Source organism: Aliiroseovarius subalbicans (genome assembly GCF_022678625.1).
Taxonomy (GTDB): Bacteria; Pseudomonadota; Alphaproteobacteria; order Rhodobacterales; family Rhodobacteraceae; genus Aliiroseovarius_A; species Aliiroseovarius_A subalbicans.
In genome coordinates, this window is sequence record NZ_JALBYQ010000005.1 from 54,882 (window position 1) to 168,606 (window position 113,725).

105 protein-coding genes, 1 tRNA gene, 2 pseudogenes and 1 riboswitch (2 of these 109 only partly in view) are annotated in these 113,725 nt (G+C 59.7%); of the genes and pseudogenes, 45 read left to right on the top strand and 63 right to left on the bottom strand.

From position 1 onward, the window contains the following. On the top strand, window positions 1-216 hold the 3' portion of the coding sequence (locus MN188_RS15170; protein ID WP_242110081.1) for an Hsp20 family protein. Its footprint begins 237 nt before the window's first position; 216 of the gene's 453 nt are visible here — the last part of the coding sequence; its start codon lies beyond the left edge, outside the window; it ends in the stop codon at window positions 214-216. A 55-nt stretch (window positions 217-271) separates the two neighbouring features. On the opposite strand, the gene MN188_RS15175 is transcribed toward MN188_RS15170, so the two are convergent. The 3 genes from MN188_RS15175 to MN188_RS15185 form a co-directional block, all read right to left on the bottom strand. Continuing rightward, the gene (locus MN188_RS15175; RefSeq protein ID WP_242110082.1) at window positions 272-1,141 is read right to left on the bottom strand and encodes a DMT family transporter; all 870 of its coding nucleotides are present in this window, start codon (window positions 1,139-1,141) and stop codon (window positions 272-274) included. A gap of 76 nt (window positions 1,142-1,217) precedes the next feature. Continuing rightward, window positions 1,218-1,349: riboswitch (FMN riboswitch) on the bottom strand. A gap of 60 nt (window positions 1,350-1,409) precedes the next feature. Continuing rightward, the gene (locus MN188_RS15180; protein WP_242110083.1) at window positions 1,410-3,311 is read right to left on the bottom strand and encodes a vWA domain-containing protein; all 1,902 of its coding nucleotides are present in this window, start codon (window positions 3,309-3,311) and stop codon (window positions 1,410-1,412) included. Beyond that, window positions 3,308-3,847, bottom strand: a complete 540-nt coding sequence (locus MN188_RS15185) for an RNA polymerase sigma factor (RefSeq protein WP_242110233.1) — start codon at window positions 3,845-3,847, stop codon at window positions 3,308-3,310. Before MN188_RS15185 ends, MN188_RS15180 begins: the two co-directional genes overlap by 4 nt. Window positions 3,848-3,978: 131 nt before the next feature. Between MN188_RS15185 and MN188_RS15190 the strand changes: the two genes are divergently transcribed. Further along, the gene (locus tag MN188_RS15190) at window positions 3,979-4,566 is read left to right on the top strand and encodes a DUF6647 family protein (RefSeq protein WP_242110084.1); all 588 of its coding nucleotides are present in this window, start codon (window positions 3,979-3,981) and stop codon (window positions 4,564-4,566) included. Window positions 4,567-4,579: 13 nt separating this feature from the next. Here the strand turns inward: MN188_RS15190 and MN188_RS15195 are convergent, their stop codons facing one another. Beyond that, window positions 4,580-6,058, bottom strand: coding sequence for an NAD-dependent succinate-semialdehyde dehydrogenase (locus tag MN188_RS15195; RefSeq protein ID WP_242110086.1), 1,479 nt, complete (start codon window positions 6,056-6,058; stop codon window positions 4,580-4,582). Between the two features lie 90 nt (window positions 6,059-6,148). Here MN188_RS15195 and MN188_RS15200 point away from each other — a divergent pair, with 90 nt between their 5' ends. Continuing rightward, entirely contained in the window at window positions 6,149-6,928 is a 780-nt protein-coding gene (locus MN188_RS15200; RefSeq protein ID WP_242110087.1) for an alpha/beta hydrolase, read from the top strand. Here the strand turns inward: MN188_RS15200 and MN188_RS15205 are convergent. The 13 genes from MN188_RS15205 to choX form a co-directional block, all read right to left on the bottom strand. Continuing rightward, window positions 6,925-7,482 (bottom strand): hypothetical protein, encoded by a 558-nt coding sequence (locus tag MN188_RS15205; protein WP_242110088.1) that lies wholly within the window; start codon window positions 7,480-7,482, stop codon window positions 6,925-6,927. The genes MN188_RS15200 and MN188_RS15205 overlap by 4 nt on opposite strands. 76 nt (window positions 7,483-7,558) lie before the next feature. Then, window positions 7,559-8,545 (bottom strand): P1 family peptidase, encoded by a 987-nt coding sequence (locus MN188_RS15210; protein WP_242110089.1) that lies wholly within the window; start codon window positions 8,543-8,545, stop codon window positions 7,559-7,561. Between the two features lie 36 nt (window positions 8,546-8,581). Continuing rightward, the gene (locus MN188_RS15215; RefSeq protein WP_242110090.1) at window positions 8,582-9,322 is read right to left on the bottom strand and encodes an SDR family oxidoreductase; all 741 of its coding nucleotides are present in this window, start codon (window positions 9,320-9,322) and stop codon (window positions 8,582-8,584) included. Window positions 9,323-9,372: 50 nt separating this feature from the next. Continuing rightward, window positions 9,373-10,533, bottom strand: coding sequence for a winged helix-turn-helix domain-containing protein (locus MN188_RS15220; RefSeq protein WP_242110091.1), 1,161 nt, complete (start codon window positions 10,531-10,533; stop codon window positions 9,373-9,375). Beyond that, window positions 10,530-10,952: an acyl-CoA thioesterase gene (locus tag MN188_RS15225; protein ID WP_242110092.1), complete on the bottom strand. Its 423-nt coding sequence runs from the start codon at window positions 10,950-10,952 to the stop codon at window positions 10,530-10,532. The genes MN188_RS15220 and MN188_RS15225 overlap by 4 nt, the downstream gene beginning before the upstream one ends. 4 nt (window positions 10,953-10,956) lie before the next feature. Next, a complete protein-coding gene (locus MN188_RS15230; protein WP_242110093.1) occupies window positions 10,957-12,408 on the bottom strand; it encodes an aldehyde dehydrogenase family protein in 1,452 nt (483 codons plus the stop codon). Then, complete coding sequence (locus MN188_RS15235) at window positions 12,401-13,987, bottom strand: ABC transporter ATP-binding protein (RefSeq protein WP_242110094.1); 1,587 nt, start codon at window positions 13,985-13,987, stop codon at window positions 12,401-12,403. The genes MN188_RS15230 and MN188_RS15235 overlap by 8 nt, the downstream gene beginning before the upstream one ends. Continuing rightward, on the bottom strand, window positions 13,984-14,805 hold the full coding sequence (locus MN188_RS15240) for an ABC transporter permease (protein ID WP_242110096.1): 822 nt from the start codon (window positions 14,803-14,805) through the stop codon (window positions 13,984-13,986). The genes MN188_RS15235 and MN188_RS15240 overlap by 4 nt, the downstream gene beginning before the upstream one ends. Beyond that, on the bottom strand, window positions 14,802-15,749 hold the full coding sequence (locus MN188_RS15245) for an ABC transporter permease (protein WP_242110098.1): 948 nt from the start codon (window positions 15,747-15,749) through the stop codon (window positions 14,802-14,804). The genes MN188_RS15240 and MN188_RS15245 overlap by 4 nt, the downstream gene beginning before the upstream one ends. 54 nt (window positions 15,750-15,803) lie before the next feature. Next, window positions 15,804-16,361, bottom strand: a complete 558-nt coding sequence (locus MN188_RS15250) for a hypothetical protein (protein WP_242110100.1) — start codon at window positions 16,359-16,361, stop codon at window positions 15,804-15,806. 48 nt (window positions 16,362-16,409) lie between these two features. Further along, window positions 16,410-17,441 carry a choline ABC transporter ATP-binding protein gene (gene choV / locus MN188_RS15255; protein WP_242110102.1) on the bottom strand — a complete coding sequence of 344 codons (1,032 nt, stop codon included), beginning with the start codon at window positions 17,439-17,441 and terminating at the stop codon, window positions 16,410-16,412. Window position 17,442: 1 nt separating this feature from the next. After that, a complete protein-coding gene (gene choW / locus MN188_RS15260; RefSeq protein WP_242110104.1) occupies window positions 17,443-18,273 on the bottom strand; it encodes a choline ABC transporter permease subunit in 831 nt (276 codons plus the stop codon). A 90-nt stretch (window positions 18,274-18,363) separates the two neighbouring features. Next, on the bottom strand, window positions 18,364-19,293 hold the full coding sequence (gene choX, locus MN188_RS15265) for a choline ABC transporter substrate-binding protein (protein WP_242110106.1): 930 nt from the start codon (window positions 19,291-19,293) through the stop codon (window positions 18,364-18,366). Between the two features lie 172 nt (window positions 19,294-19,465). Here choX and betI point away from each other — a divergent pair, with 172 nt between their 5' ends. From betI to MN188_RS15285, 4 genes are all read left to right on the top strand, one after another. Beyond that, the gene (betI, locus tag MN188_RS15270; RefSeq protein ID WP_242110108.1) at window positions 19,466-20,047 is read left to right on the top strand and encodes a choline-binding transcriptional repressor BetI; all 582 of its coding nucleotides are present in this window, start codon (window positions 19,466-19,468) and stop codon (window positions 20,045-20,047) included. Further along, window positions 20,044-21,552, top strand: coding sequence for a choline-sulfatase (gene betC, locus MN188_RS15275; RefSeq protein ID WP_242110109.1), 1,509 nt, complete (start codon window positions 20,044-20,046; stop codon window positions 21,550-21,552). Before betI ends, betC begins: the two co-directional genes overlap by 4 nt. Then, window positions 21,552-23,210: a choline dehydrogenase gene (betA, locus tag MN188_RS15280; protein WP_242110110.1), complete on the top strand. Its 1,659-nt coding sequence runs from the start codon at window positions 21,552-21,554 to the stop codon at window positions 23,208-23,210. The genes betC and betA overlap by 1 nt, the downstream gene beginning before the upstream one ends. Before the next feature lie 139 nt (window positions 23,211-23,349). Continuing rightward, window positions 23,350-23,586: an HP1242/YdcH family protein gene (locus MN188_RS15285; RefSeq protein WP_242110111.1), complete on the top strand. Its 237-nt coding sequence runs from the start codon at window positions 23,350-23,352 to the stop codon at window positions 23,584-23,586. A gap of 6 nt (window positions 23,587-23,592) precedes the next feature. On the opposite strand, the gene MN188_RS15290 is transcribed toward MN188_RS15285, so the two are convergent. The 4 genes from MN188_RS15290 to MN188_RS15305 all read right to left on the bottom strand — a co-directional run bounded on the left by MN188_RS15290 (window position 23,593) and on the right by MN188_RS15305 (window position 27,526). After that, window positions 23,593-24,057, bottom strand: a complete 465-nt coding sequence (locus tag MN188_RS15290) for an SRPBCC family protein (protein WP_242110112.1) — start codon at window positions 24,055-24,057, stop codon at window positions 23,593-23,595. 35 nt (window positions 24,058-24,092) lie between these two features. Further along, window positions 24,093-24,857, bottom strand: coding sequence for an alpha/beta hydrolase (locus tag MN188_RS15295; protein ID WP_242110113.1), 765 nt, complete (start codon window positions 24,855-24,857; stop codon window positions 24,093-24,095). Further along, window positions 24,854-26,242, bottom strand: coding sequence for a helix-turn-helix domain-containing protein (locus MN188_RS15300; protein WP_242110114.1), 1,389 nt, complete (start codon window positions 26,240-26,242; stop codon window positions 24,854-24,856). The genes MN188_RS15295 and MN188_RS15300 overlap by 4 nt, the downstream gene beginning before the upstream one ends. Window positions 26,243-26,311: 69 nt before the next feature. Next, a complete protein-coding gene (locus tag MN188_RS15305; RefSeq protein WP_242110115.1) occupies window positions 26,312-27,526 on the bottom strand; it encodes a multidrug effflux MFS transporter in 1,215 nt (404 codons plus the stop codon). A 181-nt stretch (window positions 27,527-27,707) separates the two neighbouring features. Between MN188_RS15305 and MN188_RS15310 the strand changes: the two genes are divergently transcribed. From MN188_RS15310 to MN188_RS15335, 6 genes are all read left to right on the top strand, one after another. Continuing rightward, window positions 27,708-29,240 (top strand): acyl-CoA carboxylase subunit beta, encoded by a 1,533-nt coding sequence (locus tag MN188_RS15310; RefSeq protein ID WP_242110116.1) that lies wholly within the window; start codon window positions 27,708-27,710, stop codon window positions 29,238-29,240. Between the two features lie 15 nt (window positions 29,241-29,255). After that, window positions 29,256-29,708, top strand: coding sequence for a DUF6497 family protein (locus MN188_RS15315; protein ID WP_242110117.1), 453 nt, complete (start codon window positions 29,256-29,258; stop codon window positions 29,706-29,708). A 139-nt stretch (window positions 29,709-29,847) separates the two neighbouring features. After that, a complete protein-coding gene (locus MN188_RS15320) occupies window positions 29,848-30,201 on the top strand; it encodes a hypothetical protein (protein WP_242110118.1) in 354 nt (117 codons plus the stop codon). Window positions 30,202-30,249: 48 nt separating this feature from the next. After that, window positions 30,250-30,609 (top strand): hypothetical protein, encoded by a 360-nt coding sequence (locus MN188_RS15325; RefSeq protein WP_242110119.1) that lies wholly within the window; start codon window positions 30,250-30,252, stop codon window positions 30,607-30,609. Between the two features lie 313 nt (window positions 30,610-30,922). Beyond that, window positions 30,923-31,129 carry a hypothetical protein gene (locus MN188_RS15330; RefSeq protein ID WP_242110120.1) on the top strand — a complete coding sequence of 69 codons (207 nt, stop codon included), beginning with the start codon at window positions 30,923-30,925 and terminating at the stop codon, window positions 31,127-31,129. Between the two features lie 150 nt (window positions 31,130-31,279). Next, window positions 31,280-33,325: an acetyl-CoA carboxylase biotin carboxylase subunit gene (locus MN188_RS15335; protein ID WP_242110121.1), complete on the top strand. Its 2,046-nt coding sequence runs from the start codon at window positions 31,280-31,282 to the stop codon at window positions 33,323-33,325. A gap of 9 nt (window positions 33,326-33,334) precedes the next feature. Here the strand turns inward: MN188_RS15335 and MN188_RS15340 are convergent, their stop codons facing one another. Next, complete coding sequence (locus tag MN188_RS15340; protein WP_242110122.1) at window positions 33,335-33,769, bottom strand: DUF4174 domain-containing protein; 435 nt, start codon at window positions 33,767-33,769, stop codon at window positions 33,335-33,337. A 98-nt stretch (window positions 33,770-33,867) separates the two neighbouring features. On the opposite strand from MN188_RS15340, the gene scpA reads away from it, so the two are divergent. Next, window positions 33,868-35,985, top strand: coding sequence for a methylmalonyl-CoA mutase (gene scpA / locus MN188_RS15345; RefSeq protein WP_242110123.1), 2,118 nt, complete (start codon window positions 33,868-33,870; stop codon window positions 35,983-35,985). On the opposite strand, the gene nhaA is transcribed toward scpA, so the two are convergent. Beyond that, window positions 35,972-37,165 carry a Na+/H+ antiporter NhaA gene (nhaA, locus tag MN188_RS15350; RefSeq protein WP_242110125.1) on the bottom strand — a complete coding sequence of 398 codons (1,194 nt, stop codon included), beginning with the start codon at window positions 37,163-37,165 and terminating at the stop codon, window positions 35,972-35,974. The genes scpA and nhaA overlap by 14 nt on opposite strands. Window positions 37,166-37,275: 110 nt before the next feature. On the opposite strand from nhaA, the gene MN188_RS15355 reads away from it, so the two are divergent. The 5 genes from MN188_RS15355 to MN188_RS15375 are packed head-to-tail and all read left to right on the top strand — an operon-like array spanning window position 37,276 to window position 40,494. Next, entirely contained in the window at window positions 37,276-37,938 is a 663-nt protein-coding gene (locus tag MN188_RS15355) for a VOC family protein (RefSeq protein ID WP_242110126.1), read from the top strand. Next, window positions 37,935-38,405: a GNAT family N-acetyltransferase gene (locus MN188_RS15360; protein WP_242110127.1), complete on the top strand. Its 471-nt coding sequence runs from the start codon at window positions 37,935-37,937 to the stop codon at window positions 38,403-38,405. The genes MN188_RS15355 and MN188_RS15360 overlap by 4 nt, the downstream gene beginning before the upstream one ends. Window positions 38,406-38,435: 30 nt before the next feature. Next, on the top strand, window positions 38,436-39,128 hold the full coding sequence (locus MN188_RS15365) for a tellurite resistance TerB family protein (RefSeq protein WP_242110128.1): 693 nt from the start codon (window positions 38,436-38,438) through the stop codon (window positions 39,126-39,128). Continuing rightward, entirely contained in the window at window positions 39,128-40,156 is a 1,029-nt protein-coding gene (locus MN188_RS15370; RefSeq protein WP_242110235.1) for an endonuclease/exonuclease/phosphatase family protein, read from the top strand. The genes MN188_RS15365 and MN188_RS15370 overlap by 1 nt, the downstream gene beginning before the upstream one ends. A gap of 35 nt (window positions 40,157-40,191) precedes the next feature. Further along, entirely contained in the window at window positions 40,192-40,494 is a 303-nt protein-coding gene (locus tag MN188_RS15375; RefSeq protein ID WP_242110129.1) for a hypothetical protein, read from the top strand. Between the two features lie 144 nt (window positions 40,495-40,638). On the opposite strand, the gene MN188_RS15380 is transcribed toward MN188_RS15375, so the two are convergent. The 4 genes from MN188_RS15380 to MN188_RS15395 are packed head-to-tail and all read right to left on the bottom strand — an operon-like array spanning window position 40,639 to window position 46,199. After that, window positions 40,639-42,171: a Ppx/GppA family phosphatase gene (locus MN188_RS15380; RefSeq protein WP_242110130.1), complete on the bottom strand. Its 1,533-nt coding sequence runs from the start codon at window positions 42,169-42,171 to the stop codon at window positions 40,639-40,641. Window positions 42,172-42,222: 51 nt separating this feature from the next. Further along, window positions 42,223-44,397: an RNA degradosome polyphosphate kinase gene (locus MN188_RS15385; RefSeq protein WP_242110131.1), complete on the bottom strand. Its 2,175-nt coding sequence runs from the start codon at window positions 44,395-44,397 to the stop codon at window positions 42,223-42,225. A gap of 42 nt (window positions 44,398-44,439) precedes the next feature. Further along, entirely contained in the window at window positions 44,440-45,123 is a 684-nt protein-coding gene (locus tag MN188_RS15390) for a P-loop NTPase family protein (RefSeq protein WP_242110132.1), read from the bottom strand. Continuing rightward, window positions 45,123-46,199 (bottom strand): AI-2E family transporter, encoded by a 1,077-nt coding sequence (locus MN188_RS15395; RefSeq protein ID WP_242110133.1) that lies wholly within the window; start codon window positions 46,197-46,199, stop codon window positions 45,123-45,125. The genes MN188_RS15390 and MN188_RS15395 overlap by 1 nt, the downstream gene beginning before the upstream one ends. 148 nt (window positions 46,200-46,347) lie before the next feature. On the opposite strand from MN188_RS15395, the gene MN188_RS15400 reads away from it, so the two are divergent. Further along, on the top strand, window positions 46,348-46,515 hold the full coding sequence (locus tag MN188_RS15400) for a hypothetical protein (protein WP_242110134.1): 168 nt from the start codon (window positions 46,348-46,350) through the stop codon (window positions 46,513-46,515). A gap of 15 nt (window positions 46,516-46,530) precedes the next feature. Here the strand turns inward: MN188_RS15400 and MN188_RS15405 are convergent, their stop codons facing one another. Further along, complete coding sequence (locus MN188_RS15405; RefSeq protein WP_242110135.1) at window positions 46,531-47,895, bottom strand: FAD-dependent oxidoreductase; 1,365 nt, start codon at window positions 47,893-47,895, stop codon at window positions 46,531-46,533. 138 nt (window positions 47,896-48,033) lie between these two features. Between MN188_RS15405 and proS the strand changes: the two genes are divergently transcribed. Continuing rightward, window positions 48,034-49,371, top strand: a complete 1,338-nt coding sequence (gene proS, locus MN188_RS15410; RefSeq protein WP_242110136.1) for a proline--tRNA ligase — start codon at window positions 48,034-48,036, stop codon at window positions 49,369-49,371. Between the two features lie 123 nt (window positions 49,372-49,494). After that, window positions 49,495-49,992 (top strand): DUF2937 family protein, encoded by a 498-nt coding sequence (locus MN188_RS15415; RefSeq protein WP_242110137.1) that lies wholly within the window; start codon window positions 49,495-49,497, stop codon window positions 49,990-49,992. 64 nt (window positions 49,993-50,056) lie between these two features. On the opposite strand, the gene MN188_RS15420 is transcribed toward MN188_RS15415, so the two are convergent. The 3 genes from MN188_RS15420 to MN188_RS15430 are packed head-to-tail and all read right to left on the bottom strand — an operon-like array spanning window position 50,057 to window position 51,879. Beyond that, complete coding sequence (locus tag MN188_RS15420; protein ID WP_242110138.1) at window positions 50,057-51,133, bottom strand: 5-(carboxyamino)imidazole ribonucleotide synthase; 1,077 nt, start codon at window positions 51,131-51,133, stop codon at window positions 50,057-50,059. Beyond that, window positions 51,126-51,614 (bottom strand): 5-(carboxyamino)imidazole ribonucleotide mutase, encoded by a 489-nt coding sequence (gene purE, locus MN188_RS15425; RefSeq protein ID WP_242110139.1) that lies wholly within the window; start codon window positions 51,612-51,614, stop codon window positions 51,126-51,128. Before purE ends, MN188_RS15420 begins: the two co-directional genes overlap by 8 nt. Before the next feature lie 46 nt (window positions 51,615-51,660). Continuing rightward, entirely contained in the window at window positions 51,661-51,879 is a 219-nt protein-coding gene (locus tag MN188_RS15430; protein ID WP_242110140.1) for a YdcH family protein, read from the bottom strand. 166 nt (window positions 51,880-52,045) lie between these two features. On the opposite strand from MN188_RS15430, the gene MN188_RS15435 reads away from it, so the two are divergent. Further along, the gene (locus MN188_RS15435; RefSeq protein ID WP_242110142.1) at window positions 52,046-52,456 is read left to right on the top strand and encodes an Hsp20 family protein; all 411 of its coding nucleotides are present in this window, start codon (window positions 52,046-52,048) and stop codon (window positions 52,454-52,456) included. Window positions 52,457-52,510: 54 nt separating this feature from the next. Next, window positions 52,511-52,738, top strand: a complete 228-nt coding sequence (locus MN188_RS15440; protein ID WP_242110143.1) for a DUF1150 family protein — start codon at window positions 52,511-52,513, stop codon at window positions 52,736-52,738. A gap of 17 nt (window positions 52,739-52,755) precedes the next feature. Here the strand turns inward: MN188_RS15440 and MN188_RS15445 are convergent, their stop codons facing one another. From MN188_RS15445 to trxB, 4 genes are all read right to left on the bottom strand, one after another. Next, on the bottom strand, window positions 52,756-53,427 hold the full coding sequence (locus tag MN188_RS15445) for a hypothetical protein (protein ID WP_242110144.1): 672 nt from the start codon (window positions 53,425-53,427) through the stop codon (window positions 52,756-52,758). Beyond that, window positions 53,428-54,372: an NAD(P)-dependent alcohol dehydrogenase gene (locus MN188_RS15450; RefSeq protein WP_242110145.1), complete on the bottom strand. Its 945-nt coding sequence runs from the start codon at window positions 54,370-54,372 to the stop codon at window positions 53,428-53,430. An 84-nt stretch (window positions 54,373-54,456) separates the two neighbouring features. Further along, window positions 54,457-56,169: a bifunctional sulfate adenylyltransferase/adenylylsulfate kinase gene (locus tag MN188_RS15455; RefSeq protein WP_242110146.1), complete on the bottom strand. Its 1,713-nt coding sequence runs from the start codon at window positions 56,167-56,169 to the stop codon at window positions 54,457-54,459. A 190-nt stretch (window positions 56,170-56,359) separates the two neighbouring features. After that, the gene (trxB, locus tag MN188_RS15460; RefSeq protein ID WP_242110147.1) at window positions 56,360-57,304 is read right to left on the bottom strand and encodes a thioredoxin-disulfide reductase; all 945 of its coding nucleotides are present in this window, start codon (window positions 57,302-57,304) and stop codon (window positions 56,360-56,362) included. A 183-nt stretch (window positions 57,305-57,487) separates the two neighbouring features. Between trxB and MN188_RS15465 the strand changes: the two genes are divergently transcribed. Further along, window positions 57,488-57,988, top strand: coding sequence for an Lrp/AsnC family transcriptional regulator (locus tag MN188_RS15465; protein WP_242110148.1), 501 nt, complete (start codon window positions 57,488-57,490; stop codon window positions 57,986-57,988). 584 nt (window positions 57,989-58,572) lie between these two features. Here MN188_RS15465 and pgeF read toward each other — a convergent pair. From pgeF to lgt, 3 genes are read right to left on the bottom strand one after another with little or no spacing between them, the layout of a single operon-like run. Then, window positions 58,573-59,328 (bottom strand): peptidoglycan editing factor PgeF, encoded by a 756-nt coding sequence (pgeF, locus tag MN188_RS15470; RefSeq protein ID WP_242110149.1) that lies wholly within the window; start codon window positions 59,326-59,328, stop codon window positions 58,573-58,575. After that, window positions 59,325-60,389 carry a class I SAM-dependent methyltransferase gene (locus MN188_RS15475; RefSeq protein WP_242110150.1) on the bottom strand — a complete coding sequence of 355 codons (1,065 nt, stop codon included), beginning with the start codon at window positions 60,387-60,389 and terminating at the stop codon, window positions 59,325-59,327. Before MN188_RS15475 ends, pgeF begins: the two co-directional genes overlap by 4 nt. Continuing rightward, window positions 60,386-61,258, bottom strand: a complete 873-nt coding sequence (gene lgt, locus MN188_RS15480; RefSeq protein WP_242110152.1) for a prolipoprotein diacylglyceryl transferase — start codon at window positions 61,256-61,258, stop codon at window positions 60,386-60,388. The genes MN188_RS15475 and lgt overlap by 4 nt, the downstream gene beginning before the upstream one ends. Before the next feature lie 92 nt (window positions 61,259-61,350). Between lgt and MN188_RS15485 the strand changes: the two genes are divergently transcribed. The 3 genes from MN188_RS15485 to MN188_RS15495 all read left to right on the top strand — a co-directional run bounded on the left by MN188_RS15485 (window position 61,351) and on the right by MN188_RS15495 (window position 62,666). Then, window positions 61,351-61,596, top strand: a complete 246-nt coding sequence (locus tag MN188_RS15485; RefSeq protein WP_242110154.1) for an accessory factor UbiK family protein — start codon at window positions 61,351-61,353, stop codon at window positions 61,594-61,596. Window positions 61,597-61,699: 103 nt separating this feature from the next. Further along, a complete protein-coding gene (locus MN188_RS15490) occupies window positions 61,700-62,185 on the top strand; it encodes a CAP domain-containing protein (protein WP_242110157.1) in 486 nt (161 codons plus the stop codon). Then, window positions 62,169-62,666, top strand: a complete 498-nt coding sequence (locus tag MN188_RS15495) for a CAP domain-containing protein (protein WP_242110159.1) — start codon at window positions 62,169-62,171, stop codon at window positions 62,664-62,666. The genes MN188_RS15490 and MN188_RS15495 overlap by 17 nt, the downstream gene beginning before the upstream one ends. Window positions 62,667-62,675: 9 nt before the next feature. Here MN188_RS15495 and MN188_RS15500 read toward each other — a convergent pair whose 3' ends face one another. Together MN188_RS15500 and MN188_RS15505 are read right to left on the bottom strand one after the other, a co-directional pair. After that, window positions 62,676-63,473: an SseB family protein gene (locus MN188_RS15500; RefSeq protein ID WP_242110160.1), complete on the bottom strand. Its 798-nt coding sequence runs from the start codon at window positions 63,471-63,473 to the stop codon at window positions 62,676-62,678. Next, window positions 63,470-64,048: a uracil-DNA glycosylase family protein gene (locus tag MN188_RS15505; RefSeq protein WP_242110162.1), complete on the bottom strand. Its 579-nt coding sequence runs from the start codon at window positions 64,046-64,048 to the stop codon at window positions 63,470-63,472. Before MN188_RS15505 ends, MN188_RS15500 begins: the two co-directional genes overlap by 4 nt. A gap of 103 nt (window positions 64,049-64,151) precedes the next feature. Here MN188_RS15505 and MN188_RS15510 point away from each other — a divergent pair, with 103 nt between their 5' ends. The 8 genes from MN188_RS15510 to MN188_RS15545 all read left to right on the top strand — a co-directional run bounded on the left by MN188_RS15510 (window position 64,152) and on the right by MN188_RS15545 (window position 71,798). Further along, window positions 64,152-64,499: an ArsR/SmtB family transcription factor gene (locus MN188_RS15510; RefSeq protein ID WP_242110163.1), complete on the top strand. Its 348-nt coding sequence runs from the start codon at window positions 64,152-64,154 to the stop codon at window positions 64,497-64,499. Then, a complete protein-coding gene (locus MN188_RS15515; RefSeq protein ID WP_242110165.1) occupies window positions 64,492-65,523 on the top strand; it encodes a permease in 1,032 nt (343 codons plus the stop codon). Before MN188_RS15510 ends, MN188_RS15515 begins: the two co-directional genes overlap by 8 nt. Before the next feature lie 76 nt (window positions 65,524-65,599). Next, complete coding sequence (locus MN188_RS15520; protein ID WP_242110166.1) at window positions 65,600-66,898, top strand: Na+/H+ antiporter NhaA; 1,299 nt, start codon at window positions 65,600-65,602, stop codon at window positions 66,896-66,898. 206 nt (window positions 66,899-67,104) lie between these two features. Next, window positions 67,105-67,764 (top strand): ABC transporter ATP-binding protein, encoded by a 660-nt coding sequence (locus MN188_RS15525; RefSeq protein WP_242110167.1) that lies wholly within the window; start codon window positions 67,105-67,107, stop codon window positions 67,762-67,764. After that, window positions 67,742-69,478, top strand: coding sequence for a KpsE/RkpR family capsule polysaccharide export protein (locus tag MN188_RS15530; protein ID WP_242110168.1), 1,737 nt, complete (start codon window positions 67,742-67,744; stop codon window positions 69,476-69,478). The genes MN188_RS15525 and MN188_RS15530 overlap by 23 nt, the downstream gene beginning before the upstream one ends. Beyond that, a complete protein-coding gene (gene kdsA, locus MN188_RS15535) occupies window positions 69,478-70,311 on the top strand; it encodes a 3-deoxy-8-phosphooctulonate synthase (protein WP_242110169.1) in 834 nt (277 codons plus the stop codon). The genes MN188_RS15530 and kdsA overlap by 1 nt, the downstream gene beginning before the upstream one ends. A gap of 71 nt (window positions 70,312-70,382) precedes the next feature. Next, a complete protein-coding gene (locus MN188_RS15540; RefSeq protein WP_242110170.1) occupies window positions 70,383-71,633 on the top strand; it encodes a mechanosensitive ion channel domain-containing protein in 1,251 nt (416 codons plus the stop codon). A gap of 90 nt (window positions 71,634-71,723) precedes the next feature. Beyond that, window positions 71,724-71,798, top strand: a tRNA-Gln gene (locus tag MN188_RS15545). Between the two features lie 171 nt (window positions 71,799-71,969). On the opposite strand, the gene MN188_RS15550 is transcribed toward MN188_RS15545, so the two are convergent. The 3 genes from MN188_RS15550 to MN188_RS15560 are packed head-to-tail and all read right to left on the bottom strand — an operon-like array spanning window position 71,970 to window position 74,270. Further along, window positions 71,970-73,631, bottom strand: coding sequence for a recombinase family protein (locus MN188_RS15550; RefSeq protein ID WP_242110171.1), 1,662 nt, complete (start codon window positions 73,629-73,631; stop codon window positions 71,970-71,972). Then, window positions 73,598-74,011, bottom strand: coding sequence for a DUF2924 domain-containing protein (locus tag MN188_RS15555; protein WP_242110172.1), 414 nt, complete (start codon window positions 74,009-74,011; stop codon window positions 73,598-73,600). The genes MN188_RS15550 and MN188_RS15555 overlap by 34 nt, the downstream gene beginning before the upstream one ends. Window positions 74,012-74,015: 4 nt before the next feature. After that, window positions 74,016-74,270, bottom strand: a complete 255-nt coding sequence (locus tag MN188_RS15560; protein WP_242110173.1) for a DUF3489 domain-containing protein — start codon at window positions 74,268-74,270, stop codon at window positions 74,016-74,018. 606 nt (window positions 74,271-74,876) lie between these two features. Here MN188_RS15560 and MN188_RS15565 point away from each other — a divergent pair. The 3 genes from MN188_RS15565 to MN188_RS15575 are packed head-to-tail and all read left to right on the top strand — an operon-like array spanning window position 74,877 to window position 80,790. After that, window positions 74,877-76,007, top strand: coding sequence for a DNA cytosine methyltransferase (locus MN188_RS15565; protein WP_242110174.1), 1,131 nt, complete (start codon window positions 74,877-74,879; stop codon window positions 76,005-76,007). Beyond that, window positions 76,000-78,990, top strand: coding sequence for an ATP-binding protein (locus MN188_RS15570; protein ID WP_242110175.1), 2,991 nt, complete (start codon window positions 76,000-76,002; stop codon window positions 78,988-78,990). Before MN188_RS15565 ends, MN188_RS15570 begins: the two co-directional genes overlap by 8 nt. A gap of 9 nt (window positions 78,991-78,999) precedes the next feature. After that, on the top strand, window positions 79,000-80,790 hold the full coding sequence (locus MN188_RS15575; protein ID WP_242110176.1) for a response regulator receiver domain: 1,791 nt from the start codon (window positions 79,000-79,002) through the stop codon (window positions 80,788-80,790). Between the two features lie 182 nt (window positions 80,791-80,972). Here MN188_RS15575 and MN188_RS15580 read toward each other — a convergent pair. The 14 genes and pseudogenes from MN188_RS15580 to MN188_RS15640 all read right to left on the bottom strand — a co-directional run. Further along, window positions 80,973-81,131: pseudogene (locus MN188_RS15580) on the bottom strand (integrase core domain-containing protein); the annotation flags it as partial. Between the two features lie 515 nt (window positions 81,132-81,646). Continuing rightward, window positions 81,647-83,038 (bottom strand): MvaI/BcnI family restriction endonuclease, encoded by a 1,392-nt coding sequence (locus MN188_RS15585; protein ID WP_242110177.1) that lies wholly within the window; start codon window positions 83,036-83,038, stop codon window positions 81,647-81,649. Next, complete coding sequence (locus MN188_RS15590) at window positions 82,959-83,381, bottom strand: very short patch repair endonuclease (RefSeq protein WP_242110237.1); 423 nt, start codon at window positions 83,379-83,381, stop codon at window positions 82,959-82,961. The genes MN188_RS15585 and MN188_RS15590 overlap by 80 nt, the downstream gene beginning before the upstream one ends. A gap of 31 nt (window positions 83,382-83,412) precedes the next feature. Continuing rightward, window positions 83,413-84,639: a DNA (cytosine-5-)-methyltransferase gene (gene dcm / locus MN188_RS15595; protein WP_242110178.1), complete on the bottom strand. Its 1,227-nt coding sequence runs from the start codon at window positions 84,637-84,639 to the stop codon at window positions 83,413-83,415. A 323-nt stretch (window positions 84,640-84,962) separates the two neighbouring features. Next, a complete protein-coding gene (locus MN188_RS15600) occupies window positions 84,963-85,355 on the bottom strand; it encodes a DUF5681 domain-containing protein (RefSeq protein ID WP_242110179.1) in 393 nt (130 codons plus the stop codon). Next, window positions 85,348-85,599, bottom strand: coding sequence for a hypothetical protein (locus MN188_RS15605; RefSeq protein WP_353890421.1), 252 nt, complete (start codon window positions 85,597-85,599; stop codon window positions 85,348-85,350). The genes MN188_RS15600 and MN188_RS15605 overlap by 8 nt, the downstream gene beginning before the upstream one ends. Further along, the gene (locus tag MN188_RS17750; RefSeq protein ID WP_353890420.1) at window positions 85,593-85,733 is read right to left on the bottom strand and encodes a DUF5681 domain-containing protein; all 141 of its coding nucleotides are present in this window, start codon (window positions 85,731-85,733) and stop codon (window positions 85,593-85,595) included. Before MN188_RS17750 ends, MN188_RS15605 begins: the two co-directional genes overlap by 7 nt. Further along, window positions 85,730-86,719, bottom strand: coding sequence for a DNA-methyltransferase (locus MN188_RS15610; protein ID WP_242110239.1), 990 nt, complete (start codon window positions 86,717-86,719; stop codon window positions 85,730-85,732). Before MN188_RS15610 ends, MN188_RS17750 begins: the two co-directional genes overlap by 4 nt. Before the next feature lie 132 nt (window positions 86,720-86,851). Then, window positions 86,852-87,106: pseudogene (locus MN188_RS15615) on the bottom strand (ParB/Srx family N-terminal domain-containing protein); the annotation flags it as partial. Between the two features lie 218 nt (window positions 87,107-87,324). Then, window positions 87,325-87,804 carry a ParB N-terminal domain-containing protein gene (locus MN188_RS15620; protein ID WP_242110180.1) on the bottom strand — a complete coding sequence of 160 codons (480 nt, stop codon included), beginning with the start codon at window positions 87,802-87,804 and terminating at the stop codon, window positions 87,325-87,327. Between the two features lie 501 nt (window positions 87,805-88,305). Beyond that, window positions 88,306-89,964 carry a nuclease-related domain-containing DEAD/DEAH box helicase gene (locus MN188_RS15625; protein ID WP_242110183.1) on the bottom strand — a complete coding sequence of 553 codons (1,659 nt, stop codon included), beginning with the start codon at window positions 89,962-89,964 and terminating at the stop codon, window positions 88,306-88,308. Between the two features lie 11 nt (window positions 89,965-89,975). Continuing rightward, window positions 89,976-91,796, bottom strand: coding sequence for a DUF1998 domain-containing protein (gene drmB / locus MN188_RS15630; protein WP_242110185.1), 1,821 nt, complete (start codon window positions 91,794-91,796; stop codon window positions 89,976-89,978). After that, window positions 91,793-94,951: a helicase-related protein gene (locus MN188_RS15635; RefSeq protein WP_242110186.1), complete on the bottom strand. Its 3,159-nt coding sequence runs from the start codon at window positions 94,949-94,951 to the stop codon at window positions 91,793-91,795. The genes drmB and MN188_RS15635 overlap by 4 nt, the downstream gene beginning before the upstream one ends. Further along, the gene (locus tag MN188_RS15640; RefSeq protein ID WP_242110188.1) at window positions 94,948-97,353 is read right to left on the bottom strand and encodes a UvrD-helicase domain-containing protein; all 2,406 of its coding nucleotides are present in this window, start codon (window positions 97,351-97,353) and stop codon (window positions 94,948-94,950) included. Before MN188_RS15640 ends, MN188_RS15635 begins: the two co-directional genes overlap by 4 nt. Window positions 97,354-97,483: 130 nt before the next feature. Between MN188_RS15640 and MN188_RS15645 the strand changes: the two genes are divergently transcribed. Together MN188_RS15645 and MN188_RS15650 are read left to right on the top strand one after the other, a co-directional pair. Next, window positions 97,484-100,450, top strand: a complete 2,967-nt coding sequence (locus MN188_RS15645) for a hypothetical protein (RefSeq protein WP_242110189.1) — start codon at window positions 97,484-97,486, stop codon at window positions 100,448-100,450. Beyond that, window positions 100,447-103,401, top strand: a complete 2,955-nt coding sequence (locus tag MN188_RS15650; protein WP_242110190.1) for a DEAD/DEAH box helicase — start codon at window positions 100,447-100,449, stop codon at window positions 103,399-103,401. The genes MN188_RS15645 and MN188_RS15650 overlap by 4 nt, the downstream gene beginning before the upstream one ends. Window positions 103,402-103,699: 298 nt before the next feature. On the opposite strand, the gene MN188_RS15655 is transcribed toward MN188_RS15650, so the two are convergent. From MN188_RS15655 to MN188_RS15665, 3 genes are read right to left on the bottom strand one after another with little or no spacing between them, the layout of a single operon-like run. Next, window positions 103,700-104,599 (bottom strand): plasmid partitioning protein RepB C-terminal domain-containing protein, encoded by a 900-nt coding sequence (locus MN188_RS15655; RefSeq protein ID WP_242110191.1) that lies wholly within the window; start codon window positions 104,597-104,599, stop codon window positions 103,700-103,702. After that, window positions 104,599-105,489 carry a plasmid partitioning protein RepB C-terminal domain-containing protein gene (locus tag MN188_RS15660; protein WP_242110192.1) on the bottom strand — a complete coding sequence of 297 codons (891 nt, stop codon included), beginning with the start codon at window positions 105,487-105,489 and terminating at the stop codon, window positions 104,599-104,601. The genes MN188_RS15655 and MN188_RS15660 overlap by 1 nt, the downstream gene beginning before the upstream one ends. Continuing rightward, the gene (locus MN188_RS15665; protein WP_242110240.1) at window positions 105,489-106,982 is read right to left on the bottom strand and encodes a recombinase family protein; all 1,494 of its coding nucleotides are present in this window, start codon (window positions 106,980-106,982) and stop codon (window positions 105,489-105,491) included. Before MN188_RS15665 ends, MN188_RS15660 begins: the two co-directional genes overlap by 1 nt. A gap of 219 nt (window positions 106,983-107,201) precedes the next feature. Between MN188_RS15665 and MN188_RS15670 the strand changes: the two genes are divergently transcribed. Then, complete coding sequence (locus MN188_RS15670) at window positions 107,202-107,519, top strand: hypothetical protein (RefSeq protein ID WP_242110193.1); 318 nt, start codon at window positions 107,202-107,204, stop codon at window positions 107,517-107,519. Between the two features lie 561 nt (window positions 107,520-108,080). Here MN188_RS15670 and MN188_RS15675 read toward each other — a convergent pair. Further along, on the bottom strand, window positions 108,081-108,398 hold the full coding sequence (locus MN188_RS15675) for a hypothetical protein (protein WP_242110194.1): 318 nt from the start codon (window positions 108,396-108,398) through the stop codon (window positions 108,081-108,083). A 118-nt stretch (window positions 108,399-108,516) separates the two neighbouring features. Here MN188_RS15675 and MN188_RS15680 point away from each other — a divergent pair, with 118 nt between their 5' ends. Then, entirely contained in the window at window positions 108,517-109,224 is a 708-nt protein-coding gene (locus MN188_RS15680; RefSeq protein WP_242110195.1) for an IS6 family transposase, read from the top strand. A 77-nt stretch (window positions 109,225-109,301) separates the two neighbouring features. On the opposite strand, the gene MN188_RS15685 is transcribed toward MN188_RS15680, so the two are convergent. Then, window positions 109,302-109,451, bottom strand: coding sequence for an SDR family oxidoreductase (locus MN188_RS15685; RefSeq protein ID WP_242110196.1), 150 nt, complete (start codon window positions 109,449-109,451; stop codon window positions 109,302-109,304). Between MN188_RS15685 and MN188_RS15690 the strand changes: the two genes are divergently transcribed. Continuing rightward, window positions 109,450-110,736 carry a molybdopterin dinucleotide binding domain-containing protein gene (locus tag MN188_RS15690; RefSeq protein WP_242110197.1) on the top strand — a complete coding sequence of 429 codons (1,287 nt, stop codon included), beginning with the start codon at window positions 109,450-109,452 and terminating at the stop codon, window positions 110,734-110,736. The genes MN188_RS15685 and MN188_RS15690 overlap by 2 nt on opposite strands. Window positions 110,737-110,844: 108 nt before the next feature. Beyond that, on the top strand, window positions 110,845-111,759 hold the full coding sequence (gene moaA, locus MN188_RS15695) for a GTP 3',8-cyclase MoaA (RefSeq protein WP_242110198.1): 915 nt from the start codon (window positions 110,845-110,847) through the stop codon (window positions 111,757-111,759). Window positions 111,760-111,889: 130 nt separating this feature from the next. Here moaA and MN188_RS15700 read toward each other — a convergent pair whose 3' ends face one another. Then, window positions 111,890-113,725, bottom strand: partial view of a sulfatase-like hydrolase/transferase gene (locus tag MN188_RS15700; protein ID WP_242110199.1) — the 3' portion only. Its footprint extends 675 nt past the window's final position; only the last 1,836 of its 2,511 coding nucleotides appear in the window; its start codon lies off the right edge, out of view; its stop codon occupies window positions 111,890-111,892.

The window sequence follows — 113,725 nt, forward strand, 5'->3', positions numbered from 1 at the left end:
GATGAGGATAAGCGGACCTATCTGCACCGTGGCATCGCGACCCGTGCGTTCGAACGCCGGTTCCACCTGGCCGAACATGTGCGCGTCTCGGGCGCGGCCCATGAAAACGGCATGCTGCATATCGACCTGGCGCGCGAAGTGCCCGAGGCGCTGAAACCGCGCCGGATCGAGATCGCGTCGACCAAGGACGTGGACGGCACGGCGATCGAGGCCTAAAGACTCACCACCGAAAGACGCGGGCGCGTGGGGGCAACCTTACGCGCCCTTTTTGTTACGCAGGTTGGCCCGCGCGGCTTTCCTGGCTGAGCAGGTAGAAGCTGGCGGCAAGGATCACGGCCGTGCCCAACCACATCGACCCGGTCGGGGCGAACCCGAAGGCGGCAAAGCCAAGTGCCACGTTTAAAGGAAGCTTCAGGTGGTCGAATGGCTGCAGGAATGCCGCATCAGCCAGCGAATAGGCTTTCACCAGCACGTGTTGCGCGGCGGCGGTCAGCAGCCCCGCGCCGACCACGAACCACAGGGCCGGGGCAGGTAGGGCAAAGCCGGTGCCTGCCGCGAGCGCAAAGTTGATCGGGGTGAGCAGCACTAGAAGGTAAATCGTCACCGTCTCGGGCCCATCCACACGGGTCAGGCGTTTGGTAACCACCGAGGAGGCGGCCCAGAACGCCGCGGCCGCCACGGGCAAAAGCGCGGTGAGCGCGAAGCGGTCGGACCAGGGCTCAAGAATGATCGCCCCGCCGGCAATACCCAACACCACAGCGCCCCAGCGTTCCGGCGTCACACGTTCGCGCAGGAAAAGACCCGCGCCCGTTGTGACGAAAAAGGGCGATAGTAGGATGAGCGCAATCGCTTGCCAGATCGGCACATGAGCCAGCCCCATCACCCACAGCTGCACGCCCACAGCGGCCAGCACGACACGCAGGATATGCAGTCCAACCTGATCCGTGCGCATGACGGCAAGCCGGTGGCGGTATATCCACGGGATGTAAAAGCCCAAGGCGATGAGATATTGCCAGAAGGTCACCGCAGGTGGTGATGCTCCGTTCAGCATGGTGGCGGCCTGTATGGCCGTGTTGACCAGCGCGAAAAATGCGCCTGCCGCGACCATCAGGCCGGCGGCGATCAAAGGTTGGCGAGTCATGGCGTGGTGTCCTTTCTTCCTTACGCACGTGACCCAAGGCAGACAGGACCGACGCCCCCGAAACCCGGGTGCGCCTGACCATTCTCTTCCATCCGGACTTTAACCGTCGGTCCCGGAATTTCGCCGGGTCTGCTAGACCTCCTCGTCAAAGGAGCGCTCGTGGACTGTAACCACCGGTGGGGAATTACACCCCGCCCTGAGAATGTCGCCGCCCCCAAAAGGGGACGGCTTTGAGAAATTAGGGACGCAGGCAGGGAGAGTCAAACACTCACTGCTGTGACAGGCTTTCGGCCAATCGCATCAGGGTCACAGCCTCGGCGCGGTAGCCATAAGGGTCATCGCCCTTGTGCGCATTCGCCAGGTCGATCAGGTCGGAATAGGTCCAGTCCCCCAGGTATTTCCCGTCGCGTAGCAGCTGGCCGAAGCCCGCAATCGCGGCGGAAAACTGTGCGTCGCTGGTCACTTCGCCCATGCCGGGCAGGATCGGCGTTTCCATCAAGATGCTGACCTCTTCCCCCGGCGCCTTGTAGCGCAGCTTGAGGTATCCCAGCTCGCCGTTGTCCTGCTGCTCAACCGACGGGGCATAGCGCAGCGCGTCTGTCATCACGGCATCGGACCCGACCGGCGTGATCTCATAGAGCGCGGTCACGTTGTGGCCTGCGCCGATCTCGCCTGCGTCCACCGCATCGTTGTTGAAATCCTCCCGCGCCAAGCTGCGGGTTTCATAGCCGATCAACCGGTATTCGGCGATCATGGCGGGGTTGAATTCCACCTGGATCTTCACGTCATCAGCAATCGGGAACAGGGCGCCGGTCAGCTGGTCCACCAGCACTTTCTGCGCCTCGGACAGCGTGTCGATATAGGCCGCGGTACCGTTGCCGTTCTGCGCCAGCGCCTGCATCGTCGCGTCCTGCAAATTGCCACGGCCAAAGCCCAGCACCGATAGATAGGTGCCAGTCTCGCGCTTGTCAGCGATGAAATCCTTCAGCGCCTCGGGGTCTGAAAGCCCCACGTTGAAATCCCCATCCGTGGCCAGGATCACGCGGCTCACCTCCCCGTCTTCGGACATCGCCTCGGCCACCTGATACGCCTGCTGCAACCCGGCCTGTCCGGCGGTCGATCCCCCTGCGGACAACCGGTCCAGCGCGGCCATGATCGTGGTGCGCTCGCCGGCGGACGTGGGCTCCAACACCTGACCGGTCGATCCGGCATAGGCCACGATCGACACCTGATCCTCCGGCCGAAGTTCACCCAGCATCAGGCGAAAGCTCTGTTTCAACAGCGGCAGCTTGTTCGGGGCGTCCATCGAGCCGGAACTGTCGATCAGGAACACAAGGTTCAGCGGCGGGCGGGCCTCCACCTCGGGCAAGTCGCCCTGAATGCCGATATGCACCAGCTGTGTGCCGCTGTTCCACGGCGTCTCCATCACGGTCACGGTCGGTTGGAACGGGTGCGCCCCGTCGGGGTCCGGATAGGCATAGGGGAAATAATTCACCATCTCCTCAACCCGCACCGCGTCGGGGGCGGGCAGCGAGCCGTTCGAAAGCGAGTTGCGCACCACGGCATAGCTGGCCGTGTCCACGTCGATGGAAAAGGTGCTGACTGGCTCTTCCCCGGTGACCTTCAGCGGATTCGGCGCCTCGTTGGCAAAGCTTTCCCTGTCGGGTAGCGGTTGGGCATAACCGTCGTCTATCGGCGTCGGAGCCATCTCACCGGCCAGGACGCGGGTGCGCATTTCGGCCTTTGGGGCCGGGCTGGACGCGATCAGCCCCGCGACCGCATCGGCGGCCAAATCGGCCTCTTCCATCTCCTGCGGCTGTGCCACGGGGGGCGCGACGACCTCTTCGAGCGGTGCGACCTCGGGCAGGGACAAGGTGTCGGGCGCGTTCGGCATCACCACCCAGACGGCAAATCCGACGGCGACGATGGCAGTGGTGGCACCCATGGCACCGCGTGAGGTCAATGTGTTGAACATCTTGGCTACTCCTTTGACGAACGCCCCTTTGGGGGACGCTTCAGAAGTAAGACGCGCGCCATCAGCCGATCCTTGGAGATCGTCGAAGTTTTTCATCGCCAGCGCGATGTTGTCCGCCTTCGCGGTGTCATCCGGCGCGGGGGCGGCGGCTTTCAGGCCTTTGGACAGGCGGGTGAGGTCGTCGTCGTCGCTCATGGCCAATCCTCCGTTTCTCTCAAGGTTTTCAAACGTTTCTTCACTTCGGACATGCGCCAGGCGACGGTGCCTTCTGAAATGTCCAGAACCCGCGCGGCGTCCGCTTGCGTCATCTCTTCGCCCAGGACCAGGGCCACGGTGTCGCGCAGATCGTCGGGCAGGGCGCGCATGGCTTGCGCCAGCCAATCCAGCCCCTCGGCGGTTTCGGCATCACCTGCGCGCCGGTTCACCTCCCAGTCGCCCCAACCATCGGCTGCACGGGCCCGGGTTGCAGCGCGGCGGCGGTGGTCGTGAGCGGCGTTCACCGCGACACGATATAGCCAGGTGGTGAACTTCGCCTCCCCCCGGAAGGTGGCCAGTTTTGCGGGCAGCGCGGCGCAGATGTCCTGTGTCAGATCCTCGGCCTGATCGCGCGCGCCCATCAGGCGAAAGGCGAAGGCGAACAGGCGATCATAGTGGCGCGACAGCAGGGCCGCGAAAGCCTCACGGTCCCCCCCAGCGGCCGCGCGGGCCATGTCCTCATCCGTCACAATCATGCGCATCACATAGAGTATGACGCGCGCGCCGGGTCAATCCTTGGTGGGGAAGGTCAGAAAATGCAATCGCACGATTAATACCGCGCCTTGACAGCTTTCCCGCCCGGATGCGAGCGTCACACAGAACGCCAATGTCGAGGTCCGCAATGGTTCCGACGCTCAGACAAGTTTGTTACGCAGCGGCCCTTACTGCAGTGACGCTTCTGCCCGGGACAGCCCCAGGGCAGGCGTCCAAGCTGCATTGTTCGTCAACCCACCTCGTGCAAGTTGAAGGCAGTGATGCCGCGTTCCTTGTGCCCCGGACGTTGTATGATCAATTGGTGGGATGGATCGCGCTGCACACGTTTTATGACGTGCTGGAATTGTACAAGGCCCCACCCAGCCTGTCATTCTGCAAGGTCGGCGATCTGGTGGCCTATGAGGGACGGGATCTTCTGGTCGAACCTGCGCTTCAGGCGGCCTATGACGTCGACCGTCGGCACATCTACCTTGTTCACCCTTGGTCGGTTTTCGACCTGTTCGATCAGTCGGTGTTGCTGCACGAGCTGATCCACGACGCGCAATTGTCCAACCGGGATTGGGACTGCCCGGGTGCCCCCGAGCTTGAGGCATATCTGTTGCAGGACCAATGGCTTGTCCAGCACGGGATCGCCTACAATTTCGACTGGTCCGCGATCCTTCGCAGATCCACCTGCCCGGATGACACCGGGCAGGAGTGAGGCTTGGCGCAGGTCAGACCGACATGCAGATGTATTTCATCTCCAGGTAATCCTCGATCCCGTGGTGCGAGCCTTCGCGGCCAAGGCCGGACTGCTTCACGCCGCCAAACGGGGCGACCTCGGTCGAGATGATACCGGTGTTCACGCCGACGATGCCGTATTCCAGCGCCTCGGCCACCTTGTAGACGCGGCTCAGATCGTTGGCATAGAAATACGACGCCAGGCCGAAGATCGTGTCGTTGGCCAGGTGGATCACCTCGTCCTCATCCTTGAACTTGAACAGCGGCGCCAGAGGGCCGAAGGTCTCGTCGGTGGCAAATTCCATCTCGGCGGTGGCGCCGGTGACGATGGTGGGTTCAAAGAACAACCCGCCGCGTTCGTGCTCTTTGCCGCCCAGAATGATCTCGGCGCCCTTTCCTGTGGCGTCGGCAATGTGGTCCTTCACCTTCTGCACGGCATCAGCCGAGACCAGCGGGCCAAGGGCTGTGCCTTCGGACAGACCATCCCCGACCGGCAGGGCGGCCACCGCGGCGCGCAGTTTCTCGGCGAAGGCGTCATAGACCCCTTCCTGCACATAGATCCGGTTTGCGCAGACGCAGGTCTGGCCGTTGTTTCGGAATTTGCAGGCGATCGCGCCTTCTACGGCAGCATCCAGATCGGCGTCGTCAAACACGATGAAGGGCGCGTTGCCGCCCAGCTCCATCGAGCATTTCATCACCTGATCGGCGGCCTGACGCAGCAGGATGCGGCCCACTTCGGTCGATCCGGTGAAGGTCAGCTTGCGCACGGCGGGGTTCTCGCAAAACTCTTTGCCGATGTCCGAGCTGCGCGAGGACGGCACGACGCTGAACAGCCCGGCCGGGATGCCCGCGCGTTCCGCCAACACCGCCAGCGCCAGCGCCGACAGGGGCGTTTCGGCTGCCGGGCGGGCGACAAAGCCGCAGCCCGCCGCAATCGCCGGGCCACATTTGCGGGTGATCATCGCGTTGGGGAAGTTCCACGGCGTGATCGAGGCGGCAACGCCGATCGGCTGCTTGATCACGGTGATCCGCTTGTCGGGCTGGTGGCCCGGAATGGTCTCGCCATAGATGCGTTTGCCTTCCTCGGCGAACCACTCGATGAAGCTGGCACCATAGGCGATCTCGCCCATCGATTCCGCCAGCGGTTTGCCCATTTCGGCGGTCAGGATCGTGGCCAGGTCGCCTTGGTTTTCCATCATAAGGTTGAACCAGGTCCGCATGATGTTCGCGCGTTCCTTGGCAGTGCGTTTCGTCCAGTCCTTGCCTGCGGCTTCGGCGGCGGCGATGGCGCGGGCCACTTCCGTGCGGCTCAGGTCCGCGACCTCACAGATTACGTCGCCGCGCGCCGGGTTGGTCACCGCGAAGGTTTTGCCGTCATCGGCGTCCACCCATGCCCCGGCCACATAGGCCTGGGTCGCCAACAAAGACGGGTCTTTCAGAATGGATTTAAGGTCGGTTGCGTTCGCGGTCATTTTCATCTCCCATAGGTGTTGCGTCAGGCATGCCCGATCTTGTGTCGGGAGTCCAGATGTTAACACGTTAACTAACGCGGATTTCTCCTCATGAACCTCGACATAGCCTATGCGAATGCGGATTTTATCCCGAATGCCGCCGATTTTCCGCCGCGCTGGGCGCAAGAGGCACAAGAATTCCGCGATGGGGTGAAGAATCTGCGATTGGACTTGGCATACGGCGATGGCCCGCGCCAACGGCTGGACCTGTTCCTGCCCGACGCGCCGCGCGGGCTGGTGGTCTTTGTGCACGGCGGATATTGGCGCGCATTTTCGAACAAGGACTGGTCGCACCTGGCGGCGGGGGCGATGGCGCAGGGATGGGCGGTGGCGATGCCGGGCTATACCCTGGCGCCCGAGGCCCGGATTTCCGAGATTACCCGCGAAGTGGCGGCGGCGATCGACCATGCCGCAGGGCTTGTGCCCGGGCCACTCATCCTGACCGGCCATTCCGCCGGCGGGCACCTGGTGGCGCGGATGAACTGTGAGGACGCAGCCCCCACCTGCGCGGACCGGATCACGCGGATCGTGCCGATTTCACCGGTCGGTGACTTGCGCCCGTTGGTCCACACCGAAATGAACACAGATTTCCGCCTGGACCGGGACGAGGCCGTGGCGGAAAGCCCGACCCTGGCACGTGACCGACGCGGCATTGCCACGACAGTCTGGGTCGGCGCCGAGGAGCGCCCGGCCTTTCTGGACCAGGCCCGCGAGCTTGCTGATGCTTGGGACGAAGCGACCCTGTGTATCGCCCCAGGGCGTCATCATTTCGATGTGATCGAACCGCTGGCGGATCCGGCCTCCAGCCTGACCCGCACGCTTCTGGCTTAACCGCCGAAGTCCTCCAGACCCTTGTAGTCGATGGTCTTTAGCACCGGGATCATCACCTCGACCGCCGTGCCGCTGGCCTGAATCATGATGCGGTTGTCCACCAGGCCGGTCAGGTCCCCGTCCTGGTTCATGAATTTTTCACGCCCGACGCGCTCGATCTTGGCGCCCATCAGCGCCGCGTTGCCGATCATGCTGGCCATCGCCGCAACCATCGGGTTGTCGGCGGTGATTGAAATGTCGAAGCTTTCGTCACCATTCGAATACCGCGCTTCGGCCCCGATACCACCACCCAGGAAGGACATGCCGGCGTTCCCGTCTTCACTGATTTCACGGGTCCAGCCGTCGGGCGCTTCGGGCAGGTAAGCGGTCAGCTCGGCGGTCTTCATTTCACTCAGCAGCTGCTTGGCATACTCCAACTCTTCCAACGCATATTGAATGTCGCCTTCCTCATAGGCCGTCAGCGCACTGTTTAGCGTGTCGGTGACGTCATCGGCCTGTGCAGACACTGCGGTGAGTGCGACAAGGGCAAGTGCTGCGGTGGTGGTGCGGAACATGGAAACCTCCTGAAGTTCTGAAATCAATTGCGGATAGCCTAGCGCCTCAGTGCCTCGTCTACAACGCTGGGCTATGCTACCGGAGCCGATCCCGCCAGCACGGTAGAACATCCCCCTTGGCCGGTGTTGCCGCATGCACCCCTCGTGCAATCGCGCGCGCCAGACAGGTTGCGGCGGCATGGCCCAGTCGCAGCGGATCCCATACCGGATCGGGCAGATCTTTCGCGCCTGTTGCGGCAGCAAATACCAGATCACCGTCGAATGGCGTGTGGCTGGGGTGGATCGCGCGGGCCATGCCGTCATGGGCGGCGGTCGCCAGCCGGGTCGCCTGCGCCTGGGTCAGCGCCGCATCGGTCGCTACAATGGCGATGGTGGTGTTTTCCCCCATCCGGGCCTCGGGGCGGGGTTCATCCATCGGGTCATGCGCGCCAAGGCCCAGCCCGCCATACTCGCCCCCCATTTCCCATGGCGCGGCCCAGAACTCAGGTCCGTCCCCCATCGTAACCGCCCCCAATGCGTTCACCGCGACAAGCGCGCCGACGGTGATGCCGTTTTCAAGAATAAGCGAGGCAGAGCCAAGCCCACCTTTCAGCCCGTCAACTGTTGCCCCACACCCCGCCCCGGCGCTGCCCAGCTCGAACGCCTCGGAGGCGGCGGCCAGCGCCTGGCGCCCCAGAGCCTTATACGGGTTTTCCACCCACTCCTTGTCTCCGCCGTTCAACAGATCGAACAGGATCGCGCCGGGTACGATCGGCACCTTCTGCCCACCCACGTCAAACCCGCGTCCGGCGGCCCGCAGCGCATCCGCCACCCCCGATCCCGCGTCCAGCCCGAAGGCCGATCCGCCGGACAGGACCAGCGCGTCCACCTCCTGCACCAGTTTGTCGGCTTCAAGCAGCGCCGCCTCGCGCGTGCCGGGCGCGCCGCCCATGATGTGCACCCCGGCCACGAAGGGCGCATCCCCCACCAGCACCGTCGCGCCAGTTTTCACCCCGTCATCGGACGCGTTCCCAACCCGTAGCCCGGCCACGTCGGTGATCAGATTTCGCTTGCCTGGCTTCATGCCGTTTCATCTTTCCAAAAGGGGGCCATTCAGGGCTCAGATGCAGCGCCCGCCGTCGACTTCCATTGCCACCCCGGTCACCATCCCGGCCTCATCCGAGCATAGGAAACAGGCGGCGTTGCCCATGTCCTCGGGGGTTGAAAACCGGCCCAGCGGGATTGTCGACAGGAACTTGGCGCGAATTTCAGGCGTGTCTTCGCCCATGAAGCTGGACAAAAGCGGCGTTTCCCCCGCCACCGGACAAATCGCGTTTACCCGCACGCCATGGGGCGCCAGCTCCACCGCCATCGTCTTGGTCGCGGTGATCATCCAGCCTTTCGAAGCATTGTACCAATTCAGGTTCGGGCGCGGCGACAGCCCGGCGGTCGAGGCCACGTTGAGGATCGCCCCCGTGCCTGTCGCTTTCATCCCCGGAACAAACGCGCGGGCGGTCAGGTAGACGGATTTCGCATTCACCGCCAGAACCCGGTCGAACTCGTCCTCGTCCACCTCCTCCATCGGTTTCGGCAGATGGGTGATGCCCGCGTTGTTCACCAGGATGTCGAGGGGACCGAATGCCCGCTCGACCGCTGCGGCCATCGTCGCAACACTGGCGCCGTCGGCCACGTCGACCGGCTGCGCGATGCCGCCGATCTCGGCCGCGACCTGTTCGGCGGCGTCCAGATTCAGATCGGCCACCATGACCCGCGCGCCTTCGGATGCGAATTTGCGCGCAATCCCGGCGCCAAAGCCGGATCCGGCACCCGTGACCAATGCTGTCTTGCCCTGAAGTCGCATCCTGTCCTCCCCAATGTGCGGGCCAAGTGTGGCCGCATTCCGGGGCAGGATCAAGCGGCGCGCGGGAGGTCCCAGCCGATTTGCGACAGGCTGGCAAAGCGCGCAAACCTTGCAAGCTCGGCATCCAGTTTCCCGCGCCGCGCCGCGCCCCATGTAAAGCGCGGTTCGGGCCAGAACCCGGTCACCGTCAATGATCCGGCCTTGCGATCGGCTTTAAGCTCGATGCGCCCGACAAACCGGTCCCCCTCCAGCAGGGGATAAACGTAATAGCCCCAGATGCGTTTTGCCTTCGGCACGAACATTTCGTTGCGATAAGCAAAGCCGAACAGACGTTCCAGTCGCATACGGTCCCTTATGGCCGGGTCGAACGGGTTCAAAAGACGAAGCCGCGTGGTCGGGGCGGGGGCTTGCGCCAAATGGGCCTCAATGTCCGGCACGGCCAGGGCGCGGCTGCGCACGCCGTCGGCGCCTTCGATCTCGACCGGGACCAATGCGCGGGCCTGGTCGCACCAGCTCTTCGCCTCCCGCGCGCTCATCGCGTCCCAGAACCGCTGCACTTCGCCGGGGCTGGCAAAGCTCAGCCGCTCCAGCGCCTGGGTGCACAACCAATCCACCGCCTCTGCATCCGGCGCCGGGTCATGGGCGGGAAACACCCGGTCCCCCAGGTCGTAAAATTTTACGAAATTCTTGCGATGACAGGTCGCGAGGTCCCCCGCATACCACATCTGATCCAGCGCCTTCTTGTGTGGCGGGCGGGCCCACATCTCGCGACTGTCCGCCTTGGTGTCAAAGGCATGGGTGGACAGCGCGCCCTCGGCCCTGATGCGGTCGCGGATCAGGGTGATCTGTTCCTGTGCCAGCCCGGACTTGTACCAATCCGAGCGCGCCACGTGCGCACCCAGCCGATCAAATTGCCGCCGCCAGAAGGGCAAAACATCGCCGTGGATCAAGCTGGCGTCATGGGTGAAGTGTTCAAACACGTCGCGGCGGTTCAGCGCCCCCCAGATCGCACCTTCACGGTAGTTCTGATTGCGCGACCACAGGATGTGATTGTGCGCCCGCGTCACATTTCGGATCGTGTCGATCTGAACAAATCCCAGCCGTTTGATCGTGCCCAACAAGTCCAGCGGACCGGTGGGCGTGGCCGACAGCGCATTGGTCCACAACCACAAACGCCGCGCGTCGCGGTTCGGGATGAAAAGCGGCGTCATGGCTCCAACAGAAAGGCCCGCATCGCGGCCTGCATGTCTTCGTTGATCACGGTGGCGCGCCTGCGCTCAAGATCCATCAGCACGCATTTGAACAGCGTCTCGAACAACAGCTTGTCGTCAGCCACGCGGTACATCCGGTGATGGAACGACGCCGAACGGCGTCCGATTTCGGTCACGTGGGATCGCATATAGATGCCTTCGCCCGCCAATACTTCGCTGTGGAAAGTGGCGTCGGAATGCACCACGGCAAAGCTTTGCCGCTTGCCGCCCACCACGTCGCCGCGCCCCAGACCGAAGGCCGCCATGATGCCAAACCCTGCGTCCGACACGCAGGCGAAATAGCGGCTCACATTCATGTGCCCCAGGATGTCGCATTCCTCCGGCCCAATGATGCGTCGGAGTGTTTCAAGTTCTGCCATGTCTCTATCCGTGTTTTGCCGCGACGGTTTTCAGGGTCGAAAAGCCGTAAAGCGCCTCGAACCCTTTTTCGCGGCCATGCCCTGATTTGCCGATGCCGCCGAACGGCAATTCCACCCCACCACCGGCGCCGTAATTGTTGATGAACACCTGTCCGGTGCGGATTGCCTTGGCCATGCGCATCTGGCGCGCACCGTCACGGGTCCAGACGCTGGCGACCAGGCCGAAATCGGTGCCATTGGCGATGCGGAGCGCCTCAGCCTCACCCTCAAACGGGATGACCACCTGCACGGGCCCGAAAATCTCGTCCTGGGCCAGGCGATGGTCCGTCGGCACATCGGCAAACAGGGTTGGGCGCACGTAATGACCACCCTCGGGCGCGCCGTCCACGATCTGTCCTTGCGCGACCAAACGCAGGTCGTCGCCATCCGCCAGAAACCCTTCGACGATCTCTTTCTGCCGTGCCGAGATCAGCGGGCCAACGTTCAAATCCTCGCGGGCTGGTCCCACCTGAAGCGCGCCGTAGCGCTCGCCCATGCGCGCCACGACCTCGTCATACACGCCGCGCTGCACCAGCACGCGCGAACTGGCCGAACAGGTCTGGCCCGCGTTCTGAATGCAGGCGCCCACCAGGAACGGCAGAGCCTCGTCCAGATCGGCGTCGTCAAAGACGATCTGGGGCGACTTGCCCCCCAGCTCCAGCGTCACCGGCACCACGTTCTGTGCCGCTGCGGCCTGGACCAGTTTGCCCACGCCCACGGAGCCCGTGAAGCTGATGTGATGCACGCCGGGGTGTGCGGTCAGTGCCGCGCCGGCCTCCTCGCCCAGCCCCGGCACCACGTTCAACGCGCCCGGCGGCAACCCGGCCTCTTCGGCCAGCGCCATGAAGGCAAGCGCAGTCAGGCAGGCCTCCTCGGCTGGTTTCAACACGCAGGCATTCCCCATCGCAAGGGCTGCGCCGACCGAGCGGCCGATGATCTGCATCGGGTAATTCCAGGGCACGATATGCCCCGTCACCCCATGCGGTTCGCGCAGGGTGTAAACGGTATAACCGTCCAGATAAGGAATGGTTTCACCATGCACCTTGTCCGCCGCGCCGCCATAGAATTCCATGTAGCGCGCCAGCGCCACCGCGTCGTTGCGCGCTTGCGTCAGGGGCTTGCCAACATCCATCGCCTCGATCAGCGCCAGGTCGTCCAGCCGGGTCTGCACCAGCTGGCCGATCCGGGTCAGGATGCGACCACGCTCCAGCGCCGTCATCCGGCCCCAGGCACCGTCCAGCGCGGCCTGCGCAGCCACGACCGCCGCGTCAATATCCGCCGCCGTGCCACGTGCAATCGAGCCGATTTCCGCGCCGTTTGACGGGTTCTCCATCGGTAATTGTTGCCCGCCAGCCGGGGCTTTCCAGACCCCGCCGATGTGGATCTGCGTCGCGTCGTACCAGAGTGTTTCACGCATGGATGTCCTCCCGCCACGCATCCGGAATCGTTGGCGTGGCTGCTATCAGATTGCGAGTGTAGTCGTGTTGCGGCGCGGCGAAAACCACCTCGGTCGCGCCCTGTTCTACGATCTCGCCCGCGCGCATGACCAGCACCCGGTCGGTGATCGTGCGGACCACGGACAGGTCGTGCGAAATGAACAGATACGCCAGGCCCAGCCGGTTTTGCAGCTCGGCCAGCAGGTCAAGGATCTGCGCCCGGATCGACACGTCCAGCGCCGACACGGCTTCGTCCAGAATAATCAGGTCCGGGCGCAGGATCAGGGCGCGGGCAATCGCAATACGCTGACGCTGGCCGCCGGAAAACTCGTGCGGATAACGCTGCATAGCATCCGGGGGCAGGCCGACTTCCTCCAGCGACAGCGCCACCCGGTTGCGCCAATCCTCAGGGCGGCTGGGCAAAAGGTGGAGCGGTTCTGCCACCAGCTTTTCGACCCGCCAGCGCGGATTGAAGCTGCCGTAAGGGTCCTGAAACACCACCTGGATGCGGGCGCGCAGGTCGCGGGCCGTGGCCGGGGTCATGTCTTTGCCGAACAGGCGGATGTTGCCGCCCTGAAGTGGCTCAAGCCCCAAAATGGCGCGGGTGAGCGTGGATTTGCCACACCCGCTTTCGCCCACAAGCCCAACGCTTTCTCCGCTGTTCATCGTAAAACTGACGCCGTTCACCGCGCGGAACGTCGGCGCGGGACCAAACAGCGCGCGCCGCGGCAGGGCATAGTCTCGCACTGCGCCCTCGACCGTCAGCATCGGCGCGTTGTTTGGGGGTGCGGCGCGGTCGGGTTGGTGGCCCGAGGCTTCGAACAACTGGCGGGTATAGGGATGGGTCATGTGGCGAAACAGCTGCTCGGTCTCGCCCTGTTCCACGATCTTGCCCGTTTGCATCACCGCCACGTGGTCGGCGATGCCGGACACCACTGCCAGGTCATGGGTGATCAGAAGCAGCGACATGCCCTCTTCGGCGACCAGATCGCGCAACAGGTCCAGGATCTGCGCCTGCGTGGTCACATCCAGCGCGGTGGTGGGTTCGTCCGCGATCAACAGTTCCGGGTGCAGCGCGATGGCCATCGCGATGCAGACCCTTTGGCGCTGACCACCGGACAATTCATGCGGATAGCGGCCCAGCGGGAACTTGTCCTGTGGCAGGCCGACGCGTGCCAGTTTTTCAGCGGCGATCTTCATCGCCTCGGCGCGCGAGGTGCGGGTGTGGATCAGCAGTGTTTCCGCCACCTGTTCACCGATGGTCTTCACCGGGTTCAGGGCGGTCATCGGTTCCTGAAAGATCATGCCGATGCGGTTGCCACGAATGGCGCAAAGGTCACGGTCGCGCAGCTTTGACAGATCGCCCCCGTCCAGCATCACCCGTCCCGAGGTCTCGGCGCCCCGCGGCAACAGCCCCATGATCGCGAGCGCCGTCATCGACTTGCCCGACCCGCTTTCGCCCACCAGGCCGAACACTTTGCCCGGCGCCATGTCGAAAGACACATCGTCCAGGATTGGGGTGCCGTGGATCGACAGCGACAGATGCTCCAGCGCGATCATGCCTTGGCCCTCCGAATGCGCGGATCCAGAAGGTCGCGCAGCCCATCGCCCATCAGGTTCAGCCCAAGCACCATCGCGATGATGGCGAGGCCCGGCAGCATGGCCAGGCGTGGGGTGGTATAGATCATCGTCTGCGCATCGGCCAGCATCCGCCCCCAACTGGGCGTCGGCGGCTGCGCGCCAAGACCTACGTAACTCAGCCCCGCCTCGGCCAGGATGCCCAGCGAGAACTGGATCGTGCCCTGAACGATCAACAGGTTCGCGATGTTGGGAAGGATGTGTTCGGCGCTGATGCGGGTGGCGGATTTGCCCGCGACGCGGGCCGCCAGGATGTAATCCAGCGTCCAGATCGACAGCGCGCCACCGCGCGACACGCGGGCAAAGACAGGGATGTTGAAAATCCCGATTGCCAGGATCGCATTGGTGGCCGAGGGGCCGAACACAGCGGTGATCAGGATCGCGATGACCAGCGACGGGAAGGCAAAGATCAGATCGTTGCCGCGCATGATCAGCTCATCCAGCCAACCGCCCCGGTTGGCGGCGGCGGTCAGGCCCAGCGGCACGCCGATGATCACGCCGATCCCCACCGCGACGATCGCCACCGCGATCGAGGTGCGCGCGCCGACCATCAGCATCGACAGCAAATCGCGCCCGAAATGGTCCGTGCCCAGCCAGTATTTGGCACTCGGCCCCTGAAGCTTTTCGCTGATCGACAGCAGGATCACGTCATGCGGGGTCCATAGAAAGGACAGCAGCACGGCGGCAATGAACAGCACGGTCAGCGCCGCGCCCAGGATCAGTTGCACCGGAAGCTTCATGCCTTGCGCCTCAGCCGGGGATCGACGGCGGCATAGGCGATGTCGACCAGGAAGGTGACCACGATCACCGCGAACACCAGCAGCATCACCAGGCTTTCGACCACCACCAGGTCGCGCTGTGTGATGCCCTGAAAGATCAGGCGCCCCAGGCCGGGCAGGAAGAACACGTTTTCAATGATGATCGCCCCGGCCAGCAGAAAGCTGAATTGCAGCCCGATAATGGTCAGCACCGGGATCATGGCGTTGCGTAAGGCGTGGCGGGTGGTGGCCTGCCGGCGGCTCAGCCCCTTGGCGCGCGCGGTGCGGATGTAATCCTGGTGCAGCGTTTCCAGCAGCGAAGAACGCATGACGCGGGCCAGGATCGACGCTTGCGGCAGGGCGAGCGCAATCGCGGGCAGGGTCAGCGCCTTCAGCCCGGCCATGACGCCTGCGTCCCAACCCGGAAAGCCCCCGGCGCTGAACCACCTCAGGTTCACCGCAAAGACCAGCACCAGAAGCATCGCGAACCAGAAGTTTGGCACCGCGATGCCCAGCTGGGTTGTGCCCATGATGCCGTAATCGGTCACACTGCCGCGCTTTGCCGCCGCAATCAGGCCAACCGGAATGGCGATGGTGGTAGACAGGATCAGCGCATAGAGCGCCAGTGGCAGCGACACTTGCAGGCGTTGCGCCACCAGATCGGACACCGGCACGCGGTAGGTGTAACTCACTCCGAAATCGCCTGTCATCATGCCGGTGATCCAGCTCAGATAGCGACTGACAAGGGATCCGTTCAGGCCAAGATCATCGCGCAGCGCTTCGACCGCTTCGGGGGCGGCGTTCAGCCCCAGCATGAAGGCTGCCGGATCGCCGGGGATCACCTCGATCACCGCGAAAATCACCAGGCTGGCCACGATCAGAGACAGGGTCAGCGACAGGGCGCGGGTAAGAGCGAAACGCAGCATGAGGTGACGTTAGACCGGGCGGGCAGGATGGGAAAGGGGGGATGTCGCGGGCGGCTAGAGTTGAAACACCTCATGGCCGCTGTAAAGCAGGAGCGCGGCGTAGGCCCCCCACCACAAAAGCGCAAACAGCGCGACCCGTTTGGTGCGGGATTTGACGCCCGAGATAATCAGCGCGCTGGGCAGATACCAAATCGCCGTCAAAGCGCCAGCGCCGACCGCGGCGGCCCAGATCATGGTCAGGCTGCCCCAGAACGACATCTGAAACGGGCTGGCAAAGCCGAAGAACAAGAGGCCCCCGGCGATCCAGGGAATGCCGCTGAACACCGCGAAGGGGGTCAGCATGCCCATCACGAACGCCGCAGAGACCCGCCCGAGACTGGGCCGCAACACCGCACGCAGGCGGTGACGGTTCGAGGTGAACAGGGATACGAGGCTGGCCAGAGCGCCCGCCAGCAACGCCGACAGGCACAAGACGACTGGCAACGCCAGCGGGTCAGCGGATGTATTCGGCAACGCGTGGCGCGGCGCGAGGAACATGAAATACACCCACAGGATCACCAGGAAAACGCCCGTGGTGAGCAGGTAAAAGCGGGTTTTGACCGTGCCATTCATGTGAAACATGTGGGGGATGGCCCGGGCTGGGAAAAGGTCGGGAAAGCCTTACCCCGCGCGCGGGTCCAAGAGCTTCTCCAACACCCTGTCCGAGGTGATCTGACCGATCACACGCCCGTCCTCCCAGGCGACGCCGATCGGCTTTTCGGTGGTCTGGACCTTTTCCATCACGACATGGATGTCTTCGCCCGGCAGCACGGTTTCCTCGTGCGCCCCGGTTGCAGGCTCCATCACGTCGCGGGCGCACAACACGCCCAGCGGGTTCATGTGGGCCACGAAATCGGCGACATACTCGTTCGCCGGTTTGGTGAAGATGTCGCGCGGGGTGCCGCATTGCACGATGCGCCCGCCCTCCATGATCGCGATCCGGTCGCCCAGCTTGAACGCCTCGTCCAGGTCGTGGCTGACAAAGATGATCGTGCGCTTCAGGTCGCGCTGTAGGTCCAGCAGCTCATCCTGCAACTTGGTGCGGATCAGCGGGTCCAGCGCCGAGAAAGGTTCGTCCATCAACAGGATCGGGGCGTCGGTGGCAAAGGCACGGGCCAGGCCCACGCGCTGCTGCATCCCGCCGGACAATTCGCCCACCTTGCGCTCGGCCCAGTCCGCAAGGCCGACGAGGCTCAGCTGTTTGTCGACCAGCTGATTGCGCTCGGCCACGGCCATGCCTGCCAGTTCCAAACCCAGCCCGACGTTTTCACGCACAGTGCGCCAGGGCAGCAGGCCAAACTGCTGAAACACCATCGCAATGCGGTGCTGGCGCAGGTCGCGCAGGGTGGCAGCGTCGGAATGGGTCACGTCGACAAGCCCGTCCCCGTCACTCACCCGAACCGTGCCGCGCACGACCGGGTTCAACCCGTTCACCGCGCGCAAAAGCGTGGATTTACCTGAGCCCGACAGGCCCATGAGCACAAGGATCTCGCCCTCCTCCACGGCAAGCGAGCAATCGTGAACGCCCAGCACCTGGCCGGTCTTTTCCTGGATTTCGCCGCGCTCTTCGCCCTTGTCCATCAGGGGCAGGGCGCGGTTGGGGTGATCGCCGAAGACGATGTTCACGGCGTCGAATTCTACTGCAATGCTCATATCAGCGCTCCACCCGCAGGATGCGGTCCAGCATGATGGCGACCACGACGATGATGAAGCCGCTTTCAAACCCAAGCGCGGTGTTAACGCTGTTCAGGGCGCGCAGGACCGGCACGCCCAGCCCGTCGGCGCCCACCAGGGCCGCGATGACGACCATCGACAACGACAGCATGATGGTCTGGTTCAAGCCGGCCATGATCTGCGGTAACGCATAGGGCAGTTCGACCTTCCACAGGGTCTGGCGCGGCGTGGCGCCGAAGGCTTGCGCGGCTTCCAGCAGCGGCTCGGGTGTCGAAGACACGCCCAGATGCGTCAGGCGAATGGGGGCGGGTAACACGAAGATCACCGTTGCGATCAGGCCCGGCACCATGCCGATGCCGAAAAACACGATCGCAGGGATCAGGTAAACGAAGGTGGGCAGGGTCTGCATCAAATCCAGCACCGGGCGCATCGCGGTGAACAGGCGCGGCCGGTGCGCGGCGGCGATGCCGATCGGCACGCCCACGGCCATGCAGACCACACAGGCCGACAGGACCAGCGTCAGGCTTTCGGTCGTTTCCTCCCAATAGCCCTGGTTCAGGATGAACAGGAACCCCAGCGCGACCATCACGCAGGTTTTCCAGTTGCGCTGCAACGCCCAGGTGGCCGCAACAACAAGCGCGCCGATAATCAGCGGATGGGGCGTTTGCAGCACCCACAAGAAGGCCTCGATCATCAGCTCCATGAACCACGACAGCCAGTCGAAGAACGGCTCTCCGGTTTCCTGAAGCCAGTCGAAAACGCGTTTCGACACTTTCCCCACGGGGATCTTGTGTTCTGTCAGCCAGTCCAAGGGTCAGCGCCTTTCGCAAGGGGCCGCTTCAGGCCCAAAAAGACCCCCCTCCCGCGGTCGGGAGAGGGGCATTGTCACAAACCGATCGGCTTACATGCCAAGGGCGGCTTTCACAGCGGCGACAGCGTCGCCGCCGTCCATCGTGGTCACGCCATCCAGCCAGGACATATACATGTCCGGGTTGGCCGCGAGCCAGGCGCTTGCGGCATCGGCGGGGTCTTCGCCATCATTCAGGATCGCGCCCATGATCTCATTCTCCATCGCCAGGGTGAATTCCTGGTTCGACAGCAGTTTGCCGACATTGGCGCAATCGGTGACGAAACCGGCGCGGGTGTTGGTCATGACCTCGGCCCCACCCAGGTTCGGGCCGAAGTAGTCATCGCCACCGGTCAGATAGCCCATGTCGAAATTGGCATTCATCGGGTGCGGTTCCCAGCCCAGGAACACAACAGGCTCATCCTTTTTGTCGGCCCGTGCGACCTGTGCCAGCATGCCTTGTTCCGAGCTTTCGACAACCTCGAACCCATTCAGGCCGAAGGCGTCTGCGTCGATCATCGACTGGATCAAGCGGTTGCCGTCATTGCCCGGCTCGATGCCATAGATGTTGCCGTCCAGCGCGTCCTTGTGGGCCGCGATGTCGGCGAAATCGGCAATGCCCAGCGTTTTCGCCGCGGCGTTCACCGCCAGGGTGTATTTCGCGCCGGTCAGGTTGGTGCGCACGGTGTCGACGGTGCCCGCTTCGCGGTAAGGCGCGATGTCGGCTTCCATCGTCGGCATCCAGTTGCCCAGGAATACGTCCACGTCGCCTTCGGCCAGCGCGGTATAGGTCACGGGCACCGACAGGATCTTGATATCGGTCTCATATCCCAGCGCGTCCAGCACCACGGTGGTTGCGGCGGTGGTGGCGGTGATGTCGGTCCAACCCACGTCCGAAAAGACGACTTCGGCGCAGTGACCGTCAGCGAAGGCAGTACCGGCAACGGCCGACAGGGCCAGGGCGGAAAGGGTGGTTTTCAACATGTGGTTTTCTCCCAGTTGTTCTTGTTATGCGCGACAGACCGCCGCAGCTGACGCAACCCTAACGCCTTGGGCGTCAGGGTGAAACCGCCATTCGGATTCCACGAAACTGCGTTTTGTTGATTGACGAGTCAATTAAAAACCGGAAACTGGGCGGATAGTGTCAGGAGGCAGCATGCCGAAACTGGGAATGGAACCGATCCGGCGCGACGCGCTGGTCAAAGCGACGATCAGCGAGATCGGGCGCGCGGGATCGCTGGACGTGACGGTGACGCAGATCGCAAAGCGGGCCGGGGTGTCCTCGGCGCTGGCGCATCACTATTTCGGTGGCAAGGATCAGATTTTCCTGGCCGCAATGCGCCACATCCTGTCGGTCTATGGCGCCCAGGTGCGCGCAGCGCTGTCCGTGGCCCGCACCCCGCGCGCCCGGTTAGAGGCGATTATCGGGGCGAGCTTCGAGGCCGGAAATTTCCGGCCCGAGGTCATTTCGGCCTGGCTAAACTTCTATGTGCAGGCGCAAAGCGTCGATGGGGCGCGGCGCCTGTTGCGGGTCTATCAGGGGCGGCTTCACGCCAACCTTGTCCACGACCTGCGCCCGCTGGTGGGCGATCAGGCCGACCTTGTGGCCGACAACATCGCCGCGATGATCGACGGGCTTTATATCCGCCATGCCCTGCGCGACGTGACCCCCGATGGGCAAGCCGCCTGTGATCAGGTGCTGGGCTGTCTGGACCGAATGCTGGAGCAATACTCATGACGAAACCGAACATCCTGATCGTGATGGTGGACCAGTTGAATGGCACCCTGTTTCCCGATGGCCCCGCCGATTGGCTGCATGCGCCGAACCTGAAGGCGCTGGCCGCGCGCTCGGTCCGGTTTGCCAATGCCTACACCGCGTCGCCCCTGTGTGCGCCGGGGCGGGCGTCGTTCATGTCGGGCCTGCTGCCACGTCGCACGCGGGTTTATGACAACGCCGCCGAGTTCGCTTCGGATATCCCGACCTATGCGCACCATTTGCGCCGGGCAGGCTACCAGACTGCGCTGTCGGGCAAGATGCATTTCGTCGGTCCCGACCAGATGCATGGGTTCGAAGAACGGCTGACCACCGACATCTATCCGGCCGATTTCGGCTGGACCCCGGACTACCGCAAGCCGGGCGAACGGATCGACTGGTGGTATCACAACATGGGCTCGGTCACCGGCGCAGGCGTGGCCGAGATTTCCAACCAGATGGAATATGATGACGAGGTCGCCTACCACGCGACGCGCAAGGTCTATGACCTGGCACGCGGCCATGATGACCGGCCCTGGTGCCTGACCGTGTCGTTCACGCATCCGCATGACCCTTATGTGGCGCGCAAGAAGTATTGGGACCTCTATGAGGATTGCGAACACCTTCTGCCCGATGTGGCGGCGATGGAGTATGACGACCACGACCCCCATGCGCAGCGGATTTTCGACGCGAATGACTGGCGCAACTTCGACATCACGGATGAGGACATCCGCCGGTCCCGCCGCGCCTATTTCGCCAATATCTCGTATCTGGACGACAAGATCGGCGAGATTTTCGAAGCGCTGGAAAATACCCGACAAGAGGCGATCATTCTGTTCGTCTCGGACCACGGCGACATGCTGGGCGAACGCGGGTTGTGGTTCAAAATGAACTTCTATGAAGGCTCCGCGCGGGTGCCGCTGATGGTCTGCGCGCCGGGGTTGGCGCCTGCGCGGATCGATGCGCCGGTCTCCACCCTGGATGTGACCCCGACTCTGGCCGATCTGGCCGGCGTGTCGCTGGAGGAGATCACGCCATGGGTGGACGGCGAAAGCCTGCTGCCGGTGGCGCGGGGAGGGGACCGCGAAAGCCCGGTGGCGATGGAATATGCCGCCGAAGGCTCCTATGCCCCACTTGTACATTTGCGATATGGACCGTGGAAATACACCCGCTGCGCGCTGGATCCCGATCAATTATTCAACATTGACGACGACCCGCACGAATTGACCAACCTGGCGGACGACCCGGCCCACGCGGCCACTCTGACAAGCCTGCGGGCGAAGTCCGAAGCGCGCTGGGATCTGGCCGCCTATGACGCCGAAGTGCGTGAAAGTCAGGCGCGCCGCTGGGTCGTCTATGAGGCGCTGCGCAATGGCGCCTATTTCCCGTGGGATTACCAGCCGCTGCAACAGGCCAGCGAGCGCTACATGCGCAATCACATGAACCTGGACACTCTGGAAGAGGGACAGCGGTTCCCGAGGGGCGAATGATGCAAGCGGATTATGTAATCGTCGGGGCTGGCAGCGCCGGCTGCGCCATGGCGTATCGGTTGAGCGAGGCGGGCGTCTCGGTGCTTGTCATCGAACACGGCGGCACGGACGCAGGGCCGTTCATTCAGATGCCCGCCGCCCTGAGCTATCCGATGAACATGAAGCGATACGACTGGGGCTTTCAAACCGAACCTGAACCGCATCTGGACAACCGGACCCTGGTCACGCCGCGTGGCAAGGTCGTGGGCGGGTCGTCCTCGATCAACGGCATGGTCTATGTGCGTGGCCACGCCAAGGATTACGACCATTGGGCCGAGCAGGGCGCCGATGGCTGGTCCTATGCCGATGTGCTGCCCTATTTCAAACGGATGGAAAATTGGCACGACGGCGGCCACGGCGGTGACCCGGACTGGCGCGGCAAAGACGGCCCGCTGCACGTCACCCGCGGCCCGCGCAAGAACCCGCTGTTTCACGCCTTTGTCGAGGCTGGTCGTCAGGCCGGATATCAGGTGACCGACGACTACAATGGCAAGCAGCAGGAAGGCTTTGGCCCGTTTGAGCAGACGGTCTGGAAGGGTCGGCGCTGGTCCGCCGCGAATGCCTATCTGAAACCGGCGCTGAAACGCGATAATTGCGACCTGACCCGCGCGTTTGCCCGACGCATCGTGATCGAAGACGGTCGCGCCGTGGGTGTCGAAGTTGAGCGTGGCGGCAAGATCGAGGTCATCCGTGCCGGGCGGGAAGTGATCATTGCAGCCAGCGCCATCAACTCGCCGAAATTGCTGATGCTGTCGGGCATCGGCCCGGCCACGCATCTGGCTGAACACGGGATCGAGGTCATCGCCGACCGCCCCGGCGTCGGTCAAAACTTGCAAGACCATCTGGAGATCTATTTCCAGTTCGCTTCAAAGAAGCCGATCACGCTCTACAAGCATTGGAACCTGGTGTCCAAGGCCGTCATCGGCGCGCAATGGCTGTTCACCAAGACCGGGTTGGGCGCCTCGAACCAGTTTGAAAGCTGCGCTTTCATCCGGTCGCACGCGGGCGTGCAATACCCTGATATTCAATACCATTTCCTGCCCATCGCTGTGCGCTATGACGGTCAGGCATCGGCAGAGGGGCACGGGTTCCAGGCCCATACAGGCCCGATGCGCAGCCCGTCACGCGGAGAAATTACCCTGAAAAGTGCGGACCCGAACGAGGCGCCGCGCATCTTTTTCAACTACATGTCGACCGACCAGGACTGGGAAGATTTCCGCGCCTGCCTACGCTTGACCCGCGAGGTTTTCGGGCAGGAGGCGATGCGCGACCACGTGAAACACGAAATCCAACCTGGGGCGGGTCTGCAGAGCGATGATGAGCTGGACAGTTTCATCCGTGAACATGCCGAAAGCGCCTATCACCCCTGTGGCACCTGCCGGATGGGTCGGGCGGATGACCCGATGGCGGTGGTGGACCCTGAAATGCGGGTGATCGGCGTCGAGGGGCTGCGCCTGGCCGACAGTTCGGTTTTCCCGCGCATCACCAACGGCAACCTGAACGGGCCGTCGATCCTTGTCGGGGAAAAGGCCTCGGACCACATTCTGGGGCGCCCCCCGCTGCCGCCGTCGAATGACGAACCCTGGCTCCACCCGGACTGGGAGACTCAGCAACGCTAGGATTTTCACGGAAAACCCAAGGTAAACCCATTGAAGGCCGCGCTTTCGCACTTTATGCGGGTTCCGATTTGATTCGAGTCAAGGCAGGGTGCCACGCCTTGTGACTAGGCTCACCCGACCAATGAAGGAGGAGACGCGCATGTCCCACACGCCGCACGAACTGCCGGAAGAATTCCCCGAGCACGCCGAGAAAATGATCGCTTTGAAACAGTCGGATTCGCACTTCGCGAAGATTTATGCCGACTACCATGAGATCAACGAGCAGGTGCACCGCGCCGAAGACAACATCGAACCGACCGACCAGTTCCACGAAGAAGACATGCGCAAGCAGCGCGCGCTTCTGAAGGACGAGATTTACCGGATTCTGTCGGCCTGACCGACCTCAGGCCTCGCCGTCACCTGCGGCGGGGCCTTCGACAACCTCTTGGAAACTGTCGAAAAACCTGTCCGCCATCTTCCTGGCAAAGCCATGGATGATGCGGTTTCCTAGACTTGCCAGCTTGCCGCCAACCTTGGCCACGACCTCATAGGTCAGCTCGGTGCCCCCCTCGACATCCGCCAACCGCACATCCGCGCCCCCCTTGGCAAATCCCGCGACGCCGCCCTTGCCTTCCCCCGCGATGCGGTAGCTTTCAGGCGCGTTGATGTCCGACAGGGTCACTTCGCCCTTGAACGTGGCCTTTACCGGGCCGACCTTCTGCTTCACCGTCGCGGCAAAGCCGTCTTCGGGGCTTCCGTGCAGCTCTTCACACCCGGGGATGCAGGCGGCCAGGGTTTCGGCTGAATTCAGATGTGCCCAGACCGTGTCACGGTCCGCAGCAATGATGCGGCTGCCTGTCAGTTCCATGATATCTCCCGTTGCAGCGTCTGTTTCCGCTAACGTTAGAAGCGATCGAGGAAGTGGTAAAGCACCCTTTGCGCAGCCGGTTGCCAAACATTCTGGTGACCCGCTCCCTTCACGACAAAAAGCGTCTTGTCGCGCGCGCCGCTGGCTGTGCGCATATCGCGTGCCATGTCGACCGGGATCAGGGCGTCGCGTGCGCCATGCAGGATCAGAAGCGGCGCGGTGCTGGCGGCAATCTGCGTTTCGCTGGGCCACAGGTTGGGAAGCCGGTCCACCAGATCGCCCAGCTGGGGATACATCACCCGCGCCATATCGCGGATTGAGGTGAAGGGCGCCTCCAGCACCAGTGCGACCGGTGCGGTCCGGGCGGCCAGCGTCACGGCCACCCCGGTGCCCAGGCTTTCGCCATAGATCACCACCGGCCCGCTCAGCGTGTCATAGACCGCGCGGGCATGGGCGTCGAAAGCGTCCGTGCTTTGCTCTCCGGTGCTGCCGGAACTGCCAGGGTAGGCCATCGCCGCCAGGCCATAGCCCCGATCCAGAAACTTGCCGAACCGCCCGGTGCGAAGGGCCAGATTGCCGGCGTTGCCGTGGAAGTACAGGATTGTCGGGTGGCCTGGCGCCGGGTCCGCGACCCACAGGACCAGACCGTTTTGCGTCACCTCGCGCAGGCGGGGTTCTCCGGCCTCGGCCGGGCTCACGCGGGTCGGGTCGAAGTGATACAGCAGCAGGCGTTCGGCATTGTTGGCGATCACAGCTGTGCCAAGCAGCAGCAAGACAAGGATCAGCGCAAGCCGCTTCACCGGTCGATCTCATAGGGCAGCACACCGCGCGCGTCAGGGTTCACCCGCAACTTACGCTCCAGCGGGGGGACCGAGCGTTGGTGGCAATCGTTCCGTTCGCAGATGCGACAGGAAATGCCGATCGGTTCAAACGCGGCGTCGTTCGACACGTCCATGTCGTCGGCATAGACCAGATCGCGCGCATGGCGGATTTCGCATCCCAGGCCAATGGCATAGCGGCGCACCGGGGCCGAGAAGCTGCCGCCGGATTTCGACACATTTCGCGCGAGGCACAGGTAGCGCACCCCGTCCGGGGTCTGCGCCAACTGCCGCAGGAACCGGCCCGGCGTTTCGAACGCCTGGTGCACGTTCCACAGCGGGCAGGCACCGCCAAAACGGGCGAATTGCAACCGTGTGGCCGAGTGGCGCTTGGTGATCGTGCCGGCCTGATCGACGCGCACGAAGAAGAACGGAATGCCCTTGGCGCCAGGGCGTTGCAGGGTGGACAGCCGATGCGCCACCTGCTCGATGGACGCCCCAAACAGGTCCGCCAGCCGCTCCAGATCATGCCGCGTGTCGCGTGTGGCCTGCTGAAACGCGCCATAGGGTAGAAGGGCCGCGCCCGCGAAGTAGTTTGCAAGCCCGATCTTGGCAATCGCACGGGCTTCATCGGTCTGGAACCGGGCCAGGTCCAGCGTTGCCTCAAGAAGGTCGTTTTGGGTCAGCAGTGCCACCTGGTGCAGCAGCTGAAATCGCCGGGTCGAGGGTGTGGATAAAGTCGACAGATGTAGCGTTCGGTTGCCGGCGTCATATCCACGAAGCCGTTCACCCGCTTGAAGGTCAACGGTAATATCCATTTTGGCCAAAGCGGACATCGCGGCGGTTTCGGCATTTCCGTCGCGGGCAAACCGTTCAGCCGCGCGATCCACCGCATCAATGTAGTTGTCGCAATAGTGAAAGAAGTCGCGCACCTCCTCCCAAGGGCTTGCTTGCACCGACGACCCATCCCGCCCTAGTGCTTCGTCGAGGGAGGCGAGGCGTTCATGGCCTTGGCGATAGGCGCGGTGCAGCTCCAGAAATGCCCGCGCCAATGCGGGGGCATTCGAAGCTGCAAGGCGCAGATCGGCCAATGGCGGGCTGTCGCTGAACACCGGATCGGCCAGCGCCTCGCGCATGTCCGTGACCAGGCGCTCGGCGTCCCCGGTCGAAAGCTCGGCCACGTCAAAGCCGAACTCCTGCGCCAGCGCCAGCACAACCCCGGTGGAGACCGGGCGGTTGTTGTTTTCCATCTGGTTCAGATAGGGCAGGGACACGCCCAGCTTTTCGGCGAACCCCTTTTGCGTCAGGCTTAGACGGGTGCGCAATTCGCGCAGTTTCACGCCGGCATAGAGTTTCTGTGTCGCCATGGGATCGGGGCCGCCTTTGCAGAATTTGCTATGCCTCGCTTAGCATTTGCAAAGTGGGGGCGGCAAGGTTCATGCGCCCAGGCGGCGCTGGCGTCGGATCACCAGAGTGATGGCGACGATCGATAGGGTTGAAGAGATAACCATCATCCACAGCAGCGGGAAGGCCCCTGTGTCAGGGGTCAGAAGCCAGCCCGACAGCGCCGACAGCCCGGCGCCGCCACCGATCAATATCGCACCACCCAGCCCCGCCGCGCTTCCTGCAAGATGAGGACGCACGCTGAGCATGCCGGCATTGGCATTGGGCAACAGAATGCCATTGCCCAGGCCAAGCGGGATCATGAAGCCGAAGAACACGTATTGTGAACCAAGCCCGAGGTGGAACAATACAAGCGACATGACAAGTGCCACCGTCGCGATTGTCGCGCCAATGATGACCATGCGGTTAATGCCGAAGCGTACGGAATAACGGCCGGAAAACCAGTTTCCGAACAGATAGCCGACCGAGGGGGCGCCAAAGAAGAACCCCATCGTTGCTGGATCCATGTGATAGATCACGCTGCCGATGAAGGGCGCACCGCCGAGGTAAGAAAAGAAGGCGCCGGCCGAGGCCGCGGCTGCGGCGCAATAGCCCCAGAACTGACGCGACAGCAAAAGCTCGGGGTAGTCGTGCAGTTGGCGGCGCAGTCCGCCTTCGCGGCGCATTGCGGTTTCGCCCATGTCACGCCAGACCAGCCAAAGCACTCCTGCGCCCATGGCTGCCTGCAGCCAAAAATTTGCTTTCCAGCCGAACGCCTGATCCAGCACGCCGCCCAGGGCGGGGGCCAGCATCGGCACGATCGACATGCCCATGGTGACATAGCCCAGCATGCTGGCGGCCTGGTCGGGGGGGTACATATCGCGCACGGCGGCCCGGCTAATCGCCATTCCGCCGACGATGACTGCCTGCGCCATGCGGAAGGCCAGGAAGACTTGCACGGTCGGCGCCAAGATACAGCCCAGCGTGGCCAGAATGAACAGCGCAAAGCTCCACAAGATCACCGGGCGACGGCCAACCATATCCGAGATCGGGCCGACTATGATCTGAAGTATCGCGTTTACCGCGAGATACAGCGCAACGGACAATTGCATGAGGCGATAATCGGTTTGGAAATGCTCCGCCATGCCCGGCAGTGACGGCAGGAACACGTTCATCGACATCGCCCCCGCCGCGACGATCATCGTCAGCGTCAGAACATTTGGTGGTGTCCTTGAATCAAGAAACCGAGGGGCTGCGAGGTCGGCCATGGTATCGGGTTACGCTCGCGCATCGGTTTTGTCCAGTTGGTCAGGTTTCCCTTCATGCGATAATTTGCAATTATGCAATTTGCAGAACCGGTCTTGTCAATTATTTGCAAATACGCGGAATTTCTCTTTCTGCAATCGCACAATGCGGCTAGTTTGCCTTGAAATCAAGGAGTGCCGCCAGATGAAAGATATCCTTCAGGAACTTGAAAGCCGTCGCGAAACCGCCCGATTGGGTGGAGGTCAACGCCGGATCGACAGTCAGCATGCCAAGGGCAAGTTGACCGCCCGTGAGCGGGTCGAGCTGCTTCTGGACGAAGACTCGTTCGAAGAGTTCGACATGTTCGTGGCCCATCGCTGCACCGAATTCGGGATGGAAGACGACCGGCCCGCAGGCGATGGCGTGATCACCGGTTGGGGGACGATCAACGGCCGCATGGTCTATGTGTTCAGCCAGGACTTCACGGTCTTTGGCGGCTCACTGTCCGAAACACATGCGCAAAAGATCTGCAAGATCATGGATATGGCGATGCAGAACGGCGCGCCGGTGATCGGCATCAACGATTCGGGCGGGGCCCGGATTCAGGAAGGCGTCGCCTCACTTGCCGGTTACGCCGAGGTGTTCCAGCGCAACATCATGGCCTCGGGTGTGGTGCCGCAGATCAGCGTGATCATGGGTCCCTGCGCCGGTGGTGCGGTCTATTCGCCCGCGATGACCGACTTCATCTTCATGGTGAAAGACACGTCCTATATGTTCGTGACCGGCCCGGACGTGGTGAAGACCGTGACCAACGAGGTCGTGACGGCCGAGGAGCTTGGCGGCGCCTCGACTCACACCAAGAAATCGTCGGTGGCCGATGGTGCGTTTGAAAATGACGTCGAAGCGCTGAACGAAGTGCGGCGCCTGGTCGACTTTCTACCGCTCAACAACCGGTCGAAGGCGCCAACGCGACCGTTCTTTGATGACCCCGGGCGGCTGGACGCGAGTCTGGACACGCTGGTGCCGGACAATCCGAACACGCCTTACGACATGAAAGAGCTGATTGGAAAACTGGGCGACGAAGGCGACTTTTACGAGATCCAGGAAGATTTCGCCAAGAACATCCTGACCGGCTTCATCCGTATGGAAGGCTCCACCGTGGGTGTTGTCGCGAACCAGCCGATGGTGCTGGCGGGCTGCCTGGACATTGACAGTTCGCGCAAGGCCGCGCGGTTCGTGCGCTTCTGTGATGCGTTCGAAATTCCGATCCTGACCCTGGTCGACGTACCCGGCTTCCTGCCCGGGACCAGCCAGGAATACGGCGGCGTCATCAAGCACGGCGCGAAACTGCTGTTTGCCTATGGCGAAGCGACGGTGCCGAAGGTGACCGTGATCACCCGCAAGGCCTATGGCGGCGCTTATGACGTGATGGCGTCCAAGCACCTTCGCGGTGATTTCAACTATGCCTGGCCGACAGCTGAGATCGCAGTGATGGGCGCCAAGGGTGCGACCGAGATCCTGTATCGCAGCGAATTGGGCGATCCCGAGAAGATCGCGCAGCGCACGGCAGACTACGAAGATCGTTTTGCCAACCCGTTCGTCGCCGCCGAAAAGGGCTTTATCGACGAGGTGATCCAGCCCCATTCGACCCGCAAGCGCGTGTGTCGGGCTTTTGCCAGTCTGCGCGGCAAGTCGTTGCAGAATCCGTGGAAAAAGCACGACAACATTCCGCTGTAAGGACTTAAACCGGGTATGCATGAGGCGTTCACATATCGTACTGAGGCGGCCACGTGGGGGGCAATCATTCGCCAACCGCTGGCAGCCTTGTGCGTCGGTGTTGTTCTGTCCGCTCCGGCAGGGGCGGGCGAGAAGATCCGCGTGCCTTCGGGACAGGATGTGACGTTTCAGGATGCGATTTGGGGCGAACCCGGCGCGACCGGTCTTGCGGTGCGCTTTCGTTTCGTCGCGCCTCGGATCGCACGCACCGTTGGCGATATCGAATTCCTCCAGGCCGAGGAAGACATGGTGCACCTGTGCGAAACCTTTGCCCTTCCGCGCGTGGCCTCGACCGGGCCCAGACCGGCGCAAATAATCATCAGCCTATCGGACCGTGTGATTGAGTTCGGCCTGTCCGACCCGGAGGCCACCCAGTTTTTCGAAGCCTACCGCCCGGATGGCGAAAGCTGCGTTTGGGAGGGGTTTTGATGGCTCGATTTCTCAACCCAGCCCTGCCGCACCGGCAAGAAATGGCCCACTTTTTTCCCATGCGTCAATCCGCTCGAGGTTTTTTCGCGGTAAACGGGTATAATGCTGGTGCGCGCGAAAACTTTGAAGGGAGGGTACAATGCTTACTCGTTTCACCGTTCTGCTTGGTGCTGCTGGCCTCATCGCCCTGTCGGCCTGCACCTCGGACGCGGACAGGCCCGCAGCGGTCTATCCTGAGCCGGTTTTCAACAAGGTTGGAGCATCGGGGGAGGGCGAATGCCCACCGGGATATGATCGCACCCCGCTGGTTGATTACGCTACGAACTATGTGCCGCAGCAGACGCCAATTCCTTGCTGCCCGGAAGGATATGCTTATTCGCAAGAGCGTGATGTTTGCATGCCAATTCCGCAGCGTCCGGATGACAACGGGGACACGCCCGAGCGTGACATCCCTGGAATCAACAACGGAACTGGTTTGCTCGTTCGGGGCTGAAACGTCGGGTGAAATCAGGGTGCCCCCTGCTTTGTGGGGGGCTTCACAATGCTGAAACACCGTGGGTTCCCCGGCAGACTGCCGGGGACCGATTTCCAGTTTACCATCCGTCGTGACAACAAAAAGGGTGTAACGCCCTTGGTGCATCGCGAGCGGTTCGCGGATCGCCGACCCGCAGACCGACGCGCTGACGCAGGCTTCATGAAAGCCCTGTGGGAGAACTTCGGAGACCAGCCCTTCGAGCGCGGAAATCTGGATGCCGGGCGTCTGTCGTGGTTCTTCGGGCGCGAGGTTGTCGCCGCAGAAGATCCTTTCGACCCCGCCAGTTACGAGGCCCTTCTAAAAATTGACCTGCGCCGCGCCGCCGCCGCCTTTCCCGAGATTTTCGGCACGGAGGGATCGGCGTGAATCTGCCAGCACACAGCGATTTCCAGCAAATTTCGGCTCAATCAGGGCGCGAGATAAGCACGGTCTTTCGTGATGCACAGAGCGCTGGCAAAGTCATATTCATGGCAGGGGCTATATCCCGGTCTTCTGCCTGGTTTAGTCAAAACCGTTACCCTTCCCCTTCTGTCCGACCTGGTCGTGTATTGACCAGGTCGGGCATTTTTCTCCGGCGGACAGGCGCGCAGGGGGGGGCAGAGTGCAATTTCCCCTTTGCAGTCAGGGAAAATCGGATAGAATCGCCTCATAACAAAATTGCACAACGAGGCAGAGCAACATGTACATCAAATCAATCGCAATGGCGGCGGTCGCGGCATTCGCGCTGGCTGGCTGCCAGTGGAACGACTTGGAACGCGCCGGTGCCGGTGCGGCAGCGGGCGCTGTCATTGCGGGTGCGACCCGCGGCAACCTTCTTACCGGCGCCGTCATCGGCGGCGCGGCGGGCGCTTTGTGCGACGACGTCGGGCTGGAAGTCTGCAACTGATACCACAGGCCCGACCTGTGACCTGAACATCGTCGCTTCGCGCGGCACCACAGCATTTGGAAACACCATCCGGGGCACGGCCTTGGGTGGTGTTTTCTGTTTGAACACGGGGACTTGGGCCCCAAAGGACAAGACGGAAAGGACCATCGCATGTTCAAGAAGATCCTGATTGCCAACCGGGGCGAAATCGCCTGCCGGGTGATCAAGTCGGCCCGCAAGATGGGCATCAAGACGGTGGCGATTTATTCGGATGCCGACCGCAGCGCGCTGCATGTGAAAATGGCGGATGAGGCGGTGCATATCGGCCCGCCCCCGGCCAACCAGTCCTATATTGTCATCGACAAGGTGATGGCGGCGATCAAGGGGTCGGGCGCCGAGGCGGTGCACCCAGGCTACGGCTTCCTGTCGGAAAACTCCAAATTCGCCCAGGCGCTGGCCGCCGAGGGCGTGGCCTTTGTCGGCCCCCCGGTGGGCGCGATCGAAAGCATGGGTGACAAGATCACCTCGAAAAAGATCGCGCAGGAGGCCGGCGTGAGCACCGTTCCCGGGTATATGGGGCTGATCGAGGATCAGGACGAAGCCGTGCGCATTGCGGGCGAGGTCGGCTATCCGGTGATGATCAAGGCCTCTGCCGGCGGTGGCGGCAAGGGCATGCGGATCGCCTGGAACGACGAAGAAACCCGCGAAGGGTTTGAAAGCTCGAAGAACGAGGCGGCCAACAGCTTTGGCGATGATCGGATTTTCATCGAGAAATTCATCACCCAGCCGCGCCACATCGAAATTCAGGTTCTGTGCGACAGCCACGGCAACGGCATTTACCTGGGCGAACGGGAATGCTCGATCCAACGCCGTCAGCAAAAGGTTGTGGAAGAAGCGCCGTCGCCTTTCCTTGACGAAGCCACGCGTAAAAAGATGGGAGAACAGGCCGTCGCCTTGGCGCAGGCCGTTGATTATGCCAGCGCGGGCACCGTGGAATTCATCGTCGATGGCGACAAGAATTTCTATTTCCTCGAAATGAACACCCGTTTGCAGGTGGAACACCCGGTGACCGAGCTGATCACCGGCGTCGATCTGGTGGAACAGATGATCCGCGTGGCGGCAGGCGAAAAGCTGTCGATCACGCAGGATGACGTGACGCTGAAAGGTTGGGCGATCGAAAACCGCCTGTACGCCGAAGACCCCTATCGTGGCTTCCTGCCGTCGATTGGCCGTCTGACCACCTATCGCCCGCCCGCTGAACAAGCTGCGGGTCCGCTTCTGGACAACGACAAATGGCAGGGGGATGCCGCCCCCGGTCCGGTCGCCGTGCGCAACGATACCGGCGTCTTCGAAGGCGGCGAGATCTCGATGTATTACGACCCGATGATCGCCAAGCTTTGCACCTGGGCGCCCACGCGCGACGAGGCGATTGAAGCGATGCGCATCGCGCTGGACAGCTTCGAGGTCGAAGGGATCGGGCACAACCTGCCGTTCCTGTCGGCGGTGATGGATCACCCGATCTTCATCGCGGGCGACATGACTACCGCCTTCATCGAAGAGCAATACCCGGAGGGCTTTGACGGCGTCAGCCTGCCGCAGGGTGACCTGCAGCGTGTTGCCGCCGCCGCCGCCGCCATGTTCCGCGTCGCCGAAATCCGCCGCACCCGTATCTCGGGCCGGATGGATCACCACGAACGCCGTGTCGGTCGGGACTGGGTCGTGACCGCACAGGGCGAAAGCTTTGAGCTGGCGATCGACGCGGATCAGGATGGTTCGACCGTCAAGTTCACCGATGGCTCGACCATGCGCGTGACCTCGGACTGGACGCCGGGCGACCCGCTGGCCACGCTAGAGGTCGATGGCGCGCCGCTGGTTCTGAAGGTCGGCAAAGTGCCGGGTGGCTTCCGCATCCGCACCCGTGGCGCCGACATGGCGGTGCATGTGCGCACGCCGCGCGCCGCAGAACTGGCCACGCTGATGCCTGAAAAGGTCGCGCCGGACACCTCAAAGATGCTGCTTTGCCCGATGCCGGGCCTGATCGTGAAAGTCGACGTCGAGATCGGCGACGAGGTTCAGGAAGGCCAGGCGCTGTGCACGGTGGAGGCGATGAAGATGGAAAACATCCTGCGCGCCGAGAAGAAGGGCAAGGTCTCGAAAATCAACGCCTCGGCTGGCGACAGCCTTGCGGTGGACGAAGTGATCATGGAGTTCGAATGATCCGGTGACCTACCTGGCCCGCATGTCCCTGAGTTCCTGCTGGCGTAGCGGCATCTTGTCGATGCTGCGCGTCAGCTCCCGCAGGGTCCAGGGCACGGGTTTGCGCAGGTATTTCGCCCCGTCCTTGCCGATCAGCACGAAGGCAAACCCACGCGGGCGCAAATCCTCTCGGATCGCGCTGTCGGCGGCCGGGTCGGTGTCGGTGATGACGATGACGTCGCGGCTGGTCAGCTCTTCAGGGTCGTCCGCGATCGCCTCCAGCTGCTGGATGAACCGCGGGTCGTTCGGGCTGTCGGCAAAAACGACCAGCAAGCGGTGCGTCCAGTGGTATTCGCCCACCACATGGTCGCCCGCAGGCACGGGCGCCCACGGCTCCACCGTCGCATCGACGGCAACGGCGGGCAGGGCAGTCAAAAGCGTGATGAACGCGGCGCGAATGAACATGAGGCCTCCTGTTTCCCACATATAGGGGCAGTGGGCAGAAAAACGAAGGTTTCCGCCCCCCGGAATTTCCGGGCAGGGCAAGAAGAAAGGAAAAGTCGATGAGCGACAAGAAGACTTGGGAAGAATTGGCGACGAAAGAGCTGCGCGGGCGTCTGTTGGATGACCTGACGTGGAACACGCTGGAAGGCATCGATGTCAAGCCGCTCTATACCGAAGAGGATACCGCCGAGCTGCCGCATATGGGCGGCATTCCGGGCGTTGGCCCCTTCACCCGTGGCGTGAAGGCGACGATGTATGCGGGCCGCCCATGGACGATCCGTCAATACGCGGGCTTTTCCACCGCCGAGGAATCGAACGCGTTCTACCGCAAGAACCTGGCCGCCGGTCAGCAGGGCGTGTCGGTTGCCTTCGACCTGGCCACCCACCGCGGGTATGACAGTGATCATGCGCGGGTTGAGGGCGACGTGGGCAAGGCCGGCGTGGCGATCGACTCGGTCGAGGACATGAAAATCCTGTTCGACGGCATCCCCTTGGATAAAGTCAGTGTTTCCATGACGATGAACGGCGCGGTCATCCCGATCCTCGCCAATTTCATCGTCGCGGGGGAAGAGCAGGGGCACGACAAAGCGCTTCTGGCGGGGACCATTCAGAATGACATTCTGAAGGAATTCATGGTGCGCAACACCTATATCTACCCGCCCGAACCGTCGATGAAGATCATCTCGGACATTATCGAATACACGTCCAATGAGATGCCCAAGTTCAACTCGATTTCGATCTCCGGCTACCACATGCAAGAGGCGGGCGCGAACCTGGTGCAGGAGCTTGCCTATACGCTGGCGGATGGTCGCGAGTATGTGCGTGCGGCAATCGAGGCGGGCATGGACGTGGACAAGTTCGCAGGTCGCCTGTCGTTCTTCTTCGCCATCGGCATGAACTTCTTCATGGAAGCCGCCAAGCTGCGCGCCGCGCGCCTGTTGTGGCACAAGGTGATGACCGAGTTCGGTGCGAAATCCGAACGGTCGAAGATGCTGCGCACCCACTGTCAGACCTCGGGCGTGTCGTTGCAGGAACAAGACCCGTATAACAACGTGATCCGCACCGCCTATGAGGCGATGAGCGCGGTTCTGGGCGGTACCCAGTCGCTGCACACCAACGCGTTGGACGAAGCGATTGCGCTGCCGACCGAGTTTTCGGCCCGTATCGCGCGCAATACGCAGATTATCTTGCAGGAAGAAACTGGCGTGACCAACGTGGTCGATCCGCTGGCGGGCTCCTACTACGTCGAAAGCCTGACCGCCGAGCTGGCCGATCAGGCCTGGGCCTTGATGCAGGAAGTCGAAGAAATGGGCGGGATGACGAAAGCCGTGGCCTCGGGCATGCCCAAGCTGCGGATCGAGGAATCGGCCGCCAAGCGCCAGGCGAATATCGATCGAGGCGACGAGGTGATCGTCGGCGTGAACAAGCACAAGCTGGCCAAGGAAGACCCGATCGAAATCCTGGACGTGGACAACGTGGCCGTGCGCGAAAGTCAGATCGCGCGGCTGGAAAGCATTCGCAGCTCGCGTGACGCCGCCGCCTGTGAGGCCGCTTTGGCCGAACTGACCCGTCGCGCCAAAGAGGGTGGTAACCTGCTCGAAGCCGCCGTGGAAGCCGCCCGGGCACGCGCCAGTGTGGGAGAAATCAGCATGGCAATGGAAGAAGAGTTTGGCCGCCACCGCGCCGAGGTGAAAACGCTCGCCGGTGTTTACGGCGCCGCTTACGAGGGCGACGAGGGCTTTGCCGCGATCCAGAAATCGGTCGAGGATTTCGCCGAAGCCGAAGGTCGCCGTCCGCGCATGTTGGTCGTGAAAATGGGTCAGGACGGTCACGACCGAGGCGCCAAGGTGATCGCCACCGCCTTTGCCGATATCGGCTTTGACGTGGATGTTGGCCCGCTGTTCCAAACCCCGGAAGAGGCCGCGCAAGACGCCGTGGACAACGACGTGCACATCGTCGGCATCAGCAGCCAAGCCGCAGGTCACAAGACCCTGGCACCCAAGCTGGTTGAGGCGCTGAAAGCCCAGGGCGCCGAGGACATCATCGTCATCTGTGGCGGGGTTATCCCGCAGCAAGACTATGATTTCCTGTATAAATCCGGTGTTAAGGCCATCTTCGGTCCCGGCACGAACATTCCCGAAGCGGCGCAGGAAATCCTGAAGATCATCCGGTCGTAACGGGTTCGGCTTGGGCGGGTTCATTGACCCGCCCGGCCATCATAAGCACACCATAGCCCATCAGGGCGGACACCAGCGACCCGGACAGCACGCCCAGGCGCACCTGGTTCATCAAGGCAGGGTCCTCAAAGCTAAGCCCGCCGATGAACAGCGACATGGTAAAGCCGATGCCCGCCAGGCAGGCCACGCCATAGATGTGCGCCCAGTTGGCCCCGTGAGGCAGGCGGGCAAAACCCAGTTTCACCATCGCGAATGTCAGGCCGAACACGCCCAGCTGCTTACCGATCACCAGACCCGCGGCAATCCCGAGGGGGAGCGGGGCCAGAAGATCCGCGAAGGACAACCCGGTCAGCACCACGCCCGCGTTCGCAAAGGCAAAGATCGGCACGATCAGGTAAAGCACATAGGGTGCCAACCCGTTCTCCAGCGCATGCAAAGGCGACTTGCCCCACTTGTCCTTGAGGGGGATGAAAAAGGCGGTGATGACGCCGGCAAGCGTCGCATGAACGCCGGATTTCAGCACCAGGAACCACATGATTGTGCCCAGCAAAAGCGCAGGCGCGACGCGGTGCGACCCTTGGCGGTTCAGCCAGTAGAGACCCACAAGCGGCACCACCGCCATCAACAGATAGTCAATCTTCAGGTCTGCCGTGTAGAACAGTGCGATGATCACGATGGCACCGAGGTCATCGAGGATCGCAAGGGTCAGCAGAAACACCTTGAGCGAGGCGGGGGCGCGGGTGCCGACCAGTGCCAGAATACCAAGCGCAAAGGCGATGTCGGTGGCCGCCGGGATCGCCCAACCAGATAGGGTCGTCGGATCGCCCCAGTTCAGCGCGGCATAAATCAGTGCGGGCACGACCATGCCGCCCACCGCCGCCATGCCCGGCAAGATCACATCGCGCGGGTTCTTCAATTTGCCTTCAAGCAGTTCGTATTTCAGCTCCAACCCGATCACGAAAAAGAAGATCGCCATCAAACCGTCGTTGATCCAAAGGATCAGCGGCTTTTTAAGACCCTCGTCGTTCAGCGTGATGGCCAGCTTCGCGTTCAATGCGTCGCTGTAATACGGCGCCAGAACCGAGTTCGCGACGATCAGCGCAGCCAAGGCCGACAGCATGAGAAGAACGCCCCCCGCCGCGTCGTGACGAAAGAAGCGATCAAGGGCGCGTAGCAGCATTTGGAACTCCTGAATGGTAAAGCTTATGGTTTTACTCTGATACGCAAGATGGGGGGAGATGGATCAGATTCAAGCCTGTCGGGCCGTGAAAGGCGTCCATTGCAAAAACCATGTCTGACGTGCCAGTTTGGACCGAACAGAAAGGGGCAATCATGACATTGGCAGATCTTGACCATCTGGTGGTATCCGCCGCGACCCTGCCCGAAGGCGTCGCCTATGTCGAAGAGGCGTTGGGCGTGCCGATGGCCGGCGGCGGTGAGCATGAGAGCATGGGCACACATAACCGGCTGCTGTCCCTTGGTCCTGACGACTATCTCGAAGTCATCGCGATCAACCCTGACGCCGAGGCTCCGCCATACCCCCGGTTGTTCGATTTGGACTATTTCACGGGGCCCGCACGTATCACAAACTGGGTCATGCGTGTGAATTGTCTAAGTGAGGCCTTGGCCCGTGCCCCGTTTGGAACAGGGGTTTCAACCCCTTTGTCGCGCGGAGATTTCCGTTGGAACATGGCGGTGCCGGGGGATGGACGCTATCCGTTCGATGGCGCCTCACCCGGCATGATCGAATGGCTCAGCCCCCATCCCGCCCCGCTTTTGCCCGACAGCGGCTGCCGTTTGGGCGCGGTGGATATTCAACACCCCGAGGCCGAAGGGCTGCGCGTGGCGTTGGCGCCGTTCCTGGCCGACGCGCGTGTGTCGATCACGACTGGCCCGAAAAAAACCTTTCGCGCCGAGATTGAAACGCCACACGGGATGCGCATTCTCACATGATCCGGTTGGCCAGAGCCGAAGACGCCGGCGCGATCGCAGCGCTGTGGGCTCCTCAGATCCGCGACACGATGGTGACCTTCGATCGCGTTGAGAAGACCCCGTCCGACGTTGCGGCGATGATCCTTGGACGCCCGGCCTTCTATGTCGCCGTGGCCGATACGGTTCTGGGGTTTGCCACCTATGACCAGTTTCGCGGTGGGGTCGGCTATGCCCACAGTTTCGAGCACACGATCATCCTGGACCCATGCGCGCAGGGGCAGGGGATCGGGCGCAAGCTCATGCAAAAGGTTGAGCACCACGCGCGCACCGCCGGAGGACATTCCATGATCGCCGGGGTCAGCAGCGGCAATGACGCGGGCCGCGCATTTCATGCCGCGCTTGGCTATGACCAGGTGGCTGTGGTCCCCGAGGTCGGGCGCAAATTCGACCGGTGGTGGGACCTGATTTTGATGCAGAAGTTTCTGTGACAGCACGGTGAAACGGGGGTAACAAGACACATGTCGCTCTGGTCTCGCATATCCGACGCGCTGGCCGCCTTGACCGCCGGGGAAAGCCTGTCGGATGTCTTTGCACATCTGCGCACGCCGCCCGAACGCTCGGCCGGTTTCGCCATTGCGGTGATTGCGCTGGGCGCAAAGATGGCCAAGGCAGACGGGCAGGTAACCCGCGATGAAGTTTCGGCCTTTCGCGAGGTTTTTACCATTCCCGCCGATGAGGAAAAGAACGCCGCCCGGCTGTTCAACCTGGCGCGCACCGACGTGGCCGGGTTTGAGCAATACGCCGCCCGCGTGGCAGCGATGTTTGATGGCGACGACAAACCGCTTTGTGACCTGATGGAGGGGCTGTTCTTCATTGCCCTGGCCGACGGCGAATACCACCCGGGCGAGGATGAATACCTGTCCCGCGTGGCCGAAATTTTCGGCATGAATGACGCCCAGTTTCGCCAGCTCCGGTCGCGTTTCGTGCCAGATGCCGCGCCCGATCCCTACCAGGTGCTGGGCGTGGGGCAGGACGCACCACTGGACGATATCCGCCGCGTCTGGCGACGCGAAGTGCGTGAAAGCCATCCCGACCAGATGGTGGCCCGCGGGGTTCCTCCCGAAGCCATTCGGCTGGCCGAACAGCGCCTGATTGCGGTCAACCGCGCCTGGGAGGAGATCCGTGAAGCCCACACAGGGAAGGGGGCATGATGCGCATTGCGACCTACAACGTCGAATGGTTCACCAACCTGTTTGATCGTGACGGCCAGCTGTTGGAGGACGACCGCTGGTCCGGCCGCCAGGACGTGACGCGGGCCGATCAGCTGGCCTCGCTTGGCATCGTGTTCACGGCCCTGGATGCGGATGCGGTCATGGTGATCGAGGCGCCCGACGACAACCGCCGCCGCGACACGGTGCAGGCGCTGGAAAACTTCGCACAACACTATGGGCTGCGCGCGCGAAAGGCGCTTTTGGGCTTTCGCAACGACACGCAGCAGGAAATCGCGCTGCTCTATAATCCCGATGTTTTGCAGGCAACGCACGATCCGCAAGGTCCAGAGACGGGCAAGAAAGGCCGTAGCCACGCACCCCGTTTCGACGGGGTTTTTCGCTGGGATGTCGACGTGGATTCCGCACCCGAGCTGATCACCTTTTCAAAACCGCCGCTAGAGGCTGCGCTGACGGTGAAGGCCACCGGGAAGGCGCTGCGATTGATCGGCGTACACGTGAAATCCAAGGCCCCGCATGGTGCTCGTGGCCGCGAAGAGATCATGCAGGTCGCGATCCAGAATCGCCGCAAGCAGATGGCGCAATGCATCTGGCTGCGCCAGCGGGTCGAAAACCACCTTGAGGCAGGTGAAAGCCTGATTGTTCTTGGCGATTTCAACGACGGTCCCGGGCTGGACGAATATGAAAAACTGTTCGGGCGCTCGGGGGTTGAGGTTGTGCTGGGCGAAGCTGGCGCGGTGAAACTGCACGACCCGCACGCGCGCATGGCGCTGACCCGCCGGGTGGGGGCGATGCCGATCACCGCACGGTTCTATATTGCGCAGGAAAAACGGTACCTGCAGGCGTTGCTGGACTATGTCATGCTGTCGCCTGACCTGTGCCAAAAGAACCCGCAGTGGCGCATCTGGCACCCGTTCGACGACCCGGTCTGCTACCGGACCCCGGAGCTGCGCGAGGCGCTGCTGACCGGTTCAGATCATTTCCCGGTCAGCGTCGATTTGGATCTCTGACTGGAAATCCCGACTAAAGACCCCATATTCTTGCCATGAAACGGATCACGACATTTGGCGCCGCCCTGGTGCTGTCCGCCCTGCCGGCCTTGGCAGATGAAGGCAACCCCTCGATGGACAAAGGGGCCGAGCTTTTGCGCGAAGGATTCGGGCTGCTGCTCGAAGGGTTGACCGAGGAAATGGCGCCGCTGGCCGACGGCTGGCAAAGCTTCGTCGATCAATTGGGCGACATGAGCCTCTATCACGCCCCCGAAGTGCTGCCCAACGGAGACATCCTCATCCGGCGCAAAACGCCACTGGATCCAGAGGTTGGGGAAGACGGAGAGGTCGAGCTCTAAGGCTCTTTAAGCTTTCTGAAAGTATACGCGCCGAAGGCAAGAAAACCGCCGCGCAGCGGCTTCCGAGCGCAGCGAGGCCACCTGATACCATGTCGCCGGGCCGCAGGTTCGGCGCCGGTCGGATGGCGCAGCCATTCGATCCTGTCAGCGGCGGGTTTTCACCGTGATTTCGGCTTCAAGCGCGCCCGCCAGCGATTGGAATCGCGCTTCGGCGACTTCGCCGAACAGGTCCACCGCCTGTTTTTGCAAAAACAGATGTAGCTCGCGCTTTTTCGGGAACCAACGCAGCTCGGCTTGATTGGCAGGTTCATCCACCGCAAACATTGCACCAAATCGCATGGCCTTGCCCAACACCTCGGCCTGTGCGGTTTCGCGCGCGCTCAGAATGCTGAACAGCGGCTCAAACCGCGATCCCTCACGGCTGTTGCGATATCGGTGCAACAGGGCCACGCCCAGGAATACCCGCTCCTCATGCGTCAGCCCGCCCAGATTGGCGCGCGTCGCGTTGTCAAAACAGACCTCGTGGCGGTAATCGGGATGTGCACGCCAGCTGACGTCATGCAGCAGGCAGGCGGCTTTCACCATCCGCCGCTCCGCCGGTTTTGCGGATTTATACAGGGGTTCCAGGAACTTGTAGAGCGCCGCGCCAAATCCGGGCATGCGCGCGTCTTTCTGTTCGGCAAAGCGGCAGGCTTCGATCAGCGGGTCGCGTTTGCGCAGGCGCTGGGGCATCTGTTCATACAGCATCCCTTCGCGAATGCCGTAAGACGACACCGCGATTTCCTTGGGACGGAACACCCGCACCAGTTGTTTCAGCACCAGGGCGGCAATCGGCACCAGCGCCATGCGCGCCCCTGAGGTGCCGGTGCGCTGGCCCACCTCCTCCAGGTCGATTTCCTCGATCCATTTCAGCGTGGTCGCCAGGTTTTTCGGCCCCATCCGGTATTCGTGCAGCACCGTCAGGGGATAGCCGCGCCGCTCCATGTCCAACCGCGCAATCGCACGCCAGGAGCCGCCGACCAGGAACAGGCGTTTGTGGTCCGTTCCCATCTGCGCGGCCAGATCGTCTACCACCCTTGCAATCTCGGCCTTCAGCCCCTTCTTGCCGCCGGGCAGACCCGCCAGTTTCAGCGGTCCCAGCTCGGAGGTGACGCGTTTGCCGACCTCGCCGCCTGCGATCTTCGCCAGTTCCATCGAGCTGCCGCCGATGTCACACATCAGTCCGCGCGCGTCGGGCCAGCCCAGCAGCACGCCTTGTGCTGACAGCCGCGCCTCTTCGTCGCCATCGATGACGTAAAGCTCCAACCCGGTTTCGCGCAGTACCTCTGCACGGAATTCCGGCCCATCGCTGGCGTCGCGCACCGCCGCGGTGGCCACAGCGGTCAGGGGCGGCATGTCCATGCTCGCAGCCAGAAGCTGAAAGCGCTTGATTGCGGACAGCGCCCGCGCCCGCCCCTTGGGGTTCAGATACCCGGTCTCACGCAGCCCCGCGCCCAGGCCACACAGAATCTTTTCGTTGAAGAAATAGGCGGGCGAGCGCGCTGCGCCGTCAAACACGACCATTCGGACCGAGTTTGAACCCACATCGACCACCCCCACGCGCGACAGGGCAAGGGCGCTTGGGTCATCGAAAAGGGGCCGCCCGAAGGGGCCCCAGTCTTCGTTGTTGCCGTTCATGTCGTCCCCCGAAACCTGTTCGCCTCACCCTGCCCAAGCCGGGGGGCAAAATCAATCGTGCGAGTGCGTCAGTTCCGGCACGTCCGCCGCCCCCGCCGAGCCTCGGCCCGACAGCGACGGGTATTCCATGAAGAAGCGGTGGCAGTTGAACGGCTGCTCGATTTTCGAAAGGTCCGGGCGGGTAAAGCTGCCATCGGGGTTCATTACCCACGATTGCGCCTCATCCGCCAGGTTCGCCGCCATCACCTGGCTGACGATCTGGGCCTTCACCGTGGCGTTGGTGATCTCGACCAGGGTTTCGACCCGCCGGTTCAGGTTGCGCCCCATCCAGTCGGCCGAGGACATGTAGACCTTGGCCTTCTTCGACGGCAGCCCGTAGCCATTGCCGTAACAGACGATGCGCGAATGCTCCAGGAAGCGCCCAACGATGGATTTCACCCGGATGTTTTCCGACAGTCCCTTGATACCGGGCCGCAGCCCGCAGATGCCGCGAATGACAAGCGAAATCTTCACCCCCGCCTGCGACGCCTTGTAAAGCGCGTCGATCACGTCGGGTTCGACAAGTGAATTCATCTTGGCCCAGATCTCGGCGGGTTTGCCAGCCTTGGCATGTTCGATTTCCTTGCCGATCATCTCGATCAAGCGCGGTTTCAGAGAAATCGGCGAGATCGCCAGGTTCTCCAGTTGGTCGGGCGGGGCATAGCCGGACAGGTAGTTGAACACCCGCGTCGCGTCACGCCCAAGCGCCTTGTCACAGGTGAACAGGCTGAGGTCGGTATAGATCCGGGCCGTGATCGGGTGGTAGTTGCCGGTGCCATAGTGGGTATAGGTCACCAGCTGATCCCCTTCACGCCGCACCACGGTCGAGATTTTGGCGTGGGTCTTATAGTTCATGAAGCCATAAACCACATGCGCGCCCGCGCGCTCCAAACGGCGCGACTGGCGAATGTTGGCAGCTTCGTCGAACCGCGCTTTCAATTCGACCAGGGCGGTCACCGACTTGCCGGCCTCGGCGGCTTCGCATAAGGCGGAGACGATCGGGCTGTCGTGGCTGGTGCGATACAGCGTCTGCTTGATCGCGACCACGTCGGGGTCGACCGCAGCCTGTTGCAAGAAACGCACCACCAGGTCGAAGGTTTCATAGGGATGGTGCAGCAGCATGTCTTTCTGCCGGATCGCCGAGAACATGTCGCCTTCGTGGTCCTGCACCCGCTCAGGCACGCGGGGGGTGAAGCTGGGCCACAGAAGGTCGGGCCGGTCGTCCAGGACCAATTCGCTCAGATCCGCCATGCCGATCATGCCATCGACCTCGACGATTTCCTCGTCGGTGACATGCAACTCGCGTTTGATCATCTTCAAAATGCCCGCGGGCGCGTCCTTGGTGATCTTCATGCGCACGACTTCCCCGCGACGGCGGCGTTTCAGCGCGGTTTCGAACTCCAGCACAAGGTCTTCGGCCTCATCCTCAAGTTCAAGGTCACTGTCACGCAGGATGCGGAAGGCGCAATGACCCTTCTCGACATAGCCCGGGAACAGGCTGCCCAGGTGCTCCAGCAACAGGTCTTCGAGCGGCAGGAACCGCGCCACGCCGTCGGGGGCGGGCAGGCGCACGAAGCGGTCGATCTGGTGCGGGATCGGCAACAGCGCCTGAAGCTTGCGCTTGGTCTTAGTATGTTCAAGTTGCAGCGCCAGGCTGAAACCGGTGTTGGGGATGAACGGGAACGGGTGGGCCGGGTCGATCGCCAGCGGCGACAGCACCGGGAAAACCTGGTGCAGGAACACGTTATCAAGATGCTTGCGGTCCGCTGCGGTCAGCGTTTCGCGCATGCAGATCGAAATGCCCGTGGCCTGCATTTCCCCCGACAGCAGGTCATAGGTTTCCTGTTGCCGCATCATAAGACGGCGGGCGTCAGCGTTGATCAGTTTCAGCTGCTCGGCCGGCGGCAACCCGTCGTCGGCCGGCGTGGTCACGCCTTCGCGCACCAGTTCACGCAGGCCCGCGACGCGGACGGTGTAAAACTCGTCCAGGTTGGTGGCCGAGATCGACAGGAAGCGCAGGCGCTCCAGCAGAGGAACCCGTTTGTTTTCAGCTTCTTCCAGCACGCGCCAGTTGAAACTGAGCCAGCTGAGTTCACGGTTGTAGAAGCGATGCGGGCCGGAAATTCCGGCGTCAGGCAGGGCTTTGGGGGCGGGGAAGGCGGCGGTCAGGAAATTTGCATGAGTCATGTACCCATTATACCGGGAAACAACCGGGACTTGAAGGTGACGTTATGCCTCTCCTGCCTCGAATTTTTCCAGCACATGGGCCGCAAGAGATCGCGTCACCGCGCGGTTCTCGGCAAGGGCTGCGCGGTCCAGCTCCTCCACCAGTTCAGCCGCGGCTGACAGCGACCGCGTCATGCGCGGCACGAGGTAGGTGATGAGCGTTGGCGTCACGGTAATCTGGCGGTCATCGAACAGCTTTACCAGCACCACAGACAGCAGCATGTCATCGGGCGGATCCAGCCGGGCCAGGGTCGTGGCCTCCATCCGGCTGGCCAGATCCGGCAGCGACAGGCCCCAGCGCGCGGGGGCTTTGCGGGCGGTGATCAAAAGCGCGCCGCCTTCCGCCAGCACAAGGTTGTGCAGGTGAAACAGCGCTTCTTCCCGCGCCCGGTCGCCGGCAATGACGTCGGCGCCTTCCACCGCAACCGACCGCCCCGCCAGCGCGGCGATGTCGGTGCTGTCCAGGGCCGTGGCAGGCATCACGACTGCCCCGCTCAACCCGGCCCAGACATGGGTCAGGTGGGTCTTGCCAGTGCCCTCATCGCCCGCCACCACCAGTTTGCGGTTGGGCCAATCCTGCCAGGTCTCGATCGCGCCCATCGCGGCGGCGTTTGAGGGCGAGACGAAAAAGTCACCACGCCCCTGCGCGGGACGCGCGGGCAAGTCGAAGGTCAGTTGTCTGGGCATCATTCGTCGTCCGGTTGCGCCTGTCCGGCCAGGCCCTGGTACAGCCGACCTTCCTTGTATTGAACCACGAAGAACCGGGCGACGACGCCCAGAACCGCGGCCACCGGCACCGCCACCAGCATGCCGACGAAGCCGAACAGTGCCCCGAAAGCGGACAGCGCGAACAGAAGCCAGACCGGGTGCAGCCCGACGGATTTACCGACCAGTTTCGGGGTCAGGATATTGCCCTCAAGGAACTGACCCAGGGCAAAGATTACGGCCACGCCCCCCAGCGCCCACCATTCGCCCCAAAACTGAAACAGCCCCAGCCCGATGGCCAGAATGCCGCCGACAAGGGCGCCGATATACGGGATGAAGGTGATCAGCCCGGCGATGAAGCCGACGATCAGCCCGAATTGCAACCCGATCAGCATCAGCGCAATCGCATAATAACTGCCCAGGATCAGGCACACCGTGCCTTGGCCGCGGATGAAGCTGGCCAGCGTCGTGTCTATCTGACTGGCGATCTGGCGCACGACAGGGGCATGGTCGCGCGGCAGCATGTGGTCGATCTGCTCTACCATCCGGTCCCAGTCCAGCAGCATGTAGAACGCCACGACCGGCGTCACCACCATCAAGATCACCACGTTGATGATCCCCATCGCCGAGTTCACCACCGTACCCACAAGCTCGCCCCCGCGCTCCTGGATCTTGGTGCCAAGCGCGTCCAGCGATTGCCGGATCGTGCTGTCCTGATCCATCAGGGACGGGAACCGCTCGGTCAGGAAGGTCTGCAGCTTGGTGAAAAGCTCGGGTGCGGTGTTAACCAGCGACACCGCCTGACTGATCAGCGTTGGCACGATCAACAGGATCGCGATGATGAAAATCAAAAGCGCGCCGACCGAGATTAACGCAGTGGACAGGGCGCGCGACAGGCCCGCCGCCTCCAGCTTGTCGGCAATCGGGTCCAGGAAATAGGCGATCGCGCCGCCCAGAACGAAGGGCAGGATCACGTCGCCCAGGAACCACAACAACGCGACAAGCACGGCGGTGGCAATGATCCAGTATTTTGCTTGGGTCTGAACGGGCAGGGCCATGAAACATCCTTGTTACCTTGCCCCTATGTCGCCCGTTTGGCGCGCGCTTTCAAGACCGGGGGTTGGGTCAGCAATGGCATGGATTTTGGAAAAACCACAGTTTGTGATATAAACGAGGCTTGAAGCGGATCAAAGGCAGGAGTCCATCATGCGCATTACCGCAATTCTGTTGACCCTTCTTCTTGCAACCCCTGTGCAGGCGGGCGTGTACCAGACTCCGGCCGGCGGTTGGGGCGTCGATGATCCGGTGTCCCCGCCACCACGCCCCCGTCCGCGCGGGTTTAGCTCAGCAGCTGGTGGCAGCCCGAACATCTGACCCTGCGCAGGCCCGTCAGGTCAGACGCACGCCTTGGCGGGTCAGTTCGACCTGAACCACGCCCATGTCCACCGCATCCACGCCGCAGCCCGTCTTGAGGGACACCGCGGCGGCCACCCCAGCGCCCTGACCGGCCACAGCGCAGCAGGCCATGTTGCGGGTGGCGGCATGGGCGATCCGGTCGCCACCAATGGCGCGCCCGGTGACCAGAAGGTTCTGCACACCCTTGGGCAACATCGCGCGATACGGCACCTGCATGTACCGCCCTGTGGTCGGCAGGATCAGAACGCCATAGCCATCGATGAATTCAGGATAGATGCCAATGCTGTCGTCAAACCGGCCCTGATCGCGCACGTCGCGTTCGGTCACGTTGTAGACCGCGTCGATCTTGCGCGTGTCGCGGATGCCGATGGTCATGCCGAAGTTGCGCAGCCGCGCGGCCTCGCAGCCCGGCGTATAGGCGCGCAAGGCCTCGATCGCCAGCATCGCCTGGCGCCGCCCCTCGACCTCGCCCCGGGTCATGCTGTCGGGGTTGGTGCCGTCGATCCCCGCCAGGTGAATCAGGTTCATATAGGTCATTTCACCGCTGTCATGCACCGCACCCCAGGTGCCACCGATCGTGTTCAAATTGGCAGGCAACAGCCCGTCGCGGATCGCGTGTTCGAACGGCTTGCCCAGGAAAGGCGAGAACATCTTGTCCTCTTTCCCGTCCGTTTCCACCACCCATTCGCCCGACGACCAATCGGCATAGGTCTGCGGATCGGCCCGCACACCTTCCATGAACCGCGCCTTGTCCACGCCCGCGATGTGGAACATCACGCTCGCCGCCTGCATTTCCTCGACCGGCGTTTTCACGCACGGTGCGCCCATCATCGCGGCAATATCCGCATCCCCGGTGGCGTCGATCACCCGGGCGGCCAAGATCGCCTCGCGCCCCGCCTTCGATTCCACGATCACCCCGGTGATGGTGTCGCCGTCGCGGATCGGGGCCACGAACGTCCGGTGCATCATGGGGTGGATGCCGGCCTCCTCCACCAGGCGGTCGGCGACCAGCTTGAACCCCTCGCTGTCCAACTCATAGCTCAGCGATTGGCTTTCCGGCACCGCAGCCCCCATCGCCTTGGCGCGGGTCTCGAACTCCCAGCCGATGCCGCCCGCCTCAACCGTGTCTTCGTGGCGATACCAGGCAAAGCCTTCGACCCCGACCGTGGTGATGTTGCCGCCGAAACAGCCAAACCGATCCAGAAGCGTCACCTCAACCCCGGCACGCGCCGCTGCAAGCGCCGCTGCTAAGCCACCGGGGCCCGACCCCACGACAAGCACCCCGGTGCGATGAATGACAGGGGTTTCGCGGGCGGGTTCAAGGATGGTCTGTGTCATGGCGCACTTCTTGGCTGGAAAATCGGCCCACCCTGACCGAAACCCTTGGGCTGCGTCAATCCCGATTGCCCCGGCGCGCCCTTTCGCTTATCCCCAAGCGAAAGAAAACGCCCAAAGCCCTGCCATGAAGGACATGCCATGCGCCTGACCCGCTATTTCCTCCCGGTTCTCAAGGAAAACCCCTCCGAGGCCCAGATCGTCTCGCACCGCCTGATGTTGCGCGCGGGCATGATCAAACAGCAATCCGCCGGGATCTATTCCTGGCTGCCGATGGGCTTCAAGGTGCTGCGCAAGATTGAAAACATCGTGCACGAGGAACAGGAACGCGCGGGTCACATCGCGATCCAGATGCCGATCATCCAAGGGGCTGACCTGTGGCGCGAAAGCGGGCGGTATGACGATTATGGCGAGGAAATGCTGCGCATGAGCGACCGCCACGGCCGTGACATGCTGTTCACGCCCACCGCCGAGGAAATGGTCACCGACATCTTCCGCGCGCATGTGAATTCCTACAAGGACCTGCCGCTGACGCTGTATCAAATCCAGTGGAAATTCCGCGACGAAATCCGCCCGCGTTTCGGCGTGATGCGGGGCCGCGAATTCTACATGAAAGACGGCTACAACTTTGATTTGACAAAAGAAGATGCGCTGCACGCCTACAATCGCCACCTGGTCAGCTACCTGCGCACCTATGAGCGGATGGGGCTTCAGGCGATCCCGATGCGCGCGGATTCAGGTCCCATCGGCGGCGACGACACGCATGAATTCCTGGTGCTGGCCGAAACCGGCGAGAGCGAGGTTTTTTATGACAGCGCGGTGACCGATCTGACCTTTGGTGATCGTGACATCGACTATGACAGCGTTGAGCAATGCCAGGCGGTTTTGGAGGAGTTCACCTCGAAATACGCCCGCACGGATGAGACCCACGACGAGGCAAAGTTCAACGAACTCCCAAAAGAGCGTCGCCGCGTGGCGCGCGGGATCGAGGTGGGCCAGATCTTCTATTTCGGCACCAAGTATTCCGACGCGATGGGCGCCACGGTGGTCGACAAGGACCAGAAACAGGTGCCGGTGCACATGGGATCGCACGGGATCGGCGTCAGCCGCCTGCTGGGCGCGATCATCGAAGCGTCGCATGATGACAAGGGCATCATCTGGCCCGAAGGCGTGACTCCGTTCCATTGCGGCATCGTGAACCTGAAACAGGGCGATGAGGAGGCCGATGCGGCCTGTGAAACCCTCTATGCCGCACTGGAAGCCGCTGGGCTTGAGCCGCTATACGACGACCGCAACGAACGCGCGGGCGGCAAGTTCGCGACGATGGACCTGATCGGTCTGCCGTGGCGCATCACTGTCGGTCCGCGCGGCCTGAAAAACGGCGTGGTCGAACTGACATGCCGGCGCAGCGGCGAAAGCGAAGAGTTGGCGCCGGAGGCCGCCGTGGCCAAGGTCGTAGATATCTATGCGAACCTGTAAGGCTGATTTTCGCTGAGAAAACAGGGGCGTGGGCGGTCAACTTGACGCCCGCGCCCTTTCTTTTCATGCTGTGGGAAACACCGGAAAGGTAACAGGCATGTATTCGTTGAACGAGGTCGCGCAATGATCCGTGCGCTCACTCTGGCCGGTGGCTTGGCGGGGGCCGTGTCCCTGTCGCAATTCCCCGAGTTTTCGCAGCAATATCTGCAGCGGCTGGCGGGGGCGGTGGACGAATTGAAGGTCGTCGTTGCCGCGTTTGACACGTCGGCCAAAGGCTTCGGCCTGTCGCGCGACGAAGCGCTGGCGCAGATGGGCGGCACCACGTTCCAGAACAAGCTGCGCGATGACATGCAGGGCAATCTGACGCGATTTAAACAGCTGAATGCAGATTATCAGGCGCTGTCGGGCACGATTCCGCTGGAACGCCTGACCATGGTCTGGCGCATGCGCGATAGCGACCTGGCCTTGCGCACCTGGGACGATTTTCGCCCCGCCATTCCGGTGACAAGCGACGGGTTGATCTGCGCCGGGATTGGGTTTGTCGGTGGCTGGCTGCTGCTGTCAGGCTTGCTGGGGCTGCTGGCGCGTCCGTTTCGCCGAAAAGCCGCGTCGGCGGCGTGATTGTTCGAAAAAGACAAAAAGCGCGCTCCAGAAAGCCAGAAAATGCTCTGAAATGTTCGATATGTTAGCTGCGCGGTCCAATCACGCGGTTCACGTGACCCATTTTCCGACCTGGTTTCACCTCGGCCTTGCCATAGAGATGCAGCGCCGCAGAGGTGTCGCGCGCCAGCTCTGGCACCCGGTCCATATCGTCGCCGATCAGGTTCTCCATCACCACGTCCAACTGCCGTGATCCGTCGCCCAAGGGCCAGCCCGCGACCGCGCGGATGTGCTGTTCGAATTGGTCCACAACGCAGCCGTCCTGAGTCCAGTGGCCCGAATTGTGCACTCGCGGCGCGATCTCGTTCACGATCAGGCCTTGCGGCGTGACAAACAGCTCAACCCCCATGACGCCGACATATTCCAGCGCATTCAGGATGCGCCCGGCCAGAAGCACCGCGTCGGTGCGCTGGGCGGCCGTCAGGGTGGCGGGCAGGGTGGTGGTGGCCAGGATGCCATCCTTGTGCACGTTTTCGCCGGGGTCGTAACAGGCGACCTCGCCGCTGAGCCCACGGGCGGCGATCACACTGACCTCATGACTGAAGTCCACGAAGCCTTCCAGCACCGCCGGGGCGCCGGCCATGTCCGCTAGGGCCGCGTCTGCCTGCGCGGCGTCCATGATCCGCGCCTGCCCCTTGCCGTCATAGCCGAAGCGTCGGGTTTTCAGGATCGCGGGAGCGCCGATCGTGTCAAGCGCCGTGGAGAGATCAGCGGCGTTTTCGACGTTGGCGAAAGGCGCGACCGACAGGCCAAGCCCGGACAGGAATTCCTTTTCAACCAACCGGTCCTGGCTGATGCGCAGCGCCTCGCGGTTCGGGCGGATTGGGCGCAGCGCCTCGATCACGTCCAGCGCGTCGGTCGGGATGTTCTCGAACTCATAGGTGACCACATCGACCGAGGCGGCAAAGGCCTTCAGCGCGTCGATGTCGTCATAGCCTGCGGTTGTAACCCTGTCGGCCACGTGCCCCGCGGGCGGGTTGGCACCCGGCTCGAACACATGGGTGCGAAAGCCAAGGCGAGCGGCCGCGACGGACAGCATGCGGCCCAGCTGGCCACCGCCAAGAATGCCGATCACGGCGCCGGTCGGCAGAGCGTCAGTCATCGGAGGGTTCTTCCGGGATCGAGGCGGCCAACGCGTCGCGCCAGGCGTCCAGGCGTAGGGCCAGATCGGCATCCGAAACGGCCAGGATCCCCGCCGCCATCAGGCCCGCGTTCGCAGCCCCTGCAGCGCCGATCGCCATCGTGGCCACCGGGAAGCCCTTGGGCATCTGCACGATGGAATAGAGGCTGTCGACGCCCGACAGCGCGCGCGTCTGCACCGGCACGCCCACCACCGGCACGCGGGTCTTCGACGCCATCATGCCCGGCAGGTGCGCCGCGCCACCGGCGCCCGCAATGATCACGTGCAACCCACGATCTGCGGCGGATTTTCCGTAAGCCCAAAGCCGGTCCGGGGTGCGGTGCGCCGAGACGATCTTGGTCTCATAGGCCACGCCCAGCTCGTCCAACACATTGGCGGCTTCCTTCATCGTGGGCCAGTCCGACTGGCTGCCCATGATGATGCCCACTTTCACGTTTGTCATGATGTCCTCGCCTCTTTGAGGCTCGCTTTATAAGGGCCTCAGCCGCTCACGCAATGATATCCGGCGTCAGCTTGTCCTCGATCGCCGCGATCTTGTCTTTCAGGGACAGCTTTTGCTTTTTCAACCGGCGCAATCGCAGTTGATCGGCACGCCCCATTTCCTCAAGCGCCGCGATGGCGTCATCCAGATCACGGTGCTCACGGCGAAAAACCTCAAGCTCGACGCGCAATACGTCGTCGGTTTTCATTTCTTCGGCTTTGCTCATGGCTGAGTCGGTATCCCCAAGGTTGTCCGCAACCTAACGCCCTGAAGGCGCTGCGCCAAGAGGCGAGGGGGGTTGCACGACCCATCCAGCGCCCCCATATTTTCCTAACGCGGGTTGCCGAATGCGGGGCCCGCCCCTCGATGTCGCTTGGCAAAAGGACGTGTCGATGACGAAAATGACTTTAGGCTCCACCCCGTTTCTTCTGGGGTTTGAGCAGCTGGAACGCATGGTCGAACAGGCCGCGAAGGGTCAGGATGGCTACCCCCCGTTCAACATCGAACAGGTGAGCGAGCGTGGGTATCGCATTTCCCTGGCCGTGGCCGGGTTTGGCGATGATGACCTGTCGATCACGGTTGAGGATCACAAGCTGGTTGTGCGCGGTCGCCAACCCGAGGCGGACGCGAACCGCGTGTTCCTGCATCGTGGCATTGCCGGGCGGCAGTTTCAGAAAAGCTTTGTTCTGGCTGATGGGGTCGATGTCAGCGGGGCGACGACCGAAAACGGGTTGCTCCATATCGACCTGGAACGCGCCGAGCCCGAACGGGTGGTGCAAACGATCCAGATCAACAAGGCGTGAGCGCGCGCGCAAATGACCCTGCGCGCCCCCATGTCAGTGAGGAAGGAGAGCACGATGGATGCAAAATATGAAAACCTGCCGGACCACGCGGAACGCATCGTGTATGTCCGGCCTGTGAAACCCGAGGACCTGCCCGAAGAGATGCGGGCCGAGGTTGAGGGTGTTGACCGCCTCTATGCGGTGCACAACGAGGACGGCGAGCGGCTGGCCCTTGTTCAGGGGCGGCGGTTGGCCTTTGCTCTGGCGCGTCAGCATGATCTGGCCCCAGTGAACGTTCACTGAAAAAGCGACGCCCCCCGTCAGGGGCGAACAGCGGCGCGTTTCACGCAGGCTGCGCAGGCGAGGTTGGCTTGCGCGCGTGTTCGCCCGTCAACGCGGGCATCCTGAAGGTTTGCGGCGTCCGCCAACGGGGTGGCAAGGGCGCGTAGCCCCGGCACCTCAACCACTGGCAGGTCCGCGCGCGCGAAACTTCCTGATAGCCAGATATCATCCACCGTCCAGGCCGCGTTTGGCGGGGTCTGCGCGATGGCATCCAGATGATCGGGTCGGATCATCACGCCGGCAAACCCCTGCGCGATGGTGACGCCCGGCAGGCCCACGCGGCTGCCGTCGAAGGTGGCGCCCGCCAGCACCGTGTCCGGCCCTTGTGCCACACGGGCATCCAGAAATCCCTGCGCCCAGCCGGGGGCATAGTCCCAATCATCGTCACAATAGAGCAGATCGACGGGCTGCCCAGCCAACAGACGCGCGACACACAGGACCTTGCCTGCCGGGCCGGGGTCATGGTCCGGTCTCAGAACTTCCACCCCCGCAATATCCGGAGGCGCGTGGCTACCGGGAAAACGTCGGTAGCGTTTCGGCAGCGTCAGAAAGATGCGATCTGGTGGTCGGGTCTGGGCGTTCAAGGCGGCAATCACGCGCGGCAGTTGCGCGAAACGCGGCGGGATCGAGGTCAGGGAAATGACAAGCATTCAGGGCGTCACGATGATCTTACCCCGCACATCGCCCCTGCCAATCCGGGCCAGCGCGGCGGGGGTTTCGGACAGGGAATAGCTTTGGTCGATCACCGGGGTCAGATCCCCGTCCCGAACCATATCCTGCAACCGGTCCGTGACAGCCGTGTCCGGGTGATGCAGCAGCATTTCAAGCCGCCGGTCACCCCGGTTCAGTGCCCACCCGGTCAGGCCAAGCCGGAAGGCCAGGACGAACGACCCACCAACAAAGATGAACCGCCCCCCCGGTGCCAGCGCCTGGCGATAGGCGCGCGGCCGGTTTTTGGCGACGTTGTCCAGGATCACATCCCAGACCTCGCCCATTTCAGTGAAATCGGTGCGCTGATAATCAATCACCGCGTCCGCGCCCAAATCGCGCAGCATCTCAAGCTTGTCGCCCCGATCTATGCAGGTCACATGCGCGCCCGCCGCTTTCGCGATTTGCACGCCCAGCGTGCCGACCCCACCGCCTGCACCGTTTATCAGCACCCGTGCGCCCTTACGCAGCCCACCTTGACGCAACCCCTGAAGCGCAAGCCCGCCAGCCTGAGGCAAAGCCGCGCCCTGATCGAAGGGCAGGGTGAGCGGGGACAGCGCGTCAGCGGGCGCTTTCACAAATTCAGCAAAGCCGCCCCAATTTGCGTGGCTGATGTCGCCAAACACGCGGTCACCGGGGGCGAAACGAGTAACACCCGGACCAACCGCGACAACCTCACCTGCCACGTCGCAACCCAAGATCGGGTGCGGCGGGCGGCGTGGACCTTCGAGACGCAGCACCAAGGGGCGCCCGCGCAACTTGTCCCAATCCCAGGAATTCACAGAACAGGCGCGCACCCGCAGCACGATCTCACCCGCCTCAGGTGTCGGTTCGGGCAGGTCAACAAGCTGCAGAACCTCGGGTCCGCCATATCGTGTGTAGCGCATCGCTTTCATGGGGGCAGTATAGCACGAAAAAGGCCGGGGTGGATGCCCCGGCCTTGTCGCGGTGTCTCAGGTCTGTCAGGCAGATCAGCCTTTGATCAGTCCCATGCTTTCCAGCTTCAACAGAACCTGGTGGGCACAGTTGTCGACTTCGACGTTTTGCGTTTCGACCGACAGCTCGGGGTCGGCTGGCACATCGTAAGGGTCAGAAATCCCTGTGAATTCCTTGATTTTGCCTTCACGCGCCAGCTTGTACAGCCCCTTGCGGTCGCGCCGTTCGCATTCCTCGATCGACGTGGCCACGTGCACTTCGATGAAGGCACCAAACGCTTCGATATCTTCACGCACCGCGCGGCGGGTCGAGGCATAGGGCGCGATCGGCGCACAGATGGCGATGCCACCGTTCTTGGTGATTTCCGAGGCGACATACCCGATGCGGCGGATGTTCAGGTCGCGGTGCTCTTTCGAGAAGCCCAGTTCCGACGACAGGTTCTTACGCACGATGTCACCATCCAGAAGCGTCACGGGACGCCCGCCCATTTCCATCAGCTTGACCATCAGAGCGTTGGCGATGGTGGATTTGCCCGAGCCCGAGAAGCCGGTGAAGAACACGGTGAAGCCTTGCTCGGCGCGCGGCGGCTTGGTCTTGCGCAGTTCTTCCACCACGGTCGGGAACGAGAACCATTCCGGGATCTCCAGGCCTTCGGACAGGCGGCGGCGCAGTTCGGTGCCCGAGATGTTCAGGATCGTCACGTCGTCCTTGTCGGTGATCTCATCGGCCGGTTCATACTGGGCGCGGTCCTGCACATAGACCATGTGTTTGAAGTCGACCATTTCGATGCCCATTTCGTCCTGATGCTCGCGGAACAGGTCCTGCGCGTCATAGGGGCCATAGAAATCGTCACCGGCCGAGTTCTTGCCGGGGCCGGCGTGGTCGCGACCGACGATGAAATGGGTGCAGCCGTGGTTGGCGCGGATCAGACCGTGCCAGACGGCTTCGCGCGGGCCGGCCATGCGCATCGCCAGGTTCAGAAGGCTCATCGAGGTGGTCGCCTGCGGGTATTGGTCCAGAACGGCCTCATAGCAGCGCACGCGGGTGAAATGGTCGATGTCGCCCGGTTTGGTCATGCCCACGACGGGGTGGATCAGCAGGTTGGCCTGCGCTTCTTTCGCGGCACGGAAGGTCAGTTCCTGGTGCGCGCGATGCAGCGGGTTGCGGGTCTGGAACGCGACAATGCGGCGCCAGCCCAGCTTGCGGAAATAGCTGCGCAGTTCGTTCGGTGTGTCGCGACGGCCGCGGAAATCATAATGCACGGGCTGTTGAATGCCGGTAACCGGCCCGCCCAGATACACTTTGCCCGCGTGGTTATGCAGGTAATTCACCGCCGGATGCGCGTCGTCATCGGCGCCAAAGACCTTTTCGGCCTCGCGCGATTTGTTCGGCACCCAGTTGTCGCTGACCGTCATCGTGGCCAGAATCACGCCTTCCTGATCGCGCAGGGCGATGTCCTGCCCGTCTTCCAGATCGGCGGCAAAGTCTTCGGACACGTCCAGCGTGATCGGCATCGGCCAAAGCGACCCGTCGGCCAGGCGCATGTTCTCGACGACGCCGTTGTAATCCTCTTCCGACAGAAAGCCCTTGAGCGGGTTGAAGCCCCCGTTCATCAAAAGCTCCAGATCGCAGATCTGACGCGGGGTCAGGTCCCAGCTGACCAGGTCGGCGGCTTCGACCTTCAGCTTTTGCGCGCTTTCATAGGAAACGAAAAGCTCCGGGATCGGAGCGAGGTTGGGCAACATCATAATCAGGGCCTTTTCACTGTCTGCTCATGGGGCATTCGCCCCGTTTTGACGCGCGTGTAGACCCCAAATATGGCGAAAGTCTAGCGACAGGAGGTTTCTTTTCGATAAATCCCGGGAATGAGGCGAAAATGCCAGCCCACGAAGGGCGCCCGTCGCAACGGATGCCCCTCTGATCGCACGATGCGCCGAGTCAGTCGTCTTGCTCGGCGATGAAGTGTTCTGCCTCAAGCGCCGCCATGCAGCCCATGCCGGCTGAAGTTACCGCCTGGCGGTACTTGTGGTCGGTCAGATCGCCCGCGGCGAACACCCCTGGGATCGAGGTGGCGGTGCTGTCGGGTTTGGTCACGACATAGCCGCCCATGTGCGTGTCCAGCACGTCCTTGACCAATTCATTCGCAGGCGCGTGGCCAATTGCAATGAACACGCCCTTGGCCGGAATTTCGGTGATCTCGCCGGTTTTCACGTGTTTGGCGCGCACACCGGTCACGCCCAAGGGCATGTCGTCGCCCACGACTTCTTCCAACTGATGATCCCACAGCGGCTCGATCTTTTCGTTCTTCATCAGCCGGTTGATCAGGATCTTTTCCGCGCGCAGCTCATCACGGCGGTGGATCAGCGTCACTTTCGATGCGAAGTTGGTCAGGAACAGCGCCTCTTCGACAGCAGTGTTGCCGCCACCGACAACGACGATTTCCTGCCCGCGATAGAAGAAGCCGTCACAAGTGGCACAGGCGGACACGCCGAAGCCCTTGAATTTTTCTTCGCTGGGCAGGCCCAGCCACTTGGCGCGGGCCCCGGTCGCCAGGATCACCGTATCGGCGGTATAGAGTGTGCCACTGTCACCTTTGGCGGTGAAAGGGCGTTTCGACAGATCAAGGTCTAAAATGATGTCGCCGATGATCTCGGTGCCCATCGCGCGGGCGTGCTCTTCCATCTTGATCATCAGGTCAGGACCCTGCACCTCGGTATAGCCGGGGTAGTTTTCGACATCGGTCGTCGTGGTCAACTGCCCGCCCGGCTCCATGCCCTGCACCAGGATCGGCTCCAGCATGGCGCGGCTGGCATAGACACCGGCGGTATATCCGGCAGGGCCGGAACCGATGATGAGAACTTTGGTGTGGCGCGTGTCGGACATCGGCTTTCCCCCGGTCAAGAATTCGTTGAAAAGGATATAGGCACGACAGGCGAGGGGGGAAAGCCCCCGATTTGTCTCAGGCGAAAACCTCTGCTTCGGAAATGATGTTGCGCAGTTGCGAAATATTATTGCGCGTTCGTGCGCACGGCGGTAAAGTTCGCGCAACTTTGACAGGGATACCCGATGCCGACCAGCAAACTTGATCCGATCGACCGCATGATTCTGGCTGAACTTCAGGCCGATGGGCGCATGACGAATGTCGAGCTGGCCAAACGCGTTGGCATTTCCGCACCGCCCTGCCTGCGCCGGGTGCGCACACTGGAAGAAGCCGGATACATTCGCGGTTACCACGCCGAGGTGGACGCGCGTGCGCTGGGCTTTGAGGTTCAGGTCTTCGCCATGGTCGGTTTGCAAAGCCAGGCCGAAGCGGACCTGAGCGCTTTTGAAGAGAAATGCCGCGGCTGGTCACTGGTCCGCGAATGCCACATGCTGAACGGCGAGGTGGATTTCATCCTGAAATGCGTGGCGCCGGACCTGTCGACATTCCAGACGTTTTTAACCGAAGAGCTGACCTCGGCCGAGAATGTGGCAAGCGTGAAGACATCCCTTGTCATCCGCGACGCCAAGGATGACCCAGGCGTGCCGTTCGATGTGCTTGAGGCGCGGCTGGCGGAAGCGCCCTGATCGCGAAACGGCCGCTCTGAAAAGGTAAAACCGCCCCGAAGGGCGGCTTAGCGTACGTTTCAGCGCTTTTCGCAAACAAATGTCAGCGCGGAGGCTGTAAGGCCCGACAAGCGGCCTCAGGCGGCGCGGGCACGGTCCTTTGCATTCGACTTCCAGGTGCTTCGACGTTTGCCGCGCGCCCAAGGAAGGTCAACGGTGTCCGTGTTAGCTTCCACAATCCATTTCATCCAGCGCTTCGTTTTCATCTCTGCCTCATTCGCCCGTTGGGGCTGTTGTTTGTTTTGTTGAGGATCAAGCTAGAGTTGGATTCGGGCGTCGATTTGACGATGAAACAGGTTTTCGGAAAGTTTTAGGAAATTGGTCAACGTTTTCTCGGAGCCTTTAAAACAAGGCGTCCGGAAACAAAGCCAGTGTCAGAAAGGTCATTGTTTCCGAAAATCGGGCGCGAATGCGGCAGGGTTTCGCCCCATCCTTGCCCGAATTCCACCGTTCAGGTGGTGCTCACGCCCGCCGTTGACCCCGGCATATTTCGCAGCGCAAAAAAATGATCCCGCAAAGCCCGAAAAGCGCGCAACCCGGAAAACCTATAACCGGATTGCGGATATCAGTCGGCCATAGTCGGCTTCCTTGTCATGCACCGAGCGGCGATAGGAATAAAACCGATCCCGGTCCGAATAAGTGCAATGGCGAACCCATTCGGTATGTCCTACCCCGGCTTCGCGCAGCTTGAACTGGCCGAACGCGGGCAGATCGAACTGCATACGGTCGCCATCACCCCCGGCAAAAAACCGATCAAAGTCGCGGTCGGTATCCACGAAACGCTCGAAGAACTCCGGACCGACCTCATAAGCGGTTTGCGAAATCGTCGGGCCGATCACGGCGGTGATCCCCGCGCGGGTGGCGCCAAGGTCGACCATTGCGGCCACGGTCGCCTCAAGAACGCCATCCAGCGCGCCCTGCCAACCGGCATGGGCCGCCCCGATGACCCCTGCGGCGGGGTCGGAAAACAGCACAGGCTGGCAATCGGCGGTCAGGATGCTCAAGGCCAGCCCCGGCGTCGCCGTCACCACCGCGTCGGCGCGTGGCTTGTCCGCTGTCGGCCCATCGGCCACGACCACGTCGGCCGAATGAACCTGGTAGACCCCGATCAGCGCGTCGGGCGCCACGCCCATCGCGTCGGCCACGCGGGTGCGGTTGATCGCGACCATCTCGGCCTGATCCTGCGATCCCGCGCCGCAATTCAGCCCGGCATAGACGCCGGACGACGCGCCGCCCTTGCGGGTGAAGAACCCGTGGCGGGTGTGGGACAGGGAGTCCGAGGTGATGGCGTCAAGGCTCATGAGGTCAATCCCGGCAGCGGCGGCGATCCGGCCCGAGTCAACCCGAGCACTTTGAAGAGCGTCCCCATTTCGTCGGGATGCGTCAAGCGGCGATGGGCGGCGACATGGTCCGACAGCGCCGCACCGCTGAGCCGGTTGGCAAGCGCCTGCGCCCGCTCGGTGATGCCCAGACGCTCCAGGAACATGCCTTGCGGGGTCAGGCGCGAATGGGTCAGGGGTGCGGCAGCTTCGGCCAGCGCCTCGAAATCGACATGTGCCGTCAGGTCGGCCTCTCCGGGCGCGGCCAGCGGGTCGGCGGTCTTGTGCCCCGACATGGCCTGCAACGTATCGCCCAGCGATCGCCAATCGCCATAGTCAATTACCAGCGCAGCACCGCCATGCGCTGCAATCCGTTCTGTGATGGCAGAAAGAATGCCGGTTGCGGCGGGGCAGATTTCGACCAGGTCACCGGGGCGGGTGTCTTCCATCCGGTGGGCCAGGGCAGGCACCTCCACGGGCGCGCTCAAGCCAAAGACAAGCACGCCATCCCGCGCGCCCACTTGGCGTTCGCGCCAGCTTGCCGCGTCGCGCACGAACTGGCGCACGGGCAGGGCGTCGAAAAACTCGTTCGCGACCAGAAACAATGGCGCCTCGGGCAGTGCCTTGGGACTGTCGACATAGGTGATGTCGTAGGGGGAAAGCGCCTCACGTTGCACCTTGCGCAAGGTGGGCGAGGCTTCGATCAGGTGCAGCGAGAGGCCTGCATGAAACCCCGGCACAGCTGCGGTCGCGCGCAGGACGTCGGCCATCAGCGTGCCACGCCCGGGGCCAAGCTCGGCCAGGGTGAACGGCGTCGGCGCGCCTTGATCCAGCCAGGCCTGCGCCAGGGCCAGACCCAGAAGCTCTCCGAACATTTGCGAGATTTCTGGCGCGGTGGTGAAATCCCCGGCAGCCCCCAGCGGATCGCGTGTGGTGTAGTAGCCGTGGGTGGGATGCAGCAGGCATTCGGCCATGAAATCAGCCCCCGACAGGGGGCCGTTGGTAGCAATTCGGTCCAGCAGAAGGTCGCGCAACGCCGTCATGACCGGCGCGCCCAGAGAAGCGTGGCAATTCCGATCGCCACCATCGGAAGGGACAGGATCTGCCCCATCGTCAGCCCGGCTTCCCCTAGCCGCATCACATGGCCCAGCGGGTTGTCGGGGGTAATGTATTGCCCGTCGGCCTGGCGGAAAAACTCGATCACGAACCGCGCGGCGCCGTAGCCGAGAAAGAACAGCCCTGTGAGCATGCCGGGCCGCTTCAGCCAGCCGCGCTTCCAGGCCAGAACCAGCAGAACCGCGCCCAGCACCAGCCCCTCAAGCAGCGCTTCGTACAGCTGCGAGGGGTGGCGCGCGCAGGGGCTTGCGAAGCCCGGGCAGTATTGCGCGGCCTCGCCGGGAAAGATCACACCCCAGGGTGAAAGGGTGGGGCGCCCCCAAAGCTCGGCATTGATGAAATTCGCCACCCGGACCAGAAACAACCCCGCCGGCGCGGCAATGGCCAGAAGGTCGGCGACCGAGGGCGTGAGTAGCCCATGGCGGCGCGAATACAGCCAGACAGCGGCGATCACCCCCAGAAATCCGCCATGAAAGCTCATCCCACCCAGCCAGACCTTGGGGATGTCCAGCGGATGGGCCAGGTAGTGGCCGGGCTGATAGAACAGCACGAAGCCCAGCCGACCGCCCAGGATGATGCCCAGGATGATCCAGGTCGACATGTCCTCAAGCTGGTCGCGGGTCATCGGAGGGCCATCGCGCCACAGCTCCAACTGGCGCAAAGACCGTGCGATGATCCACCAGCCGATGACAATTCCGACGATATAGCCGACCGCATACCAGCGCAGCGAAAAGCCGATGCCTGGGATGGTGAAGATCTCGGGCGAGATGTTGGGGAAGGGGATCGCGAACAACATGCGTCTTCCTGACCCTGCCGGGCGGGGCAAGTCAACCTTGTGATTTGCACGTTTGCCCCCCATATAGGCCTCAACAGATCAAGGAGACCCAGATGCAGACGCGCAACAAGGTTCTGGACGACATTTCGCAGCTGATGACAAACGCGATGGGCGTGGCCCAGGGCGCCAAGGACGAAGCCGAGACCGCAATGAAAGGCTTTGTCGATCGTTGGTTGGCCGACCGTGACTTCGTGACGCGCGAAGAATTCGACGCGGTGCGCCTGATGGCGCAGAAAGCCCGCGAAGAGAACGAGGTGCTGAAAGCGCGCCTGGACGCGCTTGAGGCTGACAAGGACTGAGCGCGAAAGCACCACTTTTCCCTCGCCGCGGTAAGGCCCCTTGACGGGGTGAGTGCACGCACGCGAAAATACCCGTCAAGTCGGCACCAGACCCGAGGGTAGTATGTACAAACAGGCGTTTGCCGCGATTTTCGCGGGCTTTTTTCTTATCATTGCAGCAGCTGACGCGGCCCAGGCCGCCGGCTGCGCCCAACCGACCGAGGCCGCGACGCTGATGGCCGAGGCCGGAAACGAGATGAATGCGGTGCGTGGCACCCAGGGCCGACACGCCTTGGCACGCAGCGCGCGGTTGGACGCGATTGCGCAGGCGCACGCCTGCTGGATGGCGCAAACCGGCACGTTCTCTCATATCGGCAACGGCAGATCGAAACCGATGCGTCGGGCGAAACGCGGTGGCTATTGCACACGCTTCATCGCGGAAAACATCGCGATGGGGCAACGCAGCGGCGGCGCGGTTGTCGAGACCTGGATGGCGTCCGACGGTCACCGTCGCAACATCCTTTTGGGTAAAACCCGCGAATACGGCGTCGGCCTGTCGATACTGGGCGGGAAACCGGCTTGGGTGATGGTTTATGCCAAGCCTTGCTAATCTGGTTCGGGCGTTTGGCTTTCTGCTTGCGCTGAGCTTTGTACATGGTGTTGCGCAGGCCGAGACCTGCGCAACACCCGCAAATGCCGACGCTCAACTGACGGATATGAGCCTTGCGCTGAACGCATTGCGCGGCGCCAAGCAACGCGCCGCATTATCACATGAAATGGCGCTGGACCGCGCGGCGCAGGCCCATGCCTGTGACGTGGCAAGCGCCAGTGTGGCAGGCATCGAATGGGCAGAGGGACCGGATATCGAGACCCGCGCCCGCGCCGCCGGTTTCGAACCTTGCCAGGCAGAGCAGATCCAGGCGATTGGCCCGGCCTATGGCGGCGATGCGATGGCGTTTTGGTGGGGGGAACGTGGCGGGCGCAAAGCGATGCTTGACCGAGCCAGCACCAGTTTCGGGCTAGGTGCCGCACTGGCCGGGCGCACCCCGATCTGGGTGCTGGTATTCGCCCGCGCCTGTCCCGCAGACTGAGGTTTTGACCTATTTCAGGATTGGCGGACGATCGGGGTTCATCCCTGGCGCGCTGCCCGGCGTGATCTCTTGCGCATCATTGGACTCGGGTACCGGTAGGTCGAACCGCAACCCGACGCGCAACAGCGTCGCGGTCACCGGATCGTCCTCGGCGAAGAACCCCACATCCATCTGCCCGGCCTCGATACCCGAAAAGGTCAGCGCCTCGTTTGCGGCCCCCGCCAGGGCGGCCTCGGCGCCCGGCACCGGGTTGACGAAGCCCAGTAGATGCCCGCGCCGCCCATCCGAAAACGTCACTCCGGACAGGCAGGCACAGGCTGCAAGCCCGCCCGCGCTGGCCAGTTTCGCGTCCAGCCCGGTGATCAGCGCCTCAGGCAGGCCGGTGGGCGCGCTCAGTTCGGAAATCCGTGCTTCGACCTCTTCGGGACCCCGGCCCAGCGTGTTTGCCAGCCAATCCATCGCCTCGGCCGGGATCAGGATCGAGGACGGCGCAACGCCAAGATTCACCCCAAGACCGACGTTCTGCCCCGCCAGCATGCCGGCGATCACCCGGCCGGGCAGGGCGGCATAGGGCGCGGGCGCTCCGACAAATTCGGCCAGCCGCTCTTCGCGGTCGAACACAAGGACAAAGCTGTCCGCTTCCAGCTCGAACATTTCGGGTGAGATGTCGTCGCCCTTGGCCTCTTCAGTCAGCAGAAGGAACAATTCGCCATCCGCAAGGCGTTCATAAAACCGAAGCCTAGCGGCGTCGTCTTCCAGATCGGCCTGCATGGCCGTGTGGGCGATATCCAGTTTCGTGTCGGTCATTGCAATACCTCGGCGATGCGGCGGCGAAGCTCGGGCAACAAATTGGCCTCGAACCACGGGTTTTTCTTCAGCCATCCCGTATTGCGCCAGGACGGATGAGGCAAGGGGAACACGCGCGGCGCATGGTCTCGCCAGGCGGCGACGTTGTCTGTAACAGATGCGCGATTTCGCAGATGCCAGGCCTGCGCATGGCCCCCGACCAACAAGGTCAGAGCCACATCGACCAGGGCGTCATCCACCCGTGCGCCCCAGGTGTCCGCGCACAGTTTTGGCGGCGGCAGGTCCGAGCCTCTGGCGTCATAGCCGGGAAAGCAGAACGCCATCGGGGTGATGGCGATGCGGTCGCGGTCATAGAATGCGTCACGCTCCAGCCCCATCCAATCGCGCAACCGGTCACCTGATCGGTCGTTGAAGGGCAGGCCGGTGTCATGCACCCGCATTCCCGGCGCCTGACCGATCACCCGAATGCGGGCGCCGGGGCGGAACCAGGCGACGGGGCGCGGTACATGTGCGGTGCGCGTGGCCGCGAAACGGGCAGCACACAGGCGGCAGGCAGAGATGTCGTCACTTAGCATGGCGGCAAACTAGACGATCATGCCCCGCGCGTCGCCCGCATTCATTTCGATAATTTTCGAAATAATTCTTGCGCCACTCTTTTATTTCGATATTTCTAGAAACATGAAACACGAATCCCCCCTTGCCGATCCCCTGAGCCCGGAGGTCGCCGCCAGCACCTTCGCCGCCCTGGGCAGCGAACAACGCCTGGACGTGCTGCGCACCCTGGTGCGCGCCGGGCCCGAGGGCTTGAGCATCGGTGAGCTGGGCCAGCGCTGCGGCGTGACCGGCTCCACCCTGACCCATCACATGAAAATCCTCGCTGCCGCCAAGCTGGTCAGCCAGGAAAAGCAGGGCCGCTCGATCATCTGTGTGGCCGCCGACATCCAGGTCATGCAGTCGCTGACCGACTACCTTCTGAACGAATGCTGCGCTGATTGCGCGCCCGAAAAGGCTCATAACCATGGCTGACACGACCCAAACCGCCCCGAAATCCTGGAAAATCGACAAGGCCTGGGTGGCAATCCTGCTGATCCCGGTGATCGTCGCGATCTTTGATGCGGCCGAGGTCTGGCCAATGCTGACCTTCGCCGCCGGGGCCATCGGCCACACCGGCATTTTCATCATCTTCGCGGTGCTCGCGGTGGCCTATATGAAGGCAACCGGGGCGGAAAACCTTCTGGCCAAGGCCTTCGAAGGGCGCGAGACGCACATGATCTTCATGGCGGCCCTGATGGGGGGCATTTCGCCCTTCTGCTCCTGCGAGGTCATTCCCTTCATCGCGGCCCTTCTGGCCGTGGGGGCGCCCTTGTCGGCGGTCATGGCCTTCTGGTTGGCCTCGCCCCTGATGGACCCTGCCATGTTCCTGATCACGGCGGGCACGCTGGGGTATCCCTTCGCCATCGCCAAGACCCTGGCGGCGGTGTCTCTGGGCCTGTTCGGCGGCTTCATGGTGAAAACCTTCGCGAAATCAGTGATTTTCGCCGATCCGTTGAAGAATGCCCCGGTGAAAAGCTGCTGTTCGTCCTCCTGCGGCGATGACAAGCCCTTTGCTGGTCAGACCGTGTGGAAGTTCTGGCCCCACGAAGACCGCCGCGTGACCTTCCGCGAAACGGTGGTTGAGAACGTGCTGTTCCTGGGGAAATGGCTGCTGCTGGCCTACATGATCGAGGCGCTGATGCTGCGCTATATCCCCGCCGACCTGGTGGCCCAGGTGTTGGGCGGGCAGGGGATCGGCCCGATCCTTCTAGGCGCTCTGGTGGGCATGCCCGCCTACCTGAACGGCTATGCCGCCGTGCCGATGGTGGATGCGCTTTTGGGCCAAGGCATGTCCAACGGCGCGGCCATGTCCTTTGTGCTTGCTGGCGGTGTCAGTTGCATCCCCGCAGCCATCGCGGTTTGGGCGCTGGTCAAGCCGCGCGTCTTCGCGGCCTACCTTGGATTGGCGCTTGTTGGCGCAATCATCGCGGGTTTTACATGGAATCTTGTCGCTTGAAGCGGTGACATCTTGCCCAGGCTGCCCTGTTCCAGTATCCCGGCGGAAACGTTGGACTTAGGGACGGGGCACACACATGTATCGTGTATGGAACTTCATCACCGCTTATTCGATTCTGCTGATCGGGGGGGCGTTGCTGGCCCTGATCTGGGCGAATATCGATGCGCATTCCTACCACCACTTTGTGGAATACCCGCTGTGGTTCAACTCGATCATCGGGGTGGACATCGGCCACTGGACCCATGCCTATGGCGAAGCCGCGCACCATTATGAGGTCGGGGACGTCGAAAAGGTCCTGACCCTTCACTACCTGGTGAACGACGCGCTCATGGCGCTGTTCTTCTTCATCGCGGGCAAGGAAGTCTGGGAGGCCGTGATCCTCAAAAACGGCAGCCTGCGTGGCAAGAAAGCGGCGACGCCACTGTTCGCCACAGCCGGAGGCATGTTCGGGCCGATCGCGGTCTACCTTGGTTTGGCGGCTCTGCTGGGGTCGGACGTTTATGACGCCGTCGCCCGCGGCTGGGCGATCCCGACCGCAACCGACATCGCGTTCAGCTACCTTGTCGGTCGGCTCGTGTTCGGCGCGGGCCACCCCGCCGTGCGGTTCCTGCTGCTTCTGGCCATTGCCGATGACGCGGCGGGGCTGGTCATCCTTGCCATCTTCTACCCGTCCGGTGAGCTGGCGGTGGAATGGCTGGGGCTGGCCGTCGTGTCCACGCTGGCCGCGTATTTCTTCTTCAACTGGCTGCCGCGCCGCTTGGATCGTGGCGACCAGGCCCGTCCCCGGTCCACCTGGATGCGCCAGAAACTGGGGTTTTGGCCCTATCTGGCCCTGGGTGCTGTGGGCTGGTTCGGCTTCGTACAATCGGGCATCCACCCGGCGCTGGGTCTTTTGCCGATTATTCCGGCAATCCCCCACGCCGACCGCGCCTTCGGCTTCTTCGCCGAGGCCGAGAAATACCTGCACGACATCCTCAACGAGATGGAACACAAGCTGGCCGTGCCGGTCGAGGTAGTGCTGTTCTTCTTCGGCCTTTTGAACGCGGGGGTCGAGTTCAACTCGATTAGTGAACCGACCTGGCTGGTGCTGGCCGGTCTGATCATCGGCAAACCGGTGGGTATCCTGCTGTTTGGCTGGTTCGCGGCCTATCCGCTGCGCCTGGGTCTGCCACAGGGCATGCGCACGCTGGACCTGATCGTGATCGGCTTTGTCGCCGCGATCGGCTTTACCGTGTCGCTGTTCGTGGCCTCGGTGGCCTTCGAGGCCGGACCGGTGCAGGATGCCGCCAAGATGGGCGCATTGTTCAGCTTTGGCGCTGTGTTCTTGTCCTTCATCGCCGGCAAATTGTTGCGGGTTGAGAAACAAGACACCTGAAGAAAGGCCGTTTCGGGGGCGATTGTCCCCGAAACGGCAACAAATTCCCGCCACATTTGGCCGCAATTTCCCTCAAACTACCCTCAAACCATTGTGTTTGGGGGGTTTCATCCGACATAATGGTGCCCAAATGAGCCTCTAAGCTCATCGTTAACGAAGCTCGGTTAAGAGCGATGAGGCAAAAGTTGCAGTGTCGGGGCGTGTGAATGCTCGAATTCATCAATGTCAGCAAGTCCTATTGGACCGGCAAACAGCGCAAGGTCATCCTTGACCGGGCGTCGTTTCGCGTGGAGCTGGGAAATTCGATGGGGATCCTGGCGCCGAACGGGACCGGCAAAAGCACGATCGTAAGCATGATGGCGGGGTTGGAGAAGCCTGACGAGGGCGAAATCCGCCGCACCTGCCGGGTCTCATTCCCGCTGGGTTTCATGGGTGGAGTGATCCCGAAACTGTCCGCCAAGGAAAACGCCCGCTATGTCGCGCGGCTTTACGGGCTGGACCCGGATTACCTTGAGGCGTTTACCCGCTGGCTCTGCGGGCTTGAGGAATACTACGATTTCCCGGTTGGCACCTATTCACAGGGCATGAAGGCGCGGTTCACCTTCTCGCTTTTGCTGGCACTGGAGTTTGACATCTATCTGATCGACGAAGGCATGCCGCAAACCACGGATGCCGAGTTTAACCGCAAGGCCGGTGACGTGCTGCGCCAGCGGTTGGAAAATGCTACCGTCATCGTCGTGTCGCACCAGGCGCAGACGCTTGAGAAATTCTGTCGATCCGCCGCAGTGCTGCGCGATGGCCAACTCTATCAATTTGACACCTTGGAAGAAGCGAAACAGCTGTATGACTACGAAACCCAAGGCTAAGAAATTCCGCATCCGGCGCTCGACGTCTGCGGGGAACTCGGGCGAACAGCCCGGGCGTCGGGCCGCGTCTGCGCCCGCCCCGACCGCCGCACCCACACCGAAACGCCCGACCGCCGCCGGTGTGGCCGGAGGCGAACGCCCGCAGCCGCAACAACCGCAACAACCACGCCAGCTGAACCCGATGGAAGAGGCCGCACTTGCCGGGCATGAAGACGGGTTTACCGGAACGTTCAACCAGGCCGCGACCGCCCGCGAAGGCGTGGTCGAAAGCGCGGCCGAAGTGGCCGCTGAAGACGAGATTGCGGCAATCCGACAAGAGGGGCTGACCGGACGACAGCTGCGTATGGCGCGGCGCGTGGCGCAGAAACACGGGCTTCCGGCAACGTCGGATTTTGACGCGGTGCGCCTGTTGCGTCGTGCTGGGATCGACCCGTTCCAACGCGCGACGATGCTGGAACTTGTGTCCGCCGATGGACCGCCGGCTGGAGAAGCATTTGCGCAACTGCCGCAAACCGTACCGCAACAGCCGCAGACGTTGCCCTCGACCAATGTGATGGACGCCGCCGCGCGCGCCAAATCGGTGATGGAAATCCAGTTGGATATCGCCCGCCGCCGCCGCAAGAAAATGGTGCTGCTGTTGACGCGGCTGGCCTTTTTCGTGCTGTTGCCGACGCTGCTGGCGGGCTACTACTACTATGCTGTTGCCACGCCGATGTATGCGACCAAGTCCGAGTTCGTGATCCAGCAGGCCGACAGCCAGGGCTCGGGCGGCCTGGGTGGCCTGTTTGCGGGCACCGGGCTCGCGTCCTCCCAGGACAGCATCACGGTGCAAAGCTATCTGACATCGCGTGAGGCGATGCTGCGGTTGGACAGCGACGTGGGCTTCAAGAACCATTTCAGCGCGGATGGGATCGACCCGATCCAGCGGCTGGACAGTGAAGCATCCAACGAGGCCGCCTTCAAGCTCTACAAGCGCAACGTGAAAATCGGCTTCGACCCGACCGAAGGCATCATCAAGATGGAAGTTATCGCCGCCAGTGCCGCGCAATCGGCGCTCTATAGTGAAGAGCTGATCAGATATGCCGAGGAACGGGTGGACAACCTGACCCAACGCAAGCGCGAAGATCAGATGCAGGGCGCGCGCGAAAGCTATGAAGAAGCCGAGGCAAAGATGCTGGCGGCTCAGGCCGAGGTGTTGCGTCTGCAAGAAGAGATGGGGGTTTTCGATGCCAATACCGAAAGTGGCGCGATCATGACCCAGATCACCAGCTTCGAGACCGAACTGTTGAACAAACAGCTCGCCCTGGACCAATTGCTGTCGAACCCGCGTCCGAACCAAGCGCGTGTGGACGGCATCAAGGGCGACATCTCGCGGCTTGAAGCCACGGTGGCGGAGTTGCGCGCGAAGCTGACTGAAAACACCGGTGGCTCCGGATCGCTGGCGTCGATCAGCGGCCAGCTTCTGATCGCACAGACCAACATGCAGACCCGCACACTTCTGATGCAACAGGCGCTGCAACAGCTGGAAACGGCGCGGATCGAAGCGAACAAGCAGACCCGGTATCTGTCGATGGGTGTGACCCCGGTCGCCCCCGATGACCCGACCTATCCGCGTGCCTTTGAAAACACCTTGTTGGCGTTCCTGATCTTCTCGGGCATCTACCTGATGGCATCGCTGACGGCATCGATTCTGCGCGAACAGGTTTCGGCCTGATGCAGGTGGTCGATATCGGCGGGGTGCGGATCGGCAACGATCTGCCCCTGACCGTGATCGCCGGGCCTTGCCAACTTGAAGGGCTGGACCACGCCCTGAACATCGCCAAACAGATGGCCGAGATCTGCGCCGAACAGGGGTTGGGCTATGTCTTCAAGGCCTCGTTCGACAAGGCGAACCGCACATCGCAGAGCGGGCAACGTGGACCGGGGATGGAGGCGGGCCTTGCCATGCTGGGCGAGGTCAAGGCGCGGCTGGGCCTGCCGGTTCTGACCGACGTGCACCAACCCGACCAATGCGCCCCGGTGGCCGAGGTGGTCGACGTGTTGCAAATCCCCGCCTTCCTGTGTCGCCAGACCGACCTGTTGGTCGCCGCCGGGAAAACCGGCGCTGCGGTGAATATCAAGAAGGGGCAGTTCCTGGCCCCCTGGGACATGGCGCATGTGACCGACAAGGTCGCAGGTACCGGGAACGAGAGGATCCTGCTGACCGAACGCGGCACCAGTTTTGGCTACAACACGCTTGTCACAGACATGCGTGGCTTGCCGCAGATGGCGCGCGCGGGTCACCCGGTGATCATGGATGCCACCCATGCGGTGCAAATGCCGGGCGGGCAGGGCGAGACCTCGGACGGCCAACGCGAATTTGCCCCGGCTCTGGCGCGCGCGGCGGTGTCGCTTGGCATTGCCGGCGTGTTCCTGGAAACCCACCCGGATCCAGACGCCGCCCCCTCGGACGGGCCGAACATGGTCGCGCTTTCGGACATGGCCCGTGTGATCGCCGATCTGGCCGCCTTCGATGCCGTCGCCAAGGCACGACCATTTCGCCTGTAGCTGTCGCCACACCACCCTTTTCCCGACGGTGCACCGGCGCTACACTCCTCGCAATCAAACCGGGGATTTTCATGTCACTTTTCCGTCTGCTCGCGTTGCTTTTTTGCCTGACACTGCCTTTTTCGCCCGTGCAGGCGCAGGACGGCACCATTACAACCGAAACCGGCACCGCACAGGCCGAGGTCGACGCCGCCATGGCCACCCGCATTCGAGAGATCATGGGCGAATTGGACGGGTTCACGGATGTCACCGTGATGGTGAACGAAGGGGTCGTGACCCTGCGCGGCACCACGCTGGAGACCACCGGCTATGACGAGCTGAGCGACCTTGTCGGGCGGGTCAACGGGGTCGTGGCGATCCAGAACGAGGTGAGTGTCTCGACCGATATCACCAAACGCCTGACCCCGGCGATGGAGCGGTTCTGGACCCGCATCAAACAGGGCACGGCCTATCTGCCGCTGGTCATGGTCGGGTTTTTCGCCTTCGGCGCGGTGGTCTTCGCAGGCTTCCTTGTCGCGCGGATGAAAGAACCCTGGAACACGCTGGCCCCTAACGCCTTCGTCGCTGACATCTACCGCGTATTGATCCGCCTGGCCTTCGTGGTCGCGGGCATCGTCGTGGCGTTGGACATCCTGGGCGCGACTGCACTTTTGTCCACCATCATGGGGGCGGCCGGTATTATCGGCTTGGCGCTGGGCTTTGCCGTGCGAGACACGGTAGAGAACTTCATTGCGAGCCTTCTGCTGTCGATCCGCCAGCCGTTTCGCCCCAACGACACGATCGAAATCGCCGGGGATGTGGGCAAGGTGATCCGCCTGACCAGCCGCGCCACCATACTGCTCAGCTTCGATGGCAACCACATCCGCATCCCGAACGCGACGGTCTTTAAAAGCCGCATCATCAATTACACCCGCAACCGCGAACGCCGGTTCCAGTTCACTATGCATCTTGACGCAGACGCGAATGTCGCCGTCGCGCAGGATCGTGGCTTGGAGCGGCTGGCGGGTTTGCCCTTCGTCCTGGACGCTCCGGGGCCGTCTGTCTGGATCGACAAGGTGGACGGTGGTGGTGTGACGCTGTGCTTTTCCGGTTGGATCGACCAACACCACAGCAATTTCGACCACGCCCGCGGCGAGGCGATGCGCCTGGTCAAGGACGCGTTGGATAAGCCCGCACGCAAAGGCGCCAAACCGCCCCAGGCACGCGACGTATCCCCCGAGCCGGACACAGACGCCGAAAAGGTGCTGACCCAACTGGCAGAGGAAGACCGCGAAGCCAACAAGGAAAGCGACCTGCTGACCGCGGACGGTGCGGACGAATAGCGCCTCAAGCGGCCCTCGCAAATTCGAACAGGTTTGTCGCTTTTTAGGCTTGCAGCCGCGCACGGCTTTGAGTAGGAAAGCCCGCACAGTTGGGATGTAGCCAAGTGGTAAGGCAACTGTTTTTGGTACAGTGTACCGTAGGTTCGAATCCTACCATCCCAGCCACACACTTCCCTGATTTCAGACGCCGAGAGTTTGCCGTGGTAATGTCGCGTGTTTCCGGGCGGTTGCCATCCAGGATTTCCAGCAGAGACGCGATCTTGAGCACAATCGGTGCCGATTTCAGGCCGTAGTCTCTGTTTGCGATTCCGGCGGTACGAGTTTGGGGAGAGAGATTCAGAGCGCGGTGAACTGCTCGCGCTGTTCCGGCCAAATTGCGGAGAAGCGTGTCTTGATCAAATAATCCGTGGTAAGGCCCGCGGGTTGTTCACCCTGAACGATGGCGGCAAGAACATCAGGCGAGAGCATTGCCAGGTTGGCCACATCCTGGACTCGGCGTTTTGAAACGCCTTCGGCTTCTGCGATCTCAGAGAAGGTTTTGCCTGCAACAACCATCGCCAGCCAGCGACGTCCCTTCACGATGTTCTGCACCAGGGTTTGATCGATCTGTGGCGGCGCCTCCCCCAGATGCAGTTTCAGCTCTACACCGCGGCGGCGCATCTGGAATGGAGCCTCAATGGTCAGTGTCGCCAGGTTGATCTGTTCCGATCTGCAACCAAGCATATTGGCGAGACCGTCTTGATCCAGCAGCACTGTCAGTGAGTCCGGCCTCAGGACTACCCGTTCGATCAATGCCAGACATGCGGTCGTTTTGCTCTGATCCGCCAGATTCTCCGCAACCGTGACAATCTCCGCCGCCGAGATATTTTGCGTTATCGAGGATGCCGCATCAGTCCGACCCAAGTGCTGTCGGATCAGTTCCAGAAGCAACCCTTCCACTTGTTCTGCGGGCAGTCGCCAGGCGTCCGGATGCTTCCGACTGCGATCTTTAACCAACCGACGGGAGATGTAGTAGCGCAGGCGCTTGCCGTTCTTTCGGCTGTGGCTGGGCGTCAGGCGATCGCCGGTTTCATCAAAAAGCTTGCCCGCAAGTGGTGATCTGGTTGTTTTTCGTTTGGAACCACGCATGGTGGATGCCCTGCCTTGCAGCAGATCCTGAACCTTTTCCCAGACATCCCGATCAATGATTGCTGGGTGCTGCCCTTCATAGACCTGCTGTTTGTGCCGGATCTGGCCAGCATAGACAGGATTGCTCAGGATGTGTTGGAGATGACCGCGATCAAAGTTCTTTCCGCCAGACACCCGACCACCTGATCGTTCGCGGCGCCGGGACCTGAGATCGAGTTCTTCAGCGCGCTCTTTCACGTCTCGAAGCGTACCGTGTTTCAGATAGAGGTCGTAGAGGGTCCTGATCGTGGTGGCCTCAGACTCGTCGATTTTCAGCGTCCGGCCATCCGCTTCGTACCCGAGCGGAACACTGCCCCCCATCCACATGCCCTTTCGTTTGGACGCGGCGATCTTGTCCCGGATACGCTCGGCGGTGACCTCTCGCTCGAACTGGGCAAAGCTCAGTAGCATGTTCAACGTCAGGCGCCCCATGCTCGTGGCGGTGTTGAAGCTCTGCGTTACCGATACGAAGGATGTCTCAGCCGCATCCAGCCGATCGACCAGCTTGGCGAAGTCGGCCAGCGACCGCGTCAGCCTGTCGATCTTGTAGACCACGATCTGATCGACGCGCTTTTCGTCCACCGCCTGCATCAGCCGCCGAAGTGCCGGCCGATCCAGATGGCCGCCCGAGATCCCGCCATCATCATAGTGATCCGACAGCAGCTCCCAACCTTCGTGTTTCTGGCTGGCAATGTAGGCCTCACAAGATTCTCGTTGGGCATCCAGAGAGTTAAAGTCCTGTTCCAGCCCGTCTTCTGAGCTCTTGCGGGTGTAGATCGCACAACGGACCCTTCGCATCACCGCACTCCAAAGAAGCGTGGTCCAGACCATCGCGCCCCGGTGATGTGTCGGGCAATGGCGGAGAGTGACCGCCAGGTCTTGCCATCCATGACATAGCCGTCGCCTACAACCTCAACCTGGTAGGTGCGCCCGTTCCATTCCCGAACCAGATGCGATCCTGACTTTACGGTACTCAGTGGTGTCTTGCCTGATGCGATCTGTTTCAAAAGGCGTTCAGACTTGGCCGACAACCCGCCCAGCATTCGGATCTGAAGATCCCAGATCAACACCCGCTTCATAAACTGAGGCGAAAGGTATTTCGGCGGAGGACGGCCGAACGCTTCACGCCAGCGATCAAGGCATCCTCTCCGGTCCAGCTGATCGATGTCAGCGATAGCTTGCTCAAGGTCGAATGCATGTTTCGAAACCATGATCTCAACCCTCGCCAGCGATGCGATAGACTGACCCTTTGTCCGTATCGGATCGCTCGATTTCTGTTCCGGCTTTGCGAAGCGCCGAAATCGCAGCCCGCGCCGAATGAGGCTGCCAGCCAAACGTCTTTTGTATCTGCGCAATCGAGGCGCCGGACTTGCGGCTCAGCAGTTTGGCCAGCTGTTCCCGCCGTGTGGGCTTTGCCCGGGCAGCTTTGGCTGCTGCGGTTTTGGGTTTTTGCTTGGTTTCGGTCGTCATCGTTCTCTCCACTCTTCTGACGAAGACCAATCCCTCGCCTTGTACTGAGTGGAGCCCGGTAATCCCGGGCCTCGGCTGGCCTTACAAGTACTGCTTCCGGGCGCGCCGAAGTCCAGACATTTTCGGAAGAACGGGTAGGAAACGATATTCTGACTCAAAAACCTCTCTTGGCCCAATACAAATAAGGTGCCCATTTGCATAAATTGAATTAGCTAAACGCGAAATTCGGACCACAAACGACTCTAGCCGCCAAGCATTGCATACTCCGCAAGGTTAAACGGGGATTGAAAGCCGACGCAGGCAAGCTTGTCATAAACGAAGCGACCAATAACCGTTTTGCGACCAAGCGCTGAGATGCGTCTTTGCCTCCCCCAAACAAGCACACCACGATTACTGGGAACGGTCAATTCTGAACGGTGCTTCTGAGCGACACAAGCGTAGGATTGTAGCATCATGTGAAGTTTTCATCTCACCTTAGTGGAGGAAAGGCTATAGAAATGCGATATCGAGGGTGCAACTCACTGAGTTTTACCTTAGAATCATAGAGGTAACAAAATCAAAGGCTTAGAGTTGGACGGTGATACCTGCATATCTTTCGCAACGGATGTGAGGAAAGTGAAAACAGGAAAAAAACGCAAGCTTTACGTGGTCGATCTGTTTTCCGGAGCAGGTGGATTCACACTTGCTGCTCACAACTCCGGCTGTTCAACCGTTTTTGCTGTGGAGAAAGATCATCACGCAGCCCAAACCTTCCGTGATCGCTTTTCCAAGGGGAGCAGCCCTCGAACGACCCTGTATGAGAGAAGCATTCTTGATACTGATCCAAAGGTGCTCGCGCGGAAACACTTCAAAGCGCAAAGTTGTGACTTGGTCTTGGGCGGTCCACCTTGCCAAGGCTTTTCGACCCACCGGATAAAAAACGCAGGTGTTGATGATCCTCGAAACAAACTAATCTTACGGTACTTTGAATTTGTTGCTGCGTTAAGGCCAACGGCCTTTTTGATGGAAAACGTGCCGGGTATTCTCTGGCCTCGTCATGCACGACATTTGGATGAGTTTGCTGAAGAAGCAAAGAATGCAGGCTACCAGCTTTTTCCTCCGGTTAAGCTTGACGCGCGAGACTACGGCGTGCCTCAACGCCGGCGGAGGGTGTTTTTTCTTGGCGTCAATGAGGGGGTGTCACTCGAAGGGCTGGAATGGCCGCCAGCGCCAACCCATGGCGAAAGCAAGGAAGGTCTTGCACCTTGGGTGCCATGCCGAGAGGCATTTTTACCAGCTCCCCCCGACGATCCAAATGACATTCACATGAACCATAGTGATGCACTCGTTACAGCTTTCAAAAAAACGCCGCCAAACGGAGGTAGCCGTAAAGACTCCGGGCGTGTCTTGAATTGCCACAAAGAACACGACGGCCACAAAGATGTGTATGGACGAATCGATTCAAACTTGCCAGCACCCACGATGACAACTGCGTGCATCAATCCGTCTAAGGGGCGCTTCGTTCACCCCGAGGAGCATCATGGTATTACTGCGCGCCAAGCTGCGCGCATTCAGACGTTTCCCGACGACTTCGTATTTTCAGGTGGGCTGACAGCAGCAGGCATGCAGGTTGGCAACGCAGTGCCAGTGAAGCTGGGTGAAGTTCTAATAGGTCACTTGGCGGCTTGGATCCGCTCGCTGGATTTAGAAAGGATAGACGCGGACATGAGCCTCCTCGAGGACACAAAGAATGATTGAGAAAAGGCCATTTTCTACACGAGCCCGCACGGTCGACCACCTTGGGCGCGAGCAAATCGCGGATGTTCCTACTGCGGTGTCAGAGCTGTGGAAAAACTCATATGACGCCTATGCGACCAAAGCCAACATGCTCATTGAACGGAGAGACCAGATTTCCGTCTCCTTGACAGACAACGGTCATGGAATGACTAAACAGGATATTTTTGAAAAATGGTTGGTCGTAGGAACAGATACAAAACTTGCTAACGATGAAAGCCGGTCCAGGCCGCTGTTTGGGTTAGAATATCGACCCAAACAGGGGCAAAAAGGGATTGGCCGGTTGTCGTCAGCACACCTTGGCCCGTTGATGCTGCTGATTTCCAAGTCTCACGAGTGCGGCACTTTTGTAGCATTGCTGATCGACTGGCGCGTGTTTGAGAACCCGTTTCTCATCCTTTCTGACATCACAACACCAGTAGTTGAGGCATCAAGCATTGATGCGGTTTTTGAAGAGCTGCCTGATTTGGTTTCTGCTGTGAGAGAAAATATCGCGCCCGAAGTGCCGAAAAACGCGACGGATTTTGAAAGTGCACGGGCGGCTCGCATCAGAGAAGCTTGGCGCCTTTTTGATGAGGGCGCGGCGGCGGGCGACTATGGAGAAGCACCTCCGGAGCCGCCGTCGGAGTTAGTCTTGAACACCCTAAGAACAGCAGAACTTTCCAAGAGACAACTGGGGTCTTGGAGCGTTTTGAGTGGGGAAGATGATCATGGAACTGCGCTGATAATTTCGAATGCGAGCGACGAACTTGCAGGTCTGTTTGAAGAAAAACAAGATGATAGACACAATCGTTTCATCCAAACTTTGGCTGGTTTTGTTGATCCGTTTGCCGATAGCGAGCAAACGACGGAGTTGAACAGTGGAAAGCTTCAGTTCGACTATCGTGTTGAAGTTCTTGAAGGCGAACAAAAGAAAATCATTTTGGGATCACAGTTTGAATTCTCGCGACAAAAAACTGATGAGCTTGAGCATATCATTGAAGGAAGCTTTGATGCGAATGGAGTTTTCCATGGGCGCATAAAGGCCTTCGGCCAGTGGATTCAGAATGGCGAGACCGTCTCCATTCCCCCCGGTGACATGAAGATTCCTAAAACACCAAAGTCTAAACTTGGGGCGTTTGACGTCTACTTTGCGACCTACGAACAGCGAAAAACTAACTCAACCCTCGAAGATGGCATCTATTCGTTGTTTGATGATGAGAAATTCGGACCGTTTGCTGGCCCGCGCGTTTATCGCAACGGCCTGCGCGTGATGCCTTACGGACGACCCGACAATGACTTTTTCGAGATCGAGCAACGTCGCAATCGACATGCTGGTCGAGAGTTTTGGAACTCCCAGCGGATGTATGGCAGGATTGCCATTTCTCAAGCCAACAACCCCAATCTGAGAGACAAGGCAGGTCGAGAAGGTTTCATCCTAAACACAGCAACTCGGACTCTCAAAAAACTGGTTGTTGATCTCTTAATGTATGCCGCGAGGGAATATTTCGGCACGGATTCCGAAGTTCGAAAAAATGAGCTCCCGGAAATCCAGCAACGAAACAAGGAAGAGCGAGCAAAGAAAGAGCGAAGAAAGCTCGTAGCGAAGCAAAGGAGGAGCTTCCGTTCGAATTTGAGGAAAATGAACAAAGATCTACCAGATCGCGTTCAAAGTGCGCGTTCGAGGTTCGATAACTTAGATGTGTCTGTAGCTGAGGACATCCCTGTTGCGCAGCAAGCGCTGGAGGACTGCAGAAACCTTTTGGCAGCAGCAAAAGTTCCTGGACGCCCTAACGAACTTGGAAGCCTTGAAGAAGAATACGCGCAATTTCGACAGAAAGTTTCCGAACTTCGGTCACTGGTTGAGGAATTCTCGCTCCAAGTTGAGGAGTGGATTGACAAAATAAACCCTCCCGATCCAGCGGATATCGCTGAAAAACAGCTGCAGCGTTTGCAGGGCAGTCTCCATGCGAGAACAACCAAGTGGAGTAAGCACATCAAGGAGCTTCAAGGCGAGGAAATCACCCGTGTTCAAGAGCTTGTTTCGACACGAAACCGTGTCCTGAATCAGCTTGCTCGACCCTACATCGATCAACTTGTCGAAGAAGAAATTGGTCTGAACGATGTAAGCAAAGCCCTGACAGCCCTCTGGGAGACCGTTGATACGGAAAACCAGGATATTTTCGAGAACTACATTTTTGCACTAGAAAGCCTGAAGGAAAGTATCGACCTTCAAACGATCGCAGTCGTTGGCGAGCAAGAAAACGCAAATCTTAGGTCCGAAGTTGACCGGCTTAATTCCCTTGCACAGCTTGGAATTGCGGTTGAGATTTTGGGACATGAACTCCAGAGTTACGATGACATGATTGGTCGTGGTCTGGACGCTTTGCCACCTGAGTTCCGAAGCGCTCCTGATGCAGGACAACTCATACGAACGGGCTATCATGGATTGACCCAGCAGCTTCAGTTCCTTTCGCCGCTTCAGCTCTCTGGCGAACGCACCCAGCGAAAAATCAGCGGATCTGAAATCTTTGAATACCTCCAAAAATTCTTTTCGCGACAGATCTCAGATCATAAAATAGATTTCATGGCTTCAGATGCTTTCAAAAGATTTTCTCTTTTTGGTCAGCCCTCACGGATTTTTCCAGTTTTCATCAACCTGGTAAACAACAGTCAATACTGGGTTTCGAAAGTTCAATCGGAGCAACGGAAAATCCTTCTCGATGCGAAGGATGAGCGTATCGTCGTTTCGGACAACGGTCCCGGTGTCGATGAGATAGATGAAAAACGTCTATTCTCGCTATTCTTCACGAGAAAAGCATTTGGCGGCCGAGGTATTGGCCTATACCTTTGTAAGGCTAACTTGGCGGCTGCAGGTCATGAGATTTCCTACGCTACAGAAAACGAAATGAAGCTCCTACCCGGAGCAAATTTTGTCCTTAGTTTCAAAACTGCGACCTTTGAGTGAGCTAAAACAATGACAGTCAATTACGCCGACCTCATCCATGAGGCCTTTGTTGCACCCCTCCGGTCCGCCACGATTATTGATGATGAATACCCAACTTGGGAAGACTGGCTTGGCGGACATGCAGCACATGGAACAAATGGCAAGATCACGGACCCCAAAGGAAAACGTCGCTGGGAGAGCTCTGAGAAGATCGTAAAAAGAATTGAGCAACTCCGCGAACGAAGTCTCATCGTTGACATTCATGACGGTGGTTCCGAGAGTGGCCGCATTCAAAACTACCACCACTCTGACCTTGTAATTTTGGACTATCAATTAGATGGGCAGAACGGAGACGGATCCCGATCAATGGAGATCGCAAGGCGGTTGCTCACTGAGAACGACCATTTCAATCTCATCGTTCTGCACACACAGCAAGATGACGATAGGCTGATAACTCCATTTGTAGATTTGCTTACCCGCTTGATGAGGCATCCGGATGCCATAAATCAAAAATTGATTGATCAGGGTGAAGATTTGATAGCTGAGCTTGAACTATCCGAAAGGCTACAATCGGCATTTGGCCCTCAACACTATGCAACCATCAGCGCTTACGGTTGGGCTCATTTTAGAACCGGGCTCGCAGATGGAAACTTGGCCGAAAACCACCCAATCTTTGCCGAATTGACCGAAATTGCAGCTGAGCAAGAATTGACCAAACAGCAGATCGCCCAGCTCACAGCAGCTCTCTGCCATAAGCTAAATCAAAAGTACCGTGACCACTTTGCAGGGAACTCGGCTCCAGGTTTGACGTGGTCGAAGGGAGATAACCTTTGGATTAAAACAAACCGCGGGTTCATTGCCTTTACAAGTAAGAAGTCAAAGACGAACCTCATCGAGGTTCTTCTTGGCGCGCTCTCGAATTGGCAGCCAACTCCGTCCCGGCTAATTTCTGGTAAGATCCGAAACTTGTTACACGCGCAAGGCTCCCAGCTTGAGGATCATTTTCTTCAGCGTGATCATGTTGGTTGGTTGTTCTATCGCTCGCTGGTCGAAGAAGGGAAGCAATCCACGAGCCCTGCCGTCAACTCAGAACTAAGCCGCCAGGTGGAAAGATACACGGACCTTATACGTGACGGAATAACGGAGTTTGGCGCGAAAATTCTTGAGTCCGACGCCCCAGCGGATGGCGGTTGCGATACCAGAAATGGCGGCATGTATAGCTTCTCCGAGGCAGAGAACGATGATGCGCACGATCACTACAATTGCTTCGTTTCATGTAAGCCCCATACTGGATTGCATTTGGCCCCTGGTAAGATCCTCGTGGATGGTGAAGATTATTGGGTTGTCGTGTCTCCGTCGTGTGATCTTGTTCCGGGCCAAAAGAATTCTGGAGGCAAGACTGCAAGCTACATGAAGTTTACAGCAGCCAGACTGCATCCAAAAAAAAATATTGTTGACGTTAGGTCAAGCGCTGAAACGGGAAACTTTATTTTCCTTAAGATGCAGGATGAAAAAGTCAAAGCGTTCTCGATTTATGGGGCAGCGGAAGGCAGTACGGGCGAAAGATATCTGACCCAGCGGGCTTTCCTTGCCGACAACGAGGGCCGATTCCACGACTCGGATGGAAATCTTGAGTTGATTGCTCGTTTTGAGGTCGAGCACTCAGTGAGCAAAATCCTGAATTTTCAACGCGTGGATTTCGTAGTTCATGATCAACAGTTGCGCTATGAATATGCTTTAAACCTTCTTTCAAAGGTAGGAGCACATGCATCCAGAGTTGGTCTTGACTACAGATGTCCCCAAAAACCACCGCAAGAATAAGCTGTTTCAACTGTGGTAGTGCTTCTCTACCCTCAAGGCTAGTCAAAGTGTATTTCTTGCGAGCAACTTTATTGCGCCTGAGCATCTTTAGTCGGCCACCTTCACCCATTGTGTGAGACACAACCAACGCGCTAGTGTCTATGGTAATCCCCCCATTTTTGATGGGGTTCAAAAAGTAGAATCTATGCTGCTTTCAGTTTCTGGATTGGTGTCATCCCTCCTATACCCATGTTCGGGCGTTCGTTGTTGTAAGTCCAGAGCCAGCGTGTCGCGTGATCCTGGACGTCTTCGATGCTTTCGAAGTGATACCGGCCCAGCCACTCTGTCCTGACGGTGCGGTTGCGGGGCCCATAAATGAGGAGGGGAGATTATCGGAACCCCCAGGGCGAAAGCACGGTGTTTTTCGAACGAGCAACGTAAAAATTGAACCTAGCTAAATGAGTTTGGAGTTGGTTGAGAAACTTTTTGAATGCAAAGATTCGGTGCTAGCTTCCGGGTGCTCAAGGTCTCAGCAGTCACCAAGGTATCGTCTTCCAGAACCCAGCTGACCTGCCGCGCCAGGGTTCTCCTCAACAACGGTGACCAGAGCCGACTGACGATCAAAGTGAAGGGGAGCGGTTCTTCGAGTTCCGGTCGGGGTAACACCACTACCGCAACCACTGTCCCACAGACCGACAAGCGCGGCGATGGTGCAGCTACTATGGACTACTTGAAGGACTGACCAGCGCGAAATTGTTTCGGAAGGCCCCATATGGGCGACGTTGTTTGCGCGGAAACTGAATTTCCGCTTTCGGAAATCTGCGCTGCAGCAATGATGATCGCGCTAAACGGCAGCTTTGGGTCGGCTGCGACTATGTCACAGCATCTCCCGCTCCGCATTTCGATAAAGCCCCGCCAACGCCTGATGCCTCACCCGAAACTGGTTCCGCCGCTTGAGTGCTGGCTTGGCGGACGTTGCCCCTTCGAGTTTCAGCGCGGGATCGTAAAAAACAACACCATCTGAAACCGCCCTAAGAAACAAAAAGAAATCCGTTCCCTCGCACATCTCGATGCGCCCCCCATACATATATTCAAACGGAGGTCCCTGCCGGATCGATGGCACATAACAAGCCCGTGCGTGCTTCCTGTTCCAGTGTGAAATCAGCCCCTCAAATGCCCAGGTCGCCGCTCGGGTTCCTTCAACATCGATGAGGTGAATGCCACCATCCATATCCGTAATCTTGCCTGTGGTGGCATCATAGCCGCTAAGCGTCAGGTTCAGTCCGGTCAGCCCGTTCGCCTCTTTGCCGATCGCGTATGCGCCGCCGAAATTGATCCGGCCGACTTTGCCGGACTGATCCGGGTACCCGAAGCGGCGCACAAACGCTTCAGGTCCGGCATCCCGATAATATCCGGAAGTCGGTTCCGGGGTCATTAAAGTGACCACGCTCTTGGGGGCAAACCTGACGAAATCACGGACGCCGTACTGCTTGATCTCCCACCCAAGATAATCTGGGTCGGCATTGCCATTTGGAGTGATGCCAAGTTCGGCCTCAAGCGTGTATCCGCCCCCGTTTTGGGCCTGATAGGGTTGCGGTCCATGAGATCCCAGCTTTTTGGAGGCAATCCAGCCTTCCAGATGGATTTCCCTCAGCCGGTTGATCAGAGCTGTTCGCGTGTCAGGCACACCGGTTCGAAGCCCGGTCAGGTTCAGAAATACACCAGTGGTTTCGAGGGGCTCTGCTGCATCAAGGGCGGAGACCGCGGGATCGGACCAGCCCGCGGCAGCGCCAAGCACACGTCCATCCGGACATGCCCCAAGGAAGAGGACACGACCCGGATCTCTTGACCGCATCAGATCTGAGGGAGACCGCTCAGCGCCCTTGAGGAACCCGGAGATGCGAACTTCGGGATACTTAGGATATAATATTAGCTGAACGTCTGGCGCCGGGGACAGACCTTCCGCGTCCAGCCAGAAAAATCGCACCGGTGCTTTTGCCCGATCCCGCACGCTGCCAGCCTTTGAAGAACTGTCAGTTTCAATGGGGCCATGCGGAATGGTGTTTAGCGCCTCGAAACCGCCGCCAAGATAAATCTGGTTTTTAGAATTGTCGTTTGGCGCAAGCCGCTTGGCATAGAATGCCGTTGCGCCCGACGCAGCCATTCTGTCCAGCAATAATAACAGATCGTCAGACAGTTTCCTGACCCCGGAATGAAGTTTCTTTCCGGTCAGAGGACAACCATGTGGCGATGCTGTCAATGACCTCATCCCCTGGCAGCCTCTCAGGGCCCTTCAGTGCGCACTCCCAAACTGTCGCAACACGCCACCCAGCCGCAAAAAGCATCTCTGCCGATCGCGCATCCCGACGTCGGTTGCCCTCGATCTTTTCACGCCAGAATTCTTCCCGGGTTTTGGGCCATTTGAAGAGTGCACAGTCATGCCCGTGCCAGAAGCACCCGTTCACAAAAACCACCGCAGCAAACCTTGGAAAGACGAGATCAGGTCTGCCGGGTAATTTCCGGTCGTGCAGCCGGAAACGGAAACCGCGGGCATGTAGCCCGCGGCGTATTATCAATTCAGGCTTTGTGTCAGCGCCTCTGATGGCAGCCATGTTACGGCTGCGGGTCGCCTTATCATGTACATCAGCCAACTTTGCGTGAAGCCTCCACCTGCTTCTCCAGCAGCGACAGGATATGCGGTCGCATGATCCTTGCAACCTCCGCAAACACCGGCACAGCGACCGAATTCCCGAACTGCTTGTAGGCCTGGGTGTCAGAGACCGGGATCCGGAAGTCCTCACTGTATCCCATCAAACGAGCACATTCCCGGGGCGTCAGACGCCTGGGATTGTTACCTTCGCCGCGACTGACAAGGATCTCGGAACCGTCTTTATAGTATCGGGCCGAAAGCGTCCGTGAAATGCTGTCGCCGTCCACCAAACCAAAGCCAAACCCGTTTCCGGCGGCTTTGTGTTTTGCTGCATAGCCCTGAAGATAGGCCCAAAGTTTGTCCGTCAGCGTGTACTTATCGCTGACAGCCGCATCGGGACCAACGGTGAAATGACCTTCGACCTCTTCGGTACCGTTTTCCGGGTGGAAGATATCCCGCATGCGTTTGTGACCCCGGGGCGGAATGATCAGATCTTCGAAACTGAAGGGAACGTCAGTTCGGAACCCAACCATCACAATGCGCTGCCGGTGCTGCGGCACAAAATGCGCGGCATCAATGATCTGCGTATGCAGCGTGTAACCCAGTTCTTCGGTCAGTTTGCGCCGCATAACTTCAAAGGTTTTGCCCTTGTCGTGGCTTTTCAGGTTCTTGACGTTCTCAAGGAGAAAGGCAGCCGGGCGATGGTGCTTCAGAACCCGCAATACATCAAAGAACAGGGTTCCCTGTGTCTCATCGTCAAATCCGTGCGCACGGCCCAGAGCATTTTTTTTAGAGACCCCGGCGATTGAAAACGGCTGGCACGGAAACCCGGCCACGAGAACGTCATGATCCGGGATGGCGGCAGCATCGACCTCGCGGATATCCCCCGCGATCGGCCTGTTGTCGGCAAAGTTTGCCAGATAGGTCTGTTGCGCATACTTGTCCCATTCGGATGTGAACACACAGCGCCCGCCTGCACCTTCCATGGCTTTGCGCAGACCGCCGATACCGGCAAAGAGATCAATGAAACTGAAATCACCAGCACCCGGAACCGGGCGACGGGCTTCAATTTCAAGTTCCAGCAGGCGGGTGACGCCAGCACGGGGCTTTTCTTCGCCCCGGATCCAGCGGTAGATATGACCTTCTGAATAATCGAGGTGTTTTGCCGCTTCCGGCACCGAGTAACCTGCCTTTTTCAGAAGAATCTCAAAGTCTGTCATTGCCGCTCTCACCCTAGGTATTTTTCTGACACTATGGCAGCGCCCTGCCCACCAGACAAGAACAAAATGCGGACATCTGGTGTATATTTGGTTAAGAGATACCCTATCCAGGTCCTGATAGTTCCGTTTCTCTTATAGGTCGAACTGTGAACCCGGTCTTTTTCACAGGGAATCTCTTGCCGGGACGTTTGAAGGGCGGCTGACAGGCCCGCTGGCCGCCGCCCTTCTGGTTTTCGACCCATACCTTCCCGATTGCAAACGGCCCTACAGCGGCAACGCGAGCGACTGTGGGGCCAGAGCAGTTTGCACCACCGGGCGACGGATTAATCGCCGAAACACTTCTTCAGACCATCCGTCTTAACGCCCATTTTTTCCAACCGCGCGATAATATCGTCATGGCGTTGACGGTCATTCTTATCTTTAGCGTCCACAGCAGGCTGAATTTCCAGCATGATGTTGATTGCTTTGATCAGGGACGGAACATGGCCTTTAAGACCCTTTTTGCAAAGCGCCAGGTAGGACGCTTCAAACCCGTCGAGTGACACAGTTTTTCCCTGCGGTGTCCGGGCGCTGACGGGCTCGGACAGGATCGCTGCGGCATCATTGATCATATCAGATCTGGTTTTCGGGCGCCCCTTTGGATTGCCCGACTGACCCTTTTGCCACTGACAGGATTTTGGCGGCTTACCAAAGCCGGTTTTGTAGTCGTCAGCCATTGCCGCCTCCATCGTTTTTGACTGTCACGCCCATCCGACTGAGCGCATCAAGCACGCGCCGTTTTTTCTCTTCCGGGTCGACGTGTTCAGTCCGATTTACCCCGGCTTCGTCCAGAATCCGCCGCTGCAGGCTCATCGCGCGCTGGTCACCCGACAGGGCCTGCTCCTTCAGTTTGCGGATCAGGGCCTCGCGTATCGACATTTGCCGATCCGCGCCTTTCACGGGAATTCTGCGTTTCAGCACCCGCTGCAACAGCGTGTAGATGTCATCCTTCTTTTTGGCCGCCCTTTCGGGTTGCCGGATTTACCTTTTTTGAAACGCGCGTGTTCCGGCGGGCACATGTAGCCCACCGGGGATTTGTCATTTTGATCGCTCATTCTGCTGCCTCCACTGCAGGCGCTGCGGCTTCATCTGCACGCCGCACAGCGACGCTGGCAAAGCTCTCGCCGGTTTCCGCCAAGACCGCTTCATGGCCCGTCAGAGCCGCGTAGCGGCGGCAGATCACGTCGCAATAGATCGGATCAAGTTCGACAAGCCGGGAAACACGACCACAGCGTTCGGCAGCGATCAGCGTTGTGCCGGAACCGCCAAAGCCATCCAGTACGATATCACCGCGCCGGGTCACATCTTTGATGGCATCCGTTACCAGCGCTACAGGCTTCACTGTCGGATGCAGTTCCAGATCCTTCTGGTTTGCACCAAAGCTGTTCACGCCAGGATATTCCCAGACATTGGTGCGATATCGACCGGTATCGCCAAGACCAAAAGTATTGGTGTGCGCGGCGGTTCCGAATTTGTAAGCAAAGATCAGTTCGTGCTGTGAGCGATAGAATGTGCCCATGCCGCCATTGGTCTTTTTCCAGACAATAAGGTTTTTCAGCTCGGAATAGATTTTGCGCCCGGCAATTTGCAGCTCTTCGATGTGCCGCCAGTCCATACAGACAAAGTGAATGGCACCATCCAGGCTGACATCGCTCATGCCTGAAAGTGCATTTGCCAGAAACCGCGTGAAGCCCGCCTGATCCATTTCACCTGACGCCATCGCAAATTCCCGGTGTTGAATAGCGCCGGAGCCACAGACATGACCGCTGATTTTTACATTGTATGGCGGATCGGTGAACACCATGCGGGCGCCATCACCCTGCATCAGTGCCGCGTAGGTCTCAGGCAGCTGCGCATCGCCGCAGATCAGACGATGATCGCCCAGAAACCAGACATCGCCAGGCTGCGTCACTGGCGCATCAGGCAGAGCCTCGGGCAAAATGTCATCCGGTTCTTCACCTTCACCGATATCGCCATCGAGCAGCAAATCCAGTTCGGCTGTTTCAAAGCCGGTGATTTCCAGACCGAAGTCCAGCTCCATGTCAGCAAGGGATTGCAGCTCAATCGTGAGAATGTCGCGATCCCAGCCTGCGAGTTCAGCAAGGCGATTGTCGGCAATGACATAGGCGCGCCGCTCAGCATCAGACAAATGCGCAAGTTCAATCGTCGGAACTTCGCGCAGGCCCAGCTGCTTTGCCGCGGCAACCCGGCCATGGCCGGCGAGAACGATGCCATCGGGCCCGGTCAGAACAGGGTTCAGAAAACCAAAGGTTCTGATGGAAGCAGCAATCTGCGCAATCTGTTTGTCAGAATGCGTCCGCGCGTTGCCATCATAGGCAATCAGTTTTCGAGGATCGCGATTTACGATTTTCAACCGGGTTTCAGCCGGAAGGGTCGGAGCCGGAGCTCCATTGGAGATTATAGACATAGGGATTACCCCACAACTTGTGCGCCTACCGGGTCTTCCGGAACCGACGCTGGCCGCGCCCCTGTCTGGGAAGCGCAGCCGGTTTCAAGGAATGTGAAGGCCGAGCCTCAATGGCTCTTTGCGAAGGGCCGGATTGCTCCGGCACAAGATTGGCAGGCCCTCCCACCGATCACTTCGCTTTGTTCGGTAAAACAACACAAGCTGTGCAGCTTTACGAGTTACGCCAACCGACGTGCCTTTGGGTAATACATATTTCCGCGGGCATCGCAGAATCCGCCATCAATTTTGAACTCAGTGTTCAGGCGCAACTCTGCCAGGCTGCGAAGATCGATTTCAAGAGTCTCTGGCAGCCAGTTTCCAAACCTTGCAAGGCGGATCAATCCGATGCTCAAAAGACGCCGCTCCTGCTCAGTCATATACTGGAGCGGAATTGTTGGAATCGTCGATAGCTTGAGTTTCCTGGCTGCTTTAACACGTCCTTGTCCGCTGAAAATCGAGTCTTCGCCGTTCGTAACCACGGGTAAGGAAAATCCAGCATTGCGGATCGTTTCGACGATCGTCTGGATTTGCTCGTCACTATGGCACGGCATGAAGGCACAGCCATAGTCCACGAGTTCATGGGGAGAAACGTGGATCAATTTCCACCGGCTTGTTGCCGGTAGTTCCAGAGCCTTTGGCTCAGTCTTCAATGTGGGCATTTGGAATCCTCCTATACGCACCACGCCCCCGGACCGTTCCGGTGACTTCAAAACTCAGGCGCGACATTGAAAATGTCGCAATATCTGTTGTTTCCGTTGATGCGTAAGCAGATCCGAAGAAGCTTACGTGGATGCCAGGCCGTCGACCCGACACGTGCAACAGCCAGAAGCTGTTGACGTTACGTTTGCGGCTACCCAGTCAGATGCCCGGCGCCAGCCTTAATCACCTGCATTGAGCCTGAGCTCTAAAGCAAGAACTTTTTTTGGTAGAACAGCCAAAAATATATATGGCTTATACAAAAAGTGACATTTTACCAAGTTTTACCAAGCGTCAGTGCCCGAGAAACTGATCATTTGAGGTGCTTTTGATAGAAGTCGAAACACCGGTGATTCTATTCATATTCAGGGCCCCGGGTCCGCCGAAGCGAGCTGGTCTGTGCTGTTTCGGGAATGACGCTGGACCGGTCAGGTCCTTTCGAAGGACCGGTTTGACATGTATTACTAGCCCTCATCTTCCTTCATCATGGTTATTCGAGCGATGTCTTCAGACGTTCCTGCCAGCTCAAGCAGAATATTTGCCCGGCTTGTGGCGACATAAATCAGCTCAGGATCTAGCAATTCCTCAAGGCCAATTACAAAGACGCAGGGGCGGGACAGACCTTTGAACCTGCGGACAGAGTCGAAGATGATGTGGTTGGGGGCCAGGTCATCCGCCCGACAAGTTTCGATGCCAGCAATTTTTCCTGGCGGCGCCTTCAAGTCGTTCGAGTTGCCTGATAGCACGGCTATCTGCCCAACACCGACCTGGGAGGATGACAACAGGCGAGCTATTCGCTCATTGACTTTGGAAAACGCGAGGTCGCTTGAGCGACACTCCATTACGCCGACCGGTTCGCCTTCAGGGCCAATGGCAGTTGACCGCCGACCCTCGTACCACTTGGAGATAAGTGCATGAATGCGTCGAGTGTTTCTGAGGTTTCGCGTCAGTGGAATGGCTGACTGCGGCAACGCTGAGATGAAGTTGTCGTCCTGCGTGAAAAGACGCTGATTGTCGTCGAAAAACACACAGAAGCGCTGGTCGCCTCCATCCTTCAGGATTAGTCGCAAAGAGTTTAACCATGAGTCACGAAAATCCTGGCCTTCATCGATTATGATTGTATCGAAGCCGAGATCACGTCGGCTACCCACTGCCTCCATCAGAGCTTCTGGCAGGTGAGTATCAAACAGAGCCTGCCCGGCGTTTGCAGGCAACTGAATTGAAACCTCTTCAGCGAACTTGCGGCAGAGTGAGTGGAAACTGGCGACGACAAGGTTCTCCTGATCTCCACACGAGTTCTGAAGATGATTTGCCAGTGGCGCGTTGAAACAGGTTAACAAAGTACGCTGTCCGTCCTTTGCAAATCTGATGGCAGCTTCAATTGCCAATACGGTTTTCCCACTTCCCGCTCCGCCAGAAATCGCTAGTTCATGGTTGTCAGTCAGGGAGTCAAGAATCCAAGCCTGCTCGCCGGTCAGACGTTCTATTTCCTTGGCGTCATCCGCGAGGCTGCAACCGATATGAGCATGGAGTTCGAAGTGGCTAGCCAAGAGTTCTTCGAGCGCCTTCAATCCATCAAGGCCAAGTGGCTCTTCGCGCGCATCAGCCCCTTCCGTCATTCGGCGCACGACCCAGCGATCAAGTTTCGCCATGTCGTCACCAAAGGCTACGATTTCGAGCGGTGCATAAGATGCAAGTGCCTGGGACGGTCGCGTGCTTCCCGGGAGGATTGCCCCGTGACGTACTCGTAGGAAACGACTGCCAAGACGCTTCTTTATTCGCTTGAGAAAGTGATGCTTACTGCTCCGAGCCTGCGAAATCGGATTCTTAATTCTGAACGTGAATCCATCCCGGTCAGTAGTCAACCATTGACCATCTTCCTTGCGACAGCTTACACGCCCACCCTTGACTTCAAGAAAAAGAAGTCCGTTCTCGCGATGCGCAACGATGAAGTCAGCCTCACCGTCAAATTCGCCGCCGCCAGCATCCGCTTCATGCCACGAGCGTGAATAATAGACATTGTAGTCGCCTGCGAGTTGGTCGCGAAGCTTCTCGTAAACACGAATTTCAGAAGACAGTTTTTGATTTTCAATAACATGTTTAGGAAGCTGCGACGGATACATTCGGGCCATAATCACTCGCCCCCGTTGAGAATTTTTCTGAAGAATCCGATTTTAGGCTGGTCCGGTGTGCCGACAAGCATGCCGCGATCAAGATGCCGATTAAAATGCTCGCAGGAAGTTTCAGGAAGAAATGTGCAGCAATGGCATGCCGCAGACCCTGAGCCTTCCGACAAAGACAGGATCCCACTGCTGCAAAGCGGATCGGAGGAGCACCATTCCAGATCACGTAAGGCTGAAACCAAAAGCGGTCCCAATTCACTTGTTCGCCCCTTTCGCGATAGCCCGCCCAATGTGCCATCGGAATCCGGCGCCGATGTATAGAGAAGGAAGCCGCACATTCCACCCGGACCAGACGAAACGTACAGCCGCTCTCTGATGGAAGCGGTAGAATATCCACTGTCCAGTGAAAGCTGCTCCGCAAGGGCGTGCGCGGTCGTGTGTACCAAAAGGAAACGCGGCGAGATCGTCATCGGGAACGGGCGATCGTCTCCATTGTGCTCTCGCCAGGTGTTCTCCGCCGCAAAGTGCGCCTCTTTAGCCCGGTCAGAAACCTCTTTTCGCGCTTCCCATTTTGAGACCTCTTCTTCATCAAAGTTTATGAAGATCCCTTCTCCACGCACTTCAATAGCAGGGAGCCAGTTCAGCTTTGTGTCCGAAAGTGGCGCAACAAATGCACTGTTATCGTTGGCTTCAACAGCATTGAGCCGACTGAAACCTCGCAACACCCGGACCTCACGCAATCGTTCAACTGACACGAGGTGACTCAGGTATCCTGACATCTCAGGTGGCAGGATCTGTGGGTTGATTTGGAACTCGGGGAAATGCTCGTCACCTGCAATCCCGGAGCAAAGCATCATATGTTCGTTGGGTCGAAGATCGCCCGTTTGGTCATCCAGCAAAACAAGCAAAGTCAGGATTCTTGCCGCCAGTTCCTCTGCAGTAACCTGTGGATCTGGCCAAACCGGGTGTATCTTTCTCTTCACATAGAGAGGGAGCTGGTTCCGATCGTCCAGCGATATCAGATCATCCCAGAATTCCTCCAGCATATCTCGGAAAGAACCACCAAAGGGAGGTACATCTAACGCCGAGGCAATGACCGGAAAGTACGCATTTGAAGCACCTCGCTGAATTGCTACAGGCTGATGGCTGCAACCCTTGGCCTCAGATTTCAGCCAAGGCGACTTTCCATCACAAGGCAGCTTTCCAAGTGCTCCTGGGGAAAGAGCCCCGTCCAGATCCCTTTCTTGTTTGCACTCGGTACAGTGAACTTTCAGCCCCTTCAAACCGGCGCCATCGCCAATCAGTTTTAGAGGTTTCCTTTTTGAACACTTCTCAAGATGTCTTGGCCATGACGTCCACGGAAAGTCCTGAAGATGCCCGGCAGGACAAGTGACGACAAATCGAACCGGCACTGCGTAGACTTTTCTGATCCGTTTCCCTCTACCAGTACTGCAATTTGTGCAGTAAAGTTCAGGCTTTTCGATCTCAGAGCCCCAGAAGCGGCTTCTCTGCAAAAGATTGCAACTCGGGCAAACATGCCAGTCAGGAAAGCGATATGCGGGCAACAGGCGCGGCCTCTTGGTCGGTCCGAACCGTTCCTCACCGACAGGTGGCAAGCGAAATCCGCGAACTTGCAGGCGCACCTGGAGAGGCTCGTGATTGATACGCTGGTCATTCAGCAAGCCCGGCTTGGCCGAAAGTTTATCCCAGGACTCGAGGCCAGCGGCCACCACAGAAATCGGCGCCCCGTTTTCACCACGAAAGTCAATAATGGCCCCAGGACCATTGCCGGAGAGAACCTGACTTCTTCGAATTTTCCCAATAGGTTTCAATAATTTGTCTCCGTTTCTCGGGATCCACCAAGGAGAACGAACGGCGTCGATGCCTCAACGGTCCGTAGTGAATTTGGCGTCGGTTTCTGCTTGCTGAAGCGCGCTCTGTTTCCGCGTTCAGCTGCTGCTTCTGCGGAGGTTAAGAGCGCATCGTGATAGTCGCTCCAGTAATCACTAAGACCTTGATGGTCGAACCAGTCATCAAGGAAACTGTCGAGCTGACGGCGCGCAGCTTCAGCCTCGGCCGGATCGATGCGCTGGATCCGATCAACGATCTTATCCAGCAACTCCTCTGCTTCCTTCTGATGCTGTTCAATGGCTCCCGGGTCCGTCATTCCGTCTACAAGGTGGCGAACCAGCGCCACATACGGAGCATGAAGTGCTCTGTCTCGGGCGCGCGGTGCGAAGGGTGTGACACTTGTAGCCTCGACGTCTCGATAAAGACTGCGGTGCCAGCTGGCGAAAGTCTCATACCGGCTGCGGTCTCGAGATTTCGCGGCGTTGAACAGGGTAATCACAAGGCCGGGAGCACGGCTGCTGCGACCAACTCGGCTGGTAGCCTGAATATACTCAGCGATAGTTTTCGGCTGCCCGTTGACCAACATCAAGCCAAGTCGCGGAACGTCCATTCCAACCGAAATCATGTTGCTGGCCAACACGATGTCGATGTGATCCGGATCGTTCCATGGCCGCTCCAGATCCTTCAGGAAGCGAGGGATTTCGCTTGAGCGAACACGGCTCGTCAACTCGATTTGTGTCTGAGCATCGCGCTCTGGCTCCTTCCCATGGCGCGCAGCATAATCATGAATACTTCGTGCCGCGTCGTCTCGCATCAGAACCAGCGCACCACCGAGTTCCCGTAGTGAATTGAAATAGTTTACCAGCGTCCAGTAGCCGTCACGCGACTTGTCATCCAATCTCTTGTCAGTCGCCGCCTGCAGAAGCGAAGCTGCGACCGCTTGTTGAGTGAACTTGGCGGAACGTCCGACCGTAGTGATGCCAACGTACCGACGGCCGGGCACAGTACGATCCTCAACCGCGAACCCTGAATTGGTGTGATCGAGCCCCGGCGGCGGAAACTGAAAAGAGTTACGGTCAAACAGCGCTCTGATCTGCGCTTCAGCACGACGGATTGTTGCAGTCGAACCAATGATTTTTGGCCGATAACCCGACGTGTCACGACACAACTCGTCGATGGCAGTTTCATAGAGGCCCGCGAGACTTCCAAGAGGCCCTGAGATAAGATGCAACTCATCCTGAATGATAAGTTCCGGCGGGTCTGACGGTGTTCCGATACCGAACAAACGGCCCGATGTCTGATTTCGTGTGATCTGTGCGTACTTATCCACCGTACCAATGATGAGCGTCGGCTGTTCGCGATACACGTCCTCGTCAACCGTCCAGACAGGTACGGGGCTTATTGCCTGGGCCAATTCGCAAGACGCCGAATTACAACATGCTTCGACCCGATCACCATTGACGGAAAGTTTCCACTCCATAGGCTCGTGGCAGCAAGGACATGTTCGCAACTGCGCGGGAGAGCTTTCGCCGTTGTTTGCCAATGCTCTATCGGCACCCGCCACAGTATTTGGCGTTGCCCCTTCACCGACCCAGAGGCCGAGAGAAATCGGTGCGTCAGTGGCGAAGTGCTCTGGCACCTGACTTATGCCCGCATCGGCTTTGCCAAGCCGGATCAATTCACAGGCCAAAATAAGAGCAGCTGCTCTCTCAAATTGCTGAATTGTAAGTAGACGAAGCGTGTACCTCATAAAGGTGGTCACCCCCGCACCGCCCGGATCACCAGCGGCTCTGAGGCGCCGGAGGAAGATCGTAAAGGCTGTGAGGAGCAAATATGCTTCTGTTTTTCCGCCTCCGGTTGGGAACCAAAGGAGATCCATTGTCTCTCGCTCGGGCGAGGCGCTATTGGCAAGGGATTCCAAACTCAGAAGTGCAAAACCGAGCTGGAAAGGCCTCCATGACAGTTCCGGTGGATCGGGCTCGACCCTCCAGGAATATTGAAGTGCAAGTGCAGCATTGGCCATCCGAAAGGCATCGAGAACATCAGGTGCTTCTGCCAGAAGCGAGATACCTCTTCGCATCCGGTCCTCTGCCGCACGGCAACGCCTCATGTGTAGGTCACCTTGTTCAGCCAGTTGCGCTGGGAGCTCGGCAACACCACCCTCGGTCTTAGCGATCCATGCCGAATATGCATCCACAAATGCACTCAAAGCTTCGCAAAGCTCAATTCTGTCCTGCGTTGCGAGCCAGCGGGCGCTAAGTGCGGCACGAACTTTGTCACTTTCGAACTCGACATCACCCGCTGCGCTAACAACGTGAACGGTCGATTCCGGAAACCAGCTGGTTTTTATCTCCTTGATTGTGCCATCGACCGGTTCCTTCCAGGTTGCGGAACACGTGTGTCCCACAGCCCATTGCTGCACATTCTTGTAAAGCAGACCGGTTGATTTTGCATCGTCGTCTTGAGTTGCTCCCGCCACGCGTTCTGGCTTTGGGACCAGGCGGCATTCCCGATCGCATTGAACAGACAAAGAAACCTGGAACAAAGCGGCTTCTTCGTTTGCCTCACGACTTTTTGCCCGCGCTGGCTTGGTATCGTTGGTCAGTGCCAGAGTAACCAGCAGGACATCTGTCCAGGGTGCAACACGGACATGAAGGCTTGCGCCGGAGAGCCCGTGTTCCGCCAGACTGATTGTCGGAACTTCATCAGATTGTAATTTATCGAGTCGAAGAACGAGTTCCGCCACATGCGACTCGCGTCGCCAATCTTTTCTGCGTCGAGTTTGGGACCCCTCATCCTCGTTCTCAGGCTCCTCGGCTCGATAACGGGCTCCTTCAACCCGCACACGCAATGAAGCGCCATTCCCCAGCGACTGAACCCCGAACGACAAGCCGATGGAGCTCGGCCTGAAAGTTGATGCGGCCTTTACGCCGTCGAGTGAGGTGCCGGCATAGTCCGCGTCGTCGGCATCAGATGCCTCATCATCCTCCTCCGCAGAAATTGTTGTTCTGTGAGCAAAGAGAATGCCGGTGAGATATCGGTCCGTCGGCCTGTCGGTGATTACCTCGTCGTTCGCTTCCGGCCCGATGAGGTCGACTTCCAGTCGTTCCAGCATTGTATCTCGGGCATCGTTCATCCGCATTCTCCAAAATTGTTTTCGCTCCAGCGAGGCACCTGAGCAAAGCCCCCCAACAGAGGCATCAACCCAATAGAAGGTGCGTTACCCGTGCGGTCTGGCACGGCAACGGTTGTTGCTCCTACAACGGAAAAACCAGAAATCCGCTCAGGCATTGGACTATCCGAAGTAGTCTGACATACGGATTGCAGCGCTTCGGAAAAACCGGAAGACAGGCAACCAATTGCGACGGCATCGCTTTCGTCGGCCCGAACCAGAAGCCTGCCTTCAGGATCCAAGAACGTCTCAGCAAATACCCCGCCCGCCGCTGCCCGCCAGATCGCTTCGCTCACATGCCGAGCATCATCTACCTGCGCCATTCGAAGAAAATCCTGCCAGTTTTCGAGGTCGCCCTCGAGCCCGATTTCGATCAATCTGTGGTCCTTGCGAGGTGCCCAGTATCTTTCGGGCTTGCCTGTTGTATAATACTTGTCCGGATGGATCCATGACGTCCTCAATTCAGCAGAAGAACGTGTCGAGCCGACGTAGAGTGTACGCGCCTCCTCTCCCCAATCGACCGTGTCGCCGTATGGAGCACGCGTCAAAAGCAACATCACTCGTTGATCTTCACGACCCTTTACCGCGTGGATCGTTGAAAGCAGTGGCCCACGTTTGCCTTCAAAGTCGCAAAGCAGCTCCAGAGGTGCATCTTCGAGCGCTTCAGCCACATGGCCGACTAGGATGTTTTCACGTCCGCTTCCGTCAAGCTCCAAAAGGATTTTCCAACACTCCTCGCAGTTCTGGTCAATTGCCGGATGAACGGCACCATGCAAAAATTCAAAGGCATCCCTCGACAGCCTCTCCGACCCTGAAATTCCGCCGAGTGTTGCACCGATCCAAGGCGCGATCCGAATAGGGCGGTCTGGAAGACGCATACGGAACTGACGGCCCTCCGCTCGCAGGGCCTCGGCAGCTGTGAAGAGCGCGTTGCGGCTCCGAGTAAGGATCAGGCCGCGTGTCGTAGACGGATGGGTAGTGAAGCTCTTTACATCTGTCTCCAGAGCTGCGCCCTGTATCGTTTTACGAACCTCGAAGTACGTATCTCGAGAACCTCTAGGGTCACTCCGCAGGGTCTCCCGAGCGTCTGAAAAAAGCTGCTTAAGGGAAATGTTACTGGTGCGGTGATCATGCTCCAGTCTGTAGCTTTCGAAATCGTTGGTATCAACCTTCTCAGAGAGGAAAGTGGCCTCAGTCCTATCGCGTCCTTGATAGCCATAGATTGCCTGAGCGAAATCACCAAGAATCGTGACACCGCATTCCGGATGCAGCAGCTCGACCAGAGCATCACAAAGCGCCTTTCGATCGCCCACGAGATCCTGCGCCTCATCGATAATGACATGCTCAAGCTGTCCGATTGCATCTGCCACAAGCGGGTCACCGGAACGCAACAGCCGCGCTGCGGCTCTTATGTTCGCATCGTAGGTAGCCGCGCCTGAAGCGCCAGTGACAGAAAGAAGACGTGAGGCGAAAGAGTCGAAGGTCCGTATTTGCAGGGCGGCTACATTCGGCTGCTCAGCTAGTCGCGTGTAGACCCGCTCCCTGAGTTCCGCCACGGCCATGCGCGTGAAACTCAGGAGTAGGATACGGGAGGGAGAAAGGTTTTCCTCCTGTACGAGCGCAATCACGCGTTCACACGCAACATGGGTTTTCCCCGACCCTGGTCCTGCCTCGACTACGAGGCGGGCCGGGCCCGGTGCTTTGATGACTCTGTCCTGACTCGGATCGCGTGGGCGGGTGCCTTCGGCATCCTTGGACAATGGCACTATCCCGAACCATTCGTTCAGGAATCTGGCATTCAGGTCGCTCAAGGACCACTCCCGCGTCACAGGGTTGAAGGGACCGCACAGTTGAAGCGCGAAACTCAAAGTCTCAGGCATTGGCTCCGGCTTCGTCCATCGGCCCTCTGATGGCAGCAACTCGGTGACACCCTGCAAATCGCTAAGGCCTAACTCCCGCAGCAAGTCGATCAGGGTTTCTGTTTCGCCCGCCTCTACCACCGGGAAAAGAAGATCAGGGTCCTTGCCGGTGCCGATACCATGGCTCCCAAGCAAGATAGTGCGGCCATCCGGCAGCGATATGCGCCGCTCAGACAATGAGACTAAGACAGTTTCACCACGCATCGTCCCAAAGCCGATGTCGTGAACCCTGCACAACGTATCAATCACATTCTCAACTGTAGTTATTGCTTCTGAGGCGGCACTGCCGCTCATAAACTGAGTCACCAACTCCACGACAGCAATCCGGCTGATGCCTTTCCGAGCATAAACAACACTACGCACCAGGTCGGCGATCGCACGTCTGGCACGCGGCCCGAGCTCTGCGGGCACAACCATGTTTGAAAACTCTTGGGAGACGGTATTCACGTTCGAAATGAGCTCTCTGTTAAATTAGCGTTGACCTTCGTAGGCTTAATAATGAACACTCTCGTCGAGGTGGTGCCATTTTTCAACCTCACAACGCTTAATAGATTTTTATTTAGGTACAGGAGAGCGAATGACGTGGTTCCCAAAGGCTCTGGAGGATCACCACGCTTCGCTTGCTGATCGTTTCTCTGATCTAGCCAGTGAACGCGGATCCTTTCCGGTTTTTGCGATAGAACATGACCTCGACCAACGAGCTCTCTCTGAACTCAAGGCCGCTCTGGCTCTCGGGATTGAGCATGACCCTCAACTGAAGGGAGCCCAATGGGCGTGGGGCTACCTCCCGTTGCTAGTGGCGGCTGCCGAAACTGGCTATCGCTACCGTGGCACGGGAACGGACTTCTGGCCACTTCTGTCTCGGGAGCTGACGGTTGAGACCGGCGGAGAATTCCGTGCTGAGATTACTCGGTTGTTTGAGCTCGGCGCCAAAAATTTTCGGCTGTTTCGCCCCGGGGAAAGCCCTTGGGAACGTCATTTTCCACTAATAGCATGGCCAATTGGTAACGCTTTGGTGCCGCTGGAGATTCAGCCCCAAGTTACAGACGCACTGCGGCGAGCTATACGTGCAGGAATTTCTTTCGAGGATACAGAGGGGATAATCGAGTATCTCAAAAAGCTGGCTGCAGGGCACGCCAGCCGACGCTTTGAGCATTGGATAAGGAATGCTGATGTCGCGCTTGAAGTTATGCGGCGCCTGCTCCTTCCCGATTCTGAGGGGTGGATGTCTGCTGGCATTCTTCATCGGATTGATAAAGATGTCCGCAAGGACGCCCGATCATTCCGCGCAATTTCCGAAGCTCGCCACAATTCCACGCGAAGGATCGCACGACCGAAAGAAATTCCATCGTCCCGGTTCATGGTAAGCCTTTCTGACAGCTTGCCGACCGAACTGGCAATTCGCGGACCTGTTTTGAGCGCCAGTCTGCGAGAAGAAGTGATCGCCGGTTTGCGTATTCAAGGAGACAGGATAAGAGCAACGGGCTCGGAGCACAGTATTTTATTGCGCTCCTTCCTTGCCGGCGGTGAGATCGCGCTCGGCCCATTCGGCATTTTGCCAGAGTCTCCTCTCTACCGAGGCGATACCTTCCTTCGCCCACAACAGGAAACTGCAGACATTCTCTTGGAGAATTTACAGCCTGCAGAGGCTTCGTTCTTTCTGGTTGAGCCAGAGGGGCACACTGCTACCGCTGTAGTACCAGGGGACGCGCTTCCTGTAGGTGCGGCTGTCATACATTGGATTCGCACCGACCAAACCGGTTCGCCCGAATTTCGTCGTCTCGAGACCGTTTCAGATGCCGAGTACCTGCGACGGCATGGCTTCACGTTGCTATCAAAGCGGCCGGCTCTACGTGTTTTAGGTATTCCAATGCCTGGCGTCACTCCAAGCTATTCTGCGCAGTTTCCAATCCTTGTTTCAGCCCGAAATCATGATAGCACTCCCTTTCTCGATGGCGAGAAACACCCTGCGAATTGGCTCGAGCTGCGCGGCAAAAAATGGGCTGCTTTTCAGCCTTCTCCCGGAGAGCATACGCTCTCATCGCCCGAACTCGAAGATGGTGACTCCATCCTTATCGAGGTCGTCGAGCCTCCCGATATTGAACCGGCCTCCATCAGTATTCAGCCTGATAAGGCGACGTTGCGTGATCTTGAGCTAGGCAGGCTGGAGATAAAAATATCTTCGCCGATTGCATTGGAGCAAGTACCTGTTTGCCTTCGCATTTTGTCGGGCGACCAGCAGATCTCCATGGCCGAAGACACAGTAGACCGACTACCTCACATCATTGCCGGAGGTTCGCCACTGCTGCGGCGCTTGCAAACGCAAATGCTCGAACATCAAGCGCCCTTAAGCAGCGTGCGCCTCGACGTGGAAGTCCAAGGTCTTCGCCCTGCCTCTACTCTGATTTCACCCAGCCGTCTGGACCTTCACTACGATCGAGCTTCGGGACTCTGGTTGGATAAAAGCAGCGAAAACAGAACATTTTCGACTCTCATTGCGACCCCGGACTCTCCATTGCCCCATGCCAACGCCGCTGACGACGGCGACCTAAAGTTACTCTTGCCTGCTTCCCCTCGGCACCAAACGCTCGGCTCAGGGGTTGTTGTTTCGGACAACCGCCATCTCAGCTTTGCACAACTGGCCGGAGAAAAGGTCAATGTGCCGATTCTGTTGCGAGAGGCCGACTCCCGTGACGGCTACGTAGGGTTGACCGATGTTGCTCGGGCCACATTAGCCTGGCAACTGGCCGAAGCAGATGATCTGATCAGCAACTGGCGGCGTTTCTCTGTTCTCGACCATCTCGAATCGGCTGTGATCGGACTGCTTTGTGGTGCCCAGTGGCAGAAAACAGAGGCGGGAATAGACCTTTCCATTTTGTCTCAACACGGTGCGCTTTTCCGATGTGCAGAGTCTGTGGGGCTCCTTGCAGGCGAGGACCTGCCGCGGATTGAAATCAATTCCGACTGGATGTTTTTCAGAGACCGCCTGATAGACCGTTTTCGAGTAGTAGTAACCACAATAACGGAAGCCGTGCATCACTGGGATGAGGAAATGGGCGGAGAATTGGATCTCGCTGTGATCGACGCCTACGAAGATCTTCGACTTCATCTGGAGAAAAACGGCCGCGAAGCGTTCGAAGAAGTTGATATGGCACGCCCCGCGGAGGACTGGCTAAGGGCATTGGAGCAGGCACAGGAAATGCCACTACTTCCAATGTTCAGGCGGCTCATCCTGCCGGACTCACGTTGGATATCCCTCACCAGTGCACCGTATGACGAGTTTACCGAGAACGATCTTGTCGACCTCCTTGACGAGTGCCACGTTGATGCATCCCGTCGGCCCGGTCAGCGATGGATTGGCAGGGCTGAGCTGAGGGCCTTAGTGCAATTTTGGCTGTCGCCTGAAGCGACAATATATGAGGAAGACTGGCCACGGCTTCTGTCAAAAGCCTTGTCAGATGTGCGAACGGCCCGCGCCGTTCGCTATACGGCTCTCCGTTACAAGCTTGCACGCCTTGAAATGCGCGACGGAGTGACAGTGTGACAGATCAATACCTTCGTTTCGTCAATGGAGTTCAGGCACTGCGCCGCAGGACCTCGGCGCTCAGCGTCGGCCTTTGCGGAGCTCTTGGTGTCGCAGCCGATCCTCTTCCTCACCAGCTTTCAACGGTACGACGTGTCCTCGGCGAAACCCACGTCCGACACCTTTTGTCAGATGAAGTCGGTCTCGGCAAAACGGTCCAGGCATTAATGATTATCAATGCTTTGCGCTGGCAGCGGCCCTCGCATCGCACAATTATTGTTGCGCCCGACAACCTCTTGTCGCAATGGCAGGAGGAATGCTGGGTTCGCGGGCACATTATGCCTGCCCTTGCTGGTGCCACCGATAACAGCATCGACGAAACGGCAGCTGTTACCCTTGCGAGGCCTCGTGATCTGATGATCCGACAAGGTGAGGGCACACGCACCATCTCTGCAGACTCTTCTCTGTTTGATCTGCTGGTAGTAGATGAACCGCAGACCATGCCACGCGAGACGATCCAAATGTTGTCACAGGCCTCTGACAACTTCAGGCAGGCACTCATACTCTCTGCTACCCCACGCCTCGGAGATCCGGTATGGCGTGAATTGATCATGCGGATGATTGAACCGGAAGCCAGCCAGTTGGCGCGATTGGAAGCCCGTACACTCGTCGATGTTCTCGAGGAACGCGAGAATACCGCGATCGAGCTCCTTGGAGAGAGCGCCGACACACAACAATGGTCGCGAAGCTTCTTGCGAGCCGCTGCCGGCAGGAAAGTGATCCGCAACGGACGAAGCCAATGGAGCGAGTTCTTACCTAAGCGCAGAAACCATGAGGTACGCATCCAACCCATCGAGTCAGAACGGGCCCGGTATGAAATTGCCGACAGGCTGCTACAAGAAGCTGATCCGGAGCAAGGTCTTAAGGGGCCGCTGTGGACTGCTGCGCGCGCTTTGCAGAGAAGCGCAAGAGCTGCGCGAACCGTTCTGACGGACCTTTCAACGCAGGAAGGAAGTCTGGGCAGAAAGGCAGAACGAGCACGAATAACCTCGTTCGAAGACCCTGGTGACAGCCGTCTCGACGCACTTCTCGACATTCTTGCAGATCAATGGAGTTTGGCAGCGGAAAGAGCTTTCATCGTTGTCTGTGGCGACAACCCTACAATCGATATGCTCCGCACGACACTACCTCGTTATTTTCCTGATCTAGCAGGAGCGATTTCGGTGATGCGGCGCCCTGCAACAAGTGAGCTCGACGGTGTCGCTAACCTTCGAGGGGTTCAGGAAACTCTTGCCCCGCTACTCGCTGGAGAGAGCAGGCTGCTTCTTGTGGGTGACTGGGTGCAGGCCGGACTGAATTTACATCACGTTGCGCAAGGTATCATTTTCTTCTCGCTGCCTTGGGAAATCGACAGTATCGATCAGCTGATCGGCCGGATCGACCGCCTCGGCGGCCCGAAGTCCCGGCGCAGGGTGCAGAATACCGTCGATATATGGCGCATCCTTATCGAAGGTTCGCAGGAAGCCGCAATTGCGGATGTGGTTGCTTCGATGGGCGTATTTGATGCACCGATGCCGCCACTCTCCGCTGACGAACTGCAACAGGTTCAAGCCCAGCTGGGCAAAGCAGCAAAGTCGCGAAAAGTTCGCAGATCAGTCGCGCGGCTTGCTGGTGACGGAACCGGATTGACGAGCCGACTAACTGCGCAAGATCCATACACGCCAGAGCGGGCGATCACAGCGTTCTCGGAGTGGCAAGCGCAAACCTGCCCGGCGCCAGCTATGATGCAAGATATCGCGCTGCCACAGGACACGCCCGTCAGAAGAGAAGAACGCGCCTTAGGAGCATGGCTTCAAACCATTGGGAAATCTGACGACTTCAACGTGAGTTCGCGCCGCGACACGTTTGACGACTATCGCTTCAGGACGTTGTGGTACTATCGCGAAGCCGCCACCGGACGCGCAGGCGCCAGCCCTTTTCAGCTACCAGCGACCTCTCGCGACAATTGGATGTCCGATCATATTCCTTTCATTTATCGCCGTTCAGATATTGGAACTCCGCCACGAAAGGCTGTGTTCACGGATGAGGGCGAAGAAACTGCTAGGCCCTTGCGTTTTCTGGACCATGGAAGCGTCGTCCATGACACTTTGCTTAGAGGATATGCGAAAGCTGTCAGCAGTCAGTTTGGACCCGACACGCCGGTTGTGCAGACGAGCGTTTTTCTTCCCGAAGGCCACCCAGCTCGGGGAATTGGTTCTCTTGCGTTCCTAACGGTTGCACCCCTTGATCCTTTCCCGGATCAACTGTTGCCGGGCCTTTGGTCGTCTAAAGCAAGTGCGCTTCTTGACCAAGCGACAACTGACGCACAGAGAAGCTCGCTAATTGAAGATCGGAAAGCCCTGCAAGCACTTTACCACGCTCTACAACGGAGGGTGCGTCTTGAGATTCCGGGAAGATTGATCCGAGAGGGGGTTGTAAGAAGTTCAGACGGGTTGAAACGCCTGAATGCTGAGGATGTTGACCTATGCCTCCAACCCGTTACGGCCTCTACCGACAACGCGATGGCCAGTGGCCGTAGGCCTATGTCAAACTTTCTAAAGCCTGAGGTGGCTTCTGCACTTCGTTCGAAACAATTGGAGCTCATAAGATCTGAAGCGGATCAGTTTGCTCATGATAGCATTGCACAACTATTCCCGGTGCTTGAAGAGTTTGCGACCCAAGTTTCCACTCAATTCGAAATTGAAGTCCGGAACAGGGAGCTCAGACTTCAACGGCGCAGAAATTCACAGCCGGAAGGCGTACCCATTGAACTCTGGCAGGGTCAGATTTCTGCGCTCGAGCGCTCACTTGAAATGGCGCGCCTGAACGGCGCAGAGGCGATCAGATTAATCCAGGAATTTGGAGCAGGACGACTGAAACCTCCGCCGCCAGATTCGTTATGCATCTTAGTTTCCCTCGTCAGCGATCAGTGATCAGAATACAGCCGCAAAAAACTCCCCCAGCCGGGTCGGGTGGCATTTAACATAATGGCGCTTGCGCGCTTGAGGCGGCGATCCAACTATTAATACATCGGAGCGCCGCCTCTTGTGACCAGTTTTCACAATATTGCCGAGTGGAAAATCTCGGCCTGGTGGGCCCAGTGCGGGTTCGCCGCCATCCCCACCCCGCACTTGATCCGCCCCACCGTGCGGCGTCTCCTGCGGTCCCCGCGCTTCTAAGGGTCCGGGTCCCCAATCGCGGTCCGGCCGAAACTGACCGAATCCACTTGGATCAGGAGGCCAAGGCCTCCGTCTCCGTGATTTTCTCGAATTCAGGCAGAAACTCGGGATGGTACATCTCGATATACCGCGTGATGCGTGCGTTGCTGATGAGCTTCGAGACGTAGCCACGCCCCAGAACCAAATCGAGGTGATCGCTCCCGTAGGTGTCCTCGACTAGGCGTAGCTCGCGCTCCAAATTGGCGGACTCGCGCTCCATCAACTCTAGTTGCTGTCGAGAAATCCCCCTGACGGCTTTGGGTTTCTCCGGGTTTTTCAGCTCGCTGGCCGGCGTCGCTGCCAAGAGAGAACGGGCGTAATTGACGGTGTTTTTGTTCATTGCAACCATCAGCTCTGCAGCCTCGATCTGGCGCATCGGTTTCATCTTTTTGAGAATTTGGAATCCGGTCAGAGCGATCTGCTTGTCCTTAAGAAGCTCAGCCGCCTCTGGGCAAATTCCGTCTAGCAGCCGCTTCTTGCCCTGCAGTGATTTGATGTTCACGTTGAGCGCCCGCGCCAACCGATCTTCCGGAACACCACGTTCGAGCGCCTTCAGGATCATCTTGTGTTCCTGAATAGTGGCCAGGCGGCTGATGCGCTTGTTGTACGTGAAGGCTTCGTCGTCCGTCGAAACCTGACACGGGGCATTGCTCTTTCCCAGATCAAGCAAAATCGCGAGGCGCACATGCCCATCGAGCAGCATGAATTTCTCAGGGTCGGATTTGTCGCGAACGACGACCAGGGGCTCGACCAGGCCGACCTCTTCGATCGAGGCAGCGACCTGGCGGTATTTCACCGTTTCTTTGGTTTCTTTGCGAACGGCATAGAGCGGGCAGATCTGCTCCAGTGGCAGCCGCATGAGGCCTTTCTCAAACGCCATGCCGATAGTTTTGTTGCGCTTTGATCGTGCCATCAGACGCCTCCTGTCCGAGCGGCCAAACGGTCAGAGAGGTTTTTGGGAATGGTCGCCAAACCCTCGGCCCTGAGAAGGGTGACGAAATTCTCATCGATCAGAAGTTTGCGCAGGGCTTCCGTGATGAACATCAATTCGTTGCGTGTCGCTGTTGCTTTGCGTAGCAAGACTTGCTTCTTCTCCACGTCGTTCTGGTAGGTCCGGATCAAGCTTTCGACCGACAGCGAGCGTCTCTTTGTTCGGTCCGTGCTTGCGCGTCCTTTGCCGTGTTGCTGGCGCGCCTCAACCAGACGCTTTGCGGCCATGAGCTTGCCGCCGCGAAGGAGATTGTTCTCGTAGGCCTGACGTAGGACGTCCTGAACTTCCGTATCTTTGGCTTCCGCGATGTCGACGGCAACACTCACCGGGATCTTTCCACTCTCGACAGCTCGCAGAAGTCTGTGTTCGCCACTTTCGAGCAGCCGCACAACGCCACGGACGTACTTCAGCGACAAGTTGGTTTTGCGCGCGATCTCGGGTTCCGAATAGCCACGCTCTTTCAGTCCTTTGATGTCGCGCAGGAGATCCAGAGCCCGGTGCTGACGGCGGGCCAGATTTTCGACAAGGCTCATCACGAGGCAATCTTCGCTGCTCGCATCTATGATAATCGCTGGGATCTTGGTTTGACCAAGCTCCTCGAAAGCCTCCAGGCGGCCCTGACCACAGACCAAATCGTAGAGGGGGCCATCTTCTCCCTCTCGCGCTGCAACGGTGATCGGCCGCTTCAACCCGAGCTCGGCGATGTTGTCGACGATCTCTCTGAATGCCTTCTGATTGCGTACACGCGGGTTCACTACCGTGATCCGATCCATTGGGATCAATTCGGCTGCTTGGGGCTGCATCTCGGACATCAGGCCACCTCCGGAACAGAGACGTGGACCGCCATGTCGAACAAGGGATCCAGCGTATCGAAGCGATACGCATCGAGCGACAACCCGTTGTGCTCAGCCAGACGAATTCGAGAGAGGGTCATGTCGAGGCTAGGGAGCAGGTAGTGGTCGAGCGGTCGCTGGTTCGCCCGATCCATGCGAACGGCGATTGTGATGTCAGGTTTGAGACCCATGTCGAAACGGATGTTCCACCGCAGCGAGCCGGCGTTGGTCTCGCTGCATCGGACGATGACGAGGGACGCAGTGAACTCCTTGTTGATCGTGAGCAAGTCTGTCCGAGGGTGCCGCTCCACGCTGCCGCCCGAGGCTTCGATGCTGGCAATTGTCTCGGCAACAATATCGGGATGGAGGTCGCGCAGGCGACGATTGATCTCTATGTATCGATAATCGCGATCGGGCTTGAAACCGACTAACCGATACGCGCGAAGCAGGCTGCCAAAGCGTGAACGATAAGCGCTGCTCGAGGGCAGGGCCTCGGCTTCATCGATGACCATCCCAGACAGAAATCCCTGGGCCTCGAACACATCTTTCAGACCTTCGAGCATTTCGTCGTCGGTGAGTTTGCTCGATCGCGTATTGATGATGGCGTTGGCGGCGGCAAACAGATCTGGATTGACGATCCCCTCGAATGCGCCCTTGGCCCGGACCCAAGTATTCGGATCGTTTTGGACGCGTTGCTTCTTGAGCTTGAAGGAGCTGCGGTTCCAAACGTTGTTGCCGATGTATTTCTCGTTGATCAGGATCTGGTGGACGGTGCTACGGGTCCAGGCACGGCCGAGATCCGTTAGGATGCCACGCGCATTCAGAGCCTCGGCGATCACAGCCTCGGATTTCAGGTATTCAACGAAACTGTGAAAGATCTCTTGGACGACCGCGATTTCATCGGCTGGACCCGGGACCAGAGTGACACGGTCAGTCTGAATGCTCTTGTGTTCACCCCGCTCCAGGATGCCTTTTGTAACCCCATGCTCGTCAATCAGCATACGCCTCAAACCGAAACCAGGCGGACCACCTTGGCGATAGCCGAGCTCGATCAGGCGGCACTGCCCGGTGAAGACCTTCTGTGAGAGCTCGCGGCTGTACTCGCCCGCCATAGCGCGCTTGACGCCTTTGACGATTGTGGAGACAGGGCTGCCGTCATTCTCGAACTGCTCGGCACAATAGATGACGGAGATGCCGGCGCGTTTGCAGATGTATTCGTAATAGGCACTCTCGTCGGCATCCTGAAAGCGGCCCCATCGACTGATGTCGTAGACAAGCACCACCTCGAAATCCGCCCGACCGGACTGAATGTCATCAATTAGTTGTTTTAGCCCGTCACGACCCTGAATCCTTAGCCCGCTCTTTCCTTCGTCGGAATAGGTGTGAACGATTTCGATGCCGCGCTGCTCAGCATAGAGCGCAATGGCGTCGGACTGGTTCTCGGTCGAATAACGCTGGTGTTCCGTCGACATACGCACGTATTGCGCCCCGCGAATACAGCGCTTGGCTTTTGGAGCGTCGGGGCTCTCTTCAAGATCGTCGTGCCAGCTCAAGTGCTAAGCACCTCCATTCATTGAATTCGACACCTGTTGGGAATGGTCGTGATTCCTGTGTGCCTAAGCTTAGACGCCGGAACTCGGAAAAGTGTTTCCGAAGATGGGCAACACTTTTCCAAACCAGGACAACGGCACATGAACAAATTAGACTACCGACAGGAAATTGCGGCCGCGCTGAGACGCGAACTTGGAGGATCACATCAGGCGATAAAGGCGTCCATGAACTGGACGGGCGCGTCGGAGCGAACTGCGAAAAACTGGCTGGCCGGGACGCATGGCCCCACAGGTGAACACCTGATCGAACTCATGCGACACTCAGATGAGGTCGCCGAAACTGTCCTGGCACTGTGCGGCCGTAGCGACGTTTGCATTTCTTTGGAGCTTGCATGTCTCCGGACCGCTCTCGTTCGAATGCTGACAACGGCGGACGAAATCATGGGGACAGAAACCTGAGCGAAACAGCCATTCCCTGCAAGTCTTCGAGTTTTCACTGAAAGGCCGCCAAATTTTCCCTGTTTGGGATTTTAGGGAATACCCCCGCAAGTCGCTGATCTCTTGACCTATTCTGAAGCCTCAGACGCCCGATACACTCGAAATTGTGCATTTTCCCTGTAAATTTCCCTGTTTTCAGGGAATTCTTGGGAGACTGGATAGCTGCAAACTGTCTGCACAGCCAATCACTCCCGTCTCGATTTCGCTCACGCGTTTCTTGCGAATTTGTCGCGAGAAATCCGAGCGTTGTGCGGGTGGGTATATCTCTGAGACGCAGTTTCAGGGTGAATATCTCTACAATTTCCTGAACGTCTCAGTTGAGCAAATTCGGCGGTGCGGTTTGCTGTGATTTCCCTGTTAACAGGGAATTTTTTGTGATTTGAGCCTGTTGCGGCGGTCTAGGCACGAGTATTTTTCTGCAAAACAGGGGCTTAGATGGTTATTTCCCTAGAGTGCGGAACAGGGAATTTCTGCGCCGTGACAGGGAAATCTTTTCACAGAACAGGGAATGTTCAGCGAAGATCAGGGAAAGGCTGTTTTGCCAAATCCAAGCTGCTGTTCTTGCGCCTGCCAATCAAGCGGCAAGGAGGTCCTGACCAGTGTTTCCAGCGTGAGATCGACCAGCTGAGTGCCGGCTATAATGGCAGATTGAATGCGCGGGGAGAGAAAGGCCAGGGGGACGATGCGCCGAATATAGCTCTCCGTTTTATGAGCGTACTGAGCCACCTGTTTCAGAGATACGCCCGTTCTGACCTGATCCGCCCAGATATGCGCGTTGCGCAGCGCGCGCTGCAATGTTGAGTCTGGAAGAGGTTCAAACCCTCCCGCAATGATCTTCATCTCAACCCCGCGCCGGTGGCAGGCGACGGGGGTGTCGAGGTGAAGCAGGAAGGAACGAATGGGTAGTGTCAGAGGAAATCAGCTTGAGGTGGGCAGGGCGGGGCGGTAGCGTTTCGCCATGTCTGAACTTTCTCCCTTTCGCTACTTCAAAACCAGCCCAGAGATCATCCGCCTGGCGGTGATGCTCTATGTCCGGTTCCCATTGTCTCTCCGAAATGTCGAGGACCTGCTGCATGAACGTGGAATAGATGTGAGCCACGAAACTGAGAGGTATTGGTGGAACCGATTTGGACCAGTGTTCGCATCGGAGATCCGCCGGAAACGAGTTCAGCAACTTCGAGCTTACTCACGTTGGCAGTGGCATCTGGACGAGGTCTTCGTGAAGATTAACGGTGAGCAGCACTATCTCTGGCGAGCGATTGATCAAGAAGGAGAGGTGCTTGAAAGTTATGTCACGAAGCGTCGAGACAAGCGAGCAGCTCTTAAATTCTTGAAGAAAGCGATGAAGCGATACGGCCAACCCGAGCTTGTCGTCACTGACCGACTTAGATCCTATGGGGCTGCGATGCGGGAAATTGGCAACGCGGAAAAGCAGGCGACTGCCCGATATCTAAACAACCGGATCGAGAATTCACATCTCCCGTTTCGACGACGAGAACGAGCCATGTCACGGTTTCGAAGGATGCGAAGTTTGCAGAAATATGTTGCCGTCCACGCCTCAGTTTTCAACCACTTCAATCATGAGCGCAGCCTGTCGAATAGAAATCAATTCAAGCTCAACCGAACCGTCGCTCTCACCGAGTGGCGCGGTCTTTGTGCGGGATAAGGGGCAGTCATGCTGGCCCGACTGAGACTGGTTCGAAGTAGTCTGACAGCACACTCGCCTAGAACTTCGCTCGGCGATTAGCCCTTGGCGTACCAGCCGTTGTCGACATAGGTCGCGTTGCCGTTCACAAAGCTGGCCTCGTCAGATGCCAGAAACACAACGGCAGCGGCGACCTCTTCAGGGTACCCGGACATCAAGGTGATTTTCAACTCGGGCAACAACTTCATGTCGCACCAGCAGGATACCAACCGGCTGATCCGCGCCCTGAACAAGGTCGAAACGATCATCTGTGTCGATGTCTGGTGGACGGCGGCAACCCGGTGGTCCGACATCGTCTTCCCGGCCGCAACCACGCTGGAACAGAACGATATCACCTCGGGCGGCACCTATTCCAACGACCGCGTCTATGCGATGAAGAAGGTGATCGAACCGATCGGGGAAAGCCTGCCGGATTACGAGATCTTTGAAGGTCTGGCCGACAAGCTGGGTCTGTGGGCACAATTCACCGACAGCGAAGACAAGATGTATCATATCAAATTGGCCTACGAGGCTTCCGGCGCGGCCAAGGAAATTCCGTTCGAGGAGTTCTGGGAAAAAGGCTATGCCCGCATGCCGGTGCCCGCCGAGGCCCGCAAATGGACCCGCCACGGAGCCTTCTACGAAGACCCCGAAGGCAGCCCGTTGCACACAACCTCGGGCAAGATCGAGATGTTCTGCGACACCATCGCCAACATGGAGCTGGACGACTGCCCCGGCATGCCACAGTGGATCGAGAAACACGAATACCTTGGCGTGGCCAAAGAAGGTCAGCTGCACGTCGTGTCACCCCACCCGTGGTTCCGCCTGCACAGCCAGATGGCGAACTCGGAACGGCTGCGTGATCTCTATATGGTCCAGGGTCGTGAACCCGTGCGCATCAACGCCGAAGACGCCGCCGCGCGTGGCATCGAAGACGGCGACCTGGTCGAGCTTTACAACAAGCGCGGCACGGTGATTGCGGGTGCGGTCGTGTCCGATGGCATCATGCCCGGCGTGGTCTCGATTTATGAAGGTGGCTGGCCGCAACTGGACAGCAAGGGGCGCGACAACTCGGGTCTGGCGAACTTCCTGACCTCGACCCAGCCCACCTCGGGTCTGGCCGAAGCCTCGACTGCCAACACAACGTTGATCGAGATGCGCAAATGCGAGGACCCGGAAGGGCCGAACATGGCCTATCACCCGCCCGCCATAATCGAGGACATGGAGATCGCCGAGATCGATGACGAAGCGCTGGGCCTGGAGCGGCTCGAAGCTCTTACCGCCGCGCTCTATGCCGACATGACACCCGGAGAACAGATGTTCTTTGAACGCTGCACCGTCTGCCACGCCCCGCGCGAGGTGACGCACTATACGCAGCAGCAGTGGAAAGGCATCGTGCCCTCCATGTTCGAACGCGCCGGTCTGGAAGACAGCGAACGCGAACTGGTCATGGATTACCTCATGACGAATGCCGCGGACGCTGCCGCCCACTGAACCCAACGGGCCGGCCCCTGACCCGGGGCCGCCCTCCTCCTGGAGAACGGTGGTCAGCCTTGCGTCCCTTGGCTGGCCATCGGTTTTTTTTATGAAACGGAGCCCCTCTTGCCCTTCGATGCCGCCTCTGCCCCGCTGTGTGACAGCTTTGGCCGCCCGGTCACCTATCTAAGGCTGTCTGTCACGGATCGTTGCGATCTGCGCTGCACCTATTGCATGCCCGAACGCATGAAATTCCTTCCGCGCAGGGATGTTCTGAGCTTGGAAGACATGGCTCGTCTGGCCGAGGTCTTCATCCGCCACGGCGTGCGCAAAATCCGCCTGACCGGGGGCGAACCCTTGGTGCGCAAGGATGTCATGGTGCTGGTCGAAGCTCTGGGGCGACATGTGAAATCCGGACGCCTGGACGAATTGTGCGTGACCACCAACGGCACCCTTTTGGAACGTTACGCCGCTGACCTGATCCGGTTCGGTGTGAAGCGGGTCAATGTCTCGCTGGATACGTTGAATGCCGAACGATATCGCGAGGTCACACGCTTGGGCGATCTGGATCGCGTGATCCGCGGTATCCGCGAGGCGCAGGCGGTCGGTCTTTCCGTCAAGCTGAACGCGGTGGCCAGCCGTGGGGTTTTCGAGGGTGAGCTGGATGAGTTGATCCGCTTTGCCCACTTTCGCGGCGTCGACCTGACCCTGATCGAACAGATGCCGATGGGCGATACGGGCAACGGGGACAGCTTTTTGTCCCTGGCCAGTCTGCGCGACGACCTGGCCCAACGTTGGACGCTGCAGGACATCGCCCTGACCACCGAGGGCCCCGCACGCTACGTGACGGTGCGCGAAACCGGCGGCAGGCTGGGCTTCATCACGCCGATGTCCTGTTCCTTTTGCGATACGTGCAACCGGGTCCGTCTCAGCTGTACCGGCAAGCTGTATACCTGCATGGGGAACCAGGGGGCGACTGGAGGCGCTGAAGGGCGAAGAGAAACGAAGCAACACGACCCGATCAGCAGGTGCAAAGAGTAACTTAGATCACGCCAGATACTGTCCAAAAAATGGGGAGTAGCTCAATAGGAACCGCCAAGAAACTGTCGGCGAAGTTCTTTAATAGCTTTACCGATCACATCGGCAACGATGGCACCACCTGAGGTGCCCCTTAGCGATACGGATTGGCATGTAGGAGGGGCGGCATAGTCAGCTCACGGACGTCTTGCACGCCCTCCGGTTCGGCCACTTCGCGCAAGACCAATGGTCGGGTGCCATCTGTGTCCTGCCGCAGGAAATCACGCAGTTCGAGCGCCAAAGCCGTATTCCGTTCGCCCAGGAATTCGGTGATGTTGCCGTTGCCGGCGCGGATTGCGACATAGGGTTGTTCCCCCTGGACGTCAGGCCATCGGGTAAACTCCGTGCCGGCGAAGAGTTCTTCGAGTTGGACATCGACTTCACCGCACACGGCCGACGAATGCACGACAACCACGAACGCGCCGTATTCGTTGGACGTTCGGTCGATAGCCGTTCCAAAATCGGTGGCGAGCAACACGTCAGAGTCCTGAAACTCGCCGCCCCAGGCACAGGTGTCTTTGTGGGCGATTTTGACCGGAGCCGCAGCCGAGTTGAGACCAAGCAGCGTTATCCCGCGTTCGACGTACACCATGTCGCCCTGGTCCCGGTTGACGACCCAGCTTTCCCATGCCTCCGAACCTCCCGACGATCGGATGACAAAATCGCCGACAAGGCCGGATGGCGCAACGGATCGCATAACATCCGCGTCAATCAGGAACGCGTTGTCGCGAAACGCGCCGACCACGCTGTCGTAATACGCCTGGTCCGGTGTCACGTGCTCGAATACGCTTTTCAAGTTGCCGAACCGCAAAGGCACCTCGTCTGACAGAGGAAACGACGTTAGGCCCGGGCTGCCCAGACTTCCGGCCAGCGCACAAAACTCTGCAGGCAGCTTTGTCTTACGCCCTTCGAACACGCCGACCCGGGCGCAGTTGTCGACCCAGACAAACCGGTCGCCGTACCACATGTCCAACAATTTCCACGGCAGTTTGGTGCCGTCGTCCAAGTCGTACAGAATGTCTCGTACACGCAGATCTTCGTCCAATTGGAAGACGGCGGGTAGCTTGACGAAACGTGTGCCCAAATACGCCTTCTTGGCGGTTGCATCGACCCGGATGCCGGCGTCAAGCTGCGGGAAGTCCGCGAGTGACGAAAGGAACGTCCAGTGTTCTTCCAGAAGCTGGTCCAGGTTCTCCGTCGTGCTCCGCAAGGAGGGGGTCGCCCCCAGGAGGTCGCGTCCGTAGCCCATGGCCTGGGTGTCGGCTCCGAGCAATCCAAGGAACGTCGGCGCGAGATCGAATGTCGTGCCGGGTCTGTCGATCCTGCCAGGCTCGATCCCCGCCCCGAATGCCAATACAAGGTTCCTGCGCTCCGCGGCCTCGAGGGTGTCCCAGACCGAGTTTGGTCTGGACAGGTGATCTGACATCACCACCAGGACCGTGTCTTCCATCGCCGGGTTGCCGAGGACGTGCCGGATGAACTCGCCCGCCATATGGTCGGCACAGTGAATCGAGTTGAGGAAAGGATTGGCGCCGTCTGCATAGATGATGTCTTTGCATGTGTCAGAAACGGTGCCGCCTTCCGGGTGGTGCGTATCGACGGTAAGCAGGACCATGCCGAAAGGCGTGTCGCGCGCAGCATACTCGTCGAACCGTCGCGCGGAGAGGTCCAGAAGGGCGTCGTCGTAGATTCCCCAGATGGACTCGTAATTCGGGTCATCCAGCTGGCCAAGAATATCGTCCGCGCCCTCGACCAAGTCAAAGCCGTGCGATTCGTAGAACGTGCCCCACCCAGCGAATTCAAGCGACGAGCCGTGCATGTAGGTCATGTCGTAACCCGCGTCGCGCAACAGGTCGCCCATGCAGGTCGCGGCGGGCAGGAACTCGTCGGAACCTGCTCCGGACCCCGCGAGCGGGATGCCGCACTGACT

Bases quoted from the DNA above. Each gene is read 5' to 3' on its own strand.
- MN188_RS15290 (WP_242110112.1), bottom strand. From the start codon at position 24,057: ATGGAACTGACAGGCAGCCGCATCATTGCTGCGGACCGTGACACGGTC.
- lgt (WP_242110152.1), bottom strand. From the start codon at position 61,258: ATGTTGTTCGCGATCCCCTTCCCCAACATCTCGCCCGAGATCTTCACC.
- MN188_RS15240 (WP_242110096.1), bottom strand. From the start codon at position 14,805: ATGAAGCTTCCGGTGCAACTGATCCTGGGCGCGGCGCTGACCGTGCTG.
- MN188_RS15420 (WP_242110138.1), bottom strand. From the start codon at position 51,133: ATGACTGACGCTCTGCCGACCGGCGCCGTGATCGGCATTCTTGGCGGT.
- MN188_RS15380 (WP_242110130.1), bottom strand. From the start codon at position 42,171: ATGAACGGCAACAACGAAGACTGGGGCCCCTTCGGGCGGCCCCTTTTC.
- MN188_RS15220 (WP_242110091.1), bottom strand. From the start codon at position 10,533: ATGACGCCGCTTTTCATCCCGAACCGCGACGCGCGGCGTTTGTGGTTG.
- MN188_RS15445 (WP_242110144.1), bottom strand. From the start codon at position 53,427: ATGCTTGTCATTTCCCTGACCTCGATCCCGCCGCGTTTCGCGCAACTG.
- proS (WP_242110136.1), top strand. From the start codon at position 48,034: ATGCGCCTGACCCGCTATTTCCTCCCGGTTCTCAAGGAAAACCCCTCC.
- MN188_RS15690 (WP_242110197.1), top strand. From the start codon at position 109,450: ATGTCGCACCAGCAGGATACCAACCGGCTGATCCGCGCCCTGAACAAG.
- scpA (WP_242110123.1), top strand. From the start codon at position 33,868: ATGAGCGACAAGAAGACTTGGGAAGAATTGGCGACGAAAGAGCTGCGC.
- pgeF (WP_242110149.1), bottom strand. From the start codon at position 59,328: ATGAGCCTTGACGCCATCACCTCGGACTCCCTGTCCCACACCCGCCAC.
- MN188_RS15335 (WP_242110121.1), top strand. From the start codon at position 31,280: ATGTTCAAGAAGATCCTGATTGCCAACCGGGGCGAAATCGCCTGCCGG.
- MN188_RS15660 (WP_242110192.1), bottom strand. From the start codon at position 105,489: ATGTCCGAGATGCAGCCCCAAGCAGCCGAATTGATCCCAATGGATCGG.
- MN188_RS15235 (WP_242110094.1), bottom strand. From the start codon at position 13,987: ATGATCGCGCTGGAGCATCTGTCGCTGTCGATCCACGGCACCCCAATC.
- MN188_RS15610 (WP_242110239.1), bottom strand. From the start codon at position 86,719: ATGGAGCTGGACTTCGGTCTGGAAATCACCGGCTTTGAAACAGCCGAA.
- MN188_RS15395 (WP_242110133.1), bottom strand. From the start codon at position 46,199: ATGGCCCTGCCCGTTCAGACCCAAGCAAAATACTGGATCATTGCCACC.
- MN188_RS15590 (WP_242110237.1), bottom strand. From the start codon at position 83,381: ATGGCTGCCATCAGAGGCGCTGACACAAAGCCTGAATTGATAATACGC.
- MN188_RS15525 (WP_242110167.1), top strand. From the start codon at position 67,105: ATGCTCGAATTCATCAATGTCAGCAAGTCCTATTGGACCGGCAAACAG.
- MN188_RS15375 (WP_242110129.1), top strand. From the start codon at position 40,192: ATGAAACGGATCACGACATTTGGCGCCGCCCTGGTGCTGTCCGCCCTG.
- choV (WP_242110102.1), bottom strand. From the start codon at position 17,441: ATGAGCATTGCAGTAGAATTCGACGCCGTGAACATCGTCTTCGGCGAT.
- MN188_RS15435 (WP_242110142.1), top strand. From the start codon at position 52,046: ATGACGAAAATGACTTTAGGCTCCACCCCGTTTCTTCTGGGGTTTGAG.
- MN188_RS15195 (WP_242110086.1), bottom strand. From the start codon at position 6,058: ATGACCGCGAACGCAACCGACCTTAAATCCATTCTGAAAGACCCGTCT.
- MN188_RS15355 (WP_242110126.1), top strand. From the start codon at position 37,276: ATGTCTGACGTGCCAGTTTGGACCGAACAGAAAGGGGCAATCATGACA.
- MN188_RS15570 (WP_242110175.1), top strand. From the start codon at position 76,000: ATGATTGAGAAAAGGCCATTTTCTACACGAGCCCGCACGGTCGACCAC.
- betI (WP_242110108.1), top strand. From the start codon at position 19,466: ATGCCGAAACTGGGAATGGAACCGATCCGGCGCGACGCGCTGGTCAAA.
- MN188_RS15430 (WP_242110140.1), bottom strand. From the start codon at position 51,879: ATGAGCAAAGCCGAAGAAATGAAAACCGACGACGTATTGCGCGTCGAG.
- kdsA (WP_242110169.1), top strand. From the start codon at position 69,478: ATGCAGGTGGTCGATATCGGCGGGGTGCGGATCGGCAACGATCTGCCC.
- MN188_RS15475 (WP_242110150.1), bottom strand. From the start codon at position 60,389: ATGACGGCGTTGCGCGACCTTCTGCTGGACCGAATTGCTACCAACGGC.
- MN188_RS15360 (WP_242110127.1), top strand. From the start codon at position 37,935: ATGATCCGGTTGGCCAGAGCCGAAGACGCCGGCGCGATCGCAGCGCTG.
- MN188_RS15340 (WP_242110122.1), bottom strand. From the start codon at position 33,769: ATGTTCATTCGCGCCGCGTTCATCACGCTTTTGACTGCCCTGCCCGCC.
- MN188_RS17750 (WP_353890420.1), bottom strand. From the start codon at position 85,733: ATGAGCGATCAAAATGACAAATCCCCGGTGGGCTACATGTGCCCGCCG.
- MN188_RS15515 (WP_242110165.1), top strand. From the start codon at position 64,492: ATGGCTGACACGACCCAAACCGCCCCGAAATCCTGGAAAATCGACAAG.
- MN188_RS15185 (WP_242110233.1), bottom strand. From the start codon at position 3,847: ATGATTGTGACGGATGAGGACATGGCCCGCGCGGCCGCTGGGGGGGAC.
- MN188_RS15645 (WP_242110189.1), top strand. From the start codon at position 97,484: ATGACGTGGTTCCCAAAGGCTCTGGAGGATCACCACGCTTCGCTTGCT.
- MN188_RS15385 (WP_242110131.1), bottom strand. From the start codon at position 44,397: ATGACTCATGCAAATTTCCTGACCGCCGCCTTCCCCGCCCCCAAAGCC.
- MN188_RS15305 (WP_242110115.1), bottom strand. From the start codon at position 27,526: ATGGCCGACCTCGCAGCCCCTCGGTTTCTTGATTCAAGGACACCACCA.
- MN188_RS15330 (WP_242110120.1), top strand. From the start codon at position 30,923: ATGTACATCAAATCAATCGCAATGGCGGCGGTCGCGGCATTCGCGCTG.
- MN188_RS15390 (WP_242110132.1), bottom strand. From the start codon at position 45,123: ATGCCCAGACAACTGACCTTCGACTTGCCCGCGCGTCCCGCGCAGGGG.
- MN188_RS15655 (WP_242110191.1), bottom strand. From the start codon at position 104,599: ATGGCACGATCAAAGCGCAACAAAACTATCGGCATGGCGTTTGAGAAA.
- MN188_RS15250 (WP_242110100.1), bottom strand. From the start codon at position 16,361: ATGAATGGCACGGTCAAAACCCGCTTTTACCTGCTCACCACGGGCGTT.
- MN188_RS15560 (WP_242110173.1), bottom strand. From the start codon at position 74,270: ATGACGACCGAAACCAAGCAAAAACCCAAAACCGCAGCAGCCAAAGCT.
- MN188_RS15400 (WP_242110134.1), top strand. From the start codon at position 46,348: ATGCGCATTACCGCAATTCTGTTGACCCTTCTTCTTGCAACCCCTGTG.
- MN188_RS15210 (WP_242110089.1), bottom strand. From the start codon at position 8,545: ATGAAGCCAGGCAAGCGAAATCTGATCACCGACGTGGCCGGGCTACGG.
- MN188_RS15540 (WP_242110170.1), top strand. From the start codon at position 70,383: ATGTCACTTTTCCGTCTGCTCGCGTTGCTTTTTTGCCTGACACTGCCT.
- MN188_RS15370 (WP_242110235.1), top strand. From the start codon at position 39,128: ATGCGCATTGCGACCTACAACGTCGAATGGTTCACCAACCTGTTTGAT.
- MN188_RS15245 (WP_242110098.1), bottom strand. From the start codon at position 15,749: ATGCTGCGTTTCGCTCTTACCCGCGCCCTGTCGCTGACCCTGTCTCTG.
- MN188_RS15490 (WP_242110157.1), top strand. From the start codon at position 61,700: ATGTACAAACAGGCGTTTGCCGCGATTTTCGCGGGCTTTTTTCTTATC.
- MN188_RS15225 (WP_242110092.1), bottom strand. From the start codon at position 10,952: ATGGCAGAACTTGAAACACTCCGACGCATCATTGGGCCGGAGGAATGC.
- MN188_RS15440 (WP_242110143.1), top strand. From the start codon at position 52,511: ATGGATGCAAAATATGAAAACCTGCCGGACCACGCGGAACGCATCGTG.
- purE (WP_242110139.1), bottom strand. From the start codon at position 51,614: ATGACAAACGTGAAAGTGGGCATCATCATGGGCAGCCAGTCGGACTGG.
- MN188_RS15500 (WP_242110160.1), bottom strand. From the start codon at position 63,473: ATGACCGACACGAAACTGGATATCGCCCACACGGCCATGCAGGCCGAT.
- MN188_RS15450 (WP_242110145.1), bottom strand. From the start codon at position 54,372: ATGCGCTACACACGATATGGCGGACCCGAGGTTCTGCAGCTTGTTGAC.
- MN188_RS15600 (WP_242110179.1), bottom strand. From the start codon at position 85,355: ATGGCTGACGACTACAAAACCGGCTTTGGTAAGCCGCCAAAATCCTGT.
- MN188_RS15230 (WP_242110093.1), bottom strand. From the start codon at position 12,408: ATGCGTGAAACACTCTGGTACGACGCGACGCAGATCCACATCGGCGGG.
- MN188_RS15365 (WP_242110128.1), top strand. From the start codon at position 38,436: ATGTCGCTCTGGTCTCGCATATCCGACGCGCTGGCCGCCTTGACCGCC.
- MN188_RS15455 (WP_242110146.1), bottom strand. From the start codon at position 56,169: ATGATGTTGCCCAACCTCGCTCCGATCCCGGAGCTTTTCGTTTCCTAT.
- MN188_RS15530 (WP_242110168.1), top strand. From the start codon at position 67,742: ATGACTACGAAACCCAAGGCTAAGAAATTCCGCATCCGGCGCTCGACG.
- MN188_RS15680 (WP_242110195.1), top strand. From the start codon at position 108,517: ATGTCTGAACTTTCTCCCTTTCGCTACTTCAAAACCAGCCCAGAGATC.
- MN188_RS15415 (WP_242110137.1), top strand. From the start codon at position 49,495: ATGATCCGTGCGCTCACTCTGGCCGGTGGCTTGGCGGGGGCCGTGTCC.
- MN188_RS15200 (WP_242110087.1), top strand. From the start codon at position 6,149: ATGAACCTCGACATAGCCTATGCGAATGCGGATTTTATCCCGAATGCC.
- MN188_RS15485 (WP_242110154.1), top strand. From the start codon at position 61,351: ATGCAGACGCGCAACAAGGTTCTGGACGACATTTCGCAGCTGATGACA.
- choX (WP_242110106.1), bottom strand. From the start codon at position 19,293: ATGTTGAAAACCACCCTTTCCGCCCTGGCCCTGTCGGCCGTTGCCGGT.
- MN188_RS15175 (WP_242110082.1), bottom strand. From the start codon at position 1,141: ATGACTCGCCAACCTTTGATCGCCGCCGGCCTGATGGTCGCGGCAGGC.
- MN188_RS15585 (WP_242110177.1), bottom strand. From the start codon at position 83,038: ATGAGGTCATTGACAGCATCGCCACATGGTTGTCCTCTGACCGGAAAG.
- MN188_RS15620 (WP_242110180.1), bottom strand. From the start codon at position 87,804: ATGCCCACATTGAAGACTGAGCCAAAGGCTCTGGAACTACCGGCAACA.
- MN188_RS15555 (WP_242110172.1), bottom strand. From the start codon at position 74,011: ATGGTTTCGAAACATGCATTCGACCTTGAGCAAGCTATCGCTGACATC.
- MN188_RS15520 (WP_242110166.1), top strand. From the start codon at position 65,600: ATGTATCGTGTATGGAACTTCATCACCGCTTATTCGATTCTGCTGATC.
- MN188_RS15495 (WP_242110159.1), top strand. From the start codon at position 62,169: ATGCCAAGCCTTGCTAATCTGGTTCGGGCGTTTGGCTTTCTGCTTGCG.
- MN188_RS15205 (WP_242110088.1), bottom strand. From the start codon at position 7,482: ATGTTCCGCACCACCACCGCAGCACTTGCCCTTGTCGCACTCACCGCA.
- MN188_RS15320 (WP_242110118.1), top strand. From the start codon at position 29,848: ATGCTTACTCGTTTCACCGTTCTGCTTGGTGCTGCTGGCCTCATCGCC.
- nhaA (WP_242110125.1), bottom strand. From the start codon at position 37,165: ATGCTGCTACGCGCCCTTGATCGCTTCTTTCGTCACGACGCGGCGGGG.
- MN188_RS15190 (WP_242110084.1), top strand. From the start codon at position 3,979: ATGTCGAGGTCCGCAATGGTTCCGACGCTCAGACAAGTTTGTTACGCA.
- MN188_RS15325 (WP_242110119.1), top strand. From the start codon at position 30,250: ATGCTGAAACACCGTGGGTTCCCCGGCAGACTGCCGGGGACCGATTTC.
- MN188_RS15215 (WP_242110090.1), bottom strand. From the start codon at position 9,322: ATGCGACTTCAGGGCAAGACAGCATTGGTCACGGGTGCCGGATCCGGC.
- betA (WP_242110110.1), top strand. From the start codon at position 21,552: ATGCAAGCGGATTATGTAATCGTCGGGGCTGGCAGCGCCGGCTGCGCC.
- MN188_RS15285 (WP_242110111.1), top strand. From the start codon at position 23,350: ATGTCCCACACGCCGCACGAACTGCCGGAAGAATTCCCCGAGCACGCC.
- MN188_RS15405 (WP_242110135.1), bottom strand. From the start codon at position 47,895: ATGACACAGACCATCCTTGAACCCGCCCGCGAAACCCCTGTCATTCAT.
- MN188_RS15635 (WP_242110186.1), bottom strand. From the start codon at position 94,951: ATGAACGATGCCCGAGATACAATGCTGGAACGACTGGAAGTCGACCTC.
- MN188_RS15685 (WP_242110196.1), bottom strand. From the start codon at position 109,451: ATGAAGTTGTTGCCCGAGTTGAAAATCACCTTGATGTCCGGGTACCCT.
- MN188_RS15315 (WP_242110117.1), top strand. From the start codon at position 29,256: ATGCATGAGGCGTTCACATATCGTACTGAGGCGGCCACGTGGGGGGCA.
- MN188_RS15465 (WP_242110148.1), top strand. From the start codon at position 57,488: ATGCCGACCAGCAAACTTGATCCGATCGACCGCATGATTCTGGCTGAA.
- MN188_RS15550 (WP_242110171.1), bottom strand. From the start codon at position 73,631: ATGGTCTGGACCACGCTTCTTTGGAGTGCGGTGATGCGAAGGGTCCGT.
- trxB (WP_242110147.1), bottom strand. From the start codon at position 57,304: ATGTCCGACACGCGCCACACCAAAGTTCTCATCATCGGTTCCGGCCCT.
- MN188_RS15665 (WP_242110240.1), bottom strand. From the start codon at position 106,982: ATGTCGACGGAACACCAGCGTTATTCGACCGAGAACCAGTCCGACGCC.
- MN188_RS15300 (WP_242110114.1), bottom strand. From the start codon at position 26,242: ATGGCGACACAGAAACTCTATGCCGGCGTGAAACTGCGCGAATTGCGC.
- MN188_RS15180 (WP_242110083.1), bottom strand. From the start codon at position 3,311: ATGAGCGACGACGACGACCTCACCCGCCTGTCCAAAGGCCTGAAAGCC.
- MN188_RS15675 (WP_242110194.1), bottom strand. From the start codon at position 108,398: ATGAAGATCATTGCGGGAGGGTTTGAACCTCTTCCAGACTCAACATTG.
- MN188_RS15625 (WP_242110183.1), bottom strand. From the start codon at position 89,964: ATGTATCCGTCGCAGCTTCCTAAACATGTTATTGAAAATCAAAAACTG.
- MN188_RS15575 (WP_242110176.1), top strand. From the start codon at position 79,000: ATGACAGTCAATTACGCCGACCTCATCCATGAGGCCTTTGTTGCACCC.
- MN188_RS15310 (WP_242110116.1), top strand. From the start codon at position 27,708: ATGAAAGATATCCTTCAGGAACTTGAAAGCCGTCGCGAAACCGCCCGA.
- dcm (WP_242110178.1), bottom strand. From the start codon at position 84,639: ATGACAGACTTTGAGATTCTTCTGAAAAAGGCAGGTTACTCGGTGCCG.
- betC (WP_242110109.1), top strand. From the start codon at position 20,044: ATGACGAAACCGAACATCCTGATCGTGATGGTGGACCAGTTGAATGGC.
- MN188_RS15505 (WP_242110162.1), bottom strand. From the start codon at position 64,048: ATGCTAAGTGACGACATCTCTGCCTGCCGCCTGTGTGCTGCCCGTTTC.
- MN188_RS15510 (WP_242110163.1), top strand. From the start codon at position 64,152: ATGAAACACGAATCCCCCCTTGCCGATCCCCTGAGCCCGGAGGTCGCC.
- MN188_RS15670 (WP_242110193.1), top strand. From the start codon at position 107,202: ATGAACAAATTAGACTACCGACAGGAAATTGCGGCCGCGCTGAGACGC.